Source organism: Pseudomonas hunanensis, from assembly GCF_013393325.1.
Classification (GTDB): domain Bacteria; phylum Pseudomonadota; class Gammaproteobacteria; order Pseudomonadales; family Pseudomonadaceae; genus Aquipseudomonas; species Aquipseudomonas putida_P.
In genome coordinates this window covers 171,718-285,971 of the sequence record NZ_QJRC01000080.1, presented here as the reverse complement: position 1 = coordinate 285,971, position 114,254 = coordinate 171,718, and the positions used below count along the sequence as shown (strand labels likewise).

At 62.6% G+C, this 114,254-nt stretch carries 96 protein-coding genes, 1 pseudogene and 1 riboswitch (1 of these 98 running past the window's edge); of the genes and pseudogenes, 46 read left to right on the top strand and 51 right to left on the bottom strand.

What is annotated here, in order from left to right:
- Positions 1 to 230: 230 nt before the first annotated feature.
- A complete protein-coding gene (locus tag DM807_RS09790) occupies positions 231 to 878 on the bottom strand; it encodes a DUF1345 domain-containing protein (RefSeq protein WP_012271982.1) in 648 nt (215 codons plus the stop codon).
- 168 nt (positions 879 to 1,046) lie between these two features.
- Between DM807_RS09790 and pgm the strand changes: the two genes are divergently transcribed.
- From pgm to DM807_RS09760, 6 genes are all read left to right on the top strand, one after another.
- Positions 1,047 to 2,684: a phosphoglucomutase (alpha-D-glucose-1,6-bisphosphate-dependent) gene (pgm, locus tag DM807_RS09785; protein WP_012271983.1), complete on the top strand. Its 1,638-nt coding sequence runs from the start codon at positions 1,047 to 1,049 to the stop codon at positions 2,682 to 2,684.
- Between the two features lie 78 nt (positions 2,685 to 2,762).
- Complete coding sequence (locus tag DM807_RS09780; protein ID WP_012271984.1) at positions 2,763 to 3,275, top strand: sigma-70 family RNA polymerase sigma factor; 513 nt, start codon at positions 2,763 to 2,765, stop codon at positions 3,273 to 3,275.
- Positions 3,272 to 4,216 (top strand): FecR domain-containing protein, encoded by a 945-nt coding sequence (locus tag DM807_RS09775; protein WP_060494243.1) that lies wholly within the window; start codon positions 3,272 to 3,274, stop codon positions 4,214 to 4,216. Before DM807_RS09780 ends, DM807_RS09775 begins: the two co-directional genes overlap by 4 nt.
- Before the next feature lie 66 nt (positions 4,217 to 4,282).
- Positions 4,283 to 6,685, top strand: coding sequence for a TonB-dependent receptor (locus DM807_RS09770; RefSeq protein ID WP_179027324.1), 2,403 nt, complete (start codon positions 4,283 to 4,285; stop codon positions 6,683 to 6,685).
- A gap of 280 nt (positions 6,686 to 6,965) precedes the next feature.
- Positions 6,966 to 11,792 (top strand): dermonecrotic toxin domain-containing protein, encoded by a 4,827-nt coding sequence (locus DM807_RS09765; RefSeq protein ID WP_179027323.1) that lies wholly within the window; start codon positions 6,966 to 6,968, stop codon positions 11,790 to 11,792.
- A gap of 72 nt (positions 11,793 to 11,864) precedes the next feature.
- Positions 11,865 to 12,404, top strand: coding sequence for an FCD domain-containing protein (locus tag DM807_RS09760; RefSeq protein ID WP_425326925.1), 540 nt, complete (start codon positions 11,865 to 11,867; stop codon positions 12,402 to 12,404).
- On the opposite strand, the gene DM807_RS09755 is transcribed toward DM807_RS09760, so the two are convergent.
- Positions 12,396 to 13,334 (bottom strand): LysR family transcriptional regulator, encoded by a 939-nt coding sequence (locus DM807_RS09755; protein ID WP_012271988.1) that lies wholly within the window; start codon positions 13,332 to 13,334, stop codon positions 12,396 to 12,398. The genes DM807_RS09760 and DM807_RS09755 overlap by 9 nt on opposite strands.
- Before the next feature lie 148 nt (positions 13,335 to 13,482).
- On the opposite strand from DM807_RS09755, the gene DM807_RS09750 reads away from it, so the two are divergent.
- Genes DM807_RS09750 through DM807_RS09735 form a run of 4 tightly spaced genes read left to right on the top strand, consistent with a single transcriptional unit; the run spans position 13,483 to position 17,266 of the window.
- On the top strand, positions 13,483 to 14,310 hold the full coding sequence (locus tag DM807_RS09750; protein WP_012271989.1) for an amidohydrolase family protein: 828 nt from the start codon (positions 13,483 to 13,485) through the stop codon (positions 14,308 to 14,310).
- Positions 14,311 to 14,352: 42 nt separating this feature from the next.
- Positions 14,353 to 15,702, top strand: coding sequence for an MFS transporter (locus DM807_RS09745; RefSeq protein WP_060494245.1), 1,350 nt, complete (start codon positions 14,353 to 14,355; stop codon positions 15,700 to 15,702).
- Complete coding sequence (locus DM807_RS09740; protein ID WP_012271991.1) at positions 15,699 to 16,439, top strand: SDR family NAD(P)-dependent oxidoreductase; 741 nt, start codon at positions 15,699 to 15,701, stop codon at positions 16,437 to 16,439. The genes DM807_RS09745 and DM807_RS09740 overlap by 4 nt, the downstream gene beginning before the upstream one ends.
- Entirely contained in the window at positions 16,436 to 17,266 is an 831-nt protein-coding gene (locus DM807_RS09735) for a sugar phosphate isomerase/epimerase family protein (protein WP_012271992.1), read from the top strand. Before DM807_RS09740 ends, DM807_RS09735 begins: the two co-directional genes overlap by 4 nt.
- Here the strand turns inward: DM807_RS09735 and DM807_RS09730 are convergent.
- Genes DM807_RS09730 through DM807_RS09720 form a run of 3 tightly spaced genes read right to left on the bottom strand, consistent with a single transcriptional unit; the run spans position 17,257 to position 19,297 of the window.
- On the bottom strand, positions 17,257 to 17,673 hold the full coding sequence (locus DM807_RS09730; RefSeq protein WP_012271993.1) for a RidA family protein: 417 nt from the start codon (positions 17,671 to 17,673) through the stop codon (positions 17,257 to 17,259). The two genes, DM807_RS09735 and DM807_RS09730, sit on opposite strands and share 10 nt — an antisense overlap.
- Positions 17,673 to 18,992, bottom strand: coding sequence for a flavin-containing monooxygenase (locus DM807_RS09725; RefSeq protein WP_179027322.1), 1,320 nt, complete (start codon positions 18,990 to 18,992; stop codon positions 17,673 to 17,675). Before DM807_RS09725 ends, DM807_RS09730 begins: the two co-directional genes overlap by 1 nt.
- Positions 18,993 to 19,006: 14 nt before the next feature.
- Positions 19,007 to 19,297, bottom strand: a complete 291-nt coding sequence (locus tag DM807_RS09720) for a hypothetical protein (protein ID WP_041166477.1) — start codon at positions 19,295 to 19,297, stop codon at positions 19,007 to 19,009.
- On the opposite strand from DM807_RS09720, the gene DM807_RS09715 reads away from it, so the two are divergent.
- On the top strand, positions 19,296 to 19,973 hold the full coding sequence (locus DM807_RS09715) for a DUF1028 domain-containing protein (RefSeq protein ID WP_012271995.1): 678 nt from the start codon (positions 19,296 to 19,298) through the stop codon (positions 19,971 to 19,973). The two genes, DM807_RS09720 and DM807_RS09715, sit on opposite strands and share 2 nt — an antisense overlap.
- The gene (gene argE, locus DM807_RS09710; RefSeq protein WP_179027321.1) at positions 19,966 to 21,126 is read left to right on the top strand and encodes an acetylornithine deacetylase; all 1,161 of its coding nucleotides are present in this window, start codon (positions 19,966 to 19,968) and stop codon (positions 21,124 to 21,126) included. Before DM807_RS09715 ends, argE begins: the two co-directional genes overlap by 8 nt.
- 58 nt (positions 21,127 to 21,184) lie before the next feature.
- Here the strand turns inward: argE and DM807_RS09705 are convergent, their stop codons facing one another.
- The 3 genes from DM807_RS09705 to DM807_RS09695 all read right to left on the bottom strand — a co-directional run bounded on the left by DM807_RS09705 (position 21,185) and on the right by DM807_RS09695 (position 25,562).
- On the bottom strand, positions 21,185 to 22,453 hold the full coding sequence (locus tag DM807_RS09705) for a carbohydrate porin (protein WP_012271997.1): 1,269 nt from the start codon (positions 22,451 to 22,453) through the stop codon (positions 21,185 to 21,187).
- A gap of 108 nt (positions 22,454 to 22,561) precedes the next feature.
- The gene (locus DM807_RS09700; RefSeq protein WP_179027320.1) at positions 22,562 to 24,979 is read right to left on the bottom strand and encodes a glucose/quinate/shikimate family membrane-bound PQQ-dependent dehydrogenase; all 2,418 of its coding nucleotides are present in this window, start codon (positions 24,977 to 24,979) and stop codon (positions 22,562 to 22,564) included.
- 232 nt (positions 24,980 to 25,211) lie between these two features.
- A complete protein-coding gene (locus DM807_RS09695) occupies positions 25,212 to 25,562 on the bottom strand; it encodes a cupin domain-containing protein (RefSeq protein ID WP_012271999.1) in 351 nt (116 codons plus the stop codon).
- Between the two features lie 116 nt (positions 25,563 to 25,678).
- Here DM807_RS09695 and DM807_RS09690 point away from each other — a divergent pair, with 116 nt between their 5' ends.
- Together DM807_RS09690 and DM807_RS09685 are read left to right on the top strand one after the other, a co-directional pair.
- On the top strand, positions 25,679 to 26,584 hold the full coding sequence (locus DM807_RS09690) for a LysR family transcriptional regulator (protein ID WP_060493467.1): 906 nt from the start codon (positions 25,679 to 25,681) through the stop codon (positions 26,582 to 26,584).
- Positions 26,585 to 26,686: 102 nt separating this feature from the next.
- Positions 26,687 to 27,886 (top strand): MFS transporter, encoded by a 1,200-nt coding sequence (locus DM807_RS09685; RefSeq protein ID WP_060514205.1) that lies wholly within the window; start codon positions 26,687 to 26,689, stop codon positions 27,884 to 27,886.
- A gap of 12 nt (positions 27,887 to 27,898) precedes the next feature.
- Here the strand turns inward: DM807_RS09685 and DM807_RS09680 are convergent, their stop codons facing one another.
- A complete protein-coding gene (locus DM807_RS09680; protein WP_012272002.1) occupies positions 27,899 to 28,510 on the bottom strand; it encodes a LysE family translocator in 612 nt (203 codons plus the stop codon).
- A gap of 102 nt (positions 28,511 to 28,612) precedes the next feature.
- Here DM807_RS09680 and DM807_RS09675 point away from each other — a divergent pair, with 102 nt between their 5' ends.
- Complete coding sequence (locus DM807_RS09675) at positions 28,613 to 29,611, top strand: GlxA family transcriptional regulator (protein ID WP_060514204.1); 999 nt, start codon at positions 28,613 to 28,615, stop codon at positions 29,609 to 29,611.
- Here the strand turns inward: DM807_RS09675 and DM807_RS09670 are convergent.
- The 6 genes from DM807_RS09670 to DM807_RS09645 form a co-directional block, all read right to left on the bottom strand.
- The gene (locus DM807_RS09670) at positions 29,578 to 30,429 is read right to left on the bottom strand and encodes a CAP domain-containing protein (RefSeq protein WP_012272004.1); all 852 of its coding nucleotides are present in this window, start codon (positions 30,427 to 30,429) and stop codon (positions 29,578 to 29,580) included. The two genes, DM807_RS09675 and DM807_RS09670, sit on opposite strands and share 34 nt — an antisense overlap.
- A gap of 206 nt (positions 30,430 to 30,635) precedes the next feature.
- Entirely contained in the window at positions 30,636 to 31,247 is a 612-nt protein-coding gene (locus tag DM807_RS09665; RefSeq protein WP_012272005.1) for a cell wall hydrolase, read from the bottom strand.
- Positions 31,248 to 31,281: 34 nt separating this feature from the next.
- The gene (locus DM807_RS09660; protein ID WP_060493465.1) at positions 31,282 to 32,199 is read right to left on the bottom strand and encodes an AEC family transporter; all 918 of its coding nucleotides are present in this window, start codon (positions 32,197 to 32,199) and stop codon (positions 31,282 to 31,284) included.
- 106 nt (positions 32,200 to 32,305) lie between these two features.
- On the bottom strand, positions 32,306 to 33,169 hold the full coding sequence (locus DM807_RS09655; protein ID WP_060493464.1) for a LysR family transcriptional regulator: 864 nt from the start codon (positions 33,167 to 33,169) through the stop codon (positions 32,306 to 32,308).
- Positions 33,170 to 33,239: 70 nt separating this feature from the next.
- Positions 33,240 to 34,088, bottom strand: a complete 849-nt coding sequence (locus tag DM807_RS09650) for an ABC transporter permease (protein ID WP_012272008.1) — start codon at positions 34,086 to 34,088, stop codon at positions 33,240 to 33,242.
- On the bottom strand, positions 34,085 to 35,101 hold the full coding sequence (locus DM807_RS09645) for an ABC transporter substrate-binding protein (protein WP_179027319.1): 1,017 nt from the start codon (positions 35,099 to 35,101) through the stop codon (positions 34,085 to 34,087). Before DM807_RS09645 ends, DM807_RS09650 begins: the two co-directional genes overlap by 4 nt.
- Before the next feature lie 162 nt (positions 35,102 to 35,263).
- Between DM807_RS09645 and DM807_RS09640 the strand changes: the two genes are divergently transcribed.
- Positions 35,264 to 37,168: a S8 family peptidase gene (locus tag DM807_RS09640; RefSeq protein ID WP_179027318.1), complete on the top strand. Its 1,905-nt coding sequence runs from the start codon at positions 35,264 to 35,266 to the stop codon at positions 37,166 to 37,168.
- Between the two features lie 32 nt (positions 37,169 to 37,200).
- Here the strand turns inward: DM807_RS09640 and DM807_RS28090 are convergent, their stop codons facing one another.
- Positions 37,201 to 37,956 (bottom strand): methyl-accepting chemotaxis protein, encoded by a 756-nt coding sequence (locus tag DM807_RS28090; RefSeq protein ID WP_407075133.1) that lies wholly within the window; start codon positions 37,954 to 37,956, stop codon positions 37,201 to 37,203.
- A 102-nt stretch (positions 37,957 to 38,058) separates the two neighbouring features.
- A pseudogene (locus DM807_RS28085) lies at positions 38,059 to 39,024 on the bottom strand (methyl-accepting chemotaxis protein); the annotation flags it as partial.
- A 519-nt stretch (positions 39,025 to 39,543) separates the two neighbouring features.
- On the opposite strand from DM807_RS28085, the gene DM807_RS09630 reads away from it, so the two are divergent.
- Entirely contained in the window at positions 39,544 to 40,863 is a 1,320-nt protein-coding gene (locus DM807_RS09630) for a Na+/H+ antiporter family protein (protein WP_012272012.1), read from the top strand.
- A gap of 13 nt (positions 40,864 to 40,876) precedes the next feature.
- Here the strand turns inward: DM807_RS09630 and DM807_RS09625 are convergent, their stop codons facing one another.
- From DM807_RS09625 to DM807_RS09615, 3 genes are all read right to left on the bottom strand, one after another.
- On the bottom strand, positions 40,877 to 41,884 hold the full coding sequence (locus DM807_RS09625; protein WP_179027317.1) for a FecR family protein: 1,008 nt from the start codon (positions 41,882 to 41,884) through the stop codon (positions 40,877 to 40,879).
- Between the two features lie 271 nt (positions 41,885 to 42,155).
- Positions 42,156 to 43,925 carry an acyl-CoA dehydrogenase C-terminal domain-containing protein gene (locus DM807_RS09620; protein ID WP_060514199.1) on the bottom strand — a complete coding sequence of 590 codons (1,770 nt, stop codon included), beginning with the start codon at positions 43,923 to 43,925 and terminating at the stop codon, positions 42,156 to 42,158.
- A 70-nt stretch (positions 43,926 to 43,995) separates the two neighbouring features.
- Positions 43,996 to 45,618, bottom strand: a complete 1,623-nt coding sequence (locus DM807_RS09615) for an acyl-CoA synthetase (RefSeq protein WP_179027316.1) — start codon at positions 45,616 to 45,618, stop codon at positions 43,996 to 43,998.
- A gap of 194 nt (positions 45,619 to 45,812) precedes the next feature.
- Between DM807_RS09615 and DM807_RS09610 the strand changes: the two genes are divergently transcribed.
- From DM807_RS09610 to DM807_RS09565, 10 genes are all read left to right on the top strand, one after another.
- Entirely contained in the window at positions 45,813 to 47,219 is a 1,407-nt protein-coding gene (locus DM807_RS09610; protein ID WP_012272016.1) for a sensor histidine kinase, read from the top strand.
- Positions 47,220 to 47,231: 12 nt separating this feature from the next.
- Positions 47,232 to 47,861: a response regulator transcription factor gene (locus DM807_RS09605; protein WP_012272017.1), complete on the top strand. Its 630-nt coding sequence runs from the start codon at positions 47,232 to 47,234 to the stop codon at positions 47,859 to 47,861.
- A gap of 135 nt (positions 47,862 to 47,996) precedes the next feature.
- Positions 47,997 to 48,470: a MarR family winged helix-turn-helix transcriptional regulator gene (locus tag DM807_RS09600; RefSeq protein ID WP_012272018.1), complete on the top strand. Its 474-nt coding sequence runs from the start codon at positions 47,997 to 47,999 to the stop codon at positions 48,468 to 48,470.
- A gap of 30 nt (positions 48,471 to 48,500) precedes the next feature.
- On the top strand, positions 48,501 to 49,688 hold the full coding sequence (locus tag DM807_RS09595; RefSeq protein ID WP_012272019.1) for an HlyD/EmrA/EmrK family protein: 1,188 nt from the start codon (positions 48,501 to 48,503) through the stop codon (positions 49,686 to 49,688).
- Positions 49,685 to 51,220: a DHA2 family efflux MFS transporter permease subunit gene (locus DM807_RS09590; RefSeq protein WP_069943303.1), complete on the top strand. Its 1,536-nt coding sequence runs from the start codon at positions 49,685 to 49,687 to the stop codon at positions 51,218 to 51,220. Before DM807_RS09595 ends, DM807_RS09590 begins: the two co-directional genes overlap by 4 nt.
- Positions 51,221 to 51,334: 114 nt before the next feature.
- The gene (locus DM807_RS09585; RefSeq protein ID WP_244965020.1) at positions 51,335 to 51,502 is read left to right on the top strand and encodes a helix-turn-helix domain-containing protein; all 168 of its coding nucleotides are present in this window, start codon (positions 51,335 to 51,337) and stop codon (positions 51,500 to 51,502) included.
- Between the two features lie 17 nt (positions 51,503 to 51,519).
- Positions 51,520 to 54,729 (top strand): helicase-related protein, encoded by a 3,210-nt coding sequence (locus DM807_RS09580; RefSeq protein ID WP_069943346.1) that lies wholly within the window; start codon positions 51,520 to 51,522, stop codon positions 54,727 to 54,729.
- A gap of 16 nt (positions 54,730 to 54,745) precedes the next feature.
- A complete protein-coding gene (locus tag DM807_RS09575; RefSeq protein WP_069943301.1) occupies positions 54,746 to 55,525 on the top strand; it encodes a DUF4391 domain-containing protein in 780 nt (259 codons plus the stop codon).
- Complete coding sequence (locus tag DM807_RS09570) at positions 55,525 to 57,387, top strand: site-specific DNA-methyltransferase (RefSeq protein WP_069943300.1); 1,863 nt, start codon at positions 55,525 to 55,527, stop codon at positions 57,385 to 57,387. Before DM807_RS09575 ends, DM807_RS09570 begins: the two co-directional genes overlap by 1 nt.
- A 12-nt stretch (positions 57,388 to 57,399) precedes the next feature.
- On the top strand, positions 57,400 to 60,423 hold the full coding sequence (locus DM807_RS09565) for a type III restriction-modification system endonuclease (RefSeq protein ID WP_069943299.1): 3,024 nt from the start codon (positions 57,400 to 57,402) through the stop codon (positions 60,421 to 60,423).
- Between the two features lie 146 nt (positions 60,424 to 60,569).
- Here the strand turns inward: DM807_RS09565 and DM807_RS09560 are convergent, their stop codons facing one another.
- The 3 genes from DM807_RS09560 to DM807_RS09550 are packed head-to-tail and all read right to left on the bottom strand — an operon-like array spanning position 60,570 to position 62,271.
- Positions 60,570 to 60,980 carry a hypothetical protein gene (locus DM807_RS09560; RefSeq protein ID WP_069943298.1) on the bottom strand — a complete coding sequence of 137 codons (411 nt, stop codon included), beginning with the start codon at positions 60,978 to 60,980 and terminating at the stop codon, positions 60,570 to 60,572.
- A gap of 4 nt (positions 60,981 to 60,984) precedes the next feature.
- Positions 60,985 to 61,917 (bottom strand): hypothetical protein, encoded by a 933-nt coding sequence (locus tag DM807_RS09555; protein WP_179027315.1) that lies wholly within the window; start codon positions 61,915 to 61,917, stop codon positions 60,985 to 60,987.
- Positions 61,918 to 62,271, bottom strand: a complete 354-nt coding sequence (locus tag DM807_RS09550) for a YkgJ family cysteine cluster protein (protein WP_244965019.1) — start codon at positions 62,269 to 62,271, stop codon at positions 61,918 to 61,920. It lies immediately after the preceding gene.
- A gap of 253 nt (positions 62,272 to 62,524) precedes the next feature.
- Between DM807_RS09550 and DM807_RS09545 the strand changes: the two genes are divergently transcribed.
- Positions 62,525 to 63,271 carry an SDR family oxidoreductase gene (locus tag DM807_RS09545; protein ID WP_012272022.1) on the top strand — a complete coding sequence of 249 codons (747 nt, stop codon included), beginning with the start codon at positions 62,525 to 62,527 and terminating at the stop codon, positions 63,269 to 63,271.
- A gap of 9 nt (positions 63,272 to 63,280) precedes the next feature.
- On the opposite strand, the gene DM807_RS09540 is transcribed toward DM807_RS09545, so the two are convergent.
- The 5 genes from DM807_RS09540 to DM807_RS09520 form a co-directional block, all read right to left on the bottom strand.
- A complete protein-coding gene (locus DM807_RS09540; RefSeq protein WP_179027314.1) occupies positions 63,281 to 65,347 on the bottom strand; it encodes a PAS domain-containing protein in 2,067 nt (688 codons plus the stop codon).
- A gap of 64 nt (positions 65,348 to 65,411) precedes the next feature.
- Entirely contained in the window at positions 65,412 to 67,067 is a 1,656-nt protein-coding gene (locus tag DM807_RS09535) for a PAS domain-containing sensor histidine kinase (RefSeq protein ID WP_179027313.1), read from the bottom strand.
- 54 nt (positions 67,068 to 67,121) lie between these two features.
- Positions 67,122 to 68,534: a GntR family transcriptional regulator MpaR gene (gene mapR, locus DM807_RS09530; protein WP_179027312.1), complete on the bottom strand. Its 1,413-nt coding sequence runs from the start codon at positions 68,532 to 68,534 to the stop codon at positions 67,122 to 67,124.
- A 50-nt stretch (positions 68,535 to 68,584) separates the two neighbouring features.
- A complete protein-coding gene (ccoG, locus tag DM807_RS09525) occupies positions 68,585 to 69,988 on the bottom strand; it encodes a cytochrome c oxidase accessory protein CcoG (protein WP_012272026.1) in 1,404 nt (467 codons plus the stop codon).
- A gap of 121 nt (positions 69,989 to 70,109) precedes the next feature.
- Positions 70,110 to 70,349, bottom strand: a complete 240-nt coding sequence (locus DM807_RS09520; RefSeq protein ID WP_012272027.1) for a DUF3203 family protein — start codon at positions 70,347 to 70,349, stop codon at positions 70,110 to 70,112.
- Between the two features lie 140 nt (positions 70,350 to 70,489).
- On the opposite strand from DM807_RS09520, the gene DM807_RS09515 reads away from it, so the two are divergent.
- A complete protein-coding gene (locus tag DM807_RS09515) occupies positions 70,490 to 71,008 on the top strand; it encodes an MgtC/SapB family protein (RefSeq protein WP_003247836.1) in 519 nt (172 codons plus the stop codon).
- A 531-nt stretch (positions 71,009 to 71,539) separates the two neighbouring features.
- Here DM807_RS09515 and DM807_RS09510 read toward each other — a convergent pair.
- From DM807_RS09510 to DM807_RS09500, 3 genes are all read right to left on the bottom strand, one after another.
- A complete protein-coding gene (locus tag DM807_RS09510) occupies positions 71,540 to 72,439 on the bottom strand; it encodes a hydroxymethylglutaryl-CoA lyase (RefSeq protein WP_060493452.1) in 900 nt (299 codons plus the stop codon).
- Between the two features lie 19 nt (positions 72,440 to 72,458).
- Entirely contained in the window at positions 72,459 to 72,857 is a 399-nt protein-coding gene (locus DM807_RS09505; RefSeq protein ID WP_003247847.1) for a MerR family transcriptional regulator, read from the bottom strand.
- Positions 72,858 to 72,930: 73 nt separating this feature from the next.
- On the bottom strand, positions 72,931 to 73,809 hold the full coding sequence (locus DM807_RS09500) for a helix-turn-helix domain-containing protein (RefSeq protein WP_012272030.1): 879 nt from the start codon (positions 73,807 to 73,809) through the stop codon (positions 72,931 to 72,933).
- Positions 73,810 to 73,982: 173 nt separating this feature from the next.
- Between DM807_RS09500 and pobA the strand changes: the two genes are divergently transcribed.
- Complete coding sequence (gene pobA, locus DM807_RS09495; protein ID WP_060493450.1) at positions 73,983 to 75,170, top strand: 4-hydroxybenzoate 3-monooxygenase; 1,188 nt, start codon at positions 73,983 to 73,985, stop codon at positions 75,168 to 75,170.
- Between the two features lie 43 nt (positions 75,171 to 75,213).
- On the opposite strand, the gene DM807_RS09490 is transcribed toward pobA, so the two are convergent.
- On the bottom strand, positions 75,214 to 75,867 hold the full coding sequence (locus DM807_RS09490) for an ankyrin repeat domain-containing protein (protein WP_060493449.1): 654 nt from the start codon (positions 75,865 to 75,867) through the stop codon (positions 75,214 to 75,216).
- A 116-nt stretch (positions 75,868 to 75,983) separates the two neighbouring features.
- Here DM807_RS09490 and ggt point away from each other — a divergent pair, with 116 nt between their 5' ends.
- Together ggt and DM807_RS09480 are read left to right on the top strand one after the other, a co-directional pair.
- A complete protein-coding gene (gene ggt / locus DM807_RS09485) occupies positions 75,984 to 77,774 on the top strand; it encodes a gamma-glutamyltransferase (protein ID WP_179027311.1) in 1,791 nt (596 codons plus the stop codon).
- Between the two features lie 44 nt (positions 77,775 to 77,818).
- On the top strand, positions 77,819 to 78,700 hold the full coding sequence (locus DM807_RS09480; protein ID WP_179027310.1) for a LysR substrate-binding domain-containing protein: 882 nt from the start codon (positions 77,819 to 77,821) through the stop codon (positions 78,698 to 78,700).
- A gap of 176 nt (positions 78,701 to 78,876) precedes the next feature.
- Here DM807_RS09480 and ctlX read toward each other — a convergent pair whose 3' ends face one another.
- Both ctlX and DM807_RS09470 read right to left on the bottom strand, forming a co-directional pair.
- A complete protein-coding gene (gene ctlX, locus DM807_RS09475; protein WP_171577261.1) occupies positions 78,877 to 79,839 on the bottom strand; it encodes a citrulline utilization hydrolase CtlX in 963 nt (320 codons plus the stop codon).
- A gap of 26 nt (positions 79,840 to 79,865) precedes the next feature.
- On the bottom strand, positions 79,866 to 80,918 hold the full coding sequence (locus DM807_RS09470; RefSeq protein WP_060493445.1) for an ornithine cyclodeaminase: 1,053 nt from the start codon (positions 80,916 to 80,918) through the stop codon (positions 79,866 to 79,868).
- Between the two features lie 183 nt (positions 80,919 to 81,101).
- Between DM807_RS09470 and DM807_RS09465 the strand changes: the two genes are divergently transcribed.
- Positions 81,102 to 81,524, top strand: a complete 423-nt coding sequence (locus tag DM807_RS09465) for an Lrp/AsnC family transcriptional regulator (RefSeq protein ID WP_012272037.1) — start codon at positions 81,102 to 81,104, stop codon at positions 81,522 to 81,524.
- Positions 81,525 to 81,868: 344 nt separating this feature from the next.
- A complete protein-coding gene (locus tag DM807_RS09460) occupies positions 81,869 to 83,287 on the top strand; it encodes an amino acid permease (protein WP_060514191.1) in 1,419 nt (472 codons plus the stop codon).
- A gap of 35 nt (positions 83,288 to 83,322) precedes the next feature.
- On the opposite strand, the gene DM807_RS09455 is transcribed toward DM807_RS09460, so the two are convergent.
- The 4 genes from DM807_RS09455 to DM807_RS09440 all read right to left on the bottom strand — a co-directional run bounded on the left by DM807_RS09455 (position 83,323) and on the right by DM807_RS09440 (position 87,344).
- On the bottom strand, positions 83,323 to 83,922 hold the full coding sequence (locus tag DM807_RS09455; protein WP_179027309.1) for an START domain-containing protein: 600 nt from the start codon (positions 83,920 to 83,922) through the stop codon (positions 83,323 to 83,325).
- Between the two features lie 90 nt (positions 83,923 to 84,012).
- A complete protein-coding gene (locus DM807_RS09450) occupies positions 84,013 to 84,849 on the bottom strand; it encodes a bifunctional allantoicase/(S)-ureidoglycine aminohydrolase (RefSeq protein ID WP_016499386.1) in 837 nt (278 codons plus the stop codon).
- Between the two features lie 106 nt (positions 84,850 to 84,955).
- Entirely contained in the window at positions 84,956 to 86,347 is a 1,392-nt protein-coding gene (locus tag DM807_RS09445; protein ID WP_179027308.1) for an LLM class flavin-dependent oxidoreductase, read from the bottom strand.
- A 16-nt stretch (positions 86,348 to 86,363) separates the two neighbouring features.
- Positions 86,364 to 87,344 (bottom strand): aliphatic sulfonate ABC transporter substrate-binding protein, encoded by a 981-nt coding sequence (locus DM807_RS09440; protein ID WP_012272042.1) that lies wholly within the window; start codon positions 87,342 to 87,344, stop codon positions 86,364 to 86,366.
- 197 nt (positions 87,345 to 87,541) lie between these two features.
- On the opposite strand from DM807_RS09440, the gene DM807_RS09435 reads away from it, so the two are divergent.
- The gene (locus tag DM807_RS09435) at positions 87,542 to 88,426 is read left to right on the top strand and encodes an NHL repeat-containing protein (RefSeq protein ID WP_060493443.1); all 885 of its coding nucleotides are present in this window, start codon (positions 87,542 to 87,544) and stop codon (positions 88,424 to 88,426) included.
- Between the two features lie 7 nt (positions 88,427 to 88,433).
- On the opposite strand, the gene DM807_RS09430 is transcribed toward DM807_RS09435, so the two are convergent.
- Positions 88,434 to 89,318, bottom strand: a complete 885-nt coding sequence (locus tag DM807_RS09430; RefSeq protein WP_012272044.1) for a DMT family transporter — start codon at positions 89,316 to 89,318, stop codon at positions 88,434 to 88,436.
- A 171-nt stretch (positions 89,319 to 89,489) separates the two neighbouring features.
- Here DM807_RS09430 and DM807_RS09425 point away from each other — a divergent pair, with 171 nt between their 5' ends.
- Positions 89,490 to 90,161 (top strand): TetR/AcrR family transcriptional regulator, encoded by a 672-nt coding sequence (locus DM807_RS09425; protein ID WP_012272045.1) that lies wholly within the window; start codon positions 89,490 to 89,492, stop codon positions 90,159 to 90,161.
- Between the two features lie 7 nt (positions 90,162 to 90,168).
- Here DM807_RS09425 and DM807_RS09420 read toward each other — a convergent pair whose 3' ends face one another.
- Positions 90,169 to 91,176, bottom strand: coding sequence for a GlxA family transcriptional regulator (locus DM807_RS09420; RefSeq protein ID WP_041166479.1), 1,008 nt, complete (start codon positions 91,174 to 91,176; stop codon positions 90,169 to 90,171).
- Positions 91,177 to 91,397: 221 nt separating this feature from the next.
- On the opposite strand from DM807_RS09420, the gene DM807_RS09415 reads away from it, so the two are divergent.
- Positions 91,398 to 91,610 (top strand): PLDc N-terminal domain-containing protein, encoded by a 213-nt coding sequence (locus tag DM807_RS09415; RefSeq protein WP_012272047.1) that lies wholly within the window; start codon positions 91,398 to 91,400, stop codon positions 91,608 to 91,610.
- Between the two features lie 44 nt (positions 91,611 to 91,654).
- On the opposite strand, the gene DM807_RS09410 is transcribed toward DM807_RS09415, so the two are convergent.
- The gene (locus DM807_RS09410; RefSeq protein WP_012272048.1) at positions 91,655 to 91,981 is read right to left on the bottom strand and encodes a hypothetical protein; all 327 of its coding nucleotides are present in this window, start codon (positions 91,979 to 91,981) and stop codon (positions 91,655 to 91,657) included.
- Between the two features lie 189 nt (positions 91,982 to 92,170).
- On the opposite strand from DM807_RS09410, the gene DM807_RS09405 reads away from it, so the two are divergent.
- Both DM807_RS09405 and DM807_RS09400 read left to right on the top strand, forming a co-directional pair.
- Positions 92,171 to 92,581, top strand: a complete 411-nt coding sequence (locus tag DM807_RS09405; RefSeq protein WP_060493442.1) for a RidA family protein — start codon at positions 92,171 to 92,173, stop codon at positions 92,579 to 92,581.
- A 109-nt stretch (positions 92,582 to 92,690) separates the two neighbouring features.
- Entirely contained in the window at positions 92,691 to 93,563 is an 873-nt protein-coding gene (locus tag DM807_RS09400; protein WP_179027307.1) for a DMT family transporter, read from the top strand.
- Here the strand turns inward: DM807_RS09400 and DM807_RS09395 are convergent.
- Both DM807_RS09395 and DM807_RS09390 read right to left on the bottom strand, forming a co-directional pair.
- On the bottom strand, positions 93,560 to 94,279 hold the full coding sequence (locus DM807_RS09395; RefSeq protein ID WP_179027306.1) for a TorF family putative porin: 720 nt from the start codon (positions 94,277 to 94,279) through the stop codon (positions 93,560 to 93,562). The two genes, DM807_RS09400 and DM807_RS09395, sit on opposite strands and share 4 nt — an antisense overlap.
- Positions 94,280 to 94,360: 81 nt before the next feature.
- Complete coding sequence (locus DM807_RS09390; protein ID WP_012272052.1) at positions 94,361 to 94,612, bottom strand: hypothetical protein; 252 nt, start codon at positions 94,610 to 94,612, stop codon at positions 94,361 to 94,363.
- A 130-nt stretch (positions 94,613 to 94,742) separates the two neighbouring features.
- On the opposite strand from DM807_RS09390, the gene DM807_RS09385 reads away from it, so the two are divergent.
- From DM807_RS09385 to DM807_RS09375, 3 genes are all read left to right on the top strand, one after another.
- Positions 94,743 to 95,402 (top strand): hypothetical protein, encoded by a 660-nt coding sequence (locus tag DM807_RS09385; protein ID WP_012272053.1) that lies wholly within the window; start codon positions 94,743 to 94,745, stop codon positions 95,400 to 95,402.
- Between the two features lie 164 nt (positions 95,403 to 95,566).
- A complete protein-coding gene (locus tag DM807_RS09380; RefSeq protein WP_012272054.1) occupies positions 95,567 to 97,036 on the top strand; it encodes a DUF3300 domain-containing protein in 1,470 nt (489 codons plus the stop codon).
- Positions 97,033 to 97,926 (top strand): DUF2950 domain-containing protein, encoded by an 894-nt coding sequence (locus tag DM807_RS09375; protein ID WP_060494057.1) that lies wholly within the window; start codon positions 97,033 to 97,035, stop codon positions 97,924 to 97,926. The genes DM807_RS09380 and DM807_RS09375 overlap by 4 nt, the downstream gene beginning before the upstream one ends.
- Before the next feature lie 81 nt (positions 97,927 to 98,007).
- On the opposite strand, the gene DM807_RS09370 is transcribed toward DM807_RS09375, so the two are convergent.
- The 4 genes from DM807_RS09370 to DM807_RS09355 all read right to left on the bottom strand — a co-directional run bounded on the left by DM807_RS09370 (position 98,008) and on the right by DM807_RS09355 (position 103,998).
- Positions 98,008 to 98,964, bottom strand: coding sequence for an AraC-like ligand-binding domain-containing protein (locus DM807_RS09370; protein WP_179027305.1), 957 nt, complete (start codon positions 98,962 to 98,964; stop codon positions 98,008 to 98,010).
- A 148-nt stretch (positions 98,965 to 99,112) separates the two neighbouring features.
- Entirely contained in the window at positions 99,113 to 101,197 is a 2,085-nt protein-coding gene (gene capA / locus DM807_RS09365; protein WP_179027304.1) for a caprolactamase subunit alpha, read from the bottom strand.
- 13 nt (positions 101,198 to 101,210) lie between these two features.
- Complete coding sequence (gene capB / locus DM807_RS09360; protein ID WP_060494054.1) at positions 101,211 to 102,956, bottom strand: caprolactamase subunit beta; 1,746 nt, start codon at positions 102,954 to 102,956, stop codon at positions 101,211 to 101,213.
- A 187-nt stretch (positions 102,957 to 103,143) separates the two neighbouring features.
- Positions 103,144 to 103,998 carry a LysR family transcriptional regulator gene (locus DM807_RS09355; RefSeq protein WP_060494053.1) on the bottom strand — a complete coding sequence of 285 codons (855 nt, stop codon included), beginning with the start codon at positions 103,996 to 103,998 and terminating at the stop codon, positions 103,144 to 103,146.
- Between the two features lie 92 nt (positions 103,999 to 104,090).
- Between DM807_RS09355 and DM807_RS09350 the strand changes: the two genes are divergently transcribed.
- Positions 104,091 to 104,519 carry a multidrug/biocide efflux PACE transporter gene (locus DM807_RS09350; RefSeq protein ID WP_012272060.1) on the top strand — a complete coding sequence of 143 codons (429 nt, stop codon included), beginning with the start codon at positions 104,091 to 104,093 and terminating at the stop codon, positions 104,517 to 104,519.
- Positions 104,520 to 104,592: 73 nt separating this feature from the next.
- On the opposite strand, the gene DM807_RS09345 is transcribed toward DM807_RS09350, so the two are convergent.
- The 4 genes from DM807_RS09345 to DM807_RS09330 form a co-directional block, all read right to left on the bottom strand.
- Positions 104,593 to 105,612: a branched-chain amino acid aminotransferase gene (locus DM807_RS09345; RefSeq protein ID WP_012272061.1), complete on the bottom strand. Its 1,020-nt coding sequence runs from the start codon at positions 105,610 to 105,612 to the stop codon at positions 104,593 to 104,595.
- A gap of 146 nt (positions 105,613 to 105,758) precedes the next feature.
- A complete protein-coding gene (locus DM807_RS09340; protein WP_179027303.1) occupies positions 105,759 to 107,336 on the bottom strand; it encodes an ATP-binding cassette domain-containing protein in 1,578 nt (525 codons plus the stop codon).
- A gap of 171 nt (positions 107,337 to 107,507) precedes the next feature.
- A complete protein-coding gene (locus tag DM807_RS09335; RefSeq protein ID WP_012272063.1) occupies positions 107,508 to 107,870 on the bottom strand; it encodes a hypothetical protein in 363 nt (120 codons plus the stop codon).
- A complete protein-coding gene (locus tag DM807_RS09330; RefSeq protein WP_012272064.1) occupies positions 107,867 to 108,244 on the bottom strand; it encodes a glyoxalase superfamily protein in 378 nt (125 codons plus the stop codon). The genes DM807_RS09335 and DM807_RS09330 overlap by 4 nt, the downstream gene beginning before the upstream one ends.
- A gap of 100 nt (positions 108,245 to 108,344) precedes the next feature.
- Positions 108,345 to 108,561, top strand: a riboswitch (cobalamin riboswitch).
- Between the two features lie 102 nt (positions 108,562 to 108,663).
- Between DM807_RS09330 and cobW the strand changes: the two genes are divergently transcribed.
- The 3 genes in view from cobW to DM807_RS09315 are tightly spaced (at most 3 nt apart) and all read left to right on the top strand, a layout consistent with a single transcriptional unit that may run on beyond the window.
- Positions 108,664 to 109,731: a cobalamin biosynthesis protein CobW gene (gene cobW, locus DM807_RS09325; protein WP_060494050.1), complete on the top strand. Its 1,068-nt coding sequence runs from the start codon at positions 108,664 to 108,666 to the stop codon at positions 109,729 to 109,731.
- A gap of 3 nt (positions 109,732 to 109,734) precedes the next feature.
- Positions 109,735 to 113,496, top strand: coding sequence for a cobaltochelatase subunit CobN (gene cobN / locus DM807_RS09320; RefSeq protein ID WP_179027302.1), 3,762 nt, complete (start codon positions 109,735 to 109,737; stop codon positions 113,494 to 113,496).
- 1 nt (position 113,497) lies between these two features.
- Positions 113,498 to 114,254: the 5' portion of a magnesium chelatase ATPase subunit I gene (locus DM807_RS09315; protein WP_012272067.1), read on the top strand. It continues 266 nt past the right edge of the window; 757 of the gene's 1,023 nt are visible here — the first part of the coding sequence; it begins with the start codon at positions 113,498 to 113,500; the stop codon falls past the right edge of the window.

Here is a 114,254-nt window from a genome sequence, read left to right as displayed (position 1 = left end):
GCCACTTCGATGCAGCCGCCGGGAAGGTAAACATAGCACCTGTCACGGGCGATTCTCGGCTGCAAATACGACAAATGCGCTAATGCATGACAGCGATCACATCCTTGTCGTGGGTTAGGATTGTTCGGTGACTGCGTGGCAAACGTTTTCCTGGCAGTGTGGCGGCCGGTTTTCCCGTTGAGTTGCATTGATTTCGCCACCGTTCAGCATCCAGGTTTCAGACGAGCGGTTCAACCCAGCAGCCCGGCGGCGATATTGATGGTGAACCCCAAAATGGCCGTATTGAACACGAACCCCACCAATGAATGCGCCAGCACCACCCGGCGTAATCCTCGCCCTGCGACGCCCACGTCAGACGTTTGCACCGCGACGCTGATGGTGAACGAGAAGTAATGAAAGTCCCAGTAATCCGGGTTGCGTTCGCCATCAGCGAAGCGCAGAGGCGGTTCGTGGTTTTGCCCGGTGTAGAACAGCCGCGCGTAGTGCAGGCTGAAGATGCAGCCGATCAGCAGCCAGGAACCGGCTACGGTCAGGCCGGTGTAAAGGTAGTGCAGGGCCAGCGGTGTGCCTTGCAGGCCGCGGCTGGAAACCAGTTGCAGGGTGACCGCGGCAAGGCTGGCGATGGCGGCGATGCACACGGTCAGCAGGACTATGCCCGCGTTTTCGTCTTCGACACGGGCGACCTTGCGGACTTTATCGGGGCCTGCGTTCCAGCTCAGGTACAGCACCAGCAGCAGGTACAGCCATACGCCTAGGTTCCAGCCGGCGAGGATGTGCTGCACGGTATCGCCAGCTGGGATCAACCAGGCGCCAACAAGGCCAACTGCTGCGGCGAGGCTCAGGCGAGGGTGTGTGCGGGTCAGGCGGTGGAAAGCCATGGGGCCTCTTTTACAAGGGTATGGCTTGTACTCTAGACCAAGACACCAGCACAAAGCTGCAGCACAGGCTGAACCGCCTGTTCTTTGCTGCCGCCCATCGCACACCCTTGCAACTCTCAGTACACTGCACGCTCCAACACCAACATCTGTTGAACTCGAGGTTTTTGCATGACGCTCAGTCCTTTGGCAGGCAAGCCGGCTCCGGCCAGCGTGCTGGTCGATATTCCCCGACTGCTCACCGCCTACTACACCGGCCGCCCCGACGCCGCCGTGGCGGCCCAGCGCGTGGCCTTCGGCACCTCGGGGCACCGGGGCACTTCGCTTGAATTGAGTTTCAACGAATACCACGTCCTGGCCATCACCCAGGCCATCTGCCTGTACCGCCAGGAAAAGGGCATCGACGGCCCGCTGTTCATCGGCGCCGACACCCACGCCCTGTCGGCACCGGCCACCGCCAGCGCCCTGGAAGTGCTCGCAGCCAACGGCGTGCAGGTGATGCTATCGAAGGATGACGAGTACACGCCCACGCCGGCCGTGTCCCACGCCATCCTTTGCTACAACCGTGGCCGCCAGCAGGGGCTGGCCGACGGCATCGTCATCACCCCGTCGCACAACCCGCCGCAAAGCGGTGGCTTCAAATACAACCCGCCCAATGGCGGCCCGGCCGACAGTGATGTGACCAAGTGGGTCGAGGCCAAGGCCAACGAACTGCTGGCGGCGAACCTGGCGGGCGTCAAGCGCATGGACCATGGCCAGGCGCTGCAGGCCCCGACCACCCAGCGCCACGACTACGTGAGCAACTATGTAGCCGACCTGGAAAACGTCATCGACTTCGACGTTATCCGTGGTGCCAAGCTGCGCCTGGGCGTCGACCCGCTGGGTGGGGCAGGGGTGCGCTACTGGTCGGCCATTGCCGAGCACTATCAGCTGGACCTGGAAGTGGTGAACACCGAGGTCGACCCGACCTTCCGTTTCATGACCGTCGACTGGGACGGCCAGATCCGCATGGACCCTTCGTCGCCATACGCCATGCAGGGCCTGATCGGCCTTCGTGAGCGCTTCGACGTAGCGTTCGCCTGCGACCCGGACCACGACCGCCACGGCATCGTCACCGCCGATGGCCTGCTGCAACCGAACAACTACCTGGCCGTGGCCATCGACTACCTGTATCGCCACCGCCCGCAATGGCGCAGCGACGCCGCCGTGGGCAAGACCGTGGTCTCCAGCGGCCTGATCGACCGTGTAACCGAGCGCCTGGGTCGCGAGCTGTATGAAGTGCCGGTGGGCTTCAAGTACTTCGCCCAGGGCCTGTTCGACGGTTCGCTCGGTTTTGGTGGTGAAGAAAGTGCAGGGGCTTCGTTCCTGCGCCGCGATGGCTCGGTGTGGGCCACCGACAAGGACGGGTTGATCCCGGCCTTGCTCGCCGCCGAAATGACCGCCCGCACCGGGCGCAACCCAAGCCAGGCCTACGCCGACCTGACCGAAGCACTGGGCAAGCCGTTCGCCACCCGTGTCGAGGCCAAGGCTGACGCCCGGCAGAAGGCGCTGCTGAGCAAGCTGGCGCCGGAGCAGGTGAAATCGACCGAGCTGGCCGGTGAGCCGATCGTGCAGATCCTCAGCCACGCGCCAGGCAATGGTCAGGCCATTGGCGGGCTGAAGGTGATGACCGCCAATGGCTGGTTCGCCGCGCGCCCGTCGGGTACCGAAGACATCTACAAGATCTACGCCGAAAGCTTCATCGACGAGGCGCACCTGCAGCGCCTGGTGCAGGAAGCACAAGTGCTGGTGGATGCGGCAATTGCCTGACCGGTAACAAACCGCTTGGTTCTGTGGTGTGATGTAAATTAGAATTAATCTTATTTACACCGCCGCAGGGCCTTCCCGATGATAGACGCCGCGCCGCCAACCGAGCCAAGCCTGCCTGCCCTGTACCGGGAGCACCGCGGCTGGCTTGAAACCTGGTTACGTCGGCGTCTGGGCAATGCCTGGGATGCTGCCGACCTCAGCCAAGATACCTTTCTGAGGGTATTGGCCAGTGCCCAGCCACTGGCAGACATTCGCGAACCGCGCGCTTACCTGCTGACCGTGGGCAAGCGCCTGCTGAGCAACTTCCACCAGCGGCGCAGCCTGGAGCAAGCCTACCTTGATGCCCTGGCCAACCTGCCCGAGCAGCATGTGCCTTCGCCAGAACAGCGTTGGGTGTTGCTGGAAACCCTGCAAGCACTGGATGAGTTGCTCGACGGCCTGAAGGCGCCGGTGCGCAAGGCCTTTCTCTGGAGCCAGCTGGAAGGCCTGGGTTACGCCGAAATTGGCCAGCGCCTGGGTATTTGCGAACGCTCCGTCAAGCGCTACATGGCGCAGGCCTATGAACATTGCCTGCTGGCCGACTTGCAATGAGCCACAATCCTCCCCAAACGCGCGAAGCGCTGCGTGCAGCGGCCCGTTGGCTGGCGCTGCTGGATTCCGGCGATGCCAGTGAGACTGACTTGCGCCACTTGGCGCAATGGCGCGCCAGCAACAGCCTGCACGAAGACGCCTGGCAAAAGGCAGCATTGCTGCGTGCGCGGTTTTCCGGGTTGCCCGGGGCGTTGGCGATGGCCACCCTGGACCGCCCGGATGCCGGCCGCAGGGCGCTGCTCAAACAGGCCCTGGGCGTGGCGGCGCTGCTGCCGACGGCCTGGCTGGTGAGCCGCGAGCTGCCACTTGATGCCTGGACCGCTGACCTGCGCACCTCGGTAGGCGAGCGCCGTCAGGTACTGCTGAGCGACGGAACTTTCGTGCAGTTGAACACCGACAGTGCGGTCAATATCGACCTGGATGCACGCCGTGTGGCACTGCTGCGCGGCGAAGTGGCAGTCAAAGTCCCCGGTAACCTTTTCCTGAGCCTGCAGGTGCCTTACGGCCAGGTGCTGCTCAGTGAAGGCGATGTGTGCTTGCGTCTGGTCGATGAGGCCTGTCGGGTGTCGGTGGTCAATGGGATGGCCAGTCTGCAGCCGTTGCGTGGCCCAGCAGTGATGTTGCGGGCCGGGCAACAGGCCAGTTTGCAGGCCGCGGGTGTCGGCCCTGTCAACGGGTTCGACGCTTGGCCACTGGGCTGGCGCGAAGGCGTGCTGCGGTTGGATGATCGCCCATTGGGCGAGTTGCTGCACGAGCTGCGCAGGTATCGCCCCGGCGTGTTGCGTTGGGCACCTGCGCTTGAGGGCCTGCGTGTTACCGGCACATTCCGCCTTGACGATACCGACCGGGTGCTGGCCTTGCTGGCCGCCAGCCTGCCGTTGCAGGTGCATACCCGCACGCGTTATTGGGTGAGCCTGGCCGCACAAGAAAATCGTGCATGAGGCTGTCCCCTTTTTTTCACTCGCCGGTCATTACCGGTATGAGAAAATAAAGGGGAGCCTTGTTCGATGCCTGCAGTAAAGTCTTGCCGCCCGCGCCCACTGGCGCGCGCAGCACATCCGTTGTTTGCGATGAGCCTGTTGTTGTGTGCACCGGCGTGGGCCGATGAGCCTGCCCGGCGTACCTACCAGGTAGCACCCGCCAGCCTGGGCACCGCGTTGACCCACTTCGCCGACCAGGCCGGTGTCAGCCTATCGCTGGACCCGGCACTGGTCCAGGGCCGGCACAGCAGCGGCCTGTCCGGTAACTACAGTGTCGAAGAGGGCTTCTTGCAGCTGCTGCGCGACAGCGGTTTGCAGTTGATGCCGGTGGGTGAGGGCGCCTTCACCCTGGTACTAACACAGTCCAGCGGCGCACTGGAAATCGCCCCGACCAGCATCGTCGGCGGCTTGGCTGCAGGTAGCGAAACGCAGCCATACGCCGGTGGCCAGGTGGCGCGCCAGGGCGCTCAAGGCCTGCTGGGTTCGCGTGATTTCATGGAAACCCCATTCAGCATCACCAGCTACACCAGCGAGCTGGTGAAGAACCAGCAGGCACGTACCTTGGGTGAGTTGATTGCCAGTGATCCCTCGGTGCGCGCGACCAACCCGGCGGGTGGGCGTTTCGAGCAGTTCACCATTCGCGGCTTCAGCCTGTTCAACAGTGATGTGGCGTACAACGGCCTATACGGCATCTTGCCGACCTACTCGATCGACATGGAAATGGCCGACCGGGTCGACATCATCAAAGGCCCCAGCCAGTTGATCAACGGCATTTCGCCCCGTGGCAGCGTGGGCGGCGGGATCAATGTGCAGCCCAAGCGGGCCGGCGACAAGCCGATCACCGCGTTCACCGGCAGCTATGCGTCGGCTGGGCAGGCAGGTGGCGCCGTGGACGTTGGTCGACGCTTTGGTGAAGGGCAGCAGTTCGGCGTGCGTTTCAATGGGGTGAAGCAGGCCGGTGACACCGAATGGGACCACCAGCGCGTCGATCGCGAAATGGCCGTGCTGGGCCTGGATTTTCGCGGCGAGCGGCTGCGGCTTTCAGCGGACCTCGGGCATACCGAGCGTGATACCGACGCGCCGCAGGAGCGTGTGCTGGTGGGTGCGAATGCCAAGGTGCCGGATGCCAATGACGTACGCCACAACTACGCTCAGGCCTGGAGCAAGGCGCGCACCAACGACACCTTCGGTGCGCTGAACGCCGAGTACGATATCAGCGAATCGCTGCTGGCCTATGGGGCAGTCGGCGCGCGCAAGAGTAACCATGACTTCCTGCGCCACAACGTGTCTATTACCAACGATGCCGGCGATTTCACCGTTCAGCCGCGCGATTTCACTCGCGACGAATCGGTGCGCACCGCCATGGCCGGCCTGCGCAGCTGGTTTCATACCGGGCCGGTCAGCCATGAGCTGAACCTGGCCGCCAGCTATTTCTACATGGACTTCACCAACGGCGGTGCGCGTTATGCCTCGGCGCCGAGCAACCTCTACAACCCGGTTGCTACCCCGACACCGGGTACGCCAACCCGCATCGACCCGCAGGTTTACACGGAGAACCGCTTCTCCGGCGTGGCCCTGGCCGACACGCTGGGCTTTTTCGCCGACCGTCTGCTGCTGACCCTGGGGGCGCGCTGGCAGCGGGTGCAGGTGGATGACTGGAGCGACGGCATCAAAGGCGACACGGCCTATGACGAAGAAAAGGTCTCACCGTCGGGTGGCGTGTTGCTCAAGGTGACCGACCAGCTGTCGTTGTACGCCAACTACATGGAGGGCCTGAGCCAAGGCAAGATCGCGCCATCGACCTCGATCAACGAGGACCAGATTTTCCCGCCGTTCACCAGCCGCCAGGTTGAGGTAGGAGCCAAGTACGATTTTGGCCCGGTGGCGTTCACAGCCAGCGCCTTCCGCATTCGCCAGCCGGCCTACGAAACCAACGCCACCTCGCGGGTGTTCGGCCCCAACGGCAAGCGCGACAACCGTGGGATCGAGCTGAGTGTGTTTGGTGAGCCTGTACAGGGGGTGCGCGTACTGGGTGGGGTGATGTACATCGACAGCGAGCTTACCGATACCGTGGGTGGCGCCTTCGATGGCAACCGCGCGCCAGCGACGCCCGAATACAACGTCAATCTCGGTGCCGAGTGGGATGTGCCGGGCGTGAACGGCCTAACCCTGACGGCGCGGGGCATTCATTCCAGTTCGCAGTACCTGGACCAGAACAACAGCAAGCAGATCGACGGCTGGGAGCGGTATGACCTGGGGGCGCGCTATGCCTTCAAGGTGGATGCTGCCGAGGTGACCTTGCGTGCCAGTGTCGAGAATGTGCTGGATGACCGTTACTGGAGCTCGGCGGGGGCTTCGGATGACAGTGAGCCCGGCTTGACCCTTTCCACACCGCGCACCTACTTGCTGTCGGCCACAGTAGGTTTTTAAGCCCTGTACGGTCCATGTGGGAGCGGCCTTGTGTTTTGAGGAGGGATTAGAATCTGGAGTGAGAGCGGTGAATGGCCAGCTGAATGCCACTCTGATCTCGAATCACAAGCGTGGGCCAGCCAAAGTCCTCAAGCTGGTGGCCCATCCGGAGTTGGCCTCGGTGAAAAGCACGGCATCACAGGTGTGAAACACACGGCCACCGGATGGGCATCAATTATGTAGCCCGACCACAGGGCCCTGGGTCATTAGCCTCTGTACTCCCCGAAATGGAGCAACGACGATGACCCAGCCCCCCTTGTCCCCGCATTTGTCCTTCATTCACACGCGCATGCCTTCCTGGTTCGCGCAGGCGTCCACGGCCGAGCGCCAGTTGCTCAAGCAGCGCGTCAGGCAGAGCCATGCCGCGATGCGCCGCCTGCGCGAGGCGCTGGCGCCGGTGCAAAGCATCGAGACCTTCTGCCGCCCGCTGCTGGAGCAAGCCCTGCAGCGCTGGTTCCCGGACCAGGTGCTGCCCAAGGTCGACCAAGCTCGGGTGTGGAGTGATGGCAACGGCCATAGCTGGCTCGAGGCAGCCTTGCAGAACTTCGATGCCGGCGCTCGCGTCACCCTGTACGACTCGGCCACCCGCCTTGAAAAGCGCTCGGGCGAACAAGCGGCCACCTTCGTCAGCGGCGTACGCAATCTCGACCTCGGTCAGCGCTATCGCTATCACCTGGGCGACCATATAGATACCGACGGTTTTCGCGACCTGGTGCGCCAGTACGCCCGGGCCACCTTCGCTGCCGAGCTGACCCAGGCTACGCTGCAAGGGCATCTGGATGCCGAGGGTGCACTGATGGGTGAAACGATATTCGCCGGTCTAGCCGAATCAGCACGCAGTCAGTTGCAATGCGGCTTCCTCAGCCTGTTCGGCATCCCCTTGCATGGCCCTATGCTGGTCCGCCTCGCACCGCGCGATGCTGTCGAGCGATGCCTGCTGTATCTGCCAGGTCATCCTGGTCAGCCACTGCGCCAGTACCCCTCAGCGCAGGCCGCGAGCACGGCGCTCACCCAGATGCTGTGGCAGCAAGAGGAGCGCGAGTACTTCACTCGCTTTGTCTGTCTTGCCGAGCAACCTCTTTTCAGCGCACGGCTGCGTCAGATCCTGTACCCGCGCTACCCATATGCCGAGCTGCATCCATCTGCTCCCGTGCTGGAGAAAGGCGAACGCTTCAGCTGGCTCAAACGCGTGTTTCCTGCCACTACCGACCTCTGGCAGGAAACCCTCGACAAGAACGCGAGGCTGGACATCACCTTCACGCCGTGGCCTAGGGATGGCTTCGTCGAGTACGCGCGCATCGAGGTCGAGCGACGCATGCAGGATGCCGCCATCCTGGCCGTTCCAGTCGCCCAACGTGATGCCGATGCCCAGTTGGCCCGCATCCAGAGCTGGCTGGGCGTCGGCCTGACCGTGCTCAACCTGGCGGGATTCTTCGTGCCCGGTCTGGGCGAGGTGATGCTGGTCATCGGCGGTGCGCAGGTGGTCGACGAATTCCTCGACGGCGTGCACGCCGCCAACGAAGGCGATGCCGATGCCGCGATCGGTCACCTGTTCGACGTGCTGGCAAGCCTTGCACAGTTCGCCGCCCTAGGCGCCGCGGGACGCTTCATCGAACCTCAGGGCATCTTGCACAGCTGGCAACCAGTAGGCACCGACGGTGAACAGCGACTGTGGTCCGGTGAGCTGACACCCTTTTCCCGCCCCCGGCCCTGGCCACTCGGCCAGGCCCGTGATGGCCGAGGCCTGTACCTGTGGGAGGGCAAGCCATGGTTCGAGCGCGACGGGCAGGCGCTGCCGCTCGAACAGGTCACAGACGGCACCGCTCGCCTGCCATCGGTCCGGGGACAGCGGCACCAGCCTACACTGCTCGGCAACGGCCAGGGCACATGGCTGTTCGAACACGATCGCCCCTTGGACTGGCAGGCCGACACCCTGCTCGAACACCTGGGCCCCGCTGCCCAAGGCCTGGATGCGCAAACCCTCGGCAAAGCGTTGCAATGCAGCGGCTACGATGCCGCAGCGCTGCGCCGAGTGTTGCTGGATCACAGACCAACCCCCGCGTTGCTGCTCGAAAGCCTCGAAGCTCTCGGCGCACACCCGATCGGCGTCCCGGCCAACGAACAGCCGTTGACCGCCATCCTGGCTCGCGACTTCCCATCGCTCACCCAGGCGAGCCGCTCGGAGATCCTCGCCCAGGCGTCGGCCAGCGACATCGCCCGGCTACAGCAATCGGGGCGCTTGCCCTTGCGGCTGGCCGAGACCGCACGGCTGTACCTGCGTGAAAGCCGCATCGGCAAGGCCCTTGCCCGCTTCCACCATGGCAACGGCGCCACCACCGACCGCGATGCCCTGGCATTCGCCGCGTTACGGCGTCTGCCTGGATGGCGCGGCAAGCTGCGCCTCGAACTGCGCGACTCGAACCTCAGGGGGCGGCTGCTCGCCAGCACAGGCGAGCAAGGGCTGCCCACCAAGACCCTGGTGCGCAACGCCGATGGATATACCCCCCATGACGCGTTCGGCAACGAGCTGGCGGGGCGCAGCGATGTATACCGCGCGATGCTGCAGGCGTTGCCCGACAGCGAACGTGACGCACTCGGGCTGCTGATCCATGAGCAGGGCAAGCTGCGCGACAACCTGTTCGAACTGGCCGCCCGTGACCGTCGGCAAGCCGCTCTGGACCTAGGCATGACACCGGTTCGACCGATGTACCGACTGCCCACCCGCCTACCCGGTGATCGTCGTATCGGCTATCGCCTCAGTGGCCGAGGACGCGCTTACTGGACTGAAGACGAGCTGTTCGATCAACTGTTCCCGGCCACACCGCAAGGCGACCGGGAGATGCTGCGCCAGCGCCTGCGCCACCAGGCCGGCCCGTCTGCCGGCGCGTTCGGTCGCATGCTGTCGCGACTGCTGGTGGACTACCGCCGACTCGACAGCGTACTGCAACGCTGGGTACACGCCCCCGAGGGCCTCCTGCCCGGTGCGCAGGAACAGCAACATGGATTGCGCGAAACCTTCGCGCAACGCATTCGCAGTGCGTGGCGCCGGGAAAGCGCAGAAGGGCCGCACGACAACATCGACGATATCAACCTGGTGCTGGAGGGGCATGGCCTGACCAGCGTACCCGCTTTGCCCATAGGCCTGCCTCACGTTCGCCTGCTCAACCTCAACGGTCTCAACACCCCAGACATGCCCGGCCTGAACGCGTTTCTCGAAGCCTTTCCCGGCCTGCGCCTGCTTGACCTGGCGGAAAACAGCCTCAGCCGCCTGCCCCAGGCATTGGCCGAGATGCACGAACTGCAGGCACTGGATATCTCGGAAAACAACATTGACCTGGACGGGGAGGAAAGCCTCGCGCTGCTCGAACGTATGCCCCACTTGCAACGGCTCAACCTCACCGATGGCATTCACACCCTCTCGGTGACTACGCTCGAGCGCCTCAGCGCCCTGCCGTCGCTGGCCTGGTTCCAGGCCGACCTCAACCACCTGATCATGACCGCCGAACACTTTCAGGCCCTGCAACGCTGGCCGGCCTTGATCGGGTTGAGCCTGGCTCAGAACGCGATCGTGCTGGATGAGGCCGCACGTACCGCACTGGCCGGGCTCAACCGTCTGGAGATGCTGTCGCTGTACGAAAACCCGCTGGCCCTGGCCCCCGACTTGAGCGGCTGGACACGCCTGCAGCGACTGGACCTGGAACTGACCAACATCAGCCAATGGCCGGCGGGGCTCGAGGCCCTCATGAACCAGGAGCCTCTGGTGCTGCGCCAGCTGGACCTGAGCGCCAACGAGCTCGCCGTTACCCCCGACCTGAGCCAGACAGCCTTTGCCCGCGCGGTACGCGATCACCTCGAAGGCATTGCCTATTCCTTCAACGGCAATCCTTTCGACGAAGCGGCCCTGGCCAATCTCGAACAGGCCGGCTTCACCACCCTCCCAGCCCTTGCACAGGCCAACCCTTGGGCCGCCGACTGGCCTGAGTCGTTGCGTTTGCACATTGCCGAAACGGCTGACGATCCACAGTGGCAGCCGCTCTACAACCTACTCGAACGGCTGCCCGATACACAGGACTTCCTGGACGCCCCAGCCCAGATGCGCCAGCGCATGCAACACGTGGTCGAAATGCTGTCCAGCACGCAAGAAGGCGAAGCCGATACCGGCTGGGGCCGGGCGCAGGTGCAGCAGCAGATCAACGACCTGCTCGAGGACGCCACACAGGAGTGCGTGGACCAGGCCATCGTGCTGTTCCAGCAAGTCGAGACGCAAGTGACGGTGTGGCAGACGGTCGCCCATGCCGCGGCTGCCGAAGCCGACGAACAGGTTGCCGTGGACAGTGCCCGCGCGCTGCTGCGCCAGCGCCTGCTCGACGAACGCGTCGGCGCCCTCTATCAGGCTCGCCTGGCCAGACGCAGGGCCTTGCGGGCCGATGACCATCACCCGAGGGACAACCCCGCTCCAGCCCTGCACCCCGACGATGGCATCAGCGATCAGGAACTGGTCAGCGATCACCCCGACGAACTGGAGATGGCCCTGCATGCGCGTATCCAGCTACGACAGAGGCTGAACCTGCCGCCGCAACCGCAGGCCATGCGTTTCCCGCAACTGGCGCACCTCGATGAGCCGACCCTGCAACGCCTGGGTGATGCCGTGATCGAGGGCACGAGTGCCTCCGCCCTCGAACACTGGGCAGTGGACCAACCCTTCTGGCGAGCCTGGCTGCGCCGTTTACGGCCACTGGCCTTCGAAAGGCTGGCCGAACGCTGGATGGGCGCCTCCGAATATTTCGACACGCTCACTGACCCGTCGGCCGAAGCGGGTGCCTATACCGGCCCCGCAGTGCCAGCGCTCTACATCGACGCACTGGAGCGTGAGGTGGGCGATGTGGATGGGCTTGCCTGGCGCTTGAACGGCGTGCTGCAACGCGTCAACCTGGCCAGCGGTCGCTATCCCAACGAGAACACCCTCTACCAGAGAGCCGCGGACCTGCTGCTGCGTTGTCGCAAGGAAGATGAAGCCGAACTGCTGCGCGAGCTGACCGAAACCATGGTCCAGGCCCACCGCGAATGAGTCGGCAGGCGGCCAGCCATTGCGCCGGGTGACGATAGCCCGTAACCCGGCGCCAGGTCGCAGCCCAGCGGCATCAGCACCCGCACATGCTCCACGCTCTCTGCCCTGCTGGGTGCCGGCGAAACCCGCCTGTCGGCGGAGCAGATCTACCCTCGGCTGTTCGATGCCATTCTCGAACAGCGCCTGCGACCGGGCAGCGCCTTGCCCGAGCAGGCGCGCCAGGTGCTCAGCGCCCGGCGCCTGGCCGAGACCACGCTGATCGGCCTGGCCACCCAGCGCGCGCGCCCGGCACAGATCCTCCAGCTGGTCGAACGCGAACGCCAGCACCATGAGCAGGGCGAACGCTGCACGGCGATCCGCCTGGGTGGCGAATTCCACATGAGGCTGGCGCACCTGGCCGCCAACGTACCCCTGGCGCGTTTTCTCAACGGGCTTGTGCCGATGACGTCGCTGATCATCGTCCGATATGAGTCGCCCAGCTGCGAGCATTGCGCCTGGCAGGAGCACGCGGCGATCATCGATGCGGTGGAGAGCGGTGACAGCGGCGCTACGCGCCCCGTCGCCAGCAAGGCCAGCCTCCACAAGAGGTCGCACCCATCTGCATCAGCTTGATGCCACCGCTCTCCCAAGCCTCTGCGCCTGGCCCTGCAACACCCGCATCAAATGCACCGCTGCATGAGACGGCGGCTCGAACCGTGAATAGACAAAGCTGATATCGAAGTGAATTTCATCGGCCAATGGCACCACCGCCAGCCCGCTGTCCTGCGCAACGAACTCGTCGATCACGCTGATGCCCATGCCTTGTTTGACCAGCGCCACAGCCTCGTTGGCATTGGTAAACGACAACAGTGATTTCAGCTGCACTGCGCTGCGCTCGATGTGCTCGGCGAGCAGCTTGCCAAACGGCATGTCGGGCCGGAACAGCAGCAAGGCATGGCCTTCCAACTGTTGCAAGCTCAGCGTGGGTTGCCCAGCCAGCGGGTGGTCGGGCGGCATCACCACCACCATGCGCCCACGCATGAACGCCTGCGAATGCAGGTGGTCGTGCACCACGGGCAGGGCGGCAATCGACAGGTCGACCTTTTTCGACAGTATCTGGTTGGGCATTTCGCCCATCAGCGAGGTTTGCCACTCGATGTTCAGCGACGGTGACTCGCGCTTTAGCTGGGCCAGGGCGATGGGGATGACCACCGTCGACAACGACGCGCTGCACGAAATGCGCAGCTTGCGCTGGCCACCGGCGCCCAGTGCCAGGGCGCATTCATTGACCTCCAACGCGGCCTGGTACACCCGCTCGACTTCACGAAACAGCACCTGCGCTTCGGCCGTGGGCACCAGGCGGTTGTTGATGCGCTCGAACAGCGGATAGGCCAGGCGCCCTTCGATGTACTGGATCAGCTTGCTCACGGCCGGCTGCGACACGTAAAGCAGCTTGGCCGCCGCGCTGATCGAGCCGGTCAGCATCACCGCCCGGAACACTTCCATGTGCCGCAGTTTGAACACCATCGGGTTTGCGTCTGCGCCTTCGTTGCCAAGCAGCATGTGTATTACCTTCGGTTATGGTCTTCGCCATCTGGGTATGAGCGTCAAACTCGGCCGCGCAGTATCGTAAACCCCAGCCTGATCGCCCTTGCGGCGAACAATAACAAGATCTGCAGGCAAGCGCAGTGGCGCTTGACGGGAGTGCTGCGTGACCATTTTTGACGAAGCGAAGATCGATTGCCATAACCATTTGTTTGACCCCGCGCGTTTCCCTTACCACCCCGACGCACCCTATGCACCTTCCGGGCAGGAGGTCGCCACCCAGGCGCAGTTCAGTCGGGTGATGGATGCCTATGGGGTGCAACATGCCTTGCTGGTTGGCCCCAACAGCGGCTACCACACCGACAACCGCTGCCTGCTGCATGCCTTGGCTACCGGGCAGGGGCGCTTCAAGGGCGTGGCAGTGGTCGAAGCGGATATCAGCCTCGATGCGCTGGCGGCCTTGCAGTCGCAAGGTGTAGTGGGTATCGCCTTCAACCCCGCGCTGTACGGGGTAACCAGCTTGAAGGACGCTGATGGGCTGTTCGGCAAACTCGCCGAGCTTGGCCTGTTTGCGCAGGTGCAGGTATGTGAGGACCAGTTGCTTGACCTGCATGGCCTGCTGCAAGGCGCCCATGCACGCCTGCTGATCGACCATTGCGGCCGACCGGATGTTGCAGCGGGTGTGCAGCAAGCCGGCTTCCAGGCGCTGCTGCGGTTGGCCGATAGTGGCCGCGCCTGCGTGAAGTTGTCCGGTATGCAGAAGTTCGCCGCAGCCGATGCCTTGCTGGAGCAAAGCGGTGCCTACGTCCAGGCCCTGCTCGAAGCCTTTGGCGCCGAAGCCTGTGTGTGGGGTTCGGATTGGCCGTTCATTCGCCAGCGTTCGCGGGTGGACTACGGGCCGCTGCTGAAACTGGCCGAGCGCCTGATGCCGGATGCCCGGCAGCGCCGTGCGGTGATGTGGGACACCCCGCGTCGATTGTTCGGGTTTGCCTAACGCCCCGTTGATTGCCATTCCAATAACAAGAGAGCAACCGTCATGACCACTGAACAGAACGCCAGCCTCGGGGTGTTCGACACCCCTGCGCGCGTCCAGCAACGCACCCGCACCCGTTTCATGATCCTGGCGCTGATTTCCGGCGGTACCATGATCAACTACCTCGATCGCAGCGTGATGGGTATTGCCGCGCCCAGTATCAGTGCTGACTTGGGCCTGAACGCAGCGATGATGGGGGTGATCTTTTCCGCCTTTTCCTGGACCTACGCCGCTGCGCAGATTCCGGGCGGCATCCTCATCGACCGGCTGGGCACCAAGCTCACTTACTGGCTGGCACTGACCTTGTGGTCGCTGTTCACCGGGCTGCAAGGGCTGGCGCAGGGCTTCCTGTCGTTGCTGGGCATGCGCTTTTTGGTGGGGATGACTGAAGCACCATGCTTTCCCACCAACAGCCGGGTGGTGGCCACCTGGTTCCCGCAGAGCGAGCGGGCCAGGGCGACCGGTATCTACACCTTTGCCGAATACACCGGGCTGGCGTTTCTGACCCCGCTGCTGTTCTGGGTGCTGCACGCTTACGGCTGGCGTTTCCTGCTGCTGGCGGTCGGCCTGATGGGCATCCTCTATGGCCTGGTGTGGTGGCGCAAATACCACGAGCCACACCAGTCGACCACGGCCAACCAGGCCGAGCTGGACTACATCGCCGCTGGCGGTGGGGTGATAGATGGTGGGCAGAAAGCCACGTCGTTCCGCTGGTCGCAGATCCCGGCGTTGCTCAAGCACCGCAACATGCTGGGCATCTGCCTGGGCCAGTTCGCCTGCAATTCGACCAACGTGTTCTTCCTCACCTGGTTCCCCACCTACCTGGTGACCGAGCGGCACATGCCCTGGCTCAAGGTCGGCTGGGTAGCGGTGCTGCCATTCATTGCCGCCTCGCTGGGCACGCTGGTCGGCGGTTGGCTGTCTGACGCGTTGCTGCGCCGCGGCTACTCGCTGAACGTGGCGCGCAAGCTGCCGGTAATCGCCGGGTTGCTTACCGCGTCGGTGATCGTGCTGGCCAACTACGTCGAGTCCGACGCGCTGGTGATTGCCATCCTGTGCATCGCCTACTTTGCCCAGGGCATGTCGGCGCTGGCCTGGATGATCGTGTCCGATATCGCCCCCAAAGGCCTGCTGGGCCTCAGCGGCGGCTTGTTCAACCTGTTCGCCAACGCAGCAGGCATCGTCACGCCGTTGACCATCGGCATCATCGTCTCGCTGACAGGCTCGTTCGTCTGGGCCTTGGCATTCGTGTCGTCGATCACCGTACTCGGTGCGCTGTGCTACCTGTTCATGGTCAGCGACCTGCGTCGCTTGCCGGAGATTCCTTCAGTCGAAAATGGAGCAAAACAATGAGCCAGTACCTGCAAGGCCAGACCGCAATCGTCACCGGAGGGATGCGTGGCATCGGCCTGGCGATTGCCCAGCGCCTGCATGCCGCCGGCGCTCAGGTTGTGATCTGGGACCTCGCCGTGGAGGGTTGGAGCAACGCGGAAAACGGCTTTGAGCCCGTGCTGCGCCAGGCGGTGGATGTATCGTCGCTGGCCTCGGTAGAGACAGCCTTCGCCGAGACGCTGAGGCGTATAGGGCAGGTGCAGATTCTGGTCAACAACGCTGGCATCAATGGCCCTGTGGTGTCGTCGTGGGAGTACCCGCCAGAGGCCTGGGACAAGGTCATCGCCATTGACCTGAACGGCGTGTTCTATTGCTGCCGTACCGCCATCCCGCATATGCGTGACAACGGCTACGGGCGCATCGTCAATATCGCCTCCATGGCCGGCAAGGATGGCGTGCAGTACATCTCGGCCTATTCGGCAGCCAAGGCTGGGGTCATCGCCTTTACCAAGGCAGCGGCCAAGGAGCTGGCGCAGGACGGCGTGCTGCTCAACTGCGTGGCACCGGCCATGGTCGAGACCCCGCTGATGGCCGAGATGACGGCCGAGCACATTGCCGCGAGCAAGGCCAAGATCCCCATGGGGCGGTTCCTCAAGGCCGAGGAGATCGCCAATATGGTCAGCTGGATTGCCGGGCCGGAGTGCAGCTTTACCACCGGCTTCGTCTTCGACCTCAGCGGCGGGAGGGCGACCTATTGAATGGCCTGGGCGTGGCGCACCTCACCGCCCTGGAACTGGCGCCGGCCAGGCTGGTACGTGAGGCGCGGCGCGCGGGCTTTAGCGCGGTTGGGCTGCGCCTGCACCCGGTGATGCCGGGTGCACAGGCGTACCCGGTTGCGCCGGGTAGCCAGGCGCTGCGCGAACTGCGGGCGGTGATGGCAGGTGAAGGTGTGCGTGTTACCGATATCGAGTTTGTTTCGTTGACGGCACAGGCACAGGTTGCCGATTACCAACCGCTGTTGGCCGCAGGTGCCGAGCTGGGGGCGCTGAGCCTGACGGTGTCCGGGGACGACGACGATGTAGCGCGGCTGACCGGCAATTTCGCGGCGCTGTGTGAACTGGCGCGTGGTCATGGCCTGCGTGTGGACCTGGAGTTCATGCGCTGGCGGCCAGTGGCAACCCTGCAACAGGCATGCACGGTTGTGACAGGGGCGGGGCAGGACAACGGCGGCGTACTGGTCGATGCCTTGCACCTGTTCCGCTCCGGTGGCCAGGTGGCCGACCTCGCCGGGGTCGATCCGCGTCTGCTGCGTGCGGTGCAGCTGTGTGATGCGCCGTTGCTGGCGCCCGTAGAGGAGCTGATCATCGCGGAAGCGCGTGAGGGCCGTATGCTGCCGGGGCAAGGGCAACTGCCGCTGGCCGCGTTGGTGGCGGCGTTACCGGCGCAGCTGTGCGTCAGTGTAGAGGTGCCATCCGCTGGCGTGCCCGCAGAACAGCGGTTACAAGCGGCGGCACGAGTAACCCAGGCGTGGTTGCAGGGCAGGCGGCGGTTCCCGTCCACCCTGCAGGCCGCCGGTCATTCCTGATCGGGCACCACGGCGATCACGTCGATCTCCATCAGCCACTCGGCCTGGGCCAACCCGGCGACCACCAAGCCGGTGGAGATCGGGAATACGCCCTTCAGCCACTTGCCCACTTCCTTGTACACCGGCTCGCGGAAGCGTGGGTCGGTGATGTAAGTGGTGGTCTTGACGATGTGCGAAAGGTCCGAGCCAGCTTCTTCAAGCAGTTGCTTGACGTTCTTCATCGCCTGTTCGGTTTGCGCCTGCGGGTTACCCAGGCCCACCAGCTTGCCTTCGAAGTCGGTACCCACCTGGCCTCGCACATAAATGGTGTTGCCGGCCCGCACGGCCTGGCACAGGTCGTTGTCCAGGGTCTGGTTGGGGTAGGTTTCCTTGGTGTTGAACATGCGGATGCGAGTATGGGTAGGCATCAGTGGGCTCCGAGGGTGCTGACGTTGCTGATCATGTTGGTTTGCTGCTCATCCGCTTCGCGCTGTTCGCGGTCGCGGTAGGCCAGGTAGGTGCGTTGCGTGGCGATGTGGCCAGCGACGTGCTTGGCGTCGTGCCACACGCCCCAGATGAACGACGAGCCACGGCGGGACAACCACGGCAGGCCCAGGAAGTACACGCCGGGTTCGCGGGCCACGCCGCGTTGGTGCTGGGGCTTGCCGTTGGCATCGAAGGTGTCCACCTGCAGCCAGCTGAAGTCCACGCCGTAACCGGTAGCCCAGATGATGCTGCTGACGCCGGCCTTGGCCAGGTCCAATTGCTGCAGCGGGTTGCTCATGCAGGCCGGGTCGGCCAGGCGTGTGCGGGCTTCGGGTTCTTCCGGCAGGTCCAGGCCGTTGCATTCGATGTAGGCATCGGCGGCATCCAGCAGGGCCAGGTAGTTTTCATCGCCGCGGTTGATGTTCTCGACCAGGTTGTTCTGGAAGTGCGCCACGCCGTTCTCGAACGACTGGGTCAGGCCGACCAGGGTCATACCCTGGTGGGCGAGGGCGCGGAAGTCCACGGTGTGGCCGCCACGGGCACCGCTGACGGCGATCGTCACGTGCTCGCGTCCGGGCTTGGCGATTTCTGCGTCCCACTCACCCAGCACGCCCAGCCACCAGCAGAAGTCGCGGTTGCGGTAGGCACGCGGCGGGCGGTCGTGGGCGCCGACCGACAGGTACACCTGGCGCCCGGCGCGCATCAGCTCTTCGGCAATCTGCACGCCGGAGGAACCGGCACCAACCACCAGTACCGCGCCCTCGGGCAGTTGCTCTGGGTTGAAGTAGGCGGCGGAGTGGATCTGATGCAGGTTGCTGTCTTTAGGCGCAATGGCCGGGATCACCGGCTTCTGGAACGGGCCGGTGGCGGCGACCACTCGGTTGGCGCGAATCACGCCTTCATTGGTTTCGATGGTGAAGCCGGGGCGGTCGCTGTTACGAACTACGCGCTTTACTTCAATGCCGGTGCGTACCGGCAGGTTGTACTTGCGTACGTACTGCTCGAAGTAGTCGGCCACCTGGTCCTTGCCTGCGAAGGCGTCGGCGTCGAGGTTGAATTCCAGCCCCGGGAAGCGGTCGTGCCAGACCGGGCCGTTGGCGACCAGCGAGTCCCAGCGGCCAGTGCGCCATGCCTCGGCGATACGGTTGCGCTCCAGCACCAGGTGCGGCACGCCAAGCTTGCTCAGGTGTTCGCTCATGGCCACGCCGGCCTGGCCGGCGCCGACGACGAGGGTGTCGATTTCGAGGTTGTTCAGTGTCATGTCCGAGCCCTTGTTCAGGCGGTTGTTGTCAGGTCGGTTTGGAGGACCGCCGTTGTCTGGAGCCAGACTAGGGATGCGGCACGAATGGCGAAAATAGTATTTAGCTGGTGCTTGCCGATAAAACGGCGAAGGCCTTGAATTGCATGGCCTGTAGCAAACTTTAAGGGGATTTTCGTGTGGTGTTTGGCGCACTTTTGCGGGCTTAGTTTTTTCCTGCTCAAAGCACAGGAAAATGTTGGTTTCGTGGGGTAGAAGGTTGCGCCCAGAATGCCCTGCATCGCACAGGACAACAGGAGCTTCACCATGACCTTCTCCATCATTGGCCGCTGCCAGGAAACCGGCCAGGTCGGCATCGCCATCAGCTCGTCGAGCATCGCCGTAGGCGCCCGTTGCCCGTGGGTGCGCGCCGGTGTAGGCGCGGTCTCTACCCAGAACATCACCCTGCCGGCACTGGGCCCGCAGATTCTCGATGCCATGGAGCAAGGCCAGTTGCCACCCGCCGCGGCCCTGGACCGGGTGCTGAGTGCCAACGGCTGGAGTGAGTATCGCCAGGTCACGGTGATCGACAGCCAGGGGCAAGTGGCGCTGTTCACGGGGCGCGAAGCGCTGGGTACACACAATGCGGTGGCCGGCGAACACTGCGCAGCGGCGGGCAACCTGCTGTCTTCTACCCAGGTAATAGAGGCCATGGTGCTGGCTTTCGAGCAGGCGGGTGGGCACCTGGCCGACCGCCTGCTGGCGGCCATGCACGCGGCGATGGCCGCCGGTGGCGAAGCCGGGCCGGTGCACTCGGCGGCGTTGAAGATTGCTGGCGAACTGACCTGGCCACTGGTGGACCTGCGCGTCGACTGGGCCGATGCAGACCCGATCGGTGTGCTCGATGGCTTGTGGCAAGCCTATCGGCCACAGATGCAGGACTATGTCACCCGCGCCCTCAACCCGACCGCCGCGCCAAGCTACGGGGTGCCAGGCGATGAGTGAATTTGCCAGCCGCGCGCTGCTGGCCCGGCTGATCGGCTTTGCCACGGTCAGCCGGGACTCCAACCTTCAGCTGATCGGCTTTATCCGTGATTACCTGGCGGAACTGGGGGTGGAAAGCGAACTGTTCCATAACCCGGAGGGCACCAAGGCCAACCTGTTCGCCACCATCGGCCCCAAGGACGTAGGCGGCGTGGTGCTGTCGGGGCACACAGATGTAGTGCCGGTGGATGGCCAGGCCTGGAGCGTCGAGCCGTTCGCCCTGAGCGAACGCGACGGGCGCCTGTTTGGTCGCGGCACGGCTGACATGAAAGGTTTCATCGCGTCGGTGCTGGCAGCCGTGCCCGCGTTCCTCGCCCAGCCGTTGCGCATGCCCGTGCACCTGGCGTTCTCCTACGACGAGGAAGTCGGTTGCCTGGGCGTACGCTCGATGCTGGAAGCCCTCGAACAGCGCCCGCACAAACCCCGACTGTGCCTGATTGGCGAACCCACCGAGCTCAAGCCGGTGCTAGGGCACAAGGGCAAGCTGGCAATGCGCTGCCAGGTGCATGGCGCGGCCTGCCACTCGGCGTATGCGCCGTCTGGGGTGAATGCCATCGAGTACGCGGCGAAACTGATCGGCAAGTTGGGTGACATCGGTGATGCACTGGCCTTGCCGCAGCATCATGACGAGCGCTTCGACCCGCCGTTTTCCACGGTGCAGACCGGGGTAATCAAAGGGGGCAGGGCGCTGAACATCGTGCCCGCCGAATGTGAATTCGATTTTGAAGTGCGCGCGCTGCCAGGGTTCGAGGCGCAGGCGGTGGCCGATCAGTTGCAGACTTATGCAGAGGCCGAGTTGCTGCCGCGTATGCGCAAGGTCAATGCCGCCAGCGCCATTCGCCTGGAGCCGCTGAGCGCCTATCCGGGGCTGGCCACACCGCAGGACAGTGAGGCTGCGCGGCTGGTGGCATTGCTCAGTGGCTCGAATGAGTTCGGCACGGTGGCGTTCGGTACCGAAGGCGGCTTGTTCGACCAGGCCGGCATCCCGACCGTGGTGTGCGGGCCTGGCAGCATGGACCAGGGGCACAAGCCGGATGAGTTTGTCAGTGTGGAGCAGTTGCAGGGCTGTGATGCCATGCTGCTCAGGCTGGTCGATTACCTCAAGCAGGATTGATAGCTGTGGCGTCTTCGCGGGTACACCCGCGAATGGGCCACAGCGAGGCCCTGGCGAATCAGAAGGTAGCCTTGACCTGCAGGCCCACCACCAGCGCGTTGTCGATGTCCTTCCCCGAGAACGCCCCTGGCTCGATGATGTATTGCACATCTGGGCGCAGGTTCAGCCACGGTGTGGCCTGGTAGCCATAACTCAGTTCGATCAACTGCTCGGCACTGTCGATATCGGGGAACTGCTGGCCAGCGTTGAAGGCGGCATCTTCAAGCACATCGCGGCTACGCGGATTAGGCACGGCACGGCCGTAACCCAGTGCCACGGTATCTTTCGGGCGGCCTTCGAACGGTTTGTACAGCACCACACCGGCACCATACCACTTGGTGAACGGCGAGGCGGCCTTGCTCGACGCCGAGTACTGGCCGAAGGCGTGCAGGCTTCGGCCTGGCGAGCCCTGGTCGTTCCATACCGCCTGGTCGACCAGCAGGTAGTGGCCTGAGCGGCCGGATACTTCGTCGTCGCTGCCGATGCGTTTCACATCGGAGCTGTCGTAGTAGTAACCGAGCTTGTACTCGCCCGGCAGTTCACCCTGCAGCTTGTACACCAGTTCCACCGGTACCACGGTGCCGGTGGTGTGCTTGGGCCCCAGGTGCCAGGCGCGGCTGGAGTTGCCGTTGCTCTCGGGGTCTACGTTGAACGCCGCCACGCGCAGCTGCCAGGAAGGCGACAGGTCGTACTTCACCCGCACGCCGAGGTGAGCATTGGGGTAGTTGGTCCAGCCGCTGCCACCGGACATGTTCAGCGGGTGGCCGCAGAAGCCGGCGTTCATGAAGTTGCACAGGATGCCGCTGTCCAGGCCGCCGAGGTCGTTGCCCATGGCCATGTAGCCAAGCTTAACGTTGAGCGCCGGAGTGAACAGGGTACGCTCGTAGCTCAGCTCGGTCAGGCGGGTGTACAGGCCACCGAAGTTTTCCTGGATCGGCAGGCGGTTGCCTACCAGGTCTTCCGACGCGCTGTTACCGCGGCGGTCGTTGACGGTCAGCTGGACTTTGCCGCCGTTGTCCAGGCCGTACAGCTTCGACAGGTCGAACTGCACACCCAGCTTGACGTTCTGCGAATAGCGCGCCGATCGGTGCAAACCACCGTGGGCGTTGTAGGCGGTTTCGCCGCTGTAGTCACCGGTGACTTTGACGCCGTCTTCTTCGAGTTGATGACGCAGGCCGCCCCAGTCACCGGTCAGGGTGCTGCGGGTCAGCAGGTCGCCGTCGGCCAGGGCTGTGGTGCTGGCCAGGGCCAGCAGCAGGGTGGGGGTGATGCGAATTGCGGATGGCATTGCTGAATCTCGGGTTGTCTTTGGGGCCATTCGCGGGCAAACCCGTGCCTACATGGCCGCTGTGGGCCTTGTGGGAACGGGCGTGCTCGCGAAGAAGGCGACGCGGTCTTACGGCAGCGCGTAAGAAATCACGTAGTCGCCACGGTCAGTCGACTGGCGGGCGCCGCCAGCAGTGATCACCACGTACTGCTTGCCGGTCTTCGGCGAAACGTAGGTCATCGGGCCGCCCTGGCTGCCCACTGGCAGGCGAGCTTTCCAGATTTCGTTACCGTTGCTGCTGTCATAGGCGCGCAGGTAGAAGTCCTGGGTGCCGGCAATGAACACCAGGCCGCCTTGGGTCGACAGGGTGCCGCCCAGGGTTGGCAGGCCGATCTTGATCGGCAGGTGCATGCGGATGCCGAGCGGGCCAGTGTCTTCAACGGTGCCCACGGGTACCTGCCAGGCCACCTGGCGGGTTTTCATGTCGATGGCGGTCAGGGTGCCGAACGGCGGCGCCTGGCATGGAATGCCCGCTACCGACAGGAAGCGGTTCTTGTTCACGGCATACGGCGTGCCCTTGAGTGGTACCGCGCCCATGCCGGTGTTCAGTGCCTCACCGCCAGAGGCCGCGCCACCTTTGTTCTGCGACGGGATCATCTGGATCCACAGGCCCAGACGCATGTCGTTGACGAAGATGAAACCATGCACCGGGTCGGTGGAAATGCTGCCCCAGTTCATGCCACCCAGCGAACCTGGGAAGCTCAGCGACAGGTCGGTGCCCGGCGCGGTGTACAGGCCGTCGTAGCGCATTTTCTTGAAGTCGATGCGGCACAGCAGCTGGTCATACGGGGTGGCACCCCACATGTCCGACTCGGTCAGGGTCTGTGCGCCGATCTGCGGCATGCCTACCGATTTGGGCTGGGTTGGGGAGTATGGCTCGTTCGGGATGTTGCTTGGCTTGACGGGTACTTCGTCGACCTGGGTCAACGGCTTACCGGTGGCGCGGTCGAGCACGTAGATCTGCCCGGCCTTGGTGCCGATCACTACCGCAGGTACCGACTGGCCGTCATCCTTGGTGAAGTCGATCAGGCTTGGCTGCATCGGCAGGTCGAAGTCCCAGAGGTCGTTGTGCACGGTCTGGTATACCCACTTCTGGTTGCCGGTAGTGGCGTCTAGGGCCAGCACCGAAGCGCCGTAGGTGTGGTCCAGCTTGTTGCGCTCAACACCGTAGATGTCGGTGGACGACGAGCCCATCGGCAGGAACACGGTGTTCATCGCCGGGTCGTAGGACATCGGTGCCCAGCTGTTCGGCGTGCTGCGCACATAGGTGCTGTCGCCTTGCGGTGCCTGGCGATCTTCCGGGTTGCCCGGGTCGAAGGCCCAGCGCATTTCACCGGTGATCACGTCGAAGCCACGAATCACGCCACCTGGCATGTCGGTCTGGACGTTGTCGGCAACGCGGCCGCCAACCACCACGGTGGTACCGGCCATCAGCGGTGCCGAGGAGAGCTGGTAGTAGGAGTCCGGGACATTGCCCAGGCCGGCCATCAGGTTGACCTGGCCATTGTTGCCAAAGCCCTGGCAGAACTCGCCGGTGTCGGCGTCGACGGCAATCAGGCGGCCATCGATGGTGTTGGTCAGCAGGCGACGCTGGCAGTTGGCACCCGCCGCTACGCTACCGCCGGTAATCGGCGAGCTGTTCGGCTGGGTCGGCTGAGCGATGGCGGCAGTGGCGTCGAAGTAGGCCATGCCACGGCAACGCTGCCAGACCTTGGACTGGGCGTTGATTGCGTTTTTCCACAGCTCTTTGCCGGTGTCGGCATCGAGGGCGATCAGGTTGTTGTGCGGGGTGCAGATGAACACCTTGTTGCCGATCTGCAGCGGTGTCAGCTGGTCTTCGGCACCGTTGCCGTCACTGATGGCGACGTCACCGGTGTGGTAGGTCCAGGCCACTTTCAGCTTGTTGACGTTGTCCCGGTTGATCTGGTCCAGCGCGGCGAAGCGGCTGCCACCTTCGGTGTTGCCGTAGTGGGCCCAGTCTTTCTGTTCCTTGCCGGCTTCGACCGGGGTCATGCCTGGGCCTTTGCCGGTGGGGGCGACGCTTGGGTGGGCAACGAACATGTTGCCGGCAGCGATCACCAACACCACCGCCATTACCCCGGCGATACCGTAGGCACCGCGACCGGCGCTGGCGCCGTTGGTACGCGCCAGCAGCGGGTAGACCAGTGCCACCACCATGCCGATTGCGCCGAACATGAACAGGCGCGAGAACAACGGCCAGAACACCAGGCCGACATCGCTCAGTGCCCAGATCGCGGTGCCGACCAGGAATGCGGCATACAGCCAGGCGCCAGCCAGCTTGCGGCGGGCAATGAGTGCACCGGCGATGGCCATGGCCAGGCCGCCGATCAGGAAGTACCAGGACCCGCCCAGGCCGGCGAGCTTGACGCCGCCGGCAGCCAGGAGGAGGCCGAGCAGGGCGATGATTACGCCCAGGCCGATCAGAATGATGTTTGGGGCGCCAGAGGCGCGCGGTGTTTCTTTCATGCCAGGGATCTCAGCAGGTGGAATGCGCGCAGTCTAAGCCCTTAGCTTGCTAATTAACAAGTTGGTACATAATTTTCTGAGGCTGATTGTCGCAGGGCTGAATGTGCGAAGGTGTCGCTAAAAGTCTAGATCAGGTGCTGAAAAAAGCATTAAACGGGGAGTTTCTGCCGTTTTTGCAACCGGCATTCATACTTTCGTCGAGTGTGTTGCGCGCCCACGTTCAGCCTCAGCTTCAGGCTGGCCACGGGGAACTACTGCCATAGAACACCGCCAACCAGATGGTGGCCGTGCCGGGTGCGGTCCATTCCACGCGGTGGCGGTAGTGCGGCGGAATATCCAGGCAATCGCCCGGCGCCAACAGGCGGGTGTGGTGCTCGTGCTCGAAGCGCAGCCCCGCAGCTCCACTGAGCAGCACGATCCACTCGCCTTCGGCCTGGTCGTACCAGAAACCGGGCGGGCTGGCCTGGCCGCTGGAGACGATACGCTCCACGCGCACCCCTGGGCGGCTGAGCAGTTCGTCGACATGTTCGGCACTGGCGGGGTCGCAGGGCGGCAGGGCGGCCAGCAGGTTGTTCGGTATCATGGAAAGCCTCGCTGTGAAGGTGTGATGCCACTATGGACGCAAATGCCATGCAGCGCGCTTCTTGACCCGCCCGGCCGTTTGTAAGAACTTTCCGAGTTTTGGAAGGTGGCCAGCAAATGGACAAACTCCTGGCAATGAAGATGTTCGTGGCCACCGTCGATGCCCAGGGCTTTTCTGCGGCCGCGCGCAGGCTAGGGCTGGCGACATCGTCGGTGACGCGCCTGGTCGATGCCCTGGAAACGGCGCTGGGTGCCACCTTGCTCAACCGTTCCACGCGTCAGGTGAGCTTGACTGAGGCCGGTGCCCGTTACTACGAGCGCGCACGGGGTATTTTCGAGGCGCTGGACGAGGCTGATGCCAGTGTTGCCGATCGCGGCGAAGAGCCAGTCGGCGTATTGCGACTGTGCTTGCCAGTGGAGTTCGGCAGGCGGGTCATCGCCCCGCACCTGGGGCCGTTCCTGGCAAGGCACCCGGCACTGGAGCTGGACATCGACCTCAGCGACCGCCTGGATGACCTTCTGGACGGGCGCTACGATCTGTCGGTTCGCCTGGGCGACCCATCGCCCAATGACGAGCTGGTGTGCCGCCAGCTCGGTCGCTTCCAGCGTTGGTTGGTGGCCAGCCCGGCTTACCTGGCGGGGCGTGAGCCGCTGCAGCACCCCCGGCAATTGCTGGAGCACGCCTGCCTGCGCTTTCGCTACGGGCAGAAAGCGCGGCCCTGGCGCCTGGCCTGCGGCCAGGAGAGCCTGGAGCTGGACGTAAGCGGGCCGCTGCGCAGCGCCAACGCCGACATGCTGCGTGAAACGGCATTGGCAGGCAGTGGCATCGCACTGCTGGCCGACTGGCTGGTACGCACAGATGTGCTGGCCGGGCGCCTGCAGCGGGTATTCCCCGACTGGCAGGCCAGCCCTGGCACGGCCAACAACAGCATCAATGCCCTGTACCTGCCCAACCACCGGGGTTCGCGGCGGGTGAACGCGTTCATCGACTTTTGCGAAAACTTACTGAAAAACGACGGGTAGTGTTGCGCAGAGCGCAAAGCCGCGTTGCGCCAAGACCGGATTCTCGGCGAAAGCGCGCATGGGTAAGGTAGCCAGCATATACCCCTAGTCGAGGAACCTCGCATGAATCCCTCCCTTGCGGCAGCGCAACCGGCAGCTGCCAGCCTGAGCCGGGCCCTGGTCGTGCTACTGGCATTCTGCTGCGGCGCGATCGTCGCCAACATCTACTATGCCCAGCCCATCGTCGGGCTGATTGCCCCAGACTTGGGGCTATCCACCGAGCATGCCAGCCTGATCGTTTCCCTTACCCAACTGGGTTATGCCCTGGGCCTGTTGTTGCTGGTGCCGCTGGCCGACCTGCTGGAAAACCGCCGCCTGATGGTGGCTACCGCTGTCCTGGCCTGTTTCAGTCTGCTGCTGGCGGGCACCAGCAGCAGTGGTCAGGGGCAGTTGTTCCTGGGTTACGCACTGCTGATCGGTTTCAGTTCTGTGTCGGTGCAGATGCTTATCCCGCTGGCGGCGCACCTGGCGCCGGAACAGCAGCGTGGCCGGGTGGTGGGTAATATCATGGGCGGCCTGCTGCTGGGTATCCTGCTGGCGCGCCCGGTTTCGAGCCTGGTGGCTGACCACTTTGGCTGGCGCGCGGTGTTCATTGGCGCCGCCGGAGTCATGCTGGCGATCATCCTGTTGCTGGCGCTGACCCTGCCGCAGCGTCGTCCCGAGCACAAGGCCAGCTATGCCGGGCTCATGCTGTCGCTGCTCACTCTGCTGCGCCGTTATCCACTGCTGCGCCAGCGTTCGTTGTACCAGGCGTTGATGTTCGCAGCGTTCAGCCTGTTCTGGACGGCCGTGCCGATGGCCCTGGCCAGTGAACACGGCCTGTCGCAGAGCCAGATCGCCGTGTTCGCCCTGGTCGGTGCAGTGGGCGCCATCGCTGCACCCATGGCCGGGCGCCTGGCGGATGCCGGGCATGCCCGCGCCGGCTCGCTGTTGGCGCTGATGCTGGCGCCGGTGGCCTTGCTGCTGGGGCTAACAAGCCCGGGTTACAGCGTGATCGGCCTGGGCCTTACCGGCGTGCTGCTGGACTTTGCGGTGCAGATGAACATGGTCATTGGCCAGCGCGAAGTGTACGCACTGGACCCGGCCAGCCGCGGGCGGCTGAACGCGGTGTACATGACCAGCATCTTCCTTGGCGGGGCGCTGGGGTCGGCGGTGGCCAGCGCGTTGTTCAGCCAGTTTGGCTGGCAGGGGGTGGCGCTGGTGGGGGCAGGCTTGCCGGGTGTTGCGTTACTGGTCTTCCTGCTGAAGGCCCGGCGAGCCTGAACAGGGAGCGTGCTATCGGCCAAGCGGCAGCGCCACGCCAATCAAGGCGAACAGGCTGCCGCAGCAGCGATTGAAACCCTTGCCGCCCTTGGCCAGCCAAGGGCGAATGCGAAATGCCAGGCGCGCCAGCAGGTACTCGACCAGGAACTCGACGCTGGCGAAGGTCGCCGCCATTACCACGAACTGCAGCACCAGCCCACGCTGTGGGTCGATGAATTGTGGCAGGAAGGCACCATAGAACAGCAGCACCTTGGGGTTGGCCATGGCCGACAGCAGGCCTTGGCGGAACAACCCGGCATTGCCGAGCCGCGCGCTGCGCTCGGTCAGCTCCAATTGCAGGCCGGGGCTGCGCCACAGCTGGATACCCAGCCAGATCAGATAGGCGCCACCCACCCACTTCAAAACGCCCAACACCGAAGCCGAGGTTTGTAGCAGCGCGCTGAGGCCGAACATGGCCAGGGCGATCAAGGCGCTGAAGCCAAACACCCCGCCCACGATGGTGAACAACGTTCGCCGCGCGCCATACAGGGCGCCATGTGTCAGCGCCAACAGGCTGTTGGGCCCTGGGGTCAGCGACAGGCCGATGCTGGCCAGCAGGTAGATGAGCCATGTGTCGAGGGCCATGTTGGAAATGCCTGGTGATGTGGGGATGCCAGTCTAGGGCCTGATGATCCGGCTGATAGAGTATGATCTGGACATTTAATGGTCGTTTATGGACTCGCTGACATGCAGCCCGACATTCGCCTGCTGATCCTGCCGTTACCGGATTTTGCCCTGCTGCCGTTTGGCGCCTTTCTCGACAAATTGCGCTTCAGCGCCGACGACGAGGACTACAGCCAGCAGCGCTATTGCAGCTGGACCGTGGCCGGGCTCAGCCTTGACCCGGTGCAATCAAGCAGTGGTGCGGTGCTGCAGGTCGAGGCGATTGCCAGCCAGCTCGACCTGAGCAGTTTCGACTACCTGGTGGTGTTCGGCGGTCGCAATGCCATGGCCACTGCCGCGCTGGCGCCACGCTATCAGGCGCTGCTGCACCAGGCCGGCAAGGCCGGTGTGAAGCTGGTAGGGGTCGATAATGGCGCCTTCCTGCTGGCCGCCTGCGGACTGCTGCAGGGGCATGAGGTGGTGGTGCACTGGCGTCACGAAGCCGAGTTTCGTGCTGCCTTCCCGCAGCTGCGATTGCTGCGTGAGCAGTTGTACTGCATCGATGGCAATCGCATCACGTGTGCCGGCGGCACCGCCGCCATCGACCTGGCTGTTGCGCTGCTCTCACACGCTTGCGGGCGTACCCGCGCGCTCAAGGGGCTGGCCGATATGCTGGTGGACGAAACTCGCGACAGCCGTCATGCCTTGCGTTCGCTGGAGCTGGGCGCCGGGCAGGGGCGGCAGGTGCAGCGGGCACAGGCGCTGATGCGCCATCACCTGGGCTCGCCGTTGGCAGTGGAGCAACTGGCCAAGGAACTGGGCATCAGCCGGCGCCAGCTGGACCGCCAGTTTCAGGCCAGCCACGGCATGAGCGCCAAGGCCTGGTGGCTGGAAATGCGTTTGCAGCAGGCGCGCTGGCGTTTGCTCAACTCCAGTCATAGCCTGGCGCAGATTGCCGATGAAGTGGGCCTGGGCGATGCCAGCTACCTGGGCAAGTGCGTGCGCCGTCGGTTTGGCTGTACGGCCTTGGCCTTGCGAGCAGGCAGCGCTTACTGCGGTGTGCCGAACAAGCCTGTCCAGTAGATCCCGGCATCGCTCTTCGGGTCTACCGCATAGGCAGCCCCCAGTTCACGGAAGTCTGGGTTCATCAGCGTGGCGCAGTGCCCTGGGCTATCCAGCCAGCCGTCGACCACTTTGTGCGCAGTATCACGCCCGGCGGCAATGTTCTCGCCGATTTGCTGATACAGGTACCCGGCCAGTTCCGCCCGGTCACCGGGTGTGCGGCCATCCTTGTCGATGTGGTCGAAGAAGTTCTGGTTGGCCATGGACCGCGTGTGGTTGGCAGCCACCCCGGCCAGTACTGTGCTCCAGCTCAGTGGCGGGGCGGCGGCAAAGGGTTGGCCACCGCATTGGCGTGGCACCTTGCGCGCAGCGTTGATCTCCTGCAGCACTTTCTGCCCCTCGGCTTGCCAGTCACCCAGGCGGCCGCTGAGCAACGGCCGGGCCAGCACGATGCGCCAGTCGCGGCCCTCCTGGCTGACGCCGATATCGACGAATTGCGGGTCGAGCACTACCTGGCAGAAGCTTTCCTCGATGGCATGCATGGCGGCGCGCGCATCGCGCGGGCCCGACAGGCTGATGGCCTGGACGTTGACCATGGGGTAGGCCGCGCGGGTCATGGCCTGTTGCAAGTCGCGGGTGCCTTCTGGCGACAGCGCAAGGCGAGTGTCGCTATTGAGCGGCGGCAGCTCCAGCGACGCCTCGCCACCGCAGGGCTGGGCCTTGCTGCGGTACACATTGATCGAATCGATCAGTTGCGCCTCTTCGCCGGTGACAGCCAGTACCCCGGTCGAAACGACCAGGCCCAGCGACAAGGCGGCAACGGATGACAGGACGCGCATGTGGATCTCCCTATGACTGGCAGCGTCGTGGTATGCGCTGCTCATCCTACACAAGCCGGGGGCTTTTGGCCCTAGCTCGTGCAAAGCAATGAAAGCGCCGGCAATCGTTGCTGGCGGCAAAAGAGGGAGTAGACCACTGGCCTGCGGAAAAGTGCGATGAATTGCTAATCATTCTTATCGAGCCCGCACGGTCCGCCGCGTTCGCATCAACGCGCCAACGCCTGGTTCGGCTTGTAGAACAGGAAGTGGGTAGTCTGCGCTGTTTTGCGATACGCCTTGGCCCAATCGGGGTGCACGGTGCGGTCGTGGAAGTACAGCGCGCCGCCGGTGGGGTCCTTCAACTGCTGGTTCAGTGCCTTGCGTGCGATTTCTTTGGCGACATCGTAGCGCTGGGCTTCCTCGACCTGATCCGAGCGCCCGTCGCACCACCAGGAAAACTGGCAGGCCTTGCTTTCCACGCCCTGCTTGACCACCCCGCAGATGGTGTCCGGGAAGCCATCGTGGCCCAGGCGGTTGAGCACCACGCTGGCCACGGCGGTCATGTCCTCGGCATCGGCGCCTTTGGCTTCCCAGTAGATGGTGCGGGCCAGGCAGGTGATGCTGTCATCCAACGGCGCCTTGCCAACCGGGTCGACCGCCTGCGCTTCGCCTGGGGTCAGTTTTTCAGCTTTTTTGGGGGGAGGGGCATCTTCCACCACCTTTTCTTCAAGCACTTCGGCCTTGTCCTCGGCGACGGCGGCCTTGGCCGGGTCGGCCGCATTCAAGGGGCCAGCGAGCAGTGCCGAGGTGAGGCCGAGCAGCATCCAGTAACGGCGCATGGGCAAGCTTCCGAAGGGTGGAGTGAGTCTCAGTCTAGCCAAGCGTAAGCATTAACACCAAAGGCAGGGTGGCGGCGGCCGCTACGGTCTGCAGGGCGATGATGGTGGCCATCAAGGGCGCATTGCCGCCCATTTGCCGGGCCATCACATAGGATGACGAAGCGGTGGGCAGCGCTTGGAACAGCACCGCCACCACCGCCGCCTGACCACTCAGGCCGAGCACTCTGCACAGGCCCCAGGTGGTCAGTGGCATGACCAGGAACTTGAACGCCGACGCCGCCATCAGCGGGCGCACCTGCTGGCCCAGGCGAGCGCCGCCCAGTGCCGCGCCGACGCACAGCAAACCCAGCGGCAGGGCGGCCTGGCCCAAGGCCTTGATCGTGGGCTCGATCCCGGTCGGCAAGCCCAAACCGGTGGCCCTCAGCAGCAGCCCACCCGCACAGCCGACGATCAGCGGGTTGGCGAAGATTGCCCGTAGCACCGTGAGCGGTGAACTGTGGCGGGCGCTGAAGCGGGCGAACACCAGCACGCAGAGCAGGTTGACCAGGGGGACGATGGCGGCATTGGCTACCGCCGCCAGGGCAATCCCTGCACTGCCGTAGATGCCAGCCGCCAGGGTGGCACCAATGTAGTTGTTGAAACGAATACCACCCTGGAACACCGAGGTGAAATCGGCGCCATCGTGGCTTACCGCCCCTTGATACAGCATCAGTAATACGGCGCCGGCCAGGGTCGAAAGCATCAGTGCGCCGACCATGCCCAGCACCGGTACGCCATCAAGGTTGGCGGTGGCCAGGCCGTGCAGAAACAGCGACGGCAGCAGTACGTAGTAGCTCAGGCGCTCGGCGCCGGGCCAGAAGCTTTCGCCAAGAAAGCCGCGTAGGCGCAGGAAGGTGCCCAAGGCAATCAGCAGGATGATCGGGAGCAGGGTGGTCAGCAGCAAGTGGAGCATGATCGACGTTCCGTGGTCGGGTACGCGAACAGACTACGGGTGAGGAACGGTCTGTAAAAACGTTGTTTTCTGCACTGACTATTGAGAAAAAATGCATTGTTGCAGCTTACGACTCCAAGGCTGTCTTCAGCACAGCACTCAAATGCCGTCGCTGGCTTTTCTCATGCTCCAGCAACACCACACGTCGCGTCAGCTGCGGCTCGCCAAACGGCAGGCAAGTGGCGGGCGGCAAGCGCTGCAGGTCGTCATCGGCCATGGGTACGATCGCCACGCCCAGGCCCATCACCGCCATGCGCGCCAAAGCTTCCTGGCTGTCCAGTTCCATCTGCTCGCTCACCTGCAAATGCTGGCGACGCAACTCCTGCTCGATCTGTCGCCCGGCCCAGGCGCGCTTGTCGAAGCGCAGGAATGGCTGGCTGGCCAGCAACTGCGGCACGCTGTGCCCGGCCAGTTCAGGGCTGGCGATGACCCAGAAGCGGTCTTCGAACAATGCAGTGAAGTCCAGGCTTTGCGGGTAAGGGCTGACGGGTTCGGTGGTGATCGCCGCGTCGAGTTCACCGTCCTCCACGCGTCGCGCCAGCTCCGCCGACATGCCCGAGGCCACGCTGATGTGCAACTGCGGGTGGTTGGCCTTGATCCACACCAGCGCCCTGGGCAGGCGCCGCGCCAACACGGTATGGATCGCCCCCAGGCGCAGGCGGCCGCGCAGGCTCGGGCCGCAGGCCAAGGCGTCGGCCAGTTCGTCGTAGGCAGCCAGAATGCTCTCGGCGCGAGCCACCGCCAATTGGCCTGCTTCAGTCAGGGCCACCTGCCTGCGGCTGCGGTCGAACAGGGGAACCTGCAACTCGTCTTCAAGGGTCTTGATGTGCAGGCTCACCGCTGAAGGGGTGAGGCTGAGCAGGTCGGCGGCGCGGGCGAAGGTGCCGTGGCGGGCGATGGTCACCAGGGTGCGCAGGGCTTTGAGAGACATGCGGGCGGGTCCAGGGTTGAACGGTCAGTGCTGCATTGTCAGGCCCGGCCGTTTCGCAGCACAAGGCTGCTCAGCGCCTATTACGCCCATACGCCTGGCTGATCCTGTCGATCACCATGGCCAGGGCAACAATTGCCAGCCCGGCCTGCACGCCCTGACCAACATTCAAGGTCTGGATCCCCGCCAGCACATCCTCACCCAGCCCACGGGCGCCGATCATCGACGCCACTACCACCATCGACAAGGCCATCATCACCGACTGGTTGAGCCCGGCCATGATGCTTGGCAGCGCCAAGGGCAGGGCGATGCGCCGCAACCGCTGCCAGCGGCTGGCGCCCAGGCCGTGGGCCGCCTGCAACAACGAAGGGTCGATTTGGCTCAAGCCCAGTTCGGTCAACCGCACCAGCGGTGGCAGGGCGTATATCAGCGTGGCGAATACGGCGGGCACCTTGCCCAGGCCAAACAGCATCAGCACCGGGATCAGGTAAACGAACGCCGGCAGCGTCTGCATCACATCCAGTACCGGCAGAAGCAACCGCCTGGCCAGCGGTCGGGCGGCCAGCAGGATGCCCAATGGCACGCCCACCAGCACGCACAGGCCGGTACTGACCAGCACCAGCGCCAGGGTTTGCAGCAGCTTGTCCCACAGCCCGAGCATGCCGATAAATGCCAGCAGCGCGACCAGTATTGTGCTGCGCACAACGCTGCGGGTGGCGTGCCAGGCCAGCAGGCCGACCAGCAGCAACAACAGCCACCAGGGCAGCAGGCGCAACAGGTTCTCCAGGCCGACCAGCAGTTGCAGCAAGTGGTCTGAGACGCTGCGCAGGTGGTCGCCGTAGTTCATCACCAGCCAGTCGACCAGGCGGTTGACGCTGTCGGCAAAGGAAAACTGCAGAGTCTGCGGGAAGCCGTCACTCACAGGCTGGCCTCGACCTTGGCGGCGATGTCCGCAGGCAGCCAGGTTTTCCACACATCAGGGTTATCGCGCAGGAAGGTCAGGGCTGCGTCGCGCGGTGGTGTTCGTTTTTCGCTCATTGCGGCCAAGGCCTGGTTCAGGCGATCGATGGGCAGGTCCACCCGTTCGAACACGCTGACCAGGTCCGGGTAGCTCTCACGAAAGACCTTGGACACGCCAATCGACAACTTCGCCGGCAGCGACCGGCTGCCCTTCGGGTTGGGGTTGCCGGCATCGGTGAGGGTGGCCCAGGCCTGGGCATTGAATGGTGGCTCTTGCAGGCGTACAAGCTTGTAGCGCCCCATCAGCGGGGTCGGGTTCCAGTAGTAGAACAGCACCGGTTGGCCACGACGGATAGCCGAGCCGATCTCGGCGTCCATCGCCGCGCCGGAGCCACTGCGGAAGTTGGTATAGAGGTCATTCAAACCGTAGGCCTTGAGCTTCTGGCTGTTGACCGTTTCAGACGTCCAGCCGCTGGGGCTGTTCAGGAAACGGCCCTTGTCGGGCGACTCGGGGTCGCGGAAAACCTGCGGGTAACGCTTGAGGTCCTCGACACTGCGCAACTGGGGTGCCAAGGGTTTCAGTTTGCGTGCGGCATCGCCTTCGATCACATAGGCCGGCACCCACCAACCTTCCTCTGCATTTTTCACCGTATCGCCCAGCGCGAACACCTGGCCGGCCTGTTCGGCCTTGACCCAGGCAGGGCTGCGCCCGGCCCACTCCTCGGCGATCACTTGCAGGTCATTGCGCGCCAGGGCCACCTCCATGCTGACGGTGCTACCGGGCAGGGTGTCGGTGGTGTAGCCGTAGCCGCGCTCCACGATCAGCCGCAGGATTTCGGTGGTGAGGGCACCGCTTTCCCAGCCGATGGCGCCAAAGTGGATGGGCTCGCTGCGTTCTGCCGAGGCGGCGCTGTCGGTGGCGGCCAGGCTGACAGCGAGCAGCAGGCTGGCCAGCAGCATTGGAAGTCTGTTCATCGGGGCCTTCGATTGCCATTGAGTGGATGCGGGCAAGTGTAGACGAGGCCCCTGGCGCATCGCCGGCGCGGTCGGGGGAAGGTGCTCCCACTGCCCAGGCGTGCTGCGCGCTGCAAAGCTGGGCTCTTCTGCTTGGCATGCACACCTGAAGAGGCAGCCCCGATGACGCTGGATTTACATTTCGTGTATTACCGCAACTTTCGTTTCGATGGAAAACTTCATGTTCGCTGTTACGGTGCAGACCTGCACAAGGTCAATCGCATCCGCTACGAACTTGAACGGGCTGGCCCCGACGGCCCGGTTTCATTCCCGGGAAAGTCCGTGTACTCCCAGGCACGCAGCGGCAAGCCGAGCGACCATGGATGCCCTGCCACGTTGCTGGCCGAAGAGGAGGCGGGCGTGTATTCGATCCAGCCCAAAGTCGTGCTGCTCGATGAGCATGCTCGGGCGCTGGGCCGGCCGGTTGGCGCAGCTGGCGTTATCGACATGCGGCCCTTGGTGCTCGACATAAAGGCTGACGAGGTCAACAGGAGCATCCTCGACAAGGTGCCGGTACCCGGTGCTGGCGGGCGTCGTAAACGAGCCGTGGAGCAGGTGCAGGGAGGCGACGATGGGCCGCAAGGGATGCCCACCTTGGCACCCGGCACACCGTTCCCGCCGGTTGTCATCGAATTCATCCCCGGAGGGCACGAGCGATTTCTCCGAGAGCTGGAGCCGGGCTCAGGTTCTGCATGGGTCCGCTACTGGCCGAACCTTGAATCGGTACTCGCGTTGCGACCTGTTCTGGACGAACAGGAACAGGGCGAAGACAGGCTCCGGCCATTGCGCGACCATTACATTCTCGACCAGCCAGCCAGCATGCTCGGTGACACCTACCTCGCCTTGCTCAAGACTTTGGCGGCGCGGGAGTATGTGCAGTCACTGCAGTTCATGCCGGCAGCGCCCCAGCCAAGCCTAATTTTGCTCGGCCTGGCCGGGCTACTGGCAACGCTGCTGACCGGCGGCGCCGTGGTGGCGGGCAACCATGCCTATGAAAATGCTCAAGCTACACCCGATTTCGAGCCGCGCCAGCATTACCTCGACGCACCTGGCCCCCGGTGGCAAGGGCTGAATGTGCGCGAGGCCTGGGCGCAGCAGGTAACGGGTTACGGCGCGCGGATTCACTTCAGTGATGGGGGGTTGCACCCTGATCATGAAGACTTGCGCGGCAATCCTGCCTTGAAAATCGTCTCGCTCGAACCCAACCATGATCCCGACCACGGAACGGCTTCGGTGGGAATCATTCTGGCTGCGGGCAACGGTATTGGCGCGACCGGGATCAGCCGTAACAGCGAACTGTACCTGTACAACAACCGCGCGGAGGATGCCCAAGGCAGCTTCCAGGCGCTCAAGGACCTGCTACGGAATGTAGAACCCGGCGACATCGTGGGTATCAATCGGCAGACCGCCCATGCCGAGGTGCTGAGCACCATGTTGCCATCCTTGCACGACAAGGCCTGGTGGACTGTCATGCAGCAGTTGAGCCGGCGCGGTGCCGTGGTGGTCAATGCAGCAGCCAATGGCAGCAGCAGGACGCTTGCGGACAAAGGCACCCGTGCTGGCGAAGGTGTCGACCTGGCCAACTGGCCCTATTTTGCCGACCATGGCGATTCAGGTGCGATTCTGGTGGGGGCCTGCCATTCGTATGACGGCAAGCCCCACGCCTACTCCAATCACCATTACCGTTACCGTATGCTCAATGCCTGGGGCGACAGCGTAGTCACGCTTTCCTATGGCGATTTGCAGGACCTGCGTGGTGAGGAAAGGGACTACACAGGCCGCTATGCTGGCACTTCCAGCGCCACGCCGATGGTGTGCGGTGCATTGAGCCTGATCCAGTCCTACGCCATGGAGCAGCACCACGTCTACCTCAATGGCAACCAGATGCATCAGTTGGTCATGGCGTCTGGCTACGACGATGCCATGCTAGCGGGTACCGAGGTGCTGCCGATGGGCGCCAGGCCCAATGTGCATGGCGCGCTGGTGCTGCTGGACCGCATCCTCGGCGGCGGCAGGTTCGCGGCCTGAGTCGGGGCCGGCAGGTGCCGGCCCCGCCCGGCTCATACGCGAAACTGGTCCATCAGCGCCTGCTGCTGGTTGGCCAGGCTGTTCAGCGACTGGCTGACCCGCGCCGACTCGTTGGCCTGGCCTGACAGCGACTCCGTCACATCACGAATGGTCGCCACGTTGCTGTTGATTTCCTCGGCTACCGCGCTTTGCTCTTCGGCGGCCGAAGCGATCTGCAGGTTCATGTCGGTGATCACCGTCACCGCCTGGCCAATGCGCTGCAGTGCAGTGACGGCCTGGCCGACCTGCGCAACGCCACTCTGTGCCTGGCGGTGGCTGTGGTCCATGGCGCCGACCACTTCCTGGGTGCCGTTCTGCAAGGCTTCGATCACCTGGCGGGTTTCTTCCACCGACTCCTGAGTGCGTCGAGCCAGGTTGCGTACTTCATCGGCGACCACGGCAAAGCCACGGCCGGCTTCACCGGCACGGGCAGCCTCGATGGCGGCGTTGAGCGCCAGCAGGTTGGTCTGTTCGGCAATCGAGCGGATCACCTCCAGCACCGAACCGATCTTTTCGCTGTTCTGCGCCAGGCCTTCGACTTCGGCCATGGCGTCGCTCATGTTGGCGGCCAGGGTATCGATGCTGGTGGTGGTGCGGTCGATCACGGCCAGGCCTTCCCGGGTGGCCTGGTCGGCGTCACGCGCGGCCTGTGCCGCCTGCGCGGCGCTGCGGGCGACATCCTGGGCGGTGGCGCTCATTTCATGCGAGGCGGTGGCTACCTGGTCAACCTGGCGATACTGCTGCTCCATGCCGGCGCTGGTTTCAGTGGCAATTGCCGAGGACTGGTCGGCAGTGCCTCGCGCGGCCTGCACCGAGCGTTTGACCTCGGCGATGGTCGGCTGCAACTTGTCGAGGAAGCGGTTGAACCAGCCGGCCAATTCACCCAGTTCGTCCTGCTTCTGGTAGGTCAGGCGGCGGGTCAGGTCGCCTTCGCCGCTGGCAATGTCCTTGAGCATGGCAGCCACGCCGAGGATCGGCCGGGTAACGCCACGGGCCATCAGCCACACCATGAGCAGGCCGGCAATGGCAGCGGCCAGGCCCAGGCCCAATTCCAGCAAGGTGCCGCTGGTATTCAGCGCGTCCAGTTCCTGCTTCAGTGTTTCGGCCGGGCCGGTCAGGGCATTTTCCGGTACATCCAGCAACACGCCCCAAGGTTGTGCGTCGGGGATCGGCCGGAAGGCCGCCAGCACCTTCAAACGCTGCTGGTCGTGGAGGATAGTCATCTTGCCATTGGCCAGTTTGCCTACCAGTTCGGCGCCCTTGGCCGGGTCTACCTGGTCAAAGCGCTGGGCCAGCTTGCTGGCATCGGCGCTGTAGCCCGCCAGCAGGCCGACCGGGCTGAGTATGCCGACCGTGGTGCGGCCTTCGTAGAGGCTGCGGCTGGCCTCCTGGCTCAGTGCCTGCAGGCTGTTGAGGTTGATGTCGATGGACAGGGTGGCAATGATCTTGCCGTTGACCGCCAGCGGGAAGACGATGCTGGTCATCAGCACCTGCTGGCCGTCGATGTCATAGAAGTAGGGTTCTACCACGCACACCTTGCCGGTCGTGCGCGGGCATACCCACCAGGTGTTGGCTGGCTGGCCGCTGGGGCCGATCTCGGTGTTGGCCATGTCATGCTCAGGCAGCGCCATGGCGGTCAGCTGGCCGGCACGCGGCTGCGACCAGTACAGGGCAAAGCGACCGGTTTCGTTGCTGCCCAGCTCTGCCTTGCCGGCGAACAGGCTGTCCTTGCTGTCCAGGGCGTTGGGCTCGAACACCAGCGACAGGCCGAGGAGGTCGGGGTTGGCCTGTAGCGCGGCGCGCACCTGACGGGTCATGTCCTCGCGCAGGTCGAAGGCATCGAGAAAGCGCTTTTCGGCCTGCTCGCGCAGGAACAGCACCTGGCGGGCGAAGCCGGCGCCGTACTGGTAGGCATCCATGAACTGGCGGCGGATGTTCAGCGCCTGCACTTCACCCTGCGACTCGATACGCGACTGCGCCGCCTCGGTCAGCATCTGCATGCTGCTGGCCTTGACCAGGTCCGAGCTGTGGTCCATGCGGTACAGCGACAGGCCGACGAGCAAGGTGACGATGCCGGCCAGGCAGAGACCGGCGAGCAGGGTGATCTTCCACTGGATGGAAAGTTGTCGCAAAGGCATGGGGGCGGATCCCTTGTAATAAGAGTGTGGCTTGCGACTGTGTCGGCGGCCTGGGTTTTTTCTTTATTCAAACGTTCAATTTAATTATCAGGTCCGCTGCAAGGCATTGGTAATGTGACGCAACATGGCGCTTTTGACATCTGCCGCCCACTGCTTCAGAGTTCGCGCTTTTTTCCGCCGTAATGAGGTAAGCCAATCATGAATGCAGTGATCGCCGCGGTCGGCATCATGCTGATACTCAGCCTGTCCCGCGTGCACGTGGTCATCGCCCTGATCATCGGCGCCCTGGTCGGTGGGCTGGTGGGTGGCCTGGGTGTCGAAGGCACGCTCAAGGCCTTCAACGGTGGCCTCGGCGGTGGCGCCACGGTGGCGTTGTCCTATGCACTGCTGGGCGCCTTTGCCGTGGCCATCGCCAAGTCTGGTCTGGCCCATGCCCTGGCCGATCGCGCCCTGGTCATGATCGACCGCCAGGGCCATGCCCATGGCGGCAAGGTCAAATGGCTGATGATCGGCCTGATGCTGGTGGTGGCCGTGTCGTCGCAGAACATCCTGCCCATCCACATTGCCTTCATCCCGTTGCTGGTGCCGCCGCTGCTGTACGTGCTGACGCGCCTGCGCATCGACCGCCGGTTGATCGCCTGTGTGATCACCTTTGGTCTGATCACGCCGTACATGTTCCTGCCGGTGGGTTTCGGCAACATCTTCCTCAACGAAATCCTGCTGGCCAACGTCGCCCGCGCGGGTGTCGACGTGAGTGGCGTCAATGTCACCCACGCCATGGCCATCCCAGCTGCCGGTATGCTCGTCGGCCTGTTGCTGGCGGTGTTCATCAGCTATCGCAAAAAGCGTGACTACGACCTGGCGCGTATCGAACAGGTGGAACAGGTGAGCGTGCAGTACAACCCGCTGACCTTGCTGGTGGCCGGGTTGGCGATCGCTGCTGCCTTTATCGTTCAGTTGCTGTTGGACTCGATGATCATCGGTGCCATGGTTGGCTTCCTGATCTTCTCGCTGTCAGGCATCGTCAAGTGGAAGGATACCGACGACCTGTTCACCGAAGGCATGAAGATGATGGCCATGATTGGCTTCATCATGATTGCCGCGTCCGGTTTTGCCGACGTGATGAAGGCTACCGGTGAGGTGAAGAGCCTGGTGGAAACCTCGGCCCAATGGATCGACCACAGCAAGGGCATCGGCGCCTTGCTGATGCTGTTGGTGGGCCTGCTGGTGACCATGGGGATCGGCTCGTCGTTCTCCACTGTGCCGATCCTGGCCGCGATCTTCGTGCCGCTGTGCGTGCAACTGGGCTTCGACCCGCTGGCCACGGTGTGCATCGTCGGTACTGCCGGTGCGCTGGGGGATGCGGGTTCACCGGCCTCGGACTCGACCCTGGGGCCGACCTCGGGCCTGAACGTGGATGGCCAGCACCACCATATCTGGGACACGGTGGTGCCGACCTTCATCCACTACAACCTGCCGTTGCTGGCGTTCGGCTGGTTGGCGGCAATGACCTTGTAAGGCGGGGAGGGCGTCAGCCCTTGTCGGGGGGCGGCGAGATGCGGTTTAGCACGGTGCTGCCGTCCTTGCTGCGGGTCAGGTAGACCGGCAGCACCTTGGGCAGGTTGTTGACCAGGCGCCCCACTTCACGGGTGTTGTAGATACCGCTGATGCGAATGCGACCGGTACTGGCGTCGGCCAGCTGCAGCGGTGCGTCGAGGTAGCGGTTGATCACCGGCAGCGCTTGTTCCAGGCTCAAGTTGTCGAGCACCAGCTTGCCGCTGCGCCAGGCCAGGCTGTTGCCGTAGTCGTCGCTCTGCTCCAGTTGTGGCTCGAAGTCGCCCTTGTGGTAGCTGGCCTGCATGCCAGGGCCGAGGCGATAGCCGCCGGCGCTGCCATCGCTGGACACCAGCACCGAGCCTTCCACCAGGGTAACCTTGACCTGGTCCTGGTACTTCCACACGTTGAACTGGGTGCCGGTGACCCGGGTTTGGCCATGGCCGGCACGCACGATGAACGGGTGGCTGCTGTCGTGCTGTACCTTGAAGAACGCCTCGCCGCGCTTGAGCGTGACCTGGCGCTGGTCTTTGTAGTTGAGGTAGGTGAGCTCGGTGTTGAGGTTGAGCTGCACCGTGCTGCCGTCGCTCAGCTCCACCGTCTGCATGCGGTCACTGGCTTCGAAGTGTTGGTAGTGGTTGGGCAGCCAACCCTGTTCCCACCCCATCCAGCCTGCCAGTGGCAGCATTGCCAGGGCAATCGCCGCCGCAGACGCCAGCGGCCGCCAGTTGCGCGGGCGTGCGGCTTGCTTGGCGGGCGGGTTGAAGTCGATGACGGTGGCGTTGCGCGGCAGCAAGTCGGCGGTTTGCCAGATTTCCAGCATCGCCTGGTATTCCTCGGCATGCCGTGGGTCGGCCGCCTGCCAGCGGGCGAATGCCTCGCGCTCGGCCGCCGTGCAATCTTCGGCGTGCAGGCGCATGCACCAGTGCGCGGCGGCGTCGGTGATGGCATCGTCTGGGCTGGGATTGAGGCGGTCGTGGTTCATTGCGGCTCCGGGTTTTGCGCATTCTACCCTTGCAGAAGGGCCCCCGAGAACCGGCGTAATGGCGAATGACTATCAGTTGTGCCGGTTTTTCGTCGGTTTTGCAACGGTTTTTCAGCGTCTGAGAACCCTTCGCGTACAAGAATACAAGCTGAAATCCACGGGGCTGCTGTGCAGCCCGTCGCGACAAAAGGCCGCCCGCACAAGTGACCGCATGTCTCTTGTGGGGGCGGCCCTTTGTCGCGCTAGGGACGCCAAGCGCCCCCAGGGCCTTTCAGAACTGTGCTGCCTCCAACCCATAAAGGCTGTCGCTGCCCGCTCTGATGCTGGCCTCCAGCCCTAACCCGCGCGGCAATACCCGCTGGTAGAAGAACGCCGCACACGCAAGCTTGGCCCCATGAAACGTTTCGTCCTCATCACGCTTGGCCAACGCCACCGCCGCCATTCGCGCCCACATATAGGCATATGCGGTAAGCCCGAACAGTTGCAGATACTCGACTGCCACTGCGCTGACCAGGTTGGCATCCGCGCCGGCCCGCGCCCGTAGCCAGGCGCTGGTAGCCTCCAACCGCGCCAAGCTTGCCTGCAGTGCCTCGCGGTGCAATGGCGCATCCACACTGAACGCTCGTACTTCGGCGGCAAAGCTGGCCAACGCCTGACCGCCGTCGGCCAGCACTTTGCGCCCGAGCAGATCAAGGGCCTGAATACCGTTGGTGCCTTCATAGATTTGCGCAATGCGAACGTCGCGCACTCGCTGCTCCTGGCCCCATTCGCGGATGTAGCCGTGGCCGCCGTACACTTGCTGGCCCAGCACGCAGCTTTCCAGGCCGTTGTCGGTGAAGAATGCCTTGGCCACTGGTGTCAGCAGCGCCACCAGGCGCTGGGCATGTTCGCGCTCGCCGGCGTCTTCGGCATAGCGCGCCAGGTCCAACTGTTGGCCAACGTAGGCGGCGAACGCCCGGCCACCTTCGGTGAGGGTGCGCATGGTCAGCAGCATGCGCCGTACATCGCCGTGGTGGATGATCGGGTCGGCAGCCTTGTCCTGCGCCTGTGGGCCGCTAGCGGCGCGGCTCTGCAGGCGCTCGTTGGCGTAGCGGGCGGCGCTCTGGTAGGACGCCTCGGCGCAGCCGATGCCTTGTATGCCGATGGACAGGCGCTCGTAGTTCATCATGGTGAACATCGCCGCCAAACCTTTGTTGGGTTCGCCCACCAGGTAACCGAAGGCACCATCGAAATTCATTACACAGGTCGCCGAGGCTTTGATGCCCATCTTGTGCTCGATCGAGCCGCAGTGGGCGGCGTTACGCGCGCCTAGCTGGCCATTGGCCTCGACCTGGTACTTGGGCACCAAAAACAGCGAGATGCCCTTGGCGCCGGCGGGTGCGTCGGGCAGCTTGGCCAGCACCAGGTGGACGATGTTCTCGGTCAGGTCCTGCTCGCCACCGGTGATGAAGATTTTGCTGCCGCTGATGCGGTAACTGCCATCGGCTTGGGGTTCGGCGCGGGTTCGGATCAGCCCCAGGTCGGTGCCGGCATGGGGTTCGGTCAGGCACATGGTGCCGGCCCAACGGCCTTCGTACAGGGGCGGCAGGTAAGTGGCCTTGAGCGTTTCGCTGGCGTGGGCATCGATTGCCAGGCAGCTGCCGGCGCTCAACGCCGAATACAGGCTGAAGCTGCAGTCGGCGGCGTAGAGCATTTCCTCGAACAGCACGCCGAGCATCTTCGGCATGCCCATGCCGCCGTATTCCGGGTTGCCACCCAGGCCGACCCAGCCACCTTCGCGGTAGGTGTTCCAAGCCTCGCGGAAGCCGTCGGGGGTGGTAACCACGCCTGCGTCGAAGTGCACGCCTTGCTCGTCACCGTTGCGGCTGAGCGGGGCGATCAACTGCGCGGTGACTTTGGCGGCTTCCTCGAGGATGGCGTCGGCGGTATCGGCGTCGATGCGCTCGGCCAGGGCGGGCAGGCGGGCCCACAGGGCCGGGGCGTTGAATACGTCATGCAGGACGAAGCGCATGTCACGCAGGGGGGCGGAATAGGTAGTCATCGTTGGCTCTTGAAGGAGGAAGTCAGGGTCGGCTCTTCGCGGGCAAGCCCGCGAAGAAGCGGCTGCGCTTTCAGAGGGCCTTGGCCCGGTCGCGCAGCATGTACTTCTGGATCTTGCCGGTGGAGGTTTTGGGCAGCTCACCAAACACCACGGTCTTCGGCACCTTGAACCCGGCCAGGTGCTCGCGGCACCAACTGGTGATATCGGTCTCGCGGGTGTCTTCCCGGCCCGGCTTGAGGGCAACGAAGGCGCACGGCGTTTCGCCCCACTTTTCATCCGGGCGTGCCACCACGGCGGCTTCCAGTACAGCCGGGTGCTTGTAGAGGGCGTCTTCGACCTCGATGGTGGAAATGTTCTCGCCACCGGAAATGATGATGTCCTTGAGCCGGTCCTTGATTTCGACATATCCGTCGGCATGCCATACGGCCAGGTCGCCGGTGTGGAACCAGCCGCCACGGAAGGCTTCGGCGGTGGCTTCAGGGTTTTTCAGGTAGCCCTTCATCACGGTATTGCCGCGCATGAAAATTTCGCCCAGGGTGTTGCCGTCGCGCGGCACCGGCTGGAGGGTTTGCGGGTCGGCGACCATCAGGCCGTCGAGGGTTGGGTAGCGTACGCCCTGGCGCGACTTGATCCGCGCACGCTCGTCCAGCGACAGCGCATCCCATTCGTCATGCCAGGCACACACGGTCACCGGGCCGTAGACCTCGGTCAGGCCGTAGGTGTGGGTGACCTTGATGCCCATTTCCTCCACGGCGCCAATCACCTTGGCCGGCGGCGCGGCACCGGCGACCATGGCCTGCACCGGGTGCTCGATGGCTGCCTTGGCGGCTTCGGGCATGTTGACCAGGGCGTTGAGCACGATTGGCGCCCCGCACAGGTGGCTGACCCGGTGCTCGCGGATCAGGGTGAGGATTTTCTGCGGGTCGACCCGACGCAGGAACACATGGGTGCCGGCCAGCGCGGTGATGGTCCAGGGGTAGCACCAGCCGTTGCAGTGGAACATTGGCAGGGTCCACAGGTAAACCGGGCGGTGCCCCATGGCCCAGGTCATCTGGTTGCCCAGTGCGTTCAGGTAAGCGCCGCGGTGGTGGTAGACCACGCCCTTGGGGTTGCCGGTGGTGCCGGAGGTGTAGTTCAGCGAAATGGCCTGCCACTCGTCATCGGGCCATTCCCAGGCAAAGTCCGGGTCCCCTTCGGCAAGCAGGGCTTCATAGTCCAGCTCGCTGACAGCGCGGCCCTCGCCATACTCCGGGTCATCCACATCAATCACCAGCGGCGGGTGTTCGAGCAGCGCCAGGGCTGCTTCGATGACGGCATGGAACTCGCGGTCGGTGATCAGCACCTTGGCCTCGCCGTGCTGCAGCATGAAGGCGATGGCCTCGGCATCCAGGCGCACGTTCAAGGTATTGAGCACGGCACCGATCATGGGTACGCCGAAGTGCGCCTCAAGCATGGCCGGGGTGTTGGGTAGCATCACTGCCACGGTGTCGCCACGGCCGATGCCACGGCCAGCCAGGGCACTGGCCAGGCGCCGGCAGCGTTGGTAGGTTTCCTGCCAGTTGCGGCGGATAGCGCCGTGGATGACGGCCGGGTAATTGCCGTATACGGCGGCGGTGCGTTCGATGAAGCTCAGCGGGGTGAGGGCGACATGGTTGACGGCAGCGGGCATCAGGCCCTGGGCATAGATCGACATGCGGTAATCCTGTAAGGGAGGCAGACGCAGCCTGTGCGCTTGGCCCCCGATGGCTGATTGTTAGCTCTGTTCAGGGTGCAGGGAGGCGGACGGTGGGCCGCTCCCTCTGTCGCAGTTTTACGCGAGTCGCTATGGTAGTAGGAATATCGACTATAGCAATATAGTAAAAATACTATAACAACGAGCCGCCCATCGTGGATAACACTGCCTACCCCTTGCTCGCCAAAGACCCACAACCCAGCCTGTTGCTGGCCAGCGATGCCAGCCCGCTGGCACTCAACCCAGCCCTGCAGGCCTGGGTTGCCGAAGGCCCGGCGCTGGTCCATTGGCTGCCGGCCAACTGTGCCGCCCTGGTGCGTGCCTGCCTGCGCCAGCATCGGGCGATCAGCGATGTCGAAGTGCAGGTCGGCGAGCGCATCGTGCTGTGGACGTTCATGCCGGATGACCAGGGCCAACAGGTGCTGGGCCGCTGTCGTGATGCCAGTGAAGAGCGCCACGGCGCACGTGAAGCCAGCCGCGCCCGGCGCCTGTACCGGCTGATCATCGAAAACACCACCGACCTGATTTCCCGGCACAGCCCCGATGGCCGTTTTCTCGATGCTTCACCGGCAGCATTTCGCCTGCTCGGCCTGTGGCCCGAGCAACTGCGCGGCATGCCCGTGCACACCCTGCTGCACCCGCGTGAACGGCGCCAGGTACTGCGCCAGGCCGCTGCCGCGCTGGACCAGGACGGCTACCACACCATGACCTGCCGGGTGCGTCAGGCCGCTGGCGGCTACCGCTGGTTCGAAATCGCCAGCCGGGCGATCCGCGAGACCTACACCGGCGCGGTGGTTGAGGTGGTCAGTGTGTCCCGTGACATCACCTTGCGCATCGAAGCGCAGGAAAGCCTGGCACACAGTGCCCGCCTGGCCACCCTGGGCGAACTGGCTTCGGGCATTGCCCATGAGATCAACCAGCCGCTGGCTGCGGTGGTTAACTACGCCAACGCCAGCCAGCGTTACTTGCAGGGACTGGAGCGCGACCCGCAAGCCCGCGAGCGGGTAGGCCAGGGCCTGCAGCGCATCAGCGAGCAGGCCACTCATGCCGCCGAAGTGATCCGCCGCCTGCGCGCCTTTCTACGCAAGGGACCGCGACGCCTGCAGGCACTGGACGTGGCCGAGGTGGCCGGCGAAGCCATGCGCCTGTGCGCCTGGGAAGCCGCGCGTGACCAGGTGCAGGTCGAGCTGCGCATCAGCGCGCAACTGCCCTCGGTGTATGCCGACCGGGTGTTGCTTGAACAGGTGCTGCTCAACCTGTTGCGCAATGCCATCGATGCCAACCGCGAGCTGCACGGGGAAAAACCGTCACGTATCCTGCTCGGCGCCACCCGCGATGGCGAGGGTGTGCTCGTCGAGGTCGCCGACCAGGGCCCGGGCGTATCGCCCGAGTGCCTGGATGAAATCTTCACGCCGTTCACCACCAGCAAAGCCGACGGCCTGGGCCTGGGCTTGAGTATGAGCCGCAGCCTGATCGAAGGCTTTGGTGGCAACCTGTGGGCGCGGGCGGGTGTCGACGGCGGTTTGGTACTGTGCTGCCGGCTGGCGGTCAGCAGGGGTTAGGGAGAGGCTAGGGTGCAAGCGAAAGTGTATGTGGTCGATGACGACCAGGGTATGCGCGACTCGACGGTGTGGCTGCTGCAGTCGGTGGGCCTGCAAGCTTTGCCGTTTGCCAGCGGGCAGGCATTTCTCGACGCCTGCGTGAACGATGCACCCGCGTGTGTGTTGTTGGACGTGCGCATGCCGGGGTTGGGCGGGTTGGCCGTGCAGCAGGCAATGCGTGAGCGTGGCCTGATGTTGCCGGTGATCTTCGTCAGCGGCCATGCCGATGTGCCGATCGTGGTGCGGGCGTTCAAGGCGGGTGCCTGCGACTTCATCGAAAAGCCCTACAACGACCAGTTGCTGCTCGACAGTGTGCAGGCCGCACTGGAGCACGCCGCGCGGGCACGCCAGGGCGACCAGGCGCTGGCCTTGGTGCAGGTGCGCATCGACGGCCTCACACCGCGTGAGCGTGACGTGTTCGTGCCACTGGTCCAAGGGTTGAGCAACCGCGAGATTGCTGAGCAGTTGGGCATCAGCGTAAAGACCGTGGACCTGTATCGGGGGCGGGTGATGAAACGCTTGCAGGCGGCTAGCCTGGCGGAGCTGGTGGGCATGGCGATTGCCTGCGGGGCGGTCGAGGCGTTGGGCCTGCAAGCGCGCTAGCCGCTTTTGCACGGCCCCTTGCTGGAGCGGCGTATGCCGTAGAAATCATGAAATTTTTCATAGCTAGCTAATCAAAGCTTTGACATTCACTGCCTAGGCAGTAATATTTTTACACAATTACCCGAGCAGTCTTCGATGGCCCATTTCTCTCCCGAAAACTTCCAGACCTGCGCCATCGGCATGTTGCTTGGCCGTGCGGCGATCCTGAAGGACCGCATTCTCGACTGGCACCTCGAATCAGAGGGCGTCACCGCCGCGCAGTTCAAGGTGTTGATCATCGTCACCCAGTACCAGGTGGATACCCCGGCCGAGTTGTGCCGCTACTTGGGCCTGGACAGCGGTTCGATGACCCGCATGCTCGACCGCCTCGAGCAGAAGGAGCTGATCGTGCGCAACCGTTGCGCCGACGACCGGCGCTTGGTGCGCCTGGCGCTCACGGCCGACGGCCAGCGTCTGGCCGACCGCCTGCCAGAAATAGGCGCCGCCGCGATGAACGAGTTGTGCGGCGTGCTGGCACCTGAAGAGCTCAAGACCCTGGAAGGCCTGCTGGCCAAGGTGCTGCTCGGTGCTGGCGACCCGTTGACGATCCGCCGTTTCGGCGACCGTTGAACCCTGTCACGAATTATCCAAGGTATTGTCATGGCCACTCCCGCAGACACCCCGACTCCCTCCGCCGAGCCCTCGCGCAAGCGCAAGGCCTGGCTGCTTGGCCTGCTGTTGCTGCTGATACTTGGTGGTATCGGCACGTGGGCCTGGTACAGCCTGGTCGGCCGCTGGCACGAAAGCACCGACGATGCCTACGTCAATGGCAACGTCGTGGAAATCACCCCACTGGTCACCGGCACTGTGACCAGCATCGGAGCCGATGACGGCGACCTGGTCCATGCCGGCCAGGTGTTGCTGCAATTCGACCCAGCCGACAGCGAGGTGGCCTTGCAGTCCGCCGAAGCCAAGCTGGCGCGCAGTGTGCGCCAGGTCCGCGGGCTGTACAGCAACGTCGACTCGCTCAAAGCCCAGCTGGAAACGCGCCAGGCCGAACTGCGCAAGGCGCAGCAGGACTTCAACCGGCGCAAGGTGCTGGCCGACAGCGGTGCGATTGCCGCAGAAGAGCTGTCCCATGCCCGCGACGACTTGAGCGTGGCCCAGGCCGCCGTCAACAGTGCACGCCAGCAACTCAGCACCAGCAGCGCGCTGGTCGACGACACCGTGGTGTCCTCGCACCCCGAGGTGATGGCGGCCGCAGCCGACTTGCGCCAGGCCTACCTCGACCACGCCCGCACCACCCTGGTTGCGCCGGTCACCGGCTATGTCGCCAAGCGCACCGTGCAGCTGGGCCAGCGCCTGCAGCCGGGCACCGCGACCATGGCGGTAATCCCGCTGGACCAGGTGTGGATCGACGCCAACTTCAAGGAAACCCAGCTGCGTGACATGCGCATTGGCCAGCCCGTGGAAATCAGCGCTGACCTGTACGGCAGCGAGGTCAAGTACAGCGGCACGGTCGACAGCCTTGGCGCGGGTACTGGCAGTGCCTTTGCCTTGCTGCCGGCGCAGAACGCCACCGGTAACTGGATCAAGATCGTCCAGCGTGTACCCGTGCGTATCCACCTCAGCCCCGACCAGCTCAAGGACCACCCGCTGCGGATCGGCCTGTCCACCGTGGTGGAAGTCGACCTGCACGACCAGAGCGGCCCGACCCTGGCCCAGCAGCCACCGCAGCAGGCCAGTTACACCACCCAGGTGTATGACCGCCAGCTGGTCGAAGCCGATAACCTGATCGCTCAGCTGATTCACGAAAACAGCGCTCCCGGCAAGACGGCGCAGCGATGAGCAACAACGCCGCTGCCCAGTTCACGCCGCCAAGCCTGCTGCTGACCACCATCGGCCTGTCGCTGGCGACGTTCATGCAGGTGCTCGACACCACCATCGCCAACGTGGCCTTGCCGACCATTTCCGGCAACCTGGGGGTGAGCTATGAGCAGGGTACCTGGGTTATCACTTCGTTCGCGGTGAGCAACGCCATCGCCTTGCCGTTGACTGGCTGGCTGAGCCGCCGCTTTGGTGAGGTGAAACTGTTCATCTGGGCCACACTGCTGTTCGTGCTGGCTTCGTTCCTGTGCGGTATCGCCCAGTCGATGCCCGAGCTGGTCGGGTTTCGTGTGCTGCAGGGTGTGGTCGCCGGGCCGTTGTACCCGATGACCCAGACGCTGCTGATTGCTGTTTATCCCCCGGCGAAACGGGGGATGGCCCTGGCATTACTGGCGATGGTCACGGTGGTGGCGCCGATTGCCGGACCAATTCTGGGTGGCTGGATCACTGATAGCTACAGCTGGCCGTGGATCTTCTTCATCAACGTGCCGATCGGCCTGTTCGCTGCCGCGGTGGTGCGTCAGCAGATGCGTACGCGGCCGGTGGTCACCAGTCGTCAACCGATGGACTACATCGGCCTGCTCACGCTGATCATCGGCGTCGGCGCTTTGCAGGTGGTGTTGGATAAAGGCAACGACCTGGACTGGTTCGAGTCATCCTTCATCATCGTCGGCAGCCTGATCTCGGTGGTGTTTCTGGCGGTGTTCGTGATCTGGGAGCTGACCGACCGCCACCCGGTGGTCAATCTACGTTTGTTCGTGCATCGAAACTTCCGCGTCGGCACCATCGTGCTGGTCGGGGGGTATGCCGGGTTCTTCGGTATCAACCTGATCCTGCCGCAGTGGTTGCAGACGCAGATGGGCTACACCGCGACCTGGGCGGGCCTGGCGGTGGCGCCGATTGGCTTGCTGCCGGTGATCATGTCGCCTTTCGTGGGCAAGTATGCGCACCGGTTCGACCTGCGGGTGCTGGCGGGGCTGGCGTTCCTGGCGATCGGTACCAGTTGTTACATGCGCGCGGGTTTCACCAGTGAAGTGGACTTCCAGCATGTGGCTTTGGTGCAGTTGTTCATGGGAATTGGCGTGGCGTTGTTCTTCATGCCGACCTTGAGCATTCTGCTGTCCGACCTGCCGCCGCACCAGATTGCCGATGGTTCTGGGCTGGCGACGTTCCTGCGCACCTTGGGCGGGAGTTTTGCGGCTTCGTTGACGACGTGGATCTGGATTCGCCGGGCGGACCAGCATCATGCCTACCTGAGCGAGAACATCAGCCAGTTCGACCCGGCGACGCGGCATACACTTGAGCAGTTGGGTGGGGCCAGCCCGCAGAGCTATGCGCAACTGGAGCAGATACTCAATGGGCAGGCTTACATGATGTCGACGGTGGACTATTTCACCATGATGACCTGGGTGTTTGCTGGGCTGATCCTGCTGGTGTGGTTTGCCAAGCCACCGTTTACTGCCAAGGCGGGGCCGGCATCGGCGGGGCATTAGCATGGATGCCAGCCTTCGATAGCTGGCTCACCAAAGTGTCATTTGGCCATTCCCCGATTTTCCCTTATTCTCTCAGGCATCAAAACAGGGGCGCATCAGATGCCTGAAGAGATAATGACCCTCAAGGAAGTAGCCGGGTACCTCAAGCTCGCGGAGAAGACGGCTTACCGCCTGGCCGCCGAAGGGAGGATTCCCGGCTTCAAGGTAGGGGGCAGCTGGCGATTCCGAAAGGCCGTCATAGAAGACTGGATTGACCAGCAAATGGTCAAAAATCGTACTTGAGTTGGGGTGGGCAAGCTTTGTTACTGGACAACAGAAATAACGGCCATGTAGGGAATACGCTGCGTGATCACCTCGCTGCCGGATCGAAGCTATCTGTGCTTTCAGGCCTGTTCACGATTTATGGCTTCTCAGTACTCAGAAAGGAGCTTTCCCGCATTGACGGTGCAAGGCTGCTGCTCTGCGACTGGGAAGGCTCACCGCTTCAGGCGCTTATCGGGGCGAATGCCGACCTGCGCCTGGTGAACCAGCTCGACCAGAAGCGCATCGCCAGGGAGTGCGCCAAATGGCTCGCCAGCAAGGCCCAGGTGCGGTCAGCCAATGCGGCTCAGAACATGTTCCTGGTCGAAGACGGCAGCAAAGGCAGCTTTGCCATCCACGGCAGCTCTGCCTTCACGCCTGCAGGTCTGGGTGAAGTCCAGGCCGAAACCCCGCTGATGAATACCGGTATCAACGAGCCGGAAACGACCAAGCAGCTGCTGTCCTGGTTCAACTCTGTCTGGGCGGATACCCCTAAAGCCCGCGACATCAAGGACGAGCTCCTTGAGAAGTTGGAATTCATCGCCGCCGACCAGCCGGGCGATTTCATCTATTTCCTGACGCTCTACAACCTTTTCAAAGACTTCCTCGAAGACATCGACGAAGAGCGCATCATCAAGACCAAGACAGGTTTCAAGGACACCCTTGTCTGGAACAAGCTCTACAAGTTCCAGAAGGACGGCGTGCTCGGTGCCATCGACAAGCTCGAAAAGCACAATGGCTGCATCATTGCCGACAGCGTCGGCCTCGGTAAGACGTTTGAAGCGCTGGCCGTCATCAAGTATTACGAGTTACGCAATGACCGTGTGCTGGTGCTGTGTCCCAAGAAGCTCCGGGACAACTGGACGATCTATACCGTCAACGACAAACGCAACCTGCTGGCCCAGGACCGCTTCAACTACGACGTCCTGAACCATACCGACCTGTCTCGCCCGAAAGGTAGCTCCGGTGAGATCAATCTTGAAACCCTGAACTGGGGAAATTACGACCTCGTCGTCATCGACGAGTCGCACAACTTCCGCAACAACAACCCCACCAAAGGCAGCAAAAACCGCTATAGCCGCCTGATGGAAGACATTATCCAGTCAGGTGTGAAAACCAGGGTGCTGATGCTCTCCGCTACGCCGGTGAACAACCGCATGAACGACCTGAAGAACCAGGTCGCCTTCATCACCGAAGGGCGAGACGATGCCTTCAGCGATGTTGGCATCAAAAATGTGGAAAGCACGCTGCGCCTGGCCCAGAAGCAGTTCAACCAATGGGTCAAGCAACCGCCTGAAAGCCGTAGCGTAGCGTCCTTGCTGGATACGATGAGCTTTGACTATTTCAAGTTGCTCGATGTCGTCACCATTGCGCGCTCCCGCAAGCACATTCAGAAGTACTACGGTACGGCAGATATCGGCCAGTTCCCTGTGCGATTGCCGCCACAGAATATCTACGCGGACATCGATGCAACCCGCGAATTTCCGCCGCTCAAGGAAGTCAACAAGACAATCCGCAGGCTGTCGCTCGCAGGCTACTCGCCGATGAAATTCGTCCGTACGGACAAGAAGGATGAGTACGCCCGGCGCTATGACAACGCTGTGGGCGAAGGCAAGAGTGTGTTCAAGCAAGTCGACCGAGAAGAGAGCCTGATCCACCTGATGCGGGTGAACCTGCTCAAACGCATGGAAAGCTCGATCAGCTCGTTCACGCTCACCTCGCAAAAACTGCTGGCGCAGGTGGAAGCGCTGCTGCAGAAGATCGACGCTCATGAAAGCGGCGACATCGAAGCGCTGAATATCGAGGATATTCACGACTTTGAAATGGACTCGCCCGAACTTGAGCCCTTCATGATCGGCAACAAGACCCGCGTCCTGCTCCAGGACATGGATCTAATCCGGTTCAGGCAGGAGCTGGAGGCGGACAGGGTCTTCCTGACCACTATCGTCCAGTCCGCGCAAACCGTGGACGCGCCACGCGATGCCAAGCTTGAAAGGCTTAAAGAAGTCATTTCACAAAAAGTCCGGGAGCCCCTCAACCCCGGAAACAAGAAGGTCATTGTCTTCACGGCCTTTGCCGATACCGCAAGGTATCTCTATACCCACCTTGCCGATTGGGCTAAGGACGAACTTGGTATCCACAGTGCGCTCATCACAGGCGGGGGGACCAACAAGACGACCTTTGCCGGAGCGGGCTCGGATCTGAACAACCTGCTGACGGCTTTCTCCCCTGTGTCTAAGGAGCGCGGAAAGATTGATCCCGACGCAAAGACGGAGATTGACCTGCTGATTGCCACCGACTGCATCAGCGAGGGACAGAACCTCCAGGACTGCGACACGCTCATCAACTACGACATTCACTGGAACCCGGTCAGGATCATCCAGCGCTTTGGTCGCGTTGATCGCCTGGGCTCGAAAAACACCAGAATCCAACTCATCAACTTCTGGCCGAATATGGAGCTGGACGAGTACATCAACCTGGAAGCCCGCGTGGCAGGCCGCATGATGCTTCTGGATGTCTCGGCCACGGGCGAGGAAAACGTCATCGATGCCAACGCCCAGGAAATGAACGACCTGGAATATCGCCGCAGGCAGCTTCAGCAACTCAAAGATGCTGTGGTCGATCTGGAAGATATGGCGGGTGGCGTGTCCATCACCGACTTGACCTTGAACGACTTCCGCATGGACCTTTCAGGCTACATGAAGAAGGGCCTGCACAAGCTGGCAGCGGCTCCTCACGGCCTTTATGCCGCCGTCACCATTGATGCCGACCTCAAAGCGGATGGCCTCAAGCCCGGCGTCATTTTCTGCCTGAAGAGCATCCGGGATGGTCATCGCGCTGTTCAGGTGGACGAGAACTATCCGCTCGCGCCGTTCTTCCTGGTCTATGTCACGGACGAAGCCGTCGTTGAACTCAACTTCACGCAAAGCAAGAAGGTGCTCGACCTGCTGAAGAAGCACGGTCTCTCGGCATCTGCCGTTGATGAGGATGCAACCGGGCAGATAAACGACCGTACCCGGAACGGCTCCGAAATGGCGCAGTTCCAGCAGCTGCTGGCCGTTGCGGTTGATAGCATTGCAGGCAAAAGCGAAGAGAAGGGCGTACAAAGCCTCTTTACCAGAGGTGGCACGGTGCTGACCGCCACCAGCAGCCAGGGCATCGAGGATTTCGCTGTTGTCACCTACCTCATCATCACGGACGCTCCTTAAAGGCTAAGGACATGCTATGACACCAGGTTCGCTGGAAGCCTTCATCGAACATCTTTCAATTCCCAGATCCTGTGAATTGAACAAACCCGTTTTCAAGAAGCTCTTTCTTGAAAACGGTATCCTCGATATCGCCGATAAAACGGCCTTGAAGGATGACGTCGACAAAATCCGTTGGCGCTACACCCTGAAGCCCGCCACGATCAACATTGCGGGCTATGTTGATAGCGAGCGCGACTTCTCTGAAATCGCGGTGCTTCAGGTCGATCTGACTTCGGCCAAGCGGCTGAAGCGGATCGCGAACTTTATGCAGCGGTCTATCCCATACCCGCTCATTCTGCTGTTCACGCAGGGCAACGAGGTTTGCCTAAGCGTGTCCGACAAGCGCATCAACCAGGCTGACAAGGAAAAATGGGTGGTCGAGGATATCCTCTACACGGACTGGATAGACCTGGCCGCGCCCACGGCTGTGCAGGCAGACTTCTTGAAAGACTGCCATATCAACAGCTTTTCCTTTGTCAATTTTCTCTGTTTCTATAAAAGCCTGACTGATCGTGTCATAGCTATTAATTGCGCCAGCCACAGTGGACGCTATGCACAGGCTGCGGCCGATGATCTCGAAAGCACACCAAGCGGGGGCCGTCTTGAACGGCTCCGCGAGCTTGAAAAGCTCAGCCTGCAAAAGGCAGAGATCGCCAACAAGCTTAAAAAAGAGAAGCAGATGGGGCGACAGGTTGAGCTGAACACCAAGATCAAACAGATCAATGATGTTATTGAAAGAATTAGAGAGACCATTTGATGAATAAGCCAGCTCTTGAGCGAGTGACCCTGCAGGACGGTGAGAGCGCCAATGTTGTCAATGACAACATCGAACAGCTCAAAAATCTGCTTCCTGAAGCCTTCGGAGAAGGTGGAGTAAATTTTGATACCTTGCGGCAGTTGCTGGGTGATGCAGGGGTCATCGACGAAGGTGAGGAGAAGTACGGCCTGAACTGGCACGGCAAGAAGAAGGCGCGCCAAATAGCGCTAACGCCGTCGACGGGGACGTTGCTGCCATGCCCGAGTGAAAGTATCGATTGGAACACGACCAAGAATATCTTTATTGAGGGTGATAACCTTGAGGTGCTGAAACTCCTGCAAAAGAGCTATGCAGGCAAGGTCAAGATGATATTCATTGATCCGCCCTACAATACCGGAAATGAATTCATTTATCCTGATAACTACCAGGATAATCTGGATACGTATCTTCAGTACACGGGGCAAAAGAGCAGTGAGGGCTTGAAGTTATCCAGCAATGCTGAGGGCTCTGGTCGGTTTCATACAAATTGGCTCAACATGATGTACCCAAGGCTGAAGCTGGCGAAATCGTTGTTGAGGAATGATGGCGCCATATTTATATCTATTGACGACAATGAAGTGCCGAGGCTGAGGATGCTTTGTGATGAGGTCTTCGGGGAAGAAAACTTCATCACCAATATCATATGGCAGCACAGCGTCCAGCCGAAAGGCTATTCTGGCATATTTTCTGTGCACCATAATCATATTCTTATGTACAGGAAGTCTGAAGATTTTGAGTTGATGTCGCTTGAGCGAACAGAAGAGGACAACAAGGCCTACGCCAACCCAGACAATGACCCCAAAGGTGATTGGCGGACAGGCGATGTCAGGAATGCGCTGGACCGAAAAAATCTAAAATACCCAATTACAACGCCATCGGGGAAAATAATTAATCCTCCGGATAACGGATGGCGGTGGAGCAGGGAGACCCTCAATAGTAAGATTGATACTGGGGAAATCTTCTTCAGCGAAGATGAAACAAGGATTATCAGGAAAATCTACCTTGCTGACCTGGATGGGCGCACCCCCGAAACCATCTGGTTTGCAAAAGACTCTGGGACTACAAGGTCTGGTGTAAAAGAGTTAAAAGGTACGTTCGATGGCGACGCTCCGTTTGATACAGTCAAACCTACGGAGCTGATAAAGCGAATGATGAAGGTGTCTGGTGTCAAGGCCGACGATATCGTTCTCGATTTTTTTGCAGGGTCGGGAAGCACCGGGGCGGCTGTTCTTGATGTTGAGCAGCCCAGGTTCATATTGGTGCAGTTGCCAGAAGCTATCGACGAGAGCAAACCTCATGGCATTACCGCACGAAAGCTGGGGTTGCTAAATATATCTGATGTTACGAAGGAAAGGCTAAGACGATGCACGGCTGGCAAGGCTACCCCGAATTCCGGGTTTAAAGTATTCAAGCTTTCCAGCTCCAATATTCGGGCATGGCGTCCAGACCGTAAAGATCTTGAGCAGACGCTGCTGTCTCATCAGGAGCACTTGATTGATGGGCGTACCGAGCAAGATGTTCTCTATGAGCTATTGGTAAAGCGCGGTGTCGATTTGGCGGTGCCTATTGAAAGCAGGGTGGTGGCCGGAAAAGAAATCTTTAGCATTGGCTACGGCGTTCTGTTTGCGTGTCTTGACCCATCAATCACCCGGGCGGATGTTGAAAATGTTGCGCAAGGCATGCTTGCGTGGCATGGAGAATTGAACCCGCTCTCGGATACACATGTTTTCTTCCGTGACAGCGCATTCAGTGATGACATTGCGAAGACCAACATGGCCGCCATTCTTGAGCAACATGGCATTTCTCACGTGCGCAGCTTGTAAGGAGCGTCTCTGATGAAGCTGCATTTTGAAGACAATCTTGATTACCAGATGGCGGCGATTGCGTCCGTTATCGGCCTGTTTAAAGGTCAGGACGTCTCGCGATCTGAATTCACGGTGACCCACCGTCCGGATGCGGGGCCGCAGGCCTCGCTTGGCCTGGCGGAAAGTGAGCTTGGTATCGGTAACCGCCTGCAACTGCTCGATGATGATATTCTCGATAACTTGCACACTATCCAGCTCGATAACGGATTGCGTCCTGCTGGCAATCTTGCGAGTGGTGATTTTACCGTCGAAATGGAAACGGGCACCGGTAAAACCTATGTTTATCTGCGTACGATATTTGAGCTGAATAAAAATTACGGTTTCACCAAATTTGTAATTGTCGTGCCTTCAGTAGCCATTAAAGAAGGTACTTATAAAACGCTCAAAATTACGCGTGACCATTTTGAAGGGTTGTACCCTAAAGCCAAAGGTTACGAGTATTTTCTGTACGACTCTACCCGGCTTGGGCAAGTCCGTAATTTTGCCACGAGCTCGAACGTCCAGATCATGGTGACGACGGTAGGGGCAATTAACAAGAAAGATGTTAACAACCTCTATAAAGAAAATGAGAGCACGGGCGGTGAGCGTCCCATCGATCTGATCAAGGCCACCAGCCCGATCATCATCGTGGATGAGCCGCAAAGCGTGGATGGCGGTCTTCAAGGACAGGGCAAAAAGGCGCTGGATGCCATGAACCCGCTCTGTACTCTGCGTTACTCAGCAACGCACGTCGACAAACACCACATGGTTTATCGTCTTGACGCTGTCGATGCCTATGACCGGGGCCTGGTAAAGCAAATTGAAGTGGCCTCGCTTCAGATCGAGGGCGAAAACAACAAGCCGTATGTCAGGCTTGACTCCACGCACAATCGTAAAGGCTCGATTACGGCGAAGGTCGAAATCGACGTGCAGCGCGGTAAGAAAATCAGCCGCGAGATCCTCACCGTTGAAGATGGCGACGACCTCGAGCAGATCGCTAATCGCGCCATTTACCAAAACATGCAGATCGGCACGATCACCTGCGGCAAAAAAAACGAGTCCGTTCAGATCAAGGGGCCAGGGCTCGATGAGACACTGCTTCCTGATCAGGCCATTGGCGGTGTCAATCCGGACGAAATCAAACGCCTGATGATCCGCCGGACGATCAAAGAGCACCTTGAAAAAGAGCTGACCTTTGCCGCCAACCAGCAGCCTATCAAGGTCTTGAGCCTGTTCTTCATCGACAGCGTCGAGCACTACCGCCAGTACGACGAAGACGGCAATGCGGTAAAAGGCAAATATGCCAGGATGTTTGAAGAGGAATATTCCAAACTCGCGAAGTCCGACAAATACCAAAGCCTCTTCAACGAAATAGACCTGGAGACAAACGCCGCCGAAGTCCACAACGGCTATTTCTCCATCGACAAGAAGGAACGACTTGTCGAGACAGCGGAAAATACCCAGGCCGGTCGCGACAACTCCGAGCGCGCCTATAACCTGATTATGCAGGAGAAGGAAAAGCTGCTGAGCTTTAGCACCAAGCTAAAGTTCATCTTCTCCCACTCTGCCCTCAAAGAGGGATGGGACAACCCGAACGTATTCCAGATTTGTGCCCTGCGTGAAATGGGGACGGAGCGGGAGCGTCGCCAGACCATCGGGCGAGGCTTGCGTCTCTGTGTCAATCAGGAAGGGCAGCGCCTGCGGGGCTCTGACATCAACACACTGACTGTCATTGCCACCGAGAGCTATGAAGAGTTTGCTGAAAACCTTCAGAAGGAGATTGAAGAGGATACCGGCATTCGCTTTGGCATCGTTGAGGCTCATCAGTTCGCGACAGTACTGATTGTCAACGACAAGGGCGAAGCAGGGCCGTTGGGTGTAGAGCAATCCGAAAAAATCTGGAAGTTCCTGAAAAGCGAAGATTTTGTCGATGCCAAAGGCAAGGTGCAGGACACCCTGCGTAAGGCGCTCAAAGACGGTAGTTTCAAGCTGCCGGACGATATCAAGGCTGAGCTTGGGTGCAAGGCAGATGCTGCTGAAGAAGACATCCAGGGCATTTTGAAGAAACTCGCTGGCAGGCTCGATATCAAGAATGCGGATGACCGCAAAACCATCCGCACCCGCGAGGCCGTTCTTCAGAGTGAGGAATTCAAGGCGCTTTGGGAGCGTATCAAGTACAAGACGACCTACCGCGTCGACTTCAATAACGAGAAGCTTATTGCCGATTGTGCCAACGCCATTCTGGAGTGCCCGCCCATCACCAAAACCAGGGCGCAATTCCGCAAGGCTGACATTGCGATAGGCAAGGGCGGCGTGACGACCAAGGAAACGGACGCCTCTCAATTTACGACGATCCATGAGGATGACATCGAGCTTCCCGACATCATCACGGATTTGCAGGACAAGACGCAGCTGACCCGCAGCAGCATCGTCAGGATCCTCACCGAGAGCCGCCGCCTGCAAGACTTTGCCCGCAACCCGCAACAATTTATCGACTTTGCTTCAGAGGCCATCAACCGTACCAAGAGGTTGGCGCTTGTCGATGGCATCAAGTACAGCAAGATTGGCGACGAGCACGTCTATGCGCAGACGCTTTTCCAGCAGGAGGAGCTTAAAGGCTATTTGAAAAATACCTTAGAGACGCAGAAGTCCGTTTATACGCACGTCGTCTATGATTCGGCGGGCGTAGAGAAAAACTTCGCTGAAGCGTTGGAGAGTAACGAAGCCGTGAAGGTGTATGCGAAGCTCCCGGCCTGGTTCAAAATTCCCACGCCGCTCGGCACCTATAACCCCGATTGGGCGGTGGTCGTCGATGATGAAGAAGGTAAGGAAAAACTGTACTTCGTGGTCGAAACCAAAGGCAGCACCTGGTGGGGCGACCTGCGCCATGTCGAGGGTGCCAAAATCCGCTGTGGTGAAAAGCATTTCGAGGAAGTCGCGAAGGATGCCAACCCGGCACGGTACATACGTGCAGTCGATGTCAATGGCATGCTGGCGCATATCAATCAGGACTGACAGCCAGGCCTGGCGGAAAGTCGTTTAAGCCCGTTGATCAATCGGAATACTCCGATTGATCAACGGGCCGGATGCCTCAGTGCAGTATTTGCAATCCTTCGTTCTCCCGAAGTGATTTCCAGACACCGAGCAGGTATTTCCGCCGCTTAGATCTCCAGCATCTTGACCTCTGGGTCGTAGAAGGCCCCGATAAGCTCACGAGCCCCTGCAAGAGGCGATTGCTTGGAAATGTCGATGATTGCGCCAATGGCATTGCTGATCAGGGCGCTGTCACCGGATTCGATACCTTTGTCCAGTACCTCGAAAAAACCATGAATTGTTGCTGCCCTTTCCTGAAAGGTATTGGCCAGGTACTGCTCAAGCACGGCTCTTTGAGCGCCGATCTGCTCTAATTTTACATCCTTGAAGGCTGAAATGGCCGATCGTTTGGTGCCTTCAACCTCGGCGACCTTTTTGTATTCGCTCCAGGACGATACAAGCAGGTCAAAGGAGGACTGAGCCGCTTGCGTTGGAATACCCGGAGCCTTGCTTATGAGAGCCTGAATTTGCTTTTTCATGGGGTTAGCCCAAAGTCAAAATGCCAGAAATGGTACTTTTGATATTCTTGGCTGCTGAGCCATCTTCAGTAATGATTGGTATATCCAGTACTTTTTTCAGGCCTATGCCCAGCACCACCATCCTCTCGAACGCTTCAGGAACGCTGTCGTCCATGACTTTGATCGCCTCGAAGCGCTGAGCCAGCTCGGTAATGGTTTTTGCCATTTCAGCCGCATTCGTCCTGATTGCCTTCATTGCCACTTTCAAAACTTCCATTTCCGCAACGGCGGTTTCGACGTTGGCTTGGTATTCATGGGCTTTCGTCAACGCTTCCTCAGCTTTGCTTGCCATCATGAACCCGCCAATGGCGAGTGCTGGACCCAGCACGATCCCGCCCAAAGCGATCATGCCACCAGCCATTCCGAAACCGCCAGCGCTTAAGGCACCGCCGCCAAGCCAGGCCAGGGTGGCATTGGTCGCCGCCGCGCCAGAGAGTCCGGAGATCGCAGCGCCAGTAGAGGCGCTGGCCAGTGCACCTACCGAGCCATAGGCTCCGATTGCCGCCAATGCACCACCTCCAACGCCAGAGGCGAGGCCTTTCTCAATTTCCAAAGAGTTCAGCACCAGCTTCTCGTAGCTTTTCAGCTCCTCTACGGTAACGTTTTCGTTAAAGTTTTTTAGGGTGCTTTTGGTGTCCTTTCGCCGCTTGAGCGCTTCGACGAGATATTTGATCTGATGGCTGAACGTATGGACCTTAAGCTCGCCCAGTGCTGCCAACGCGGCTTGGGTTGCTTTGCGGTCTCTGTCCACCGCTGCAGAGGCATTTTTAAAGGTGCGCTCTGCATCCTCGCCCATTTCTTTGGCCTTATCAAAATTGTTGGATGCTTCAACTCCTTTGAATACGCCCGTTGCTGCCAGTGCCGCAGCAGCACCCCACAAAAGAACTGGAATTGGCATTCAAAATCCCTCTTGATCGTTTGAGTGAGTATTTATTTTGTTGCTGGTTTGAATGCCGATACAGGCTTTCAGATTGCCTGCTATATAGGCTTCTTTGCTCATGTGTGCCGAGAGATTATGTTCGTAAAAATCATCGACTCTGCAGATCAAGGGGCGGCGCGTGTAAATGCTGCACTCGCTTGTTGTGCTGTCAAAATTCACACAAGTTCCGTCACCGCGATTCAGGTGAGCATAGGCAGCTGATTTGTCCAGGTTCTTGCAGCAAAGCCCGCATTTCGTACAAGTGAATACAGGTGAGGCGTTGGCACCGTGTGACCCCTCAAGCATTTGTACGGGTAGCAATCCATCGCTCATAGCTTAAGCGCTTCGGCCATCGTGGTTGGTGATAGTGTTCTCAAACGCGATTACACCGCTTCCAACGGTATCTGCCACCGCTCGAAAAACTTTAGGGCTCTTTACCGTCATAGCGTCGACGCCGCCAATAACGTCGCAGCGTAGAACCTGCTGCCGCTGCGAAACGACTCTGTTTCAGCTGACCTTGGTCATTCCCATATACAGCCATTTCGCCTATTGTCGGCTCTCCCTCATCAGAACGATTGGCACATTCATGGAGAACGTCATCGTCATCACCGGCGGCAGCCGCGGTATCGGCGCCGCCACGGCGTTGCTGGCCGCCCGTCACGGCTACCGCATCTGCATCAATTACCACACCGACGACCAAGCTGCGCAAAACATCCTCGGCCAGGTACGCGCCCTGGGCGCCGAGGCCATTGCCGTGCGCGCCGACGCCAGCGTCGAGGATGAAATCATCCAACTGTTCCAGCGCGTCGACGAAGAACTCGGCCCGGTCACCGCATTGGTCAACAACGCCGGTACCATCGGCCAGCAAAGCCGCGTCGAGGAAATGTCCGAGTTCCGCCTGCTCAAGATCATGAAGACCAACGTCGTCGGCCCCATGCTCTGCGCCAAGCACGCCTTGCTGCGCATGGCGCACCGGCATGGCGGGCAGGGCGGGGCCATCGTCAACGTGTCGTCGATGGCCGCACGGCTTGGTTCACCCAATGAATATGTCGACTATGCAGCCTCCAAGGGCGCGCTCGATACCTTCACCATCGGCCTGGCCAAAGAGGTGGCAGGCGAGGGCGTACGGGTCAATGGCGTACGACCGGGCTATATCCATACCGGTTTCCATGCGCTGTCCGGTGACCCGGATCGCGTCAGCAAGCTCGAACCCGGCTTGCCCATGGGCCGCGGTGGACGCCCCGAGGAGGTGGCCGAGGCCATCCTCTGGCTGCTCTCGGACAAAGCATCCTATTCCACCGGTAGTTTCATCGACCTGAGCGGCGGGCGCTGAACGCGCCCGTCAATCCTCCAGCAGTTCTCGTACCCGCTCGGCCAGCACTTCCAGCTCGAACGGCTTGGTCAGCACCAATGTACCTTGCAGCAACTGGCCGTCGCTGAGCGCCGCGCTCTCGTCGTAGCCAGTGATGAACAACACTTTGATGTCTGGGTAGCGCTCACGGCAGCGTTCGGCCACCTGGCGACCATTCAGGCCGCCCGGCAGGCCGATATCGCTCAGCAGCAGGTCTGGCCGTTCGCCACGTTGCAGGTGGGCGAGGGCAGTCGGGCCATTCTCGAAAGCGTCCACCTGGTAGCCCAGCTCCTCCAGCACTTCGCCGACCACCATGCGCAAGGCCGCCTGGTCCTCGATCAGCAGGATTCGCCGTGCCGCCGTGCTGCTTTTTTCAAGTCGCGTGTCGCGGGCCTTGGGCGCTGGGGCTTTGGGTTGCTCATGGTGTCGTGGGAACAGCAGCTCGATTCGTGTACCTTCACCAAGTACGGACAACACGCGCAATTGCCCTCCCGATTGGCGCACGAAGCCGTAAGTCATCGACAATCCCAGGCCGGTGCCCTGGCCGATAGGTTTTGTGGTGAAAAACGGGTCGACTGCGCGCTCCGCCACTTCGGCCGACATGCCTTTACCGTTGTCGACGATGCTTAGCCGCACGTACTCGCCGGCAGGTATCTCCAATGCCTGGGCCTGCGCTTCGTCAATTTGCAGGTTGTCGCCGATGATGTCGATCAAACCACCCGCAGGCATGGCGTCGCGGGCGTTGATGCAAATGTTGAGCAGGGCACTTTCCAGTTGTGGCGGGTCGATGAAGGTCGGCCACAGCTGGCTGGCGAACTGGCTGTTCAGGGTAATTTCCGGGCCTATGGTGCGGCGCAGCAACTCTTCCATGCCGGCCACCAATGTGGCCACCTGCGTGGAGCAGGGTTGCAGGGTCTGCTGGCGGGAGAACGCCAGCAGCCGGTGCACCAGCGAAGAGGCCAGCTGCGCCGAGCCGCTGGACAGCTCCAGCAACGGCTCCAGGGCGTCGAAGCGTGATTGGTCCAGGCGTTGGCGCATCAGTTCCTGAGCGCCGAGTATGCCGCCCAGCAAGTTGTTGAAGTCGTGGGCGATGCCGCCGCTGAGCTGGCCCACGGCTTCCATCTTCTGCGCTTGACGAAGGGCTTCTTCGGCCTTGGCCAAGCGATCCTGCTCTTGCACCCGCTCAGTGATGTCGTAGGCGAACAGAAAGGCCCCTTGTATTTCTCCTTCATGGTCGCGCAGGGCGTTGAAGCGCAGCTCGTAATGGCGCGCCAGGGGCTCCTTGCCGAAGGTGCCGACTTCTACGAACTGCTCACCCGCCAGGGCTCGCTTCCACAAGGACAGGTTCAGCGCCTGACCGTGAAGCCCATCATCTATCAGATCTGTCAGGCAATCGCCGATTTCCGGGGTTTTCCCAAACAGCAGCTGGAAATCAAGCTTGGCCTGGCGGTTGATGGCCAGCCAGCGCATGTCGTTGTCGAGCACATGCACATTGACCACACTGTGGTCGACCAACTCTGCAAACAAGCGTCGCTCTGCCAGTGCCGTGTTCACGCGTTGCTCGAGCTCTTCGTTCAGGCGCTGCAGGGCTTGCTCCGCACGCCGGCGTTCGGTCACGTCCTTGAACAACACGGCTACCTGACGCTTTTCGGCTGGCTCTACGCGAAAAGTGGTTACTGATAGCACATGGCCGGTGGCGACCAGCTCCTGCTCGAAGTGCAGGGGGTCGCCGGTACGAAGTACAGCGCCATAGCGCGCCACCCAGTCATCGGCCTCGTCAGGCACCATCTCGCGCAGCTTCTGCCCGACCACGTTGGGAATACCAGCGTGCTTGGCGTAGGCCGCGTTGGCCAGCACATGCACATAGTCACTCAACGGACCGTGCGGGCCGTCGAAGAATTCGATGATGCAAAAGCCTTCGTCCATGGTGTCGAACAACGACCGGTAAAAGCCCTGATCATGGTCTTGAAGGCTGGCAAGACGTGCTTCCAATAGTGCGTTCTGCCGTTGCAGAGCTTCGACTTGTTGACGCAGGGAGAGCAGGTCGCGGGAGGGCATGCCGTTGTCCGACAAAAAGAGGAGAAGCAAACTTTAACGTGTTCACCTGCTGGCGGATAGACGATCAGCGTTGCGGCGGCGCAATACCCAGCAAGCGGTTTACCCGACTGCAGAAGCTCTGCAGGTCGAACGGTTTGGACAGCAGCTCGGTGCGGCTGTCGGGACGGGTACTGGGCGGGAGCTCGGCAGCGTCATAGCCGGTGATCAGCAATACCGGGGCGTTGGCCTGAAACCCTTGAAACGCCTCTGCCAGCTGATAACCGTCGATACCTCCGGGTAGGCCGACATCTGTGATGAGCAAGTCCGGTAGCGGGCCCGCATGCAGCGCCTCAAGTGCCGGGCGGCCAACGTCGAAAGCCTGTACTTCATGGCCAAGTTCAGTCAGTACTTCGACGAGCACCAAGCGCATGGCGGACTGGTCCTCCACTAGCATGACCCGCTGCACACGGGGGGCGGAAAGCACAACACAGGTTGTGGCTGGCACAGGTGGGTTGTCGGCACTGATGTACTCTTCCTGAGGAAAATACAGGTGAATGCACGTGCCTTGCCCAGCCACGCTTTCGATCTGCAACTGCCCGCCGGACTGGCGGACGAAGCCATAGACCATGGACAGCCCCAGGCCGGTACCTTGTCCGAGCGGTTTGGTGGTGAAGAAGGGTTCAAGGGCTCGCTGCATCACTTCGTTGGACATGCCCATGCCGGTATCGGTGACGCGAATGTGCAAATACCGCCCTGCGGGCAGGTCCAGTTGCCCGGCCTCGGCCACAGCAAGGTCACTGTTTGCACACGAGATGCTGAGGATACCGCCCAAGGGCATGGCATCTCGGGCATTGATGCACAGGTTCAGCAAGGCATTTTCCAGTTGCTGCGGATCGATGCGAATCTGCCACAGTCCGGCCAATGTCTGGTCGTGGAAATCAATGTGAGGACCGGTAGAACTGGCGATCAAGTCTTGCATACCGGCAACCAAGCACTGCACATCGATGGGTTGCGGCATCAGCGTTTGCTGGCGCGAGAAGGCCAGTAGGCGCTGTACCTGCGTGGCGGCGCGTATCGTGGTGTTGCGGCAAAGTTCCAGCATGCGCGCGGTGTCGGCGTGGCGTTGTTCGCGCAAGCGCTGCTCGGCCAGTTCCAGCGCACCTAGCAGGCTGCCCAGCAGGTTATTGAAGTCGTGGGCAATACCACCGGTCAACTGGCCGACCGCTTCCATTTTTTGCGACTGACGCAACGCTTCCTCGGCCTGGCGCAGGCGTTGCTGTTCGGCCGTGCGCTCGGTGATGTCATAGGCGAACATGTAGCCGCCCTGGATGCGTTGCTGAATATCGAGCAACGGGTGGCAACGGATTTCGTAATGGCGTGGTGCGTCAACGGGCCCGAGGGTGATGGTGTCGATGAACGCTTCGCCGGCCATTACGCGCGGCCATACCGGGGCCAGACGGTCCATGATGTCGGGTTGGTTGGTCAGAAACTGCGGTACGTGGTCGCCAATCTGCGGTACGAAACCTCGGTAACGCTCGAAGGTTTCGCGTGCCGTACGGTTGATGGCCACCAGGCGCATCTTGCGGTCGGCAGCGAATACATTGGCCAGGCTGCTGTCGAGCAGTTCGCCCAGCAGCTTGATGTGTGCTTGTGAGGTGTCTTCGCGCTCTGCCAGGCGCGCCTCCAGCTCTGCGACACGCGCTTGCAACTGGATAATCGACGGAGGCGCGTCTGGTTGCATGGCGAGGGCCCGATGAACGGATCGAGCAACTATAGTCGCCCCTCGGGCCAGTCGCTATCCAAACGAGCGAATGATCCGCCCAAGGGTTTCCATGGCCCGCTCGGCACCGTCGTGCCAGGGGCTGCCGTAGTTCAGGCGGATGCAGTTGCCGAAGCGCCGGGTGGGTGAAAAGATTGGCCCGGGAGCGATACTGATCCCTTGCGCCAGGGCCATGTGGAACAGCTTGAGGGCGTCCATTTGCTCGGGCAGTTCCAGCCATAGGAAGTAGCCGCCAGAGGGCTGGCTGACCCGCGTCTGCGCCGGGAAGTGGCGCGCGATGGCCGCCAGCATGTTGGCCTGCTGGCCTTCCAGGGCGTAGCGCAGTTTGCGCAGGTGGCGGTCGTAGCCGCCGTGTTGCAGGTAGTCGGCGATGGCCGCCTGGGCCGGCATCGAGGCACACAACGAAGTCATCAGTTTCAGCCGTTCGATCTTCTGCGCAAAGCGCCCGGCGGCCACCCAGCCAATGCGATAGCCCGGTGCCAGGCTTTTGGCGAACGAACCGCAGTGCATGACCAGGCCTTGGGTGTCGAAAGCCTTGGCTGGCTTGGGCGCCTGTTGCGAGTAGTACAGCTCGGCATAGACGTCGTCTTCGATCAACGGCACCTGATGGCGTGTCAGCAACTCAACCAAAGCCTGCTTCTTGGCTTCTGGCATGCTCGCACCCACCGGGTTCTGGAAGTTGGTCATGCACCACACGGCTTTAACCGGGTGCTTCTCCAGGGTTTGCGCAAGTACCCCCAGGTCCATGCCCTCGCGCGGGTGGACCGGAATCTCCACGGCCTTGAGCTTGAGCCGCTCCAGCACCTGCAGGCAGGCATAGAAGGCGGGGGCTTCGATCGCGACCAGGTCACCCGGCTGGGTCACTGCCTGCAGGCACAGGTTCAAGGCTTCCAGCGCACCGTTGGTGATCAGCAGCTCTTCCATGGGCAACATCAGCCCGCCGACCATGTAACGCAGTGCGATTTGCCGGCGCAGCTGCGGGTTGCCCGGCGACAGGTCAGTCACCACCATGCGCGGGTCCATGCTGCGGCTGGCGCTGGCCAGCGAGCGCGACAAGCGTTGCAGGGGGAACAGCTCGGGGCTGGGGAAGGCCGAGCCGAACGGTATGGTGTTGGGGTCTTTGATCGAGTCGAGGATGGAGAACACCAACGCGCTGACGTCCACGTCGGTAGACTCGCTGACCGGCTGCAGCGCCTGCGGCTCGCTGAACTGGCGCGGAGCGTGGGCGTTGACGAAATACCCGGAGCGCGGCCGGGCGCGAATCAACCCGCGCCGCTCCAGCAGGTAATAGGCCTGGAACACAGTAGACGGGCTGACCCCGTGGGTCTGGCTGGCGTAGCGCACCGAAGGCACGCGCTGGCCGGGGCCCAGCACCCCGGAGCGAATCAGTTCGGCAATGTCGTCGGCGAAGCGTTCGTAGCGTTTCATTCTGGCCTTCTGTCGAAGCCTGGCAGGCAAGGTGGCGTCAGTGTAAGGGATCAACGGTTCATGGGGGCGACGAAGCGACTGTGCGCCACGCTACGGATAGCGGGGTCGTCACGTTCGCTGATTTCAAAACTCAGCGTCTGCGAGCTGCTGGTCGGGCGTTCGGCGAGCATTGCCACCGACACCGGCAATTCGCTCATTTCACCCGCAGGGATGACCAATGCGGTGTTGCCCTGCAAGGCAAAGCCGTCGGCGTCCACCAGGCGCAGCTCATAATGCTGGGTACGTTCGGTCTTGTTGATGACCTTGAGCAGGTAGATGTTCTCGATCTGGCCCAGGGCGTTTTCACGGAACAGGCCGCGGTCCTTGATCACATCCAGCGACACCATCGGGCGCAACTGCAAGGCCACCACCAGCGCCCCGATCATCACCACCAGTGCAGCGGCGTAGCCCAGCAGGCGCGGGCGTAGCCAGTGAGTGGTACCGCCTTGCAGGCTGTGCTCGGACTTGTAGCCAATCAGGCCGCGGGCGTAACCCATCTTGTCCATCACCCCGTCACAGGCGTCTATGCACGCGGCGCAACCGATGCAGGCCATCTGCAAGCCATCGCGAATGTCGATGCCGGTGGGGCACACCTGCACGCACAAGGTGCAATCGATGCAGTCGCCCAAGCCCTGAGCTTGAACGTCACTGCCTTTCTTGCGGGGGCCACGGGTTTCGCCACGACGCGGGTCATAGGCGACTGCCAGGGTGTCCTTGTCGAACATCACGCTCTGAAAGCGCGCATACGGGCACATATGCAGGCACACGGCATCGCGCAGCAGGCCGGCGTTGATGTAGGTGGCGGCCGTGAAGAACAGAACCCAGAACAACGCCACGCCACCCAGTTGCAGGGTGAACAGCTCTGCAGCCAGTGGCCGGATCGGGGTGAAGTAACCGACGAAGGTCAGCCCGGTGACTACGCCAATGGCCAGCCACAGGCTGTGCTTGAGCGTGCGGCGCGCCAGTTTGTTCAGGCTCCAGGGCGCGGCGGCCAGCTTGATGCGTTGGTTACGGTCACCCTCGGTCACCTTTTCGCACCACATGAACAGCCAGGTCCAGGTACTTTGTGGGCAGCTGTAACCGCACCATACGCGCCCGGCATAGACGGTGATGGCAAACAAGCCAAAGGCGCAGATGATCAGCAGCGCTGACAGCAGGATGAAGTCCTGTGGCCAGAACGTGGCGCCGAAGATATGGAATTTACTGTTGCCCAGGTCCCACAGCACGGCCTGGCGGCCGTTCCAGTTCAGCCAGGCGGTGCCGAAGAACAGCACGAACAGGGCGCCGGCAAAGCCGATGCGCAGGTTGCGGTACAGCCCGGTGAAGCTGCGGGTATGGATGCCGCTGTCGGTGCGTCGCGGTTGGGGGCTGGCTGGGGCGGTGGCGATCTCTGTAAAAGGGATTCTATCGTTCATGGCTCGGTGCTCATCAGGCCTCGATCAGGCATGAGCACTATGGCCTTGAACCTGTTATCAGCACAGGTTCAGGTTTTGCGATAAAAACCATATCAGATTTACCGCTTGGCCCCGCCAGGCCTTAGATTACCGAGCCTGGCACGCTAGCCTTCAGATGCCTGCGGCTATCCACCGCACCCGCCACGGTGAGTGCGTCGGCCTCGGCTTCAGTGATCGGCACACGCTGGCCCGCAAGCAGGGCCACCGACATATGCAACTGTTCGTCGGTGATGATTTCGATATCAGGGCCTTCACCTTCGATGCGCAGGTCTTCGCCGATCAGTGTGCAACGGCGCGTGGTTTCGTCGACTTCAATGGGCATGGGGTGGTCCTCCTGGGGGGGGTTACAGGGTGGACCGCGGTTTGGGGCTGGTTGCTGCATCAGCAGGCTGAGCGGCACTTTGCCCTGTGTGCAGAGGTCAACCATGCAAGCACGATGTTCAGGCAGGGGGCACCACCGCGATGGACGTCATCTGGCAAGCAATCCAGGCCGAGTTCGCCGATGTCACCGATGAGCGCGAGGTTACACAAATCCTTGTGCGACTGCTGATGGCTGCGGTACTTGGCGCCGTGCTGGGATTCGAGCGTGAACACAAAGGCAAGTCTGCCGGGGTGCGTACCCATATGCTGGTCTCGCTGGGGGCCGCCTTGTTCGTGCTGGCACCCAGTATGGCCGGGGCTGACGAGCAAGCGTTGAGCCGGGTGATCCAGGGCATCGTCGCCGGGATCGGCTTTCTGGGGGCGGGCACCATCCTCAAGGGTAATGGCCAGGACACCAGCCATGTGAAAGGCCTGACTACTGCTGCCGGGTTGTGGATGACAGCAGCCATCGGTACAGCAGCTGGCATGGGCCGCGAAGCCACGGCACTGATCAGCACGGTACTGGCCCTGTTGGTACTGGGCACGATGCCGTTACTGGTAGAGAAGGTCGAAGGGCAGGATGAGGAGAAGCAGAAGGAGGAAGAGGGCAGGAAGCACTGAGGGGAGCCGAAGCTCCCCTCAAAGCGTTGTTGCCTGCTCTTTTTTTATTATTGGGACCGGCCTATTGTTGTTTTTGTCGGCTTGTCCTGGTGTTGCGGGCGACCCCCATGCGGGGTCAAGAGCAAACGTATTTTTTTGAGCGCTGACCTGCTTTCATCATGGCTGATCCGAACCTGGCTGCTGCTACCTTGAGGTAGTTTTATTGTTCTGTGCCAGACCGCGGGGCGTACCCCTGAAAAGCGTGTCGACTCCAAAAAAATCTGCTTGCTACGCCTCTGCCGTGTTGTTCTTGTTATGTCAGAGCCGTTACCTGTTGTTTTTATTGGGTGTCACATTTTTTTTGTTGTTGTACCGAAGATATAGCAGGGTGCGTGCCAACTTTTACAAACCCTTTAAAATCAAGCACTTAGCTTTTTTCGTCAAAAACGCTTGGCCTGAAATTTTGTCGATTTGTTTCCCTGTTACCCGATTTTTTGCTGTGAAACGTGGGGCGGTAACACTTCACCCACACGTATGTGACACCCGTGTGACTTATTGCGCGCTGCGCGCCCGTGCTACCCGCGACCCGTTGTCGCGGCCCAGCACGCTGCTGATGCGCTGGCCGGCGGCGATCAGCCGGCCCAGGTCGATGCCGGTTTCAATACCCAGCCCTTGCAGCAGGTACACCACGTCTTCACTGGCGATGTTGCCGGTAGCGCCCTTGGCGTAAGGGCAACCGCCCAACCCGGCCACCGAGCTGTCGAACACGCTGATGCCTTCAAGCAGGCTGGCATAGACGTTGGCCAGGGCCTGGCCATAAGTGTCATGGAAGTGCCCGGCCAGTTGCTCGCGCGGTACTTGCGCCGAGACCACCTCGAACAGGCGGCGGGTGTCGCCGGCGGTGCCGGTGCCGATGGTGTCGCCCAGCGAGACCTCGTAGCAGCCCATGTCGTGCAGGGCGCGAGCCACCGGGGCCACCTGCTCGGCACTGACCTTGCCCTCATAAGGGCAGCCGAGCACGCACGACACATACCCACGCACGCGCACACCATGGCTGCGCGCAGCCTCCATGATGGGCTCGAAGCGTTTGAGGCTGTCACTGATCGAGCAATTGATGTTGCGCTGCGAGAACGCTTCGGAGGCCGCAGCGAAAACCGCCACTTCTTTCACCCCGGCAGCCAGGGCGTCCTCGAAACCGCGCAGGTTCGGCGCCAGCGCTGCATAGGTCACGCCTGGGCGTTGCTGAATGCCGGCGAACACCTCGGCAGAGCCGGCCATCTGCGGCACCCACTTGGGCGAGACGAAACTGCCCACTTCGATATAGGCCAGGCCTGCTTCGGTGAGGTCGTCAACCAGTCGCACCTTGTCGGCGACACTGATGGGCTGGGCTTCGTTCTGCAGGCCGTCGCGGGGGCCTACTTCGACCAGGCGGACGTGTTTGGGCAAGGACATGGCGGGTTTCCTGTGGCGTTCAGCGGTTGTCTTTGTTGTTCAGGGTGGCGGCCAGGGCTTGTTCGCAGCGCTCCTGGGCGGTGTCCAGTTCCAGTTGCATCTGGTGAATGTCGAGCATCTGCTGCTCCAGCTGGGCACGACGCTCGGCGATTTTCGCCAGCATGCTGTTGAGCTGCTTGAGGTTGCCGCTGGTGGGGTCGTACAGCTCGATCAGCTCGCGGCACTCGGCCAAAGAAAAGCCGATGCGCTTGCCGCGCAGGATGAGCTTCAGGCTGACCTTGTCGCGCGGCGAGTAGATACGCTCCAGGCCACGGCGCTCTGGGCTCAACAGGCCCTGTTCCTCGTAGAAGCGAATCGCGCGGGTGGTGATGTCCAGCTCGCGGGACAGGTCGGAGATGCTGTAGGTCTGGGTGCTCATGCTGGGGCTCGGCGTGGGGTATGCGGCTATCCTGAAGGCAGGTTGACGTATACGTCAAGCAGGCGGCTGCAAATCAGTCAGGCTGCCCCGATCGCCGATATCCATTGGGCGTCTGCCCGCTCAAACGCTTGAACCACCGCGCAAAGTAAGTCGGGTCGGTGAACCCCAGGCTATCCGATAACTGCCCGATGCTCATCCGCGTGTAAATCAGGTTACGCCGAGCCTCCAGCAACAAACGCTGGTGCACAACCTGCAGCGCAGTCTGGCCACTGAGCGCCCGGCACAGCTGGTTAAGCTGCAAGCTCGGTACATTCAGCCGCGCGGCAAAATCCTCTACCGACAGATGCTCGCGATAATGCGCTTCAACCAGGCGCAAATACTGCCCCAGCAACAGGCGGTCACGCTCATCGCGGTTACGTGGCGCTTGCCCCAACTGTTGGCGGCGGCTGATCCATACCATAAGCGCGGTAACCAATGCTTCAAGCATTGCCGCGCGCGCCGGGGCATTGCCCTGGTACTCCTGCTGCAGGGTGTCGATCAGGCTGCGCAGGTGCACGCGCTCATGCCCCAGCGGGTAACAGGCAGGTTGTGCCAGCACGGTCAGTGGCGCACCCAGGCGTTGTTCCAGATTCGCTACCAGCGCAGTGCCGAAGGTCAGCACGTAGCCCTGGATATCGGCGCTGAAGCGAAAGCCATGCACGGTCATCGGCGGTACCACCTGGATCGCCGCCTCATCGATGGCACTGCGCACCCCCTCGATCTCCACCTGGGCCTGGCCGCGCTGCACATACAGCAATTGGAACAGCTCGGCATGCTGGTGCGGCTTGATCTCCCAGTGATGCAGGCGGCTGCGTGCCGGGATCGATTCGCAATGCATCAGGTCAGTGCCGGGCCACGCCTGGTTTTCGCCATACAGCTTGAACAACGGGACGCCGGGGAGGGTGGATTTCATCTGGGCTGACCTGTCCGTTAATCGAACGTTTTTTGTAAAAGTGCAGGTTTTGCATGGAATAGCACAGTTAACTGACGTTTTTTGCCAGTAAAAATGCAAGGGCAAACCCTAACAGCAGATGCGGGCCCACTGCCAGTCCTGGGCCGGCATCGTCCGAACAAGAGACAACAACAATGAAAACTCAGGTTGCAATTATTGGTGCAGGTCCATCGGGCCTGCTGCTGGGCCAGCTGCTGCACAAGGCCGGTATCGATAACGTCATCCTCGAACGCCAGACGGCCGAATATGTCCTTGGCCGCATCCGCGCCGGGGTGCTGGAGCAAGGTACTGTCGACCTGTTGCGCGAAGCCGGAGTCTCAGAACGCATGGACCGCGAGGGCCTGGTGCACGAAGGTGTCGAGCTGCTGGTTGGCGGGCGCCGCCAGCGCCTGGACCTCAAGGCCCTCACCGGTGGCAAGACGGTGATGGTCTATGGGCAGACCGAAGTCACCCGTGATCTTATGCAGGCCCGTGAAGCCAGCGGCGCGCCAATCATCTATTCAGCCGGCAATGTCCAGCCGCACGAACTGAAGGGCGAGAAGCCGTACCTCACCTTCGAAAAAGACGGCCAGGTGCATCGGGTGGACTGTGACTATATCGCCGGCTGTGACGGCTTCCACGGCGTCTCTCGGCAAAGCATTCCCGAGGGCGTGCTGAAACAGTACGAGCGGGTTTACCCGTTTGGCTGGCTGGGCCTGCTGTCGGACACCCCACCGGTCAACCACGAGTTGATCTATGCCCACCACGAGCGAGGTTTCGCGTTGTGCAGCCAACGCTCGCAAACCCGCAGCCGCTACTACCTGCAGGTACCTTTGCAGGACCGGGTCGAAGCATGGTCTGACGAGCGTTTCTGGGACGAGCTGAAAGCCCGTTTGCCAGCCGACGTGGCGGCAGACCTGGTTACGGGCCCAGCCCTGGAAAAAAGCATTGCGCCACTGCGCAGCCTGGTGGTGGAGCCGATGCAGTATGGCCACTTGTTCCTGGTGGGTGACGCCGCGCACATCGTCCCGCCTACCGGCGCCAAAGGCCTTAACCTGGCCGCTTCGGACGTCAACTACCTGTACCGCATTCTGCTCAAGGTATACCGCGAAGGGCGCACCGACCTGTTGCAGCAGTACTCGCCGCTGGCCTTGCGCCGGGTATGGAAAGGCGAGCGCTTCAGCTGGTTCATGACCCAGCTGCTGCATGATTTCGGTAGCCACAAGGATGCCTGGGACAAGAAGATGCAGGAGGCTGACCGCGAGTATTTCCTGACCTCGCCAGCGGGGCTGGTGAACATTGCCGAGAACTATGTGGGGCTGCCGTTCGAAGAAGTGGTGTGATTTCTAAGGGGCGCTTTGCGCCCCAGCATTTCAACGCCAGGCTTTACTCGTGGGCCAGCAGCATCTCCATCTGCCGATACCCCCGCTGCCGCGCATGCTCCAGCGCGGTCACCCCGTCCTTGTCGGCAATCTGCCGATCCGCCCCGGCCGCCAGCAACCGCCGCACGATCTCCACATGCCGCGGCCCGCCATCGCCCAGCACCACGGCCTCCATAAGCGCGGTCCAGTGCAGCCGGTTAAGGTGGTTCACGTCAACGCCGGCATCAATCAACATTTGCACGGTCTCGACATGCCCGCGCTCGGCAGCCGGAATCAGCGCGGTGCCGCCGTAACGATTGGTGCTCTTGAGGTCCGCCCCGTGGCGCAGGGTCAGCCGCAGGATGTCGTTCAGGCCCCGGGCGCCAGCATACAGGTAGGGGCTGTCGTCGATGTTGTCCTTGGCATTCACATCGGCCCCGGCTTCGATCAGGGCTTTCGCCGCCGCCAGCTGGTTGCCGTGGGTCGCCACCAGCAGGGCAGTGCGCCCTTGCTCATCACGGCTGTCCAGCCGGGCACCTTGCCCCAGCAATTGTTGCAAAGTGCGCACGTCATCGTGGCGGGCGGCGTTGTGCAGGCGGTTGTCCACAGTGCGGGTCTCGGCGTGGGTGGCAAGGCTGGTGCACAGGGCAAACAGCGTCGCGGCAATTGATAAACGCATGGGCTGGCTCCTTATCGACCTGGCTACATCCTAGAAAAATCGCGGCAAGGCTTGAAGTTAACTTTGCGCATGACCGACAGTGCCTGGCTGAATAGTTGAAGGCAGGAAGCAAGACGATGAAATTTTCTACGCCGCTGATGAGCGCTCTGTGCCTGGTGGCTGCCAGTGGCTGGGCCTGTGCCGACCAGGTGCTGCCCGCACCACCGGAGCTGGCCTCTGGTTACCGCAGCGGGCTGCAGCCGGTGCACGCCAGCCGGCACATGGCCGCTGCCGCCAACCCGCTGGCCAGTGAAGCGGGGCGGGCGATATTGCGTGCCGGGGGCAGTGCGATTGACGCTGCCATCGCCATGCAGATGGTGCTGACCCTGGTCGAACCCCAGTCCAGTGGCATTGGCGGCGGGGCGTTCATCTTGTATTGGGACGGCAGGCGCGTACAGGCATTCGACGGTCGCGAGGCTGCGCCGGCGGCGGTGACAGAGAAGCTGTTCCTGCAAGCCGACGGTACACCGATGCCGTTCCGGGCAGCGCAGATTGGTGGCCGTTCGGTCGGCGTGCCAGGGGTGCTACGTGCCTTGAAACTGGCCCACGATCAACACGGTAAGCTGCCTTGGCGCGACCTGTTCGCCCCGGCCATTGCCCTGGCACGCAACGGTTTCGCGGTTTCCGAGCGCCTGCACACGTTGCTGGCCGGGGACCCCTACATTGGCCGTTCACCCGCAATGGCTCGCTATTTTCTGGATGAACAGGGCAAGCCGCTGGCAGTGGGCACAACACTGCGAAACCCTGAGTTGGCCTACACCTTCGAGCGGATCGCGGCAGAAGGCCCCGAGGCGTTCTACAGCGGTGAAATTGCCGAAGCCATTGTGGCCAAGGTGCGCAGCCATGCCAATGCGGGTTACCTGTCGCTGCAGGACTTGCAGCAGTATCAGGCCAAGGAGCGCGAGCCGGTGTGTGGCCCTTACAAAGCCTGGCGAATATGCGGCATGCCGCCGCCATCGTCGGGCGGGGTGACGGTGCTGCAGACCTTGGGCATGCTCGAAGCCGTGCAACGCGCTGCGCCCCAGCGCGACCTGGCAGCGCTGCGTCCGCTGGCCACCTCGTCCCCGGCCCGGCTGGAGGCACCGCCACTGGCCGTGCATCTGATTGCCGAGGCCGAACGCCTGGCCTATGCCGACCGCGCCCAGTACCTGGCTGACAGCGACTATGTGCCGGTCCCGGTCAAGGCCCTGACCGATCCCGCCTACCTGGCCAGCCGCGCCGCCTTGATCGGTGAATACAGCATGAAGCGTGCACTGCCGGGCCGGCCGCAAGGCGCGGACCTGGCCCTGGCGCCTGACCGCTCGCCATTGCGCATTTCCACGTCGCACCTCAGTGCCGTGGATGACAGTGGGCAGGCCTTGGCCATGACCAGCTCGGTGGAGGCCGCATTCGGTTCGCACCTGATGGTCAAAGGCTTCCTGCTCAACAATCACCTGACCGACTTTTCCTTCACCCCCCAAGAGCACGGCAAGCCGGTGGCCAACCGGGTGCAGCCGGGCAAGCGGCCACTGTCGGCCATGGCGCCGACCTTGGTGTTCTCGCGTGCCTCTGGCGAGCTTGTGGCCAGCCTCGGCTCGCCGGGCGGTTCTCAGATCATTGGTTACGTGAACAAGGCGCTGGTCGGCCTGCTGGATTGGCAGCTCGACCCGCAGCAGGCCGCCGGCCTGCCCAACTTCGGCAGCCGCAATGCGGGTACCGAAGTGGAAGCAGGGCTGGCCAGCCCGTCGCTGATCCGCCAGTTGGCGGCCTGGGGACACGACGTGACACCGATGACCATGACCAGCGGCATGCAGATCATTCAGCGCAGTGGCGAGGGTTGGTCAGGTGGTGCCGATCCTCGGCGGGAAGGTGTGGCCCTTGGCGACTAGCCGTGATAGAACGCAGGTTCGCCATTCAGTAGTTGAATACCAAGATGTCTATCAGCGTGAAATCGAATAGGGCTCTGTTCGACCTCGACCTGCTGCGCGCCATTGTCGTGGTGGCCGATTGTGGCAGCTTCACCACCGCTGCCGCGCGCCTGCATTCGACCCAGTCGACGATCAGCCAGAAGGTGCGCCGCCTGGAAGACATGGTCGGCCACCGCCTACTGGTACGCGGCAACCGTGATGTGCTACCGACCGATGCCGGGCAAACCCTGCTCGGCTATGCCCGGCACATGCTGGCGCTGAACGACCAGATGCTCGAGGCCCTGGCCGGGGCGCTGGTGGGTACCACCGTGCGCCTTGGCGTGCCCGAGGACTTCGTTGGCGGGCGTACCACCAATGCGTTGTCGGCCTTCAGCCGGCTGCAGCCACAGGTGAAGCTGGAAGTGACCAGTGGCTTGTGCCGGGACCTCAGCCAGGCCTACGACAATGGTGAACTTGACCTGGTGCTGCTCAAGCAGCGGCGCAACACCCGCGAGGGCGTGGCCTGCTGGCCAGAGCGCCTGCAATGGATCGACAGCGCGCGTACGCCCGCCTTCGAGCTCGACCCGATCCCGCTGGTGACCTTCCCGCCACGCGGCCTGTACCGCGAAGACATGATCAACGCGATCGAAGGCATGGGCCGACGCTGGCGTATCAGCTTCACCAGTTCCAGCCTCAGTGGCATCCAGGCCGCGGTCGCCGATGGCATGGGCGTGAGCCTGCTGCCACCAAGGGCGGCCACTGGTGAGCACCGGGTGCTGGGGGCAGGGCAAGGGCTGCCGGAGGTCGACAGCTATGAGATCGTCATCGTCCACCGGCCGACGGCAGATGTGATGGTCAAGGCGTTGGCCGAGGTGATGACGCAGCTATTGGCAGGTGGTGGCATCTGACGCGGCCTGACGATCTGACGCGGTCGCTGTAGGAGCGGCCTTGTGTCGCGAAAGGGCTGCAAAGCAGCCCCAGAATTTCAGCGGTGGTGCACAAGTTGCTGGGGCCGCGTGGCGGCCCTTTCGCGACACAAGGCCGCTCCTACACCGACCGCGTCAACCAGCACCAAGGCCGCGAGTCATCCGGCGCAGGTGTACGCCGCAGCCAGGCGGGGCGACAGGTGAATGCCGGCAATCATGCAGCGCACCGAGCCGCCGGCCATCTCGATGGTCGGCACGTCCAGTGGCACCAGCCGCGCCGAGCGTTCGATGCGTTGGCGTTGCTCGGCGTTCAGGCTGTCGAAGGCCTTGCGTGACAGCGCCAGAATGCGCCCGTCACGCCCGGACAGTTCGATGGCATTGCCGGCAAACTGGCTGATTTGCTGGTTGCTCAGGTCGATCACATCGCGCCCCGATTCAATCAGGCGCATGCGCACTTCCTCGGCTCGCGCCTTGTTGGTGAAGGTGCCGAAGCCTACCAGGGCAAACTCGGTCGCCACGCACATCAGCACATTGGTGTGGTAGATCGGCGTGCCTTGTTCATCGGCCGTGTCGAACACCATCGGCTCAAAGTTGAAGTGTGTGCTGAAACGTTCGAGAGCAATCGGGTCGGCGCGGTTGGAACGCGCGGTGTAGGCCACCCGTGACAGGTGGTCGAACACCATGGCGCCGGTCCCTTCGAGGAACAGTTCGTCCTGCTCCAGCCCTGAATAGTCGATGACATCCTGTACGCGGTACTCATGCTTGAGCATTTCGATCACATCGGTGCGCCGCTCGCGGCGGCGGTTGCGCGAGTACATCGAGTAGATCGCGATGTGCCCTCCGGGGTGGGTGGAGAACCAGTTGTTGGGGAATACCGAGTCAGGGGTATTGAGTTCGCCGAAGTCATCGAACAGGTGTACGCGTACGCCTTCGGCCTCAAGGCGACCGACGGCCTGGGTGACTTCATCACGTGCCACCTCGGCCAGCGCTTGTGCGGCGAGGCTCGGGTGGCTGCGTTGAAACGAGTTGTCGGCTGCGGTCTCTGGGTTGGGGGTGAAGGCATGTGGCCGGACCATGACCACGGCTGCAGGTGCTTGAATCGAACGCGTTGGAAATGCCATGTGGGAATACCGGGTTGGGAGCAGGGTCAGGCAACGCGTCGGATGCGGCTTTTGCCCGCGCGGCCGCGGGTATGGCTGAACAGGTCTTTCGGGTCGTCTTCTACCCATGGCACCAGGTCGATCTTCGCGCCCATGCCGCGCTTTTCAGCCTGCTGTAGTACGTACCGTAGTACGGTGTAGTCTTCCAGGGCGAAGCCCACCGAATCGAACACGGTGACTTGGCTGTCGCTTTGGCGGCCCTCGCTTTCACCGCGCAGCACGCGCCACAAATCGATCACCGGGAAGTCTGCCGGCAACTGCTGGATGTCACCTTCGACACGGGTTTGCGGTTCGTACTCGACGAACACTCGGGCCTTGCGCAGTACATCGGCGTGCAGCTCGGTCTTGCCTGGGCAGTCACCACCCACAGCGTTCAGGTGCATGCCGGGTTCGAGCATGTCGGGGGTGATGATGGTGGCGTAGGCCTTGTCGGCGGTCACCGTGGTGATGATGTCCACGCCTTTCACCGCTTCGGCCACCGAGCCGGCCCGGCGGATGGTCAGGCCACTGTATTCCTTGAGGTTGGCGATCAGCTTGGCGGTGGCCAGCGGGTCGGTGTCGTAGGCTACGATTTCTTCGATGCCCAGGTGCTTGTGGAAGGCCAGTGCCTGGAACTCGCTTTGTGCGCCGTTGCCAATCAACGCCATCTTGCGCGAGTTGGGCCGGGCCAGTGCCTGGGCTGCCATCAGCGAAGTCGCAGCGGTGCGCAGGGCGGTGGCGATGGTCAGCTCGGACAGCAGCACCGGGTAACCGGTGTCGACATCGGCCAGCACGCCGAAGGCCATGACCGTATGCAGGTCGCGGGCCGTGTTGGCCGGGTGGCCGTTGACGTATTTGAAGGCATAGCGGCTGTTGTCGGCGACCGGCATCAGTTCAATTACACCCACTTCCGAATGGCTGGCAACTCGCGCAGACTTGTCAAACTCCTGCCAGCGTTTGAAGTCTTCGCGAATGGCTGCCGCCAGTTCACCAATGAAGGGCGCTACGCCAATGTCATGTACCAAGTCCGACATGGTTGGAACATCAATGAAATACGTCATGCTCTTGCACCTTGTTATTGCGCGGTCACCCCTGTACTTCCGGGTACACGCTTGAGATTGTTGAAGTGGCGTGAACATTTTGATGAAAGGTTGCGTCAATCGGAAGAATGCAGGTTGCCAGTTTTGTCAACTTTCTAGACAATCTGCCACCCCAAAGTAGCAATCTGATTATTTGGCAGGCCTATGGACACTATTGATCGGGAACTGATTGCACTGTTGCGGGACAATGCACGCACCCCCGTGCTGACCCTGGCAAAGAAGCTCAAGGTGGCACGGGCAACCGTGCAAAACCGTATTACCCGGCTCGAAGAGCAGGGCGTGATCATCGGCTACACGGTACGCCTGCGCTCCGATGCGCTGGAGCAGGGCGTGCGCGCAATCACCAGCATCGGTATCAGCGGCCACCACGCCGCAGAGGTCAAGCACGCGCTGCGTGGGCACCCCAACGTGGTGGCCATCCATACCACCAATGGCCGCTGGGACCTGATGGCCGAGCTGCGCGCCGACACCCTCGAGGCCTTCGACCGGGCGTTGAACACCATTCGCTCGATACCACACATCGAAAACACCGAGACCAGCATTCTGCTTTCGACCTACAAGATGTGACTGCCGGGTCAAGCCTTCTGGCAGGTGCATTGTGCAAACTGTCACCCGGGCTTTTCACACTGCACAAAATCCCGATGGGGGTGTGCATTCTGTAGCGTTCCGCTTGACCGGGGCCGCTGGCAGAATGAAACGGCTTTCGCGGGACTGTATCGGACGCGCCACTTGGGTGCGTTTCAATAGAACAAATACACCCGCTGCGAAGTTGCACCGGGCACTGTTTTTTCATCTGAGTTAATACCCACGTTTCGACTGACTTGAATGGCGAGAACCTGCACTTTAGTACCAATTAAATGGTGCGGCGCGGGGCGGCGGGGTTTTACAAAAAAAAGAATAAGAGGTCAACTATGCAACCAACGTGCAACGCGCAAAGCGCAGTTCCAGAAGAAGGCCGTGTGCTCAAACGGCGGCTGGAAAACCGGCACATACAGCTCATTTCCATCAGTGGTGCGATTGGTACCGGCCTGTTCATGGGTTCGGGCAAGATCATTGCGCTGTCTGGCACCTCGATCATCCTCGTCTACGCCATCATCGGTTTTTTCGTGTTCTGCATCATGCGCGCCATGGGCGAGATGCTGCTGGCCAACCTGCAGATGGAATCGTTCGCCGACCTGGTGCACAACTACCTGGGCCCACGGGCCGGTTACATTCTCAGCTGGTCGTACTGGCTCAGCTGGGTCGTGGCAGCGGTGGGTGACGTGGTGGTGGTCGCGGGGTTCGTGCAGTACTGGTACCCCGATGTGCCCACCTGGCTACCGGCCTTCGGTACCATGTTCCTGCTGCTGGGGCTGAACATGCTGGCGGTGAAGGCCTTTGGCGAAGTGGAGTTCTGGTTTGGCCTGATCAAGATCGTCGCCATCGTGCTGTTGGTGGTGACCGGCCTGGTAATGGTCGCGACCTCCTACACTTCGCCGGCAGGGGTAACCGCCTCGTTCAGCCACCTGGTAGCACCGGGCGTGGTCATGCCACATGGCATCCTGGGCTTTCTCGCCGGGTTTCAGATCGCCATCTTCTCCTTTGTCGGCACCGAGCTGATCGGCACCGCAGCGGCGGAGGCCAAAGACCCGGAGAAGACCCTGCCCAAGGCAATCAACACCATCCCCGTGCGCATCCTGTTGTTCTACATCTGTTCGCTGGTGTGCATCATCAGTGTGGTCTCCTGGGCCAATGTGCCGGCCAACCGCAGCCCATTCGTTGAACTGTTCCTGCTTGGCGGGTTGCCCGCAGCCGCTGGCATCATCAACTTCGTGGTGCTGACGTCGGCTGCGTCGTCGGCCAACAGCGGTGTCTACTCGGGCTCGCGGATGCTCTACGGCCTGTCACATCAGCAGCAGGCGCCTGTGGCGTTCGGGCGGCTGTCCGGCTCGGGTACGCCCGTGCGGGCGCTGGTGTTCTCGGGGGTGTGCATGGCGATTGCCTTGACGCTGCTGTTCGTGATTCCAGAAGTGATGACCGTGTTTACCCTGGTGTCGACCATCTCCGCAGTGATGATCATCGTTACCTGGTCACTGATCCTGCTGTCCTACTTCGCTTACCGTCGGCAGAATCCGCAGGCCCATGAGCGGTCCAGGTTCAAGCTGCCAGGTGGCAAGGCCACCGCTGCGCTGGCGCAGCTGTTCCTGATCTTCGTGCTGTGCCTGCTGGCCCTGGAACCGGACACCCGCACGGCGTTGTACGTGATGCCGTTGTGGTACGCGGGCCTGCTGCTGGCCTACCGGCGCCGGGCCAAGGCATGTATGCGGCCACAGGCAGCTACCGCCGCCTAGCGTTCGCGGCCGTAAAGCGCAGGGCTGCCCACACCTCAAGGCTGGCGCTCAGCCACCGCCCGCAACGTACGCAACGTCACCACTGGTGCATCCACCACGAACCGATTGGCAAGCCAGCCCGGCACGTCCCCGGCCGGGTCGGCTTGCAACTGATACGTCACTTCGGTTTCGCGCTCACCCAGCGGCTTCATCCGCCACTCGCCGCTCAGGTGCTGCACGCGGATCAGCCCGTCCACCTTGGGGATCCTGTCGGGCTCGGCACTCAGGTGCCGCAGCAGGGTGCCGTCGTCCAGGTGTTCGCTGGTCACCTTCAGCACGATGTCCCGCGGCATCGTCGGCCAGGGCAGGTTGGTGGTCAGGTACACCCAGGTATTGGCGCCGTCCACGTCCAGCAAACGCATCTGGTCACAGGCGTACAGCCATTTGCAGGCTACGCGCAGGTTCTCTTGCAGGTCGGTAAGGGTACGTACGCTGGCTTTCATGGTGCTCACGCCACGAAATTGCTGGTAGGGCGAATCCGCTGCGGCGCTCAGGTACACGCGAATGCCTTCGCGATCGTAGGCCAGGTTCCAGTCATCGGCAGCCAGGGCAGAGGTGCACAGCAGCAGGGCGGCGAGCAGCAGGCAGCGGTTCATGGCTGGTACCGCGCGAGGGATGGGTGTTTGAGTATGCGCGGCAAACAGAAAGCCCGCCAGGTTGGCGGGCTTGCGGGCATCAGCCTGGGCTTAGCGCTTAGGGTTCAGTGTCAGGTGTACGTGACGGTTCACGTCCTTGTACAGCAAGTAGCTGAAGTTGCCTGGGCCGCCGGCGTAGCAGGCTTGCGGGCAGAAGGCGCGCAGCCACATGAAGTCGCCAGCTTCCACTTCGACCCAGTCCTGGTTCAGGCGATACACCGCCTTGCCTTCCAGCACGTACAGGCCGTGTTCCATCACGTGGGTTTCAGCGAACGGGATCACGCCGCCCGGCTGGAAGGTGACGATGTTCACGTGCATGTCGTGGCGCATGTCGGCCATGTCGACGAAACGGGTGGTTTTCCAGCGGCCTTCGGTGCCCGGCATCTCGATGACGGTGGCGTTGTCACGGTGGGTGACGAAGGATTCTGGTACGTCCAGGCCTTCAACTTTCTGGTAGTGCTTGCGCAGCCAGTGGAAGGTGACGTTGGACTTGCTGTTGTTGCGCAGGCTCCATTCGGCGCCCGGGGCCAGGAAGGCGTAGCCGCCTGGTACCAGGGTGTGGTGCTTGCCTTCGACGGTGATGTCCAGTTCGCCCTCTACGATGAACACCACGGCTTCCGCGTTCGGGTCCAGCTCAGGGCGCTCGCTGCCGCCTTCCGGGGCCAGCTCGACGATGTACTGGGAGAAGGTTTCGGCAAAGCCGGTCAGCGGACGGGCGATGACCCACATGCGCATCTTGTCCCAGAACGGCAGGTGGCTGGTGACGATGTCACGCATCACGCCTTTAGGGATGACAGCGTAGGCTTCGGTGAACATGGCACGGTCAGTCAGCAGCTCGGTTTGAGCCGGGTGCCCACCGTGGGGGGCGAAGTACGAATGGTTCGACATGGACGATCTCGACTTGTTGTTCTCTCCCCGTGCCTTGAACCGCACCGGCCGGTGCGGCGCAGGGGATGTGGCGACAGAATAGGGTCGAGCGCGCGCCATCCACAAATTAAATGTTGGAATACCCGGTATTTGATTGCTGAATGTCTACCTGACGCCCAACATGCTGTTCCGGTAACTGGTCGCCTTGGCCGAACAGTTTGTGGCGCAAGGTACCTTCGGTGTAGTTCAGCGGGTAGCGGCCGCGGCGCTGCAGCTCGGGCACCAATAGCTCGACCACATTGGCCAGGTCGTCCGGTTGCACGGCGTACGTCAGGTTGAAACCATCGATGCCGGTCTGGTCCAGCCAGCTTTCCAGCTGGTCGGCCACCTCGCTGGCGGCACCCACCAACACCGGGCCTCGGCCCCCCAGGCCAACGAACTCGGCGGCCTCGCGTACGGTCCAGCGGCGGCCAGGGTCGGCTGCCGTAAAGGCCGCCAAGGCAGCGCGGCCAGCGTCGTTTTCGACGTATTCGATCGGCGCGTCGGGGTCGAGGCCCGCAAAGTCGATACCGGTCCAGCCCGACAACAGTGCCAGGGCGGCGTCCAGGTCGACATAGCGCCGGTATTCGGCGAAGCGAGCCTCGGCTTGCTCCCTCGTGGGGGCGACGATCAATAGCGCCTGGGCGTATATCAGCACTTCGTCACGGCCACGCCCAGCTGCCTCGCTGGCCTGGCGAATGCCGTCGGCGTAGCGGCGCAACACCGTGGGCGTTGGGCCGCTGATGAACACGCATTCGGCATGCCGTGCGGCAAACTGCTGGCCGCGTGCCGAAGCCCCGGCCTGGAACAGCACCGGCGTGCGCTGCGGCGACGGCTGGCACAGGTGCATGCCGGGCACCTGAAAATGCTCGCCCACATGGTTGATGGGGTGTACCCGCGAGGGTTCGATATAGCGCCCACTGTCGCGTTCCAGCAGCACGGCATCGTCGTCCCAGCTTTTTTCCCACAGTTTGTACAACACCTGCAGGTATTCCTCGGCCAGGTCGTAGCGTTGGTCGTGGCCCAGTTGACGCGCCAGGCCCAGGTTGCGGGCGGCGCTGTCCAGGTAGCCGGTGACGATGTTCCAGCCGACCCGGCCACTGCTCAGGTGATCGAGCGTGGACATGCGCCGGGCGAAGGGGTAAGGGTGCTCGTAGGTCAACGAGAAGGTGACACCGAAACCCAGGTGTTCGGTAACGCCGGCCATCGCCGGCACCAGCAGTAGCGGGTCGTTGACCGGCACCTGCACGCCGCCGCGCAGGGCGGCTTCAGGGCCGCCCTGGTAAACGTCGTAGATGCCCAGCACATCGGCAATGAAGAGTGCGTCGAACAGGCCCCGTTCAAGCAGGCGGGCCAGGTCGGTCCAGTAGTTCAGGCGGTTGAACGCCACGCTGGTGTTGCGTGGGTGGCGCCACAGGCCGGGGGATTGGTGGCTGGCAGCGTTCATGCTGAAGGCGTTGAAGCGGATCGGGCGAGGCATGGTCGGCGCGCTCCGCTCAAGGCAACACGGAAGCCGGGTAGACCGCATCGGCCACCTGCAGCTTGCGTGGAATCAGGCCTAGGCCCTGGAAGGTATCGGCCAGCTTCTGTTGTTCGGCAACGATCTGCGGGGTAATGGCCACGGCGTTGTAGTTGCGCCGTTCGCTGGCCACTTCCAACACGTTGGCGCTGATACCCAGCTGCGGAGCCAGCAGCGCGGCGACTTCGGCTGGCTTGGCGTTGGCCCACTGGCTGACCTTGCCCAGTTCGGTAAAGAAGGTCTTCAGCAGCGCACGGTGCTGGTCGGCATAGCTGGCGGTGGACAGGTAGAAGGTGCGGTTGTTGGACAGGCCGCTGCCGTCGCGCAGGTTTTTCAGCCCTGGTTGGCTTTCTGCGGCGGCGAGGAACGGGTCCCACAGGGTCACCGCCTGGACACTGCCCGATTGCAGCGCGGCCACGGCATCGGCGGCATTGTTGACGTAGGCGGGGGTGATGTCCTGATAGCTGAGGCCCGCTTGTTCCAGCGCGACGGCCAGCAGGTACTGGGCATTCCAGCCACGGCCGGTAGCCACGCGCTTGCCTTTGAGGTCCTGCACGCTGGCCAGGTGGTCCTGCTCGCGCACCACCAGGCCGATGCCGCGTGGATACGGTTGTTCGGCAGCCAGGTACACCACCGGCTTGCCTGCGGCTTGGGCGAATACCGACGGGGCGTCGGCAGCGTGGCCGAGGTCGATGGCGCCAGTGCTCAGCGCTTCGAGCAACTGCGGGCCGGCGGCAAACTCGTGCCAGCTCACGTTCACGCCTTGCGGTGCCAGGGCCTTCTCCAGCGCGCCGCTGCCTTTGAGGATGTTGATGCTGTTGAACTTCTGGTAACCGATGCGCAGGGTCTTGGCGTCATCGGCAATGGCTTCGGACCAGGGCAGCAAGGCGCTGGCGACACTGGCCAGCAATCCGCCGATCAGCAGACGGCGTAGGGGAGAGAAGGTGCGGGCGGGCATGGGCATAGTTCCTTGAATCGGCTGAGAGGCGATGCATCCAGACTAAGGAGCCGGCGTTAGGCTTTCAATTTATATATTCCAGTTTGTTAGATTGTTTTGTTATTTTTATATCCTTTTGTTTTGTAACTGTACGGTGGGTTTCGACATTTTTTTCACATTCGCTTGCTAGGATCCCCAGCAATCCCGAGGAGCCCTACATGCCGCACATCCTGCGCAAGCGCAGCACCCGCATCGCCTTGACTGCCACCACTGGCCTGCTCGTGGCCACCCTGGGCTTCTTCGCCTGGCAAAGTTTCTACCCGGTTCAGGCCGCTTCCGGTTGGGATGTCGAGGTGTTGCATCGCGACGTGACCAAGGCCGCCTCGTTGCTGCCACAAGCCGATGGCAGCTTGCTGGTCAGCCGTGAGCTGGACGACGGCCGGGGCAGCATCCTCAAGATCACCGCTAGCGGTGATCGCGTGGTGGTGATCGACAACCTGTCCAAGCCTGATGGCATGGTGGCGGCGCAGGGCGGTTGGGTGTTCAGCCAGGAAGGTGGTCAGGCTCCCGTCAGCCTGTCTCGCGATGGCCAGGTAACCCACCTGTTCGATGGCGAGAGCGTGCAAGGCCTGTGGAACGACGGCGACCATCTGTTCGCTATCGAAGACCGCAAGGGCAACGGCCGCCTGATGCGCTATGACTGGAACAGCGGCCAGCTCGATGTGCTGCGTTCCGGCCTGACCGAAACCGAAGGCCTTACCCGTTGCAGTGATGGCCGCCTGCTGTATACCGAAAAGGCCAATGGCAAGGTCCGCGCCCTGTCCGACGATGGCCGCGACCCAGTAGTGGTCGACGGCCTGCGTAACCCTACGTTCTTGTACTGTGACCAACGTGGCCTGTGGATCAGCGAGGACAACACGCACCGCGCGCGCTTGTTGCTCATCGACGCTGACGGCGTCCAGCACACCATGCTGACCTTCCTCAAGGCGCCGCAGTCGATCGTGGCAGACGGCAAGGGCGGCTACTTGCTCGCCGAGGGCGGGCGCAATCGCGTGCTGCACCTGACCCCGCCACCGACGCGCGACACCGCCCAGCGCGACTGACCCCGCACTAGCTGGGCAGCCGCTGCTTGCGCCTTGGCAGCAGGCCCAGCACCAGCATGCAGCCAAGCAGAATTATCAGGCCACCTGCTGCCTGCAACAGGCTAAGGGCTTCATCGAGAAACAGCGCGCCGACCAATACCGCTACCAGCGTGACCACGAACTCCACGCTGATGGCGCGGGTCGCGCCGATGCGGGCTACCAGGCCAAAATACAGTACATAGGTGGTAGCGCTCATCACTGCGCCGCTAATCAGCAGGTAAAGCCAATCGCCCGCCTGTGGCACGCTGGGCACCGGTACTACCAGCAGCAGCGGCAGGGTCAGCAGCCCGCCAGCCAGGAACGCGCCGCCGGTGACTGTCCACGGGTCCTGGCCGCGCAGGTGCAGGCTGGCGTAATTGCTGCCGTAGGCGGCGCTGATGGCGCCTAGCAGCGAAGCGATGCAGCCGTGGATGAAATCGTCATCTACAGGGCGGGCCGGAAAACCGACCAGTATGACGATGCCGACAATACCCAGCAGCAGCCCGGCCAGGCCTTGCGGGGTGATTTTCTCCAGCCCCCACACCCGCCCGATCAGCATAGAAAACAGCGGAATGGTGGCGACAAAAATGGCCGCCATGGCCGTACCGATACGTGGGGTGGCGTATGACATGCCGATCAGTTGCCCGGCCACCGTGGTCGCGCCCACCACCAGCAAGGGTACCAGCAGCGAGCGCAGGCGCAGCCTGCGGCCCAACAGGGCGGCAAGGGTCGCCAGGGTGCCGCTGGCAATCAGTGCCCGTAGGCTGACCGCGCCCACCCAGCCAAAGGCATGCACCACCTTGAGCAGCACCAGGAAAGAAAAGCCCCAGGCGATGGCCAGGAACAGGTAGGCGGCGAGGTCGCGCGGGTGCATGAGGCAGGGTCCATCCACGGCAAGGGCAGGCAGGCTAGCGGGTTGCGGGGCGCGATATCAAGGCCCGCCAGCCACAATGCGTTATGGCTACCCGACCAACAGCGTGCTTCCCTGCGTGGCCGCGCTCGCGGATAATCCCCCCACATTCCAATAAATAGCCTGTGAGTGGGTATGAGTGATTCCGTAGTCAGCCTCGGCCAGCCTGAAACCGAAGGGGGGCGCAAAACGCGCAAGAACAACCCCGAGAAAACCCGCGAGGACATCCTCCAGGCCGCCATCAACGAGTTCGTCCAGCAAGGGCTGGCCGGCGCACGCGTGGACGCCATCGCCGAGCGTACCGCTACCTCCAAGCGCATGATCTACTACTACTTCGGCAGCAAGGAGCAGCTGTACTGCGAGTGCCTGGTGAAGCTGTACGGGGATATTCGCAAGACCGAGCAGAGCCTGGACCTGGAGTCGTTACCGGCTGAGCAGGCGATACGCCGGCTGGTGGAGTTCACCTTCGATCACCACGACCGCAATGTCGATTTCGTGCGCATCATCTGCACCGAAAACATCCACTACGGGGAATACGTCAAGCAGTCGCCGGCCATTCGCGAAATGAGCAGCCTGGTGCTCGAAGCCTTGGGCAACACCCTGCATCGTGGCGTGCAGGAAGGCGTGTTCCGCACCGGCATCGAGGTTATCGACCTGCACATGCTGATGAGCTCGTTCTGTTTCTACCGGGTGTCGAACCGCCACACCTTTGGCGAGATCTTCCAGATCGATCTGTCTGATGACCAGGTCAAGCAGCGCCACAAGGCCATGATCTGTGACGCCGTATTGCGCTACATCCGCGCCTGAACGCCGCTCACTCGCCCAGCCGCTGCTCACGTGACGGCGGGTAACCAAAGTACGCCGCATAGCACTTGCTGAAGTGCGACACCGAAACAAAGCCGCAGGCCACTGCCACGTCCATCACCGACAGGTCGGAGTACTGCAGCAGGCGGCGGCTTTTGGTGATGCGCAGCTCCATGTAGTAACGCCGTGGCGACGTGCCAAGCTGGGCCTGGAACAGCCGGTCGATCTGCCGCCGCGAGCGCCCGCTGTAGGCCGCCAGTTGGTCGAGGCTGAGGGTTTCCTCAAGGTTGTTTTCCATGAGCTCGACGATGGTACGCAGGTGCAGGCTCATGGACTTCTTCGCCCCCGGGCCAACCTGGCGGTAGCGCGCACCGGAGAACGACAGGATTTCCTCCACGCCTTCGGCCAGGCCGTCACCATACAGCCGGCGCACCAGGCCCAGCATCAGCTCCATGGCGCCATTGGGGCTGGCGGCGCTCAGGCGATCGCGGTCGAGGGTGAAGCTTGCCGGGGTAATACGTGTTTGCGGGCTGCGTTCGGACAGGCTGGCGCGCTGTTCGGGGTGGATGCTGCAGCCATAGTCGTCCAGCACCCCGGCGCGGCCAAGAAACCAGGCACCGTTCCACAAGCCGCCCAGGGCCATGCCGTGGGTGGCGCAGTCGTCCAGCAGGCGGTCGAGTTCCGGGTACTTCAGCGGTGTGCGCAAGCCGCCACAGATCACCAACAGGTCCAGCTCCCGCAACGCTTCGGCGGACAGCTCGGTGGCCACCAGTTCCAGCCCCAGGTCGCTGAGCACGCGGTCGCCGTCCAGCGACAGCGGGGTGAACTGGAAGCTGTCGGCGCGCAACAGGTTGGCTGTGACCAGCACGTCCATGGCCACGGTGAAACTGGCCATCGAGAAGTGTTCGAGCAGGACGAAGTCGACCCGATAGGGAGCCTGGGCACTGGCGCTGCTGGTTTTGAGCCGCAGCATGTTGCTGGTGCTGGTCTTCTTGCTGAACTGGCGTGGCGTGGGCACTCTGGACTCCGCTTCCTGGCTGGCCCGCAGAGTGTGGACGGTGCCCGGAGGAAAGACAATCTCCCCGGTGGCTGTGTCGCATTGCAGGTCGTGTTCAGGCAACCGGTCTAGCCTGGCGCAGTGGTTGCAACTGCGTGAGGGCCCTTGAGGCGGGAAAATCAATCTGAACCCTCAGCGCTTGCAGCAACCCAATCCATAACATGCCAATTGGGAGAGCGCTCATGGAAATCGGTACGATCTGGCTCATCATCGCGGCCCTGGTCATCCTGCTGGAGATCTGGGCCATCTGGCACATCATCGGCAGTGAGCGGCGCGCCGAACGCAAGATGCTGTGGATTGTGTTCGTGGTCTACGCACCATTCCCCGGGTTGCTGTTCTGGGCCTGGCGCGGGCCGCGGGCGGTGAAAGGCAGGGCGGTACTGCAGGAGAAATGACGGTACTCGGCATCAGGCGCGGGGGCGCCTGATGCCGTCGAGGTTCATCTGGGCAGGATGTCGAAGCGTACGGCCGGGCCCAACCCGTCCACCATCAGGCAGCCGTAGAATTCTACGGTGGACAGAACGCGCAACTGTTTGAGCGCGTCATGGATGTAATCGTGAAGCAGCTTCTCAGCTTCCCGCTTGCGGTCTGCGACAGTGGCGCTTTTGAGGGTGATGACCCCGAGCAAAGTGGTTTCGATATGCTCGACGGTGTCCAGGCCGAGCTTCACGCGCAGGTGCAGGCGCGCTTGCGCGGCGTCGGCTTCATCGTGGGCAGCGTTGTGCGGTTTGATGGTATAGGCCAGCTGAAAATCATACTTGCTCATGAGCATTTCCTTGTTATGGACAGGCCTCCATGCCGGGTCCTGCAATCTACTACCGGGCCGCCAGTGCGCAAACAGACGCGTGGTTCAAGCAGCACATTGCCTTGTGCGAAACGTCCTACTCTGTGCTTGACCTCGAGTTAACTCAAGGTCTGATACTGCGCCACTCTTTCAACCAAGCGAGGGCGTGTCGTGACCCCATCAAGTGCATTCCAGCTAAGCAACCCCGAAGGCCTGTACGACCCCAGTGGCAACGCCTATTCCCATGTCGCCGAAGTGCGCGCCGACAGCCGTCTGCTGTTCATCGCCGGCCAGGGTGGAGAGGACAGCAACGGCCAGTTGTCGCCATTGTTCGCCGAACAGGCCCGCCAGGCACTGGCCAACCTGGAGCTGGCCCTGGCGTCGAAAGGTGCCAGCCTGGCGCAGGTGTTCAAGTTGACCCTGCTGATTGTCGAGCATTCCGAAGCGCGCCTTCGCCAATGGGTCGCCGAAGCCGACAAGGCCTGGGGCCCACACATGAAACCGACCTGCACGCTGATACCGGTGCCCCGGCTGGCGCTGGATGCCATGTTGGTCGAGATCGAGGCCGTAGCTGTGCTGTAGCGCCGGGCGATTCACCGGTGGCGCCCAGGAATCACTTTGTTGTATATCGGTGCTGGCCCTTTCAGCATTGCCGCCATGACAACAATGTTTACTCAGAGGTGACCACACCATGAGCACCGGCACCACCACGCTTGCCCACCGCAAGGCCAGGGCCTGGCTTTGGCCTGCACTGTTCAGCCTGGTGGCTTTCGCTGCCAACTCGGTGTTTTGCCGGCTGGCGCTGAAAGACGGGGCCATCGACCCGGCATCCTTCACCGTGGTGCGCCTGACCAGTGGTGCGTTGTTTCTGTTGTTGCTGATCCGCCTGCGCAGGCCGGCGCAGGCCATGGGTGGCAGTTGGCGGGGCGGCCTGGCCCTGTTCCTGTACGCGTTCCTGTTTTCTGCGGCGTATCTGCAATTGGGGGCAGGCGCGGGCGCATTGTTGCTGTTCGGTGCAGTGCAGATCACCATGTTCGGCTTTGCCTGGTACAAGGGTGAACACATCACGGTGCGCATGCTGCTGGGCATGCTGATCGCCTTTGCCGGCCTGCTGGTGCTTCTTTTGCCCGGTGCCTCGGCGCCGCCGTTGGCCAGTGCCTTGCTGATGGCCTTGTCCGGCGTGGCCTGGGGCGTGTATACGCTGCTGGGCAAAGGCTCGCCCAGGCCGCTGGCCGACACCGCGGGCAATTTTTCCCGCAGCCTGCCTTGCCTGATGCTGCTGCTACCGATGCTGTCGCTGGGCGCCGGCCCGCACTTTACGCCACTCGGCTTGTTGTATGCCCTGGGCTCCGGTGTGCTGGCTTCTGGCGCCGGCTACGCCGTGTGGTATGGCGTGGTCAGGCAGATCAGTGCGCAACAGGCGGCGACCCTGCAGCTTAGCGTGCCGGTGATTGCCGCATTGGGTGGGGTTGCCTTGATCGGTGAGCCGTTGTCGTTGCGTTTGCTGATTGCCTGCGTGGTGGTTTTGGGCGGTATTGCCCTGGCGCTGGCACCGCGTCGTTAAAAGAAGCTGCGCTGCGCCTTGAGGGTAACCACGCTGTCGCAATAGGTGTTGATGCCCGAGTACGCGTCACAGCCGCCGCCACTGAGGCTGGAGTTGCTGTAGATCAGGTTCAGGTCGATGCCCAGCCAGGGCCGCGACAGCTCCAACGACCAATCGGAAAAGGCATTCACCTGGCTGCCATCGCCAATGGTAAAGGGCGTGCCCAGGCGGTGGTGGGCGAGCTTGACGGTGAAGTCTGCGTCGAACAATGGCAGTTGGCCGAAGTCGGCGAACAACGTGCCAGTGCGGTTGTCGGGGTTGTCACGCAGCGCCCCGCCGAAGCGGCTGCCCAGCACCGAGATACCCCCGTACAGGGCGTAACTGTCGGGGCCTGCGATGTTTGGCTGACTATAATGGATCAACCCCACTTCGTAGCCCAGGCTGCTGTCAAACTGATGCTTGTAGCCCAGGTAGCTGTCCAGACGCAGGGTCGAATTGGGGGTGACGCCCATGCTTGGGGCGTACTGGCCCAGGTACCAGCCACTGGCGTGGCTGAAATCGAGGCCACCGTGGAATGCGCCGACGGCGCTGGGTGAGATAAGCCCTTGCGCCATGCTGCGCGAAGGCGTGGTGCCGAGTGTGAAGTCGAAATCGCCCAGTTGGCGTTTCATCTGCTGGGCCAGCAACACGGGGCTGAAAAGCACTGCAGCACTCAGCAACAGAAGGGGCCTGATCATGGTCTCCGTCCTGGAAGGCTTGCGGTTGAGCGGTAGAGGATACCTGCGCAGGGGGAGGGATGGAACCGTTGGCTGGCCTGTTCAGCCTTTGGTCGAGCGGTCAGCGTCGACGGCTTCGGTCACCACAGGCAGGTTGTCGGCGCGCTGGATCACCCGGCGTTGCTGCTCGTAGTCGTCAAGGGACAGGCTGCGGCGCTGCAGCGCTTCGAGCTGCAGCTGGCGGGCTTCTTCTGCCGTGTACGGGCGCAGTTCAGGGTGGCTGGCACATCCGCTGCTGATGGCGATGGCAAGCACGGCAAGGGCGGCGGACAGCAGGCGAGCCAGGGTATTCATCAGGTAGCTCCAGGGAATGGGGTCGTGGGCGGCGAGTCGATAGCGCTAGGTTATGTGGCCACGGCGTTCGGTAGAAATTGCCATTCTCGATAGTGACTATCGATGGTTCCTGAGGGGCCGGGAGGGCGTGATGGGGCAAGGCGAACAACCGCGTAAATGGGGTGTGCTGGAGCCAATCGATCGGATTACCGAAGTCATCTTTGGCCTGCTGATGGCTATGACCTTCATCGGCTCGCTCAGCGTGGCCACGGCAGGGCGCGAAGACGCTCGGCTGATGCTGGTCGCTGCGCTTGGCTGCAACCTGGCCTGGGGCCTGGCCGATGCGGTCATCTACCTGATGCGCACCTGGACCGAGCGCACCCGCGCACGTACTTTGCTGGCGCGCCTGCAGGCCGCTGAGGATGGCCAGGGGCGCAGGCTGATTGCTGATGCACTGCCAGAACGCATCGGCCTGGCACTGGATGACGAAGGGTTGGAGGTGCTACGTCGCCAGATGCAACGTGATGCCGCCCGCCCGATGCCGGCGCGCCTGTGCCTGGATGATTTCAAGGCTGCGCTGGGGACATTCCTGCTGGTGGTGCTGGCGACGTTCCCAATGGTTATCCCGTTCCTGCTGATAGACACCACTGGCACGGCCATCCGTGTCTCGAACTGGGTTGCCTTGGCCATGCTGTACCTGGCGGGCTGGCTGTTGGCGCGCTATTCCGGTGGACGCACCCAGTTGACCGGCGTGGTCCTGGTAGCTGTGGGCGCGTCACTGATCCTGGCGATCATTGCCCTGGGTGGTTGAGCAGCGCCCGATCAGCACCTATGTCACGGGCACGCTCGCGGCCTTGTTGTTTGGTGTGGTGTTTGTCCTGGCTAGAGCACAAAAAGTTTGCGCCTTCGCATCTGGCCAAACCCGCCGCCGTTGCTACCCTTATTCCACGCGGTCTGACCTCATGGGGATTAGCGATGCGCACGCTATTGTTTGCTGTCCTGTCGGCACTCCTGTGCCTGAGCGCGGCGCCCGGGCTGGCGCTGGCCGAAGACGTACCCGCACCGGACCCAGCCCCCCCAGCCGAGACGGCTGCAGCCAAGGACCCGGTCTTCAGCCAGGAACAACTCGATCAGATGACCGCGCCCATCGCGCTGTATCCTGATCCGCTGTTGGCCCAGGTGCTGATGGCGTCGACCTACCCAGGGCAGGTCAGTGAAGCGGTGACCTGGTCCAAGGCCAACCCCAAGGCCACCGGCGACGAGGCGGTCAAGCAAGTAGCCAAGCAGCCCTGGGACCCGAGCGTACAAGCCTTGGTGGCATTCCCGCAGGTGCTGGCGACCCTTGGCCAGGACCCGGTCTGGGTACAGCGCCTGGGTGATGCCTTCCTCGCCCAGCCCGACGATGTCATGGGCAGCGTGCAGCGTTTGCGTCACCAGGCGCAGGCTGCCGGCAACCTGCAAAGCAACCAGTACCAGAATGTGACCGTGCAAACCACCACGGCCCCTGCAGCGGCCCCTGCACCCGCACCCGCTTCCGGCGGCACCCAGGTGGTCACCGCCAGCGCGCCGCCCACCACCATCGTCATCGAGCCGGCCGACCCACAAGTGGTGTACGTCCCCAGCTACAACCCGACCACCACCTATGGCACCTGGGCCTACCCGGCCTCACCGCCGGTGTACTACCCACCACCGCCGATGTACTACCCCGGCTCCGCACTGGTGGCAGGCCTGGCCTTCGGTACTGGCGTTGCGATCGTCGCCTCGTTGTGGGGCGACTGTGACTGGGGTAACAATGACATCGACATCGACGTCAACCGCTACAACAACATCAACGGCAACAATCGCATCACCAACAACCAGAACAAATGGCAGCACAATGCCGTCAACCGTGACGGTGTGCCTTACCGCGACGCGCGCAGCCGTCAGCAGTACGGCCGCCAGTTGGACGGTGCCACCCAGCGCAGCGCATTTCGCGGTGATGACGCACAACGTGCCCAGGCGCGTGACAAGGCGCGTGCCTCCATGGACCGAGCGGGTATCGAACGCCCAGCCACCAGCAACATTCAGGCACGCCAACAAATGCGTGAAGCGAAGTCGGGCAATGCATTGGGCAACCGTGTACAGCCCCGTGGCGACAATCCGAGGGTTGCCGACCGTCAACAGCAGGCACGCAACACTCAGGGCCGGCAGCAGAACAACCAGATGGATCAACGCCGGCAAGGGCAAGCGCGGCAAGTCGGTCAGAATCGTCCTGTGAATACCGCAGGGCGTGCCCGTAACAACGCCTTCGATGGCGTACGCTCGCCATCGCGCACCAATGCGCAGGCCAACCGTGGTCGCACCAGCCAGGCGTTTGCCCAGCGGCCCAGTGCATCGCGTGCAGCCGGGCACCAGATCTCTCGGCCCAGTGCACCCGCTCGTCGTGGCGGAGGAGGTCGTCGATGAAACGTCCAGCACTGGCGGCAATGCTGCTTACAGTGGGCTTGGCCTGCGCATCCCTGGCCGCTGCCCAGGACGCTTTCCCGACCCCAGAGAAAGCCGTTGAATCCTTTGTCGCGGCGCTGGGCACGGAGAAAGCTGATGAGGCCCGCCTGACCCAGTTGCTGGGCGACGACTGGCGCACCTACATCCCGCGCGGCGGAGTGCAACGCAGCGACGTGGACACCTTTCTGGAGCAGTACCGTGCGCAGCACAGTATCGACATGGCAGGCGAGGGCAAGGCCATCCTGGCGGTGGGCAGCGATCACTGGACCTTGCCCATTCCGTTGACCAAAAGTAGCCAAGGCTGGCGCTTCGACCTCAAGGCCGGCAGCGCTGAAATCCGCGCCCGGCGCATCGGCCGCAACGAGCTGGGCGTGCTGCAGTCGCTGTTGGCCTATCACGATGCGCAAATGGACTACGCCACCCAGGACCATAACGGCAACGGTGCGCTGGAGTACGCGCAGAAAATCTTCAGCGACCCCGGCAAGCATGACGGTTTGTACTGGGATGACGACGGCGATGGCCAGGTCAGCCCGCTGGGGCCGCTGTTTGGCCAGGATGTGATCGGTGATGACTGGTATGGCTACCACTTCCGCATCCTCGACGCACAAGGCCCATCCGCCCCTGGCGGCGCCTACAGCTACCTTATCGGCAACCAGATGAGCCGTGGCTTCGCCATGGTCGCCTGGCCGGCCAAGTACGACGACACCGGGGTGATGAGCTTCATGATCAGCCATGACGGCCAGGTGTTCGAGAAAGACCTCGGGCCGCACGGTGACAGGCTGGCCAAGGAGATGAAACGCTTCGACCCGGATGACAGCTGGAAGGTGGTGGATGTGCCGGCGGGGGATTGATCCTGTTCCAGCAGCACGTAGCCATAATCGCGAGGCTGGCGCAACGGGTCGGTGTGCATCGTAGGAATCTTCGCTTTCGGCTCAATGGGTGCCTGCAGCCCGTACCTCCCGCGCCGTGCACCCATACTGCTGGCGAAACGCGCGGGTGAACTGCGCCTGGTCGGTAAAGCCCCAGCGCAATGCCAGTTCGCCGATGGCCAGGTGGCAATGCGGGTCACGCAATTGCCGGTACACGGCCTCCAGGCGCAGCTGGCGTATCCACTCACTCAGGGTGTAGGGCGTGATCACGAACAGCTTGTGCAGGTAGCGCAGCGACAGCCCGCAGGCACTTGCAATGGTTTGCGGCGACAGCTCGGTGTCGCTCAGGTGTTGCTGCACATACTGTTCCACCCGCGTCAGGTGCAGGGTGCTGAGGTTGCTGCCTTCGCTACCCAGCACTCGCTCGTCCTGTTGCAGGGCCAGCAGCAAGGTGGCCGAAGCCTGTTCCAGCAGCAGATGCCGGGCCGCGATGGGGCTAGCGTCGAAGTGGCGGGCGCACAGGTCCAACTGTTCGACAAAAATGCGCCCCAAGCCCTGGCGGGCATCGAAACAATGCCGGGTATAGCGCCTGTGCCCCAGCAGGTTGGCCTTGAGTGCACGCTCGGGCAGTTTGAGCACCCACAGGTCATTCAGCGTGCCGTAATGGAAGCGGTAAGGCGCATCGCCGCGCTCGACGATGAAGCCACCTGGGCGGCAGCTGATCTGATGACCGTCCTGTTCGAAGTGCACCTCGCTGCGATGCGGCACGGTCACCAGGTAGAACGCTTCTTGGTCCTGGCCGATGTGCGCCTTGCTGCGCGAGTAGCCCAGCTGGCTGGAACGCAGGCGCGACAGGCTGAGTGGGGTACTTGGCGTGCTCCAGCGCTGCAAGTGGCCATCGAACGGTTGTTCGGCGGCAAACTCCAGGCTCAGCGGGAAATAGGTGTCACTGATGGCTTCGGCCCAGCGCGCCTGGCGTTCGGGCTGTGGCCAGCCGAGGGTCGAGAGTTCTGTGGGCATGGTGGGTCCTTTTTCAAAGAGGGCAGCATTGAAAAAAGGAACTGCAGGCAAGCTACTCAAGCAGCTCTTGTTATTGTGCAAAACGCCTGGCAGCGCAAAGCTGCCAGGCGGTTATCAGGCCCATGATCGGCGCGCGCCGGCCTTCAGATCAAGCCCCGCGTGTCACCCGGTAGGTCGCCGAAGGCTCCAGCCGTGCCTGCCAGCCAGGCGGCAGCACGATGTTGGTGGTGTCTTCCTCGATCACGCAGGGACCATGCACGGTCTGCCCGGGCAGCAGGTGGTTGCCATTGAACACCGGTGTGGGCTGCCATTGGCCGTCGGCGCTGAACAGCATCGGACGCACGCTTTGCGCCTGCGCCGCGGGTGGCTCGGCCGGGCCCTGCAGCTCGGGTTGCGGCGGGCGTGGCAGGTGGCCGATCACCGAGCACTCCAGGTTCACCAGCTCCACCGGGCTTTCGGGCTCGCTGTACGAATACAGGGTCTGGTGGCGGCGGTGGAAGCGACTGATCAGTGCGGCCAGGCCTGTGTCATCCAGGGCATGCTGCTCCAGTTCCACGCTGCATTCATGGATCTGCCCCAGGTAGCGCATTTCCAGGGTGTAGTGGCAGCTGCTGGCCTGGTCGCCAAAGCCGTCTTCGCGCAGGTTGGCCAGGCCTTGCTGACGCAGCTCGGCCAGGGCCTGGTTGAGCTGCGCCAGGTCCACGTGCCCGGTGTCCAGGCGCATCGACAGGCTGGTGAGCTGGTCGTAGCGCACGTCGGAAAGGATCTGGCCGAACGCGCACAGGCCTGAGGCCACCTTGGGGATCAGCACGGTGTGCATGCCGATTTCCTCGGCCAGGCGTACCACGTGCATGCCCGCCGCACCGCCTGCGCCGATCAGGGCGAAGTCACGCGGGTCGTGGCCGCGCTCGATCGACACCCGGCGGATGCCGTTGACCATGTTCAAGTTGACCAGGGTGGTGATGCCGAATGCGGCGCGTTCCACGCTGATACCCAGCGGTTCGGCGATCTTGCTGCGAATAGCGTCCAGTGCGGCCTGGCGGTTCAGGCGAATACTGCCACCCAGCAATGCACCGTCGGGCAGATACCCCAAGGCCAGGTTGGCGTCGGTGACCGTGGGTTCGCAGCCACCTTTGCCGTAGCACACGGGCCCAGGCATGGCGCCGGCGCTGCGCGGGCCCACCTGGAGCATGCCGAACTCGTCCAGATGAGCGATGGAGCCGCCGCCGGCGCCCAGGGTCTCCACTTGAATCATCGGCACGCCGATGCGCTGGCGCAGAAAGTCCACGTCCTTGCTGAAATTGGTGCGCCCGGCGTTGGTCAGGGTGATGTCGAACGAAGTGCCGCCCATGTCCACGGTAATGACGTTGTCGATACCGAACGGCTTCGCCACCGCCAGCCCGGCTTGTGGCGCCGAGGCCGGGCCGGAGTTGATCGCATTGACAGCGCGCTCACGCATCAGGTACCCAGGCGCCAGGCCACCGTTGGACTGGAAGTAGCGCACCGGCTGCTGTGCGCCAAGTTCCTGGAACAGGTTGTCGATGCGCGCCACGTAGCGTGCCATTACCGGGCTGAGGTAGGCGTTGACCACGGTGGTGGAGGTGCGGGTGTACTCGCGAATCTGCGGGAACACCTCGCAGCCGGTGCAGACGAACACGTCGGGCAGGGCTGCCCGTACGAGCTCGGCGGCCCGCTGCTCGTGGCTGGGGTTGCGCACCGACCACAGGAAGGAAATGGCCACGGCCTGCACGCCTTCGGCCCGGAAGTAGTCGATGGCCGCATGGACAGCGGCTTCGTCGAGGGGGCTGTGCTCACGGCCATCGCCAAGGATACGGCCGCCAATCGGGCGGCGCAGGTGGCGTGGGGCAAGCATGTGTGCCGGCGGGTAATGGGCGTCGTAGCGGTGGCCTTCTTCCTTGTGGCCCAGGCGGATTTCCAGGCTGTCCTCATGCCCCTCGGTGCACAGCAGGCCCACCTTGACCCCGGTGCGCTCGATCAGCGCGTTGAGGGCCACGGTGGTGCCGTTGATGCACAGGTCACAGTTGGCGATGAGTTCGGCCGGGCTGCGCCCGGTGGCGTCGGCGATTTGCGCCAACCCGGCGCGAATGGCCAAGGTGCCATCTTGTGGCGTGGAAGGCGCTTTGAACAGCTGTACGCCGCCGTCACGGTCGGCCAGGATGAAATCGGTGAACGTGCCGCCGGCGTCGATGCCCAGGCGATATTGGTTACGCATGATGGTTCTCCGGTCAGCGCGGGGCGCGGGCAAGGCGGGTGGCGGTTTCGTCGAGGTGGCCTTGGTCATCGAGGACCACGCCATACTCCAGGGCTGCCCCTTGTGGCGAGACCAGGCCATTGCGCACATCCTCCAGCACGGCTGCGACCGGGCGACGCAGCGGGTCGCCGTAGCCACCACCGCCGGGGTTGACGTTGATGATGCGTTCGCCTGGTTGCAGGGTGAGCATGGGGTTTTGCGTGTAATGGTCTTCGCTGCCGTCGGCGTGGCGATGGATCAGCCGGCCCAGCTTGGGCTCAAGCAATGCGTTGCGTGCCCCGGCGGCACCGGCGGTGGGCAGTTGGCGGCCCTCGCCAAAGCCGACCACGGTCATGGCGTGGTCCAGTGGTTCGATCTCCAGGCGGGTGCCCGAACCGCCACGGAATTCACCGGCACCACCACTGTCGGCCATCAGGCTGTAGCGGTGGATCAGCACCGGGTAGGCGTGTTCGAGCAGCTCGATGTCACCGCTCATCAGCGCCCCGAAACAGCACAACGGGCCGCAGGCGTGCCAGCCATCCATCACCTTGTTGGCGCCGGCACCGGAAATGATCGAGGCCAGCACCATGGTCACGTACTCGCTGTTGCCGTTGCGCGGGTCATGGCCGGCGATGTTGATGCCGCTGGTATGCCCCCAGGAGGCCGTTACCCGCTGTGGCGAAGCCTGTTCCAGCGCGGTGCGCACGGCATCGGCCAGGGTTTCCATCGGCGTGGTGGTGCAGTTGACGTGGGGTGCGGGTTCTTCGGCATTGCACAGCGTGCCTCTGGGCCCGACATCGACCGTGACGCAGCGGTACAGCCCTTCGTTGTAGGGGGGCGCCACCTGGGCGAACATCATCAGCCCCAGGTACACACCCGACACCGAGTTGCCCTCGTAGGAATTGATGAAGTACGGCACTTGCGGCGGGCTGTCGATGCGCACGTGGGCCTGGTCGCCACGTATCTGTACATGGGCGGTGATGGCCAGTTCGCCCAGGCCATGGCCGGCATCTTCGAGCACGGCGGTGCCGCTATAGTCACCGTCCGGCACATCACGCAACAGTGCGCGCATGTGCCGGTCGGCCATGTTCTTCAGTTCGGCGATGCAGGCTCGCACCTGCGCCACGCCGTACTTGTCGAGCAGTTCCAGCAAGTGCCGCTCGCCGACCTTGCAGGCGCCATACTGGGCATTGAGGTCGCCTTCCTGATAGGGCCGGGCGCGCATGTTGGTGAGCATGAAGTTGATCACGTCCTCACGGCGTTTGCCCTTTTCCCACAGCTTGACCGGCGGAATGCGCAGGCCTTCGGCGTAGATTTCCTTGGCATCTGGGTTGTAGCCAGCCGGCACCGGGCCGCCGATGTCGGTCAGGTGGCCTTTGCACACGGTCCAGAACACCAACTCGCCCTGGTAGTACACCGGCTTGTACATGCAACAGTCGAGAATATGGCTGCCCTTGTAGGCCGGGTCGTTGTGGTAGATCACGTCGCCTTCTGCGATGTCGTCGCCGAAGAACTCGGCCACGCATTTCATGGCCGGGATCAGCGAACCCAGGTGGATGGGAATGTCCTGGCCTTGCAGGATCATTTCCGGCAGGTGATCGAACAGCGAGTTGGAATAGTCGTGGGCCAGGTTGAACACACTGGAGCGCCCGGTCTTTTCCAGGGTCAGGGTCATTTCGCGTTGCGCTGTCTCCAGCGCACCCCGGACAACCGCAAGGGTGATCGGATCTACTGTCTGCATAGGTCACCAACGTTTGTTCTTGTGCTTTGGGTGCGTGCCGCCAGAGGGGCGGCGCGTGGTGACAGGCTACGGGGCAGGGCGAGGGAAGGATTGTCGTTGGGTGTACTGGTTGTTGCGTTTGGGCGCACACGGCGACAGCTCCCCCAGGGGGGGGCGCAGCAGCGCCAACTTATTGCAGGTGAAAACCTTACGGTTTCAACATCTGCCGCACCAGCCATTGCCCCGCCGGCCCCAATGCCCGCCGGCTAGACCAGACCACATCCATATCCACTCGGCGTGGGTAACCCGCTATCGGCAACTCCACCAGCCCATTGCCAAACCGTGCCACCAGCGCCCTGGGCAGCTCGGCCCAACCAAACCCGCGCACGGCGAACTCCAGCAGGGTGAGGTAGTCCGGTGCCGACCAGGCCTGGCCGCGGCCGCGGTGCAGGCTGGGGGCATAGGTCTTGATATACAGCTGCCGTGCATGCTCCAGATGCTGCGCCTGCACCTGCGCCAGGCTTGCCAACGGGTGCCCGCTGGCCACGTAAACGCCAAATTCCGCCTGCTCCGGCAAGCGCGCCACGGCCACGTCGGCGGGGTAGCTGGGTTGGGTGGCAAGAATGCCGACATGGGCCAGGCCCTGTTGGATCATTTCGATCACATCAGCGTCCTCCGCCGGGCCGCAGCGCAATTCAGTGTGTGAGTACTGCTGGGCGAAGCGGGCCATCACCGCGCCCTGGAACGTGACGCTGTAGCTGTCCGACATCACCACCGATACCAAGGGCTCGACGTTCTGTGCCAGTCGCACCGCCAGCGCATCGAGCTGGGCGCTGGCATCGAGAATCGCCTCGACATGGCTCAGTACCTGCCGGCCCGCTTCATTCAGCGTGGGGTGGCGGCCACCGCGATCAAACAACGGGCAGCCGATATCAGCCTCGAAATTGGCGATGGCGATGCTGATGGTGGACTGACTTTTGCGCAGTTTGCGCGCTGCAGCAGAGAACGAACCCAGCGATGCAGCTTCGACAAACGCGACCAGAGCTTCGGGTGAATAGCGCATGGTATTGATAAAACCGATAGTAGCTATGTCGTGAGTATCAGTTTTATCAAAGAAAATAGACAGCACGACTCACGCAATGGATGGAATTTGCAATGAAACACGTGTCCTTTACCGAACGCCTGGTTCACGCCGTTGGCTACGAAGTGTTCGCGGTGTTGCTGTGTGCGCCGCTGCTGTCCTGGATCATGGGCAAGTCATTGGCGACGGCGGGCGCGCTGGCTGTGACCCTGTCGGTCATCGCCATGTTGTGGAACATGGTCTACAACGCGCTGGTCGACCGCTACGTGCAGGCCGAGCGTATCCACTGGAAGGCCCGTGCGCGTTTCGTGCACGGCCTGGGCTTCGAAGCCGGGCTGGTGGTGTGGTGTTTGCCGGTGGCGGCGTGGATGCTGGATATTTCGCTGGCGCAGGCGTTCATGGTGGAGCTGGGCTTCTTCGTCATCATTCTGCCCTACACCGTGCTGTACAACTGGGCCTTCGACAAAGCCCGGCATCTGCTGATGCAGCGTCGCCTGGCGTGAAGATTCTGCCAGTGTCGACAAAAAAAAGGGCATGCCATCGCTGGCATGCCCTTTTTCAAATCGCTGAAGCGCCTCAGGCGACTTTGACGATCCAGCCAGCCGGTGCTTCAACGTCACCGCTCTGGATGCCGGTCAGCTCGTTGTAGAGCTTCTGGGTAACCGGGCCGACCTTTTCCAGGTCGTGGAACACGTGCAGCTTGCCGTTGTACTCGATGCCGCCGATCGGGGTGATCACCGCAGCGGTACCGCAGGCACCCGCTTCGATGAAGCGGTCCAGCTTGTTGATTTCGACATCGCCTTCGATCACGGTCAGGCCCAGGCGCGATTGCGCCAGTTCCATCAGCGACAGGCGGGTAATGCCTGGCAGCACCGAGGCCGATTTCGGGGTGACGAACTCGTTGTTGGCGGTGATGCCGAAGAAGTTGGCCGAACCGACTTCTTCGATTTTGGTGTGGGTCAGCGGGTCGAGGTAGATGGCGTCGGCGAAGTTGGCTTTCTTCGCTTCAGCACCCGGTTGCAGGCTGGCAGCGTAGTTGCCGCCGACCTTGGCTGCGCCGGTGCCTTGCGGGGCGGCACGGTCGAAGCTGGAAATCTGGAAGTTGTGCGGCTTCATGCCGCCCTTGAAGTACGAACCAACCGGGATGGCGAACACCGAGAAGATGAACTCGGGGGCGGTGCGCACGCCAATGTTGTCGCCGGTGCCGATCACGAACGGGCGCAGGTACAGGGCGCCTTTGCCGTGCGGTGGCACGAATTTTTCGTTGGCCTTGACCACTTGCTTGCACGCTTCGATGAACACATCGGTCGGCACGTGCGGCATCAGCAGGCGAGCGCAGCTGCGCTGCATGCGAGCGGCGTTCTGGTCTGGGCGGAACAGGTTGATCGAGCCGTCCTTGCAACGGTAGGCCTTCAGGCCTTCGAAGCACTGCTGGCCATAGTGCAAGGCCGTGGAGCCTTCACTGATGTGCAGTACGTTGTCTTCGGTCAGGGTGCCCTTGTCCCACTCGCCATTGCGCCATACGGACAGGTAGCGTTTGTCGGTCTTGATGTAGTCGAAACCCAGCTTGTCCCAATTAATGCTTTCGTTGCTCATGACACCCTCATTGTCTTGCAAGTGCCCGATCGCTCGGGCTGCTGTTATATGCGCACCATGCCACCTTAATACATCCTTGGCGGATCGGGAACGGCCAGTCACGAATTGATAGCGTGCGATGCATTTTTCGCAGCACATGGCTGCGCCTACAAGTGCAGGTATTCATCGAGCGCCAGGTTTTCCAGCAATACCGCATCATGGGACGCCACCATCAGCGCCCCGCGAAATTGCCCAAGCATGCGTTCCAGGGCTGTCAGCGATGGCAGGTCCAGGTGGTTGCCGGGTTCGTCCAGCAGCAACAGGTCGAGCGGCCGTTCGCGGTATAGCACGGCGGCCAGCGCCGCCTTCATCCGCTCGCCGCCGCTGAGCAGGCTGCTGGGCAGTTCGACACGGGCCGCATCCAGGCCCAATTGCGCCAGGCGGCTGCGCAACTCGCCCTGGGCCAGCATCGGGTTGGCTTGGCGCAGGTGTTCGAGCACGCTGCCGTGGCCCGCTAGCGTGTTGCAGTGCTGGTCGAGCAGGGCGGTTTCGCCACTGAGGCGCACATTGTCGGGCGGTGCCGGCAACTCCCCGTTCAGCAGCCTGAGCAGGGTGGACTTGCCACTGCCGTTGGCGCCGATCAGCCCCACGCGCTGGCCCAGGCACACACGCAGGTCAAGCGGTTTGCGGGTGCCACGCGGCAAGCGAAGTGCCTGCAAGGCCAACACTTCTCGGCCTGGATGACGCTGAGGTGTAGGCGCGTGCAAGGTAATAGCGCTTTCTTGCTCGACCTCACGGGCGGCGTCACGCACTTTACCCACCAACGCTTGCTGGGCATCGCGATGGTCGCGGCGCTGCTTGCCAGCAGTGGCCTGGCTGCGCTCCTGCTGGCGGTCGACCAGGATCTTGGCCTGGTTGGCGTGCTTGGCCTGGCGCCCGGCCCGCGCCTGATGGCGCTCCAGGTCTTCGCGCTGGCGCTGCAGTTCACGGGCCTGGCGTAGCTGCGCCTGCTTCAGCCGGGCAAGGTGCTGCTGGGCCTGCGCCGTCTGGTTGGCTTTTTGCGCTGCATAGATGCTGTAGTTGCCACCATAGCCCTGCAAACCCAGGCTGGATAATTCAACAATGCGTGCCATGTGCGCCAGCAGGCTGCGGTCGTGGCTGATCACCAGCAAGCCACGGTCCCAGGCTTCGATCATGCTCAGCAGTTGGGCACGGGCGTCGCTGTCCAGGTGATTGCTTGGCTCGTCGAGGATCAGGTAGTCGGCATCGCTGAGCCACGCGCCAATCAGCGCCACGCGCATGGCCTGGCCGCCGCTCAGGCTCCGTGCGGGCTGGCGCCAGTCGAGTTGGCCCAGGCCGTGGCCCTGAAGCTGGCGTTGCAATTGCTCGCGGATATCCCAGCGCTCGCCAACGGTGTCGAAATCGTGGGGCTGGATGCTGCCTTGCTCGATACGCTCCAGCGCCGCAATCACCGGCCCCACTTGGGCCAGGTCGGCAAGCGTGGCGCTGCGCTCGATGACTTGCTGGTCCAGCAAATGGACAGGCCCGAGGCGCCGGCAATGGCCGCTGCTCGGTTCACGCTGGCCGGCAAGAATCTGCCCTAGCAGGCTTTTGCCCACGCCATTGCGCCCGACCAGGCCGGTGCGGCGTTGGTCGAAGGTTTCGTTGAGGTTGCTGAACAGCAGCCTGCCATCAGGCAAGGCCAAGGAGACGCTGTCCAGCGTCAGAATCGACGTGTTCGTCATGCACAACTCCACAAATGCCGCGACATCTCCGGAGCGAGCCGGAGGCTGAAGACTGGCCGTCGAACGGACGGCGGCATCAATGGCGCATTGGACGAACACCTCGTAATTAGAGAGCGCGTAGCCTAACGGACCGTCCGGGGCCGGGTAAAGCACCGGCCGCCGGTTGGGGCCTCAGCGTTGCGCCTGCAAGCGTTTAGCCCAGTCCCCGGCGTGGCCGTGCGCGCAGGCTTGTTCACTGTCGAACCGCACATGCCAGGCCGGATGGTCCAGCTGTATGCCGGCTTGCTCCAGTGCATGGCGGGTCAACGCCAGCATGTGCGCCTTCGCTTCGCCCGCGACGGCAGCGGCTTTGTCGGCCTCTTGCTCAAATACCCAGGTAATACGAAGGCTGCCCGGAAAGTCCTCGGGGTCGAGGCGGTGAGTGAGCCAGCTGAAACCGACGATCTGCGCCTTGGCGGTTTCGCAGGCATCGGTCAGGCACGCCACCAGCTCCCGCTCCAGGCGGGCCATTTCGCGTTTGCCCAGTGCCTTCACGGGTTGGCCTCGTCATCGATCTGCTGGCAAAAGCGCAGGCGGTTGCCGAACGGGTCCCACACCTGCATCTGCAGGCCCCAGTCCAGGCGCTCGGCCTCTGGCCGGGCGTAACCGTACTGTTTGTCCTGCAGCTCGCGCTCCAGCGCGCGCAGGTCGTCGATGCGGGCGAACACGGTAGAACCGGGGCATGCATCGCCATGGTGCTCGGAAAGGTGCAGGATCAGGCCGTCGCGGTGAATCTGTACGTACAACGGCAGGTCCGGGCTGAAACGATGCTCCCAGTCCAGGCTGAAACCGAGGAAATCGAGGTAGAACTCCTTGGCCTTGTCGACCGAGAAGATGCGCAGTACGGGTATGGCGGGGGCGAGGGGCATGGGACGTCCTTGACCGTGGGCAGAGTCGCTACTGTAACGCAGTAGCACCAAGAGTGGTCGACCAGCCCGCCGCAATGGTTGACCACCCGCCAGCCACTGCGTAGCCTTGCCAGTTCGAGGTTCTTCGGCCAGGCCGAAGCTAAGATGGGAACGCGGTACATGCCGCGGCTGCCCCCGCAACTGTAAGCACCGACAACGGATCGACACTGCCACTGCGCCAGCGCGCGGGAAGGCGTCATCCCGCCAGCCCGCTGTTCAACCGTACGGGGGCCTGGAACGGTGCGAGCCAGGAGACCTGCCTCGTCACGTTTTCGACTTTCAACCGGGCGGGGTGATCCGGTGGCGAACAAGCCCGGCCAACCTCTGGCCCGTGGCTGTCGTCCTGCATGCCCGCGCCACACTGCCAAGGGCAATGCGACATGAAAACACTGGCCAAGCTCCCCGTCACCATCGTCACCGGCTTCCTCGGCTCGGGCAAGACCACCTTGCTGCGCCACATGCTCGACAACGCCCAAGGCCGCCGCATCGCGGTCATCGTCAACGAATTCGGCGAGCTGGGCATCGACGGCGAAATCCTCAAACAGTGCAGCATCGGTTGCACCGAGGAAGAAGCCAGCGGCCGCGTCTACGAACTGGCCAATGGTTGCCTGTGCTGCACCGTGCAGGAAGAATTCTTTCCGGTGATGCGCGAGCTGGTGGCACGCCGTGGCGACCTCGACCACATCCTGATCGAAACCAGCGGCCTGGCCCTGCCCAAGCCTTTGGTACAAGCGTTCCAGTGGCCGGAAATCCGCAACGCCTGCACCGTCGATGCGGTCATCACCGTGGTCGACAGCCCGGCCGTGGCCGCTGGCACCTTCGCCGCCTACCCGGACCAGGTCGATGCCCAGCGCAAACTCGACCCTAACCTGGACCATGAATCGCCACTGCACGAGCTGTTCGCCGACCAGCTGGCCAGCGCCGACCTGGTGGTACTGAACAAGGCCGACCTGATCGACGCCGACGGCCTGGCCAAAGTGCGCGCCGAAGTGGCTGAAGAACTGCCGCCGGCCGTCAAGGTGATCGAGGCCAGCAGCGGCAAGCTGCCACTGGAAGTGCTGTTGGGCGTGGGTGCCGAGTCCGAGGCGCACATCGATGGCCGCCGCACCCACCACGACACGCACCACGACGGCGACGACCATGACGATCATGACCACGACGCCTTCGATTCCATTTCCATCGACCTGCCCGAGGCCGACGAAAGCCTGCTGCTCGACGCACTGACGCAACTGGTGGTGGAGTTCGGCATCCTGCGTGCCAAGGGCTTCGCCGCCATCCCGGGCAAGCCGATGCGCCTGCTGGTGCAAGGCGTGGGTACCCGCTTCGACAAGCACTTCGATCGCGCCTGGCGCAACGACGAGCCGCGCATTACCCGCCTGGTGCTGATCGGTCAGGACCTTGACGCTGTTCAACTGGAAGCGCGCCTGCGCCAGGCCCTGGGCGCCTGACCCATGCACCTGCTGCGGACCCAGCCCGGCGGCTTCGTGCCGGATGACAGCATTGCCGACCTCGGCCAGACACCCGCCGAGCTGGTGATTCTCTGCAGCGGCGATTCGCACCTGGCATTGCTCGCCGATACCGCCGAGCAATTGCCTGAAGACTTCCCCAGCCTGCGCCTGGCCAACCCGATGCAGGTGCAGAACCATGCCTCGGTCGACTTGTACGTCGACCAGGTACTGCGCCACGCCAAGGTCATTCTGGTGTCGCTGCACGGTGGCGTTGGCTACTGGCGCTACGGCGTCGAGCAACTGGTCGAATTGGCCGCCCGTGGCGTGCAACTGATTCTGGTGCCGGGTGATGATCGCCCGGACCCGGAACTGACCAGCTTGGGTAACGTTTGTGGCGAACAGGCCGAACGCCTCTGGCACTACCTGCGCCAGGGCGGCAAGGCCAATGCCATCAACCTGTTCAATTGCCTGGCCAGCCAGTTGCTGGGCCGTGACTACGCTTGGGACGAGCCACAGCCTTTGCCACGCACCGCCGTGTATCACCCGGCCAAGGGGAGCGTTGCGCTAGAAGACTGGTACCCGCACTGGCACCCGGATTACCCGGTGACGCCGCTGTTGTTCTACCGCTCGCACCTGCAGGCGGCCAACACCGCCTTCATCGACGTGTTCTGCCAGCGCCTGCAAGCAGCCGGGCTGAACCCGTTGCCGATCGCCGTGGCCAGCCTCAAGGAAAGCGCCTGCCTGGAGCAGGTCGAAGCCTGGCTGGACGAGGTCGGCGCTGAAGTGCTGGTCAATACCACCGGCTTTGCCCTGTCCAGCCCAGAGCGCCCCAACCTGCGGCCGTTGCGCCGTGATATCCCGGTGTTGCAGGCCATTTGCGCGCAAGACAACCAGCCCGGCTGGGAAGCCAGCGAGCAGGGCCTGGGCGCGCGTGACCTGGCCATGCACATCGCCTTGCCGGAGCTGGACGGGCGCATCATCACCCGTCCGGTCAGTTTCAAGGACATGGCCTGGCGCAGCGAGCGCAGCCAGTCCGACGTGGTGTGCTACCGCGCGCACCCCGAGCGCATGGACTTCGTCGCCGAGCTGGCCCGCCGCTGGGTTGAGCTGGCGCGCCTGCCTAATGCCCAAAAGCGTATTGCCCTGGTGCTGGCCAATTACCCGACCCGTGATGGCCGCATTGGTAACGGCGTCGGCCTGGACACCCCGGCAGCGGCGCTGAACATCCTCAAGGCGCTACAGGCCGAAGGCTATCCGCTGGCCGATTTGCCGAGCAGCGGCACGCAACTGATTCGCCAACTGCTCGGTGGCGTGACCAACGACCTCGACCACCTGGACCAACGCCCCTGCGCCCAGAGCCTGAGCCTGGCCGACTACCAGGCTGCATTCGAGCGCCTGCCCGAGGCCAACCGCCAGGCCGTGCTGGAACGCTGGGGGCCGCCCGAGCAAGACCCGATGTACCGCAGCGGCCGGCTGATGGTGGCCGGCTTGCGCTTTGGCCTGACTTTCGTCGGTATCCAGCCGGCGCGGGGGTATCAGGTGGACCCGAGCGCGGTGTACCACGACCCCGACCTGGTGCCGCCGCACGGCTACCTGGCGTTTCACTTCTGGCTGCGTCACGCCTTTGCCGCCGACGCGGTGATCCATGTCGGCAAGCACGGCAACCTTGAGTGGCTGCCCGGCAAGGGCGTGGGGTTGTCGGCACAGTGCTGGCCGGATGCGCTGCTCGGCCCGCTGCCGAACATCTACCCGTTCATCGTCAACGACCCGGGCGAGGGTGCTCAGGCCAAGCGCCGCACCCAGGCGGTGATCATCGATCACCTGATGCCGCCGCTGACCCGTGCCGAAACCTATGGGCCGCTGCGCCACCTGGAACAGTTGGCTGATGAGTTCTACGAAGCGCAGCTGCTCGACCCACGGCGTGCTCGCGAGTTGCAGCGCGATATTCTCGAACTGGTAAAAGCCAACCACATCGACCGCGAGTTGCAACTGGAAGGGCAATTGGACGATGCCGCCGTATGGCTGCCACGCCTGGACACCTACCTGTGTGACCTCAAGGAATCGCAGATTCGCGATGGGCTGCACGTGTTCGGGCAGTCGCCTGAAGGGCGCCTGCGCCTGGATACATTGCTGGCGCTGTTGCGGGTTGAGCGTGGCGACGGTCGTGGTGGCAATGCCAGCCTCCTGCGGGCGCTGGCCAAAGCACTGGTGCCGGGCTTCGACCCGCTCGACTGTGACCTTGGGCAGCCGTGGCAGGGTACACGCCCTGAACAGCTGCAAGCCATCGGCAATGACCCTTGGCGCACGTGTGGCGATACCCGCGAGCGCCTCGAACTGTTGGCACACCAGGTGATCGGGCAGGCGCTGGAAGGCACTGCAGCGTTACCCGCCCTAAGTGAATGGCAGCCGGTGCACGACGTACTTCAGGCCCTGCGTGACGCGGTGGCACCCAGCCTGGACGCCTGCGGCACTGCCGAAATGAATGGCCTGCTGGCGGCATTGGCGGGGCGCTTCGTGCCCGCCGGCCCCAGCGGCGCACCCAGCCGCGGGCGCCTCGACGTGCTGCCCACCGGCCGCAACTTCTATACCGTGGACGTGCGCAACCTGCCCACCACCACGGCCTGGCGCCTGGGTTTCGCCTCGGCCAGCCTGATCCTCGAACGCCACCTGCAGGACCACGGCGATCACCTGCGCCAGCTCGGCCTGTCGGTATGGGGTACGGCGACCATGCGCACTGGCGGCGACGACATTGCTCAGGCCATGGCGCTGATGGGCGTGCGGCCGGTGTGGGCCACTGGCAGCCAGCGCGTGGACGATTTCGAAATCCTGCCGCTGAGCTTGCTCGACCGCCCGCGTGTAGACGTGACCTTGCGCGTTTCCGGCTTCTTCCGCGATGCGTTCGGTAACCTGATCCGTCTGTTCGATGCCGCCGTGCAGGCCGTGGCCGCGCTGGACGAGCCCGACGACCTCAACCCCCTGGCTGCCCGTGTACGCAGCGAGCGGGCAGTGCTGCAGGCGCAAGGCGTGGACGCCGATCAAGCTGCTCGCCAGGCCGGTTGGCGGGTGTTCGGTGCCAAACCCGGCGCTTACGGTGCCGGGGTGCAGAACGCCATTGATGGGCGGCTGTGGCACAGCCGTGACGACCTGGCTGAGGTCTACCTCAACCATGGCGGCTATGCCTACGGTGGCAGCGACGATGGCACCCCGGCCCGCGCCCAGTTCGCCCAGCGTCTGGCCAAGGTGCAGGCGGTGCTGCAAAACCAGGACAACCACGAGCATGACCTGCTCGACTCCAATGATTACTACCAGTTCCAGGGCGGTATGCTGGCAGCGTCGGAAACGCTGTCCGGGGCGGCGGTGGCCAGCTACCACGGCGACCACAGCCAGGCCGATCGACCGCGTATCCGTACCCTCAAGGAGGAGCTGAACCGGGTAATCCGTGCCCGTGCGCTCAACCCGAAGTGGATCGACGGGGTCAAGCGTCACGGCTACAAGGGCGCCTTCGAGATGGCGGCGACAGTCGACAACGTGTTCGCCTTCGACGCCACCACGCACCTGATCGACGACCATCATTATCAGGGGCTGGCCGATGCCTACGTGCTCGACCCGGCCACCCGCGATTTCATGCGCGAGCACAACCCCGAGGCCTTGCGCGACCTCACCGAGCGCCTGCTGGAGGCCCAGCAGCGCGGTTTGTGGCAGGCGCCGGGCAATTACCGCGAAGCCCTCGAAGAACAACTGCTCGACGGCGAGGAACAGGCTTGAAATGAGTGAACCCGTACAATTTCCGCTGGCGGCGGTGGTCGGTGCCGACGACCTGAAGCTGGCGCTGTGCCTGACCGCCATCGACCCGAAGATCGGCGGCGTGCTGATCGAAGGGCCGCGTGGCATGGCCAAGAGCACCCTGGCCCGTGGCCTGGCTGACCTGCTTGGCGAAGGCCCGTTCGTGACCTTGCCATTGGGCGCCAGTGAAGAGCGGCTGGTCGGCACCCTCGACCTGGATGCCGCGCTGGGGCAGGGCAAGGCGCAGTTTTCCCCAGGGGTGCTGGCCCAAGCCGACGGTGGCGTGCTGTATGTCGATGAGGTCAACCTGCTGCCGGACACGTTGGTTGACCTGTTGCTCGATGTGGCTGCCAGTGGCACCAACCGCATCGAGCGCGACGGCATCTCGCACCGGCACAATGCCCGTTTCGTGCTGATCGGCACCATGAACCCGGAAGAGGGCGAGCTGCGCCCGCAACTGCTCGACCGTTTTGGCCTGAACGTGGCGCTGGAAGGCTTGCCCGAGCCCGAGGCCCGGCAGCAGATCATTCGCCGACGCCTGGCGTTCGACAGTGACCCCAAGGCGTTCTGTGACCAATGGGCAACGGCCCAGGCGCAACTGCGTGAGCGCTGCCAGGCGGCGCGCCAGGCCTTGGCCCAGATTGCCCTGGATGATCAGGCGCTGGCCTGGATTACCGAGCGCTGCTACGCCGCTGGCGTCGACGGCCTGCGCGCCGACCTGGTCTGGCTGCGTGCGGCGC

What these genes read in the sequence shown, in the direction of transcription:
- DM807_RS09790 (WP_012271982.1), bottom strand. Translation starts at nt 878, where the DNA reads ATGGCTTTCCACCGCCTGACCCGCACACACCCTCGCCTGAGCCTCGCC.
- pgm (WP_012271983.1), top strand. Translation starts at nt 1,047, where the DNA reads ATGACGCTCAGTCCTTTGGCAGGCAAGCCGGCTCCGGCCAGCGTGCTG.
- DM807_RS09780 (WP_012271984.1), top strand. Translation starts at nt 2,763, where the DNA reads ATGATAGACGCCGCGCCGCCAACCGAGCCAAGCCTGCCTGCCCTGTAC.
- DM807_RS09775 (WP_060494243.1), top strand. Translation starts at nt 3,272, where the DNA reads ATGAGCCACAATCCTCCCCAAACGCGCGAAGCGCTGCGTGCAGCGGCC.
- DM807_RS09770 (WP_179027324.1), top strand. Translation starts at nt 4,283, where the DNA reads ATGCCTGCAGTAAAGTCTTGCCGCCCGCGCCCACTGGCGCGCGCAGCA.
- DM807_RS09765 (WP_179027323.1), top strand. Translation starts at nt 6,966, where the DNA reads ATGACCCAGCCCCCCTTGTCCCCGCATTTGTCCTTCATTCACACGCGC.
- DM807_RS09755 (WP_012271988.1), bottom strand. Translation starts at nt 13,334, where the DNA reads ATGCTGCTTGGCAACGAAGGCGCAGACGCAAACCCGATGGTGTTCAAA.
- DM807_RS09745 (WP_060494245.1), top strand. Translation starts at nt 14,353, where the DNA reads ATGACCACTGAACAGAACGCCAGCCTCGGGGTGTTCGACACCCCTGCG.
- DM807_RS09740 (WP_012271991.1), top strand. Translation starts at nt 15,699, where the DNA reads ATGAGCCAGTACCTGCAAGGCCAGACCGCAATCGTCACCGGAGGGATG.
- DM807_RS09730 (WP_012271993.1), bottom strand. Translation starts at nt 17,673, where the DNA reads ATGCCTACCCATACTCGCATCCGCATGTTCAACACCAAGGAAACCTAC.
- DM807_RS09725 (WP_179027322.1), bottom strand. Translation starts at nt 18,992, where the DNA reads ATGACACTGAACAACCTCGAAATCGACACCCTCGTCGTCGGCGCCGGC.
- DM807_RS09715 (WP_012271995.1), top strand. Translation starts at nt 19,296, where the DNA reads ATGACCTTCTCCATCATTGGCCGCTGCCAGGAAACCGGCCAGGTCGGC.
- DM807_RS09720 (WP_041166477.1), bottom strand. Translation starts at nt 19,297, where the DNA reads ATGGTGAAGCTCCTGTTGTCCTGTGCGATGCAGGGCATTCTGGGCGCA.
- argE (WP_179027321.1), top strand. Translation starts at nt 19,966, where the DNA reads ATGAGTGAATTTGCCAGCCGCGCGCTGCTGGCCCGGCTGATCGGCTTT.
- DM807_RS09705 (WP_012271997.1), bottom strand. Translation starts at nt 22,453, where the DNA reads ATGCCATCCGCAATTCGCATCACCCCCACCCTGCTGCTGGCCCTGGCC.
- DM807_RS09700 (WP_179027320.1), bottom strand. Translation starts at nt 24,979, where the DNA reads ATGAAAGAAACACCGCGCGCCTCTGGCGCCCCAAACATCATTCTGATC.
- DM807_RS09695 (WP_012271999.1), bottom strand. Translation starts at nt 25,562, where the DNA reads ATGATACCGAACAACCTGCTGGCCGCCCTGCCGCCCTGCGACCCCGCC.
- DM807_RS09690 (WP_060493467.1), top strand. Translation starts at nt 25,679, where the DNA reads ATGGACAAACTCCTGGCAATGAAGATGTTCGTGGCCACCGTCGATGCC.
- DM807_RS09685 (WP_060514205.1), top strand. Translation starts at nt 26,687, where the DNA reads ATGAATCCCTCCCTTGCGGCAGCGCAACCGGCAGCTGCCAGCCTGAGC.
- DM807_RS09680 (WP_012272002.1), bottom strand. Translation starts at nt 28,510, where the DNA reads ATGGCCCTCGACACATGGCTCATCTACCTGCTGGCCAGCATCGGCCTG.
- DM807_RS09675 (WP_060514204.1), top strand. Translation starts at nt 28,613, where the DNA reads ATGCAGCCCGACATTCGCCTGCTGATCCTGCCGTTACCGGATTTTGCC.
- DM807_RS09670 (WP_012272004.1), bottom strand. Translation starts at nt 30,429, where the DNA reads ATGCGCGTCCTGTCATCCGTTGCCGCCTTGTCGCTGGGCCTGGTCGTT.
- DM807_RS09665 (WP_012272005.1), bottom strand. Translation starts at nt 31,247, where the DNA reads ATGCGCCGTTACTGGATGCTGCTCGGCCTCACCTCGGCACTGCTCGCT.
- DM807_RS09660 (WP_060493465.1), bottom strand. Translation starts at nt 32,199, where the DNA reads ATGCTCCACTTGCTGCTGACCACCCTGCTCCCGATCATCCTGCTGATT.
- DM807_RS09655 (WP_060493464.1), bottom strand. Translation starts at nt 33,169, where the DNA reads ATGTCTCTCAAAGCCCTGCGCACCCTGGTGACCATCGCCCGCCACGGC.
- DM807_RS09645 (WP_179027319.1), bottom strand. Translation starts at nt 35,101, where the DNA reads ATGAACAGACTTCCAATGCTGCTGGCCAGCCTGCTGCTCGCTGTCAGC.
- DM807_RS09640 (WP_179027318.1), top strand. Translation starts at nt 35,264, where the DNA reads ATGACGCTGGATTTACATTTCGTGTATTACCGCAACTTTCGTTTCGAT.
- DM807_RS28090 (WP_407075133.1), bottom strand. Translation starts at nt 37,956, where the DNA reads ATGGAGCAGCAGTATCGCCAGGTTGACCAGGTAGCCACCGCCTCGCAT.
- DM807_RS09630 (WP_012272012.1), top strand. Translation starts at nt 39,544, where the DNA reads ATGAATGCAGTGATCGCCGCGGTCGGCATCATGCTGATACTCAGCCTG.
- DM807_RS09625 (WP_179027317.1), bottom strand. Translation starts at nt 41,884, where the DNA reads ATGAACCACGACCGCCTCAATCCCAGCCCAGACGATGCCATCACCGAC.
- DM807_RS09620 (WP_060514199.1), bottom strand. Translation starts at nt 43,925, where the DNA reads ATGACTACCTATTCCGCCCCCCTGCGTGACATGCGCTTCGTCCTGCAT.
- DM807_RS09615 (WP_179027316.1), bottom strand. Translation starts at nt 45,618, where the DNA reads ATGTCGATCTATGCCCAGGGCCTGATGCCCGCTGCCGTCAACCATGTC.
- DM807_RS09600 (WP_012272018.1), top strand. Translation starts at nt 47,997, where the DNA reads ATGGCCCATTTCTCTCCCGAAAACTTCCAGACCTGCGCCATCGGCATG.
- DM807_RS09595 (WP_012272019.1), top strand. Translation starts at nt 48,501, where the DNA reads ATGGCCACTCCCGCAGACACCCCGACTCCCTCCGCCGAGCCCTCGCGC.
- DM807_RS09590 (WP_069943303.1), top strand. Translation starts at nt 49,685, where the DNA reads ATGAGCAACAACGCCGCTGCCCAGTTCACGCCGCCAAGCCTGCTGCTG.
- DM807_RS09585 (WP_244965020.1), top strand. Translation starts at nt 51,335, where the DNA reads ATGACCCTCAAGGAAGTAGCCGGGTACCTCAAGCTCGCGGAGAAGACG.
- DM807_RS09575 (WP_069943301.1), top strand. Translation starts at nt 54,746, where the DNA reads ATGACACCAGGTTCGCTGGAAGCCTTCATCGAACATCTTTCAATTCCC.
- DM807_RS09570 (WP_069943300.1), top strand. Translation starts at nt 55,525, where the DNA reads ATGAATAAGCCAGCTCTTGAGCGAGTGACCCTGCAGGACGGTGAGAGC.
- DM807_RS09565 (WP_069943299.1), top strand. Translation starts at nt 57,400, where the DNA reads ATGAAGCTGCATTTTGAAGACAATCTTGATTACCAGATGGCGGCGATT.
- DM807_RS09560 (WP_069943298.1), bottom strand. Translation starts at nt 60,980, where the DNA reads ATGAAAAAGCAAATTCAGGCTCTCATAAGCAAGGCTCCGGGTATTCCA.
- DM807_RS09555 (WP_179027315.1), bottom strand. Translation starts at nt 61,917, where the DNA reads ATGCCAATTCCAGTTCTTTTGTGGGGTGCTGCTGCGGCACTGGCAGCA.
- DM807_RS09550 (WP_244965019.1), bottom strand. Translation starts at nt 62,271, where the DNA reads ATGAGCGATGGATTGCTACCCGTACAAATGCTTGAGGGGTCACACGGT.
- DM807_RS09545 (WP_012272022.1), top strand. Translation starts at nt 62,525, where the DNA reads ATGGAGAACGTCATCGTCATCACCGGCGGCAGCCGCGGTATCGGCGCC.
- DM807_RS09540 (WP_179027314.1), bottom strand. Translation starts at nt 65,347, where the DNA reads ATGCCCTCCCGCGACCTGCTCTCCCTGCGTCAACAAGTCGAAGCTCTG.
- DM807_RS09535 (WP_179027313.1), bottom strand. Translation starts at nt 67,067, where the DNA reads ATGCAACCAGACGCGCCTCCGTCGATTATCCAGTTGCAAGCGCGTGTC.
- mapR (WP_179027312.1), bottom strand. Translation starts at nt 68,534, where the DNA reads ATGAAACGCTACGAACGCTTCGCCGACGACATTGCCGAACTGATTCGC.
- ccoG (WP_012272026.1), bottom strand. Translation starts at nt 69,988, where the DNA reads ATGAACGATAGAATCCCTTTTACAGAGATCGCCACCGCCCCAGCCAGC.
- DM807_RS09520 (WP_012272027.1), bottom strand. Translation starts at nt 70,349, where the DNA reads ATGCCCATTGAAGTCGACGAAACCACGCGCCGTTGCACACTGATCGGC.
- DM807_RS09515 (WP_003247836.1), top strand. Translation starts at nt 70,490, where the DNA reads ATGGACGTCATCTGGCAAGCAATCCAGGCCGAGTTCGCCGATGTCACC.
- DM807_RS09510 (WP_060493452.1), bottom strand. Translation starts at nt 72,439, where the DNA reads ATGTCCTTGCCCAAACACGTCCGCCTGGTCGAAGTAGGCCCCCGCGAC.
- DM807_RS09505 (WP_003247847.1), bottom strand. Translation starts at nt 72,857, where the DNA reads ATGAGCACCCAGACCTACAGCATCTCCGACCTGTCCCGCGAGCTGGAC.
- DM807_RS09500 (WP_012272030.1), bottom strand. Translation starts at nt 73,809, where the DNA reads ATGAAATCCACCCTCCCCGGCGTCCCGTTGTTCAAGCTGTATGGCGAA.
- pobA (WP_060493450.1), top strand. Translation starts at nt 73,983, where the DNA reads ATGAAAACTCAGGTTGCAATTATTGGTGCAGGTCCATCGGGCCTGCTG.
- DM807_RS09490 (WP_060493449.1), bottom strand. Translation starts at nt 75,867, where the DNA reads ATGCGTTTATCAATTGCCGCGACGCTGTTTGCCCTGTGCACCAGCCTT.
- ggt (WP_179027311.1), top strand. Translation starts at nt 75,984, where the DNA reads ATGAAATTTTCTACGCCGCTGATGAGCGCTCTGTGCCTGGTGGCTGCC.
- DM807_RS09480 (WP_179027310.1), top strand. Translation starts at nt 77,819, where the DNA reads ATGTCTATCAGCGTGAAATCGAATAGGGCTCTGTTCGACCTCGACCTG.
- ctlX (WP_171577261.1), bottom strand. Translation starts at nt 79,839, where the DNA reads ATGGCATTTCCAACGCGTTCGATTCAAGCACCTGCAGCCGTGGTCATG.
- DM807_RS09470 (WP_060493445.1), bottom strand. Translation starts at nt 80,918, where the DNA reads ATGACGTATTTCATTGATGTTCCAACCATGTCGGACTTGGTACATGAC.
- DM807_RS09465 (WP_012272037.1), top strand. Translation starts at nt 81,102, where the DNA reads ATGGACACTATTGATCGGGAACTGATTGCACTGTTGCGGGACAATGCA.
- DM807_RS09460 (WP_060514191.1), top strand. Translation starts at nt 81,869, where the DNA reads ATGCAACCAACGTGCAACGCGCAAAGCGCAGTTCCAGAAGAAGGCCGT.
- DM807_RS09455 (WP_179027309.1), bottom strand. Translation starts at nt 83,922, where the DNA reads ATGAACCGCTGCCTGCTGCTCGCCGCCCTGCTGCTGTGCACCTCTGCC.
- DM807_RS09450 (WP_016499386.1), bottom strand. Translation starts at nt 84,849, where the DNA reads ATGTCGAACCATTCGTACTTCGCCCCCCACGGTGGGCACCCGGCTCAA.
- DM807_RS09445 (WP_179027308.1), bottom strand. Translation starts at nt 86,347, where the DNA reads ATGCCTCGCCCGATCCGCTTCAACGCCTTCAGCATGAACGCTGCCAGC.
- DM807_RS09440 (WP_012272042.1), bottom strand. Translation starts at nt 87,344, where the DNA reads ATGCCCGCCCGCACCTTCTCTCCCCTACGCCGTCTGCTGATCGGCGGA.
- DM807_RS09435 (WP_060493443.1), top strand. Translation starts at nt 87,542, where the DNA reads ATGCCGCACATCCTGCGCAAGCGCAGCACCCGCATCGCCTTGACTGCC.
- DM807_RS09430 (WP_012272044.1), bottom strand. Translation starts at nt 89,318, where the DNA reads ATGCACCCGCGCGACCTCGCCGCCTACCTGTTCCTGGCCATCGCCTGG.
- DM807_RS09425 (WP_012272045.1), top strand. Translation starts at nt 89,490, where the DNA reads ATGAGTGATTCCGTAGTCAGCCTCGGCCAGCCTGAAACCGAAGGGGGG.
- DM807_RS09415 (WP_012272047.1), top strand. Translation starts at nt 91,398, where the DNA reads ATGGAAATCGGTACGATCTGGCTCATCATCGCGGCCCTGGTCATCCTG.
- DM807_RS09410 (WP_012272048.1), bottom strand. Translation starts at nt 91,981, where the DNA reads ATGAGCAAGTATGATTTTCAGCTGGCCTATACCATCAAACCGCACAAC.
- DM807_RS09400 (WP_179027307.1), top strand. Translation starts at nt 92,691, where the DNA reads ATGAGCACCGGCACCACCACGCTTGCCCACCGCAAGGCCAGGGCCTGG.
- DM807_RS09395 (WP_179027306.1), bottom strand. Translation starts at nt 94,279, where the DNA reads ATGATCAGGCCCCTTCTGTTGCTGAGTGCTGCAGTGCTTTTCAGCCCC.
- DM807_RS09390 (WP_012272052.1), bottom strand. Translation starts at nt 94,612, where the DNA reads ATGAATACCCTGGCTCGCCTGCTGTCCGCCGCCCTTGCCGTGCTTGCC.
- DM807_RS09385 (WP_012272053.1), top strand. Translation starts at nt 94,743, where the DNA reads ATGGGGCAAGGCGAACAACCGCGTAAATGGGGTGTGCTGGAGCCAATC.
- DM807_RS09380 (WP_012272054.1), top strand. Translation starts at nt 95,567, where the DNA reads ATGCGCACGCTATTGTTTGCTGTCCTGTCGGCACTCCTGTGCCTGAGC.
- DM807_RS09375 (WP_060494057.1), top strand. Translation starts at nt 97,033, where the DNA reads ATGAAACGTCCAGCACTGGCGGCAATGCTGCTTACAGTGGGCTTGGCC.
- DM807_RS09370 (WP_179027305.1), bottom strand. Translation starts at nt 98,964, where the DNA reads ATGCCCACAGAACTCTCGACCCTCGGCTGGCCACAGCCCGAACGCCAG.
- capA (WP_179027304.1), bottom strand. Translation starts at nt 101,197, where the DNA reads ATGCGTAACCAATATCGCCTGGGCATCGACGCCGGCGGCACGTTCACC.
- capB (WP_060494054.1), bottom strand. Translation starts at nt 102,956, where the DNA reads ATGCAGACAGTAGATCCGATCACCCTTGCGGTTGTCCGGGGTGCGCTG.
- DM807_RS09355 (WP_060494053.1), bottom strand. Translation starts at nt 103,998, where the DNA reads ATGCGCTATTCACCCGAAGCTCTGGTCGCGTTTGTCGAAGCTGCATCG.
- DM807_RS09350 (WP_012272060.1), top strand. Translation starts at nt 104,091, where the DNA reads ATGAAACACGTGTCCTTTACCGAACGCCTGGTTCACGCCGTTGGCTAC.
- DM807_RS09345 (WP_012272061.1), bottom strand. Translation starts at nt 105,612, where the DNA reads ATGAGCAACGAAAGCATTAATTGGGACAAGCTGGGTTTCGACTACATC.
- DM807_RS09340 (WP_179027303.1), bottom strand. Translation starts at nt 107,336, where the DNA reads ATGACGAACACGTCGATTCTGACGCTGGACAGCGTCTCCTTGGCCTTG.
- DM807_RS09330 (WP_012272064.1), bottom strand. Translation starts at nt 108,244, where the DNA reads ATGCCCCTCGCCCCCGCCATACCCGTACTGCGCATCTTCTCGGTCGAC.
- cobW (WP_060494050.1), top strand. Translation starts at nt 108,664, where the DNA reads ATGAAAACACTGGCCAAGCTCCCCGTCACCATCGTCACCGGCTTCCTC.
- cobN (WP_179027302.1), top strand. Translation starts at nt 109,735, where the DNA reads ATGCACCTGCTGCGGACCCAGCCCGGCGGCTTCGTGCCGGATGACAGC.